The organism is uncultured Microbacterium sp., from assembly GCF_937927635.1.
Lineage (GTDB): Bacteria > Actinomycetota > Actinomycetes > Actinomycetales > Microbacteriaceae > Microbacterium.
In genome coordinates, this window is sequence record NZ_CALBRW010000037.1 from 1 (window position 1) to 100900 (window position 100900).

Annotated in this window: 91 protein-coding genes, 1 tRNA gene, 1 pseudogene and 1 riboswitch; of the genes and pseudogenes, 51 read left to right on the forward strand and 42 right to left on the reverse strand. The window is 70.2% G+C overall.

Features of this window, described 5'->3' with window-relative positions:
- Positions 1–51 precede the first annotated feature (51 nt).
- Positions 52–1077: an NAD(P)/FAD-dependent oxidoreductase gene (locus Q0568_RS14555; RefSeq protein WP_298867768.1), complete on the reverse strand. Its 1026-nt coding sequence runs from the start codon at positions 1075–1077 to the stop codon at positions 52–54.
- Between the two features lie 83 nt (positions 1078–1160).
- On the opposite strand from Q0568_RS14555, the gene Q0568_RS14560 reads away from it, so the two are divergent.
- Positions 1161–1718, forward strand: coding sequence for a helix-turn-helix domain-containing protein (locus Q0568_RS14560; RefSeq protein WP_298867772.1), 558 nt, complete (start codon positions 1161–1163; stop codon positions 1716–1718).
- A gap of 82 nt (positions 1719–1800) precedes the next feature.
- Here Q0568_RS14560 and Q0568_RS14565 read toward each other — a convergent pair whose 3' ends face one another.
- The 5 genes from Q0568_RS14565 to Q0568_RS14585 all read right to left on the reverse strand — a co-directional run bounded on the left by Q0568_RS14565 (position 1801) and on the right by Q0568_RS14585 (position 7441).
- Positions 1801–2031 (reverse strand): DUF2249 domain-containing protein, encoded by a 231-nt coding sequence (locus Q0568_RS14565; RefSeq protein WP_298867775.1) that lies wholly within the window; start codon positions 2029–2031, stop codon positions 1801–1803.
- The gene (locus Q0568_RS14570) at positions 2028–2282 is read right to left on the reverse strand and encodes a hypothetical protein (RefSeq protein WP_298867777.1); all 255 of its coding nucleotides are present in this window, start codon (positions 2280–2282) and stop codon (positions 2028–2030) included. The genes Q0568_RS14565 and Q0568_RS14570 overlap by 4 nt, the downstream gene beginning before the upstream one ends.
- Positions 2283–2353: 71 nt before the next feature.
- Positions 2354–4939: a DUF2309 domain-containing protein gene (locus Q0568_RS14575; protein WP_298867779.1), complete on the reverse strand. Its 2586-nt coding sequence runs from the start codon at positions 4937–4939 to the stop codon at positions 2354–2356.
- Complete coding sequence (locus Q0568_RS14580) at positions 4936–6576, reverse strand: proton-conducting transporter membrane subunit (RefSeq protein WP_298867781.1); 1641 nt, start codon at positions 6574–6576, stop codon at positions 4936–4938. Before Q0568_RS14580 ends, Q0568_RS14575 begins: the two co-directional genes overlap by 4 nt.
- A gap of 205 nt (positions 6577–6781) precedes the next feature.
- On the reverse strand, positions 6782–7441 hold the full coding sequence (locus Q0568_RS14585; protein ID WP_298867942.1) for a fasciclin domain-containing protein: 660 nt from the start codon (positions 7439–7441) through the stop codon (positions 6782–6784).
- A 131-nt stretch (positions 7442–7572) separates the two neighbouring features.
- Between Q0568_RS14585 and Q0568_RS14590 the strand changes: the two genes are divergently transcribed.
- From Q0568_RS14590 to Q0568_RS14605, 4 genes are read left to right on the forward strand one after another with little or no spacing between them, the layout of a single operon-like run.
- Positions 7573–9285 carry a cytochrome c biogenesis protein CcdA gene (locus Q0568_RS14590; protein ID WP_298867783.1) on the forward strand — a complete coding sequence of 571 codons (1713 nt, stop codon included), beginning with the start codon at positions 7573–7575 and terminating at the stop codon, positions 9283–9285.
- A gap of 54 nt (positions 9286–9339) precedes the next feature.
- Positions 9340–9939 (forward strand): ECF RNA polymerase sigma factor SigK, encoded by a 600-nt coding sequence (gene sigK, locus Q0568_RS14595; protein WP_298867785.1) that lies wholly within the window; start codon positions 9340–9342, stop codon positions 9937–9939.
- On the forward strand, positions 9936–10676 hold the full coding sequence (locus Q0568_RS14600) for an anti-sigma factor (protein WP_298867787.1): 741 nt from the start codon (positions 9936–9938) through the stop codon (positions 10674–10676). The genes sigK and Q0568_RS14600 overlap by 4 nt, the downstream gene beginning before the upstream one ends.
- A 31-nt stretch (positions 10677–10707) precedes the next feature.
- The gene (locus tag Q0568_RS14605; RefSeq protein ID WP_298867789.1) at positions 10708–11064 is read left to right on the forward strand and encodes a helix-turn-helix domain-containing protein; all 357 of its coding nucleotides are present in this window, start codon (positions 10708–10710) and stop codon (positions 11062–11064) included.
- A 15-nt stretch (positions 11065–11079) separates the two neighbouring features.
- Here Q0568_RS14605 and Q0568_RS14610 read toward each other — a convergent pair whose 3' ends face one another.
- Both Q0568_RS14610 and Q0568_RS14615 read right to left on the reverse strand, forming a co-directional pair.
- Positions 11080–11421: a hypothetical protein gene (locus Q0568_RS14610; RefSeq protein WP_298867790.1), complete on the reverse strand. Its 342-nt coding sequence runs from the start codon at positions 11419–11421 to the stop codon at positions 11080–11082.
- On the reverse strand, positions 11418–11741 hold the full coding sequence (locus Q0568_RS14615; RefSeq protein WP_298867792.1) for a hypothetical protein: 324 nt from the start codon (positions 11739–11741) through the stop codon (positions 11418–11420). The genes Q0568_RS14610 and Q0568_RS14615 overlap by 4 nt, the downstream gene beginning before the upstream one ends.
- A gap of 134 nt (positions 11742–11875) precedes the next feature.
- On the opposite strand from Q0568_RS14615, the gene Q0568_RS14620 reads away from it, so the two are divergent.
- From Q0568_RS14620 to Q0568_RS14630, 3 genes are read left to right on the forward strand one after another with little or no spacing between them, the layout of a single operon-like run.
- Complete coding sequence (locus Q0568_RS14620; protein ID WP_298867794.1) at positions 11876–12415, forward strand: alpha/beta hydrolase; 540 nt, start codon at positions 11876–11878, stop codon at positions 12413–12415.
- A 4-nt stretch (positions 12416–12419) separates the two neighbouring features.
- Positions 12420–12779 (forward strand): YchJ family metal-binding protein, encoded by a 360-nt coding sequence (locus Q0568_RS14625; protein ID WP_298867796.1) that lies wholly within the window; start codon positions 12420–12422, stop codon positions 12777–12779.
- A gap of 44 nt (positions 12780–12823) precedes the next feature.
- Entirely contained in the window at positions 12824–13912 is a 1089-nt protein-coding gene (locus Q0568_RS14630; protein WP_298867798.1) for a tellurite resistance/C4-dicarboxylate transporter family protein, read from the forward strand.
- A 4-nt stretch (positions 13913–13916) separates the two neighbouring features.
- Here the strand turns inward: Q0568_RS14630 and Q0568_RS14635 are convergent, their stop codons facing one another.
- Positions 13917–14492, reverse strand: a complete 576-nt coding sequence (locus tag Q0568_RS14635) for a 1-acyl-sn-glycerol-3-phosphate acyltransferase (RefSeq protein WP_298867800.1) — start codon at positions 14490–14492, stop codon at positions 13917–13919.
- An 85-nt stretch (positions 14493–14577) separates the two neighbouring features.
- Complete coding sequence (locus tag Q0568_RS14640; protein WP_298867802.1) at positions 14578–14868, reverse strand: Fe-S cluster assembly protein HesB; 291 nt, start codon at positions 14866–14868, stop codon at positions 14578–14580.
- 145 nt (positions 14869–15013) lie between these two features.
- Between Q0568_RS14640 and Q0568_RS14645 the strand changes: the two genes are divergently transcribed.
- Entirely contained in the window at positions 15014–15658 is a 645-nt protein-coding gene (locus Q0568_RS14645) for a DUF1345 domain-containing protein (RefSeq protein WP_298867804.1), read from the forward strand.
- A gap of 6 nt (positions 15659–15664) precedes the next feature.
- Here the strand turns inward: Q0568_RS14645 and Q0568_RS14650 are convergent, their stop codons facing one another.
- Positions 15665–16138, reverse strand: coding sequence for a DUF6328 family protein (locus Q0568_RS14650; protein ID WP_298867806.1), 474 nt, complete (start codon positions 16136–16138; stop codon positions 15665–15667).
- A gap of 129 nt (positions 16139–16267) precedes the next feature.
- Here Q0568_RS14650 and Q0568_RS14655 point away from each other — a divergent pair, with 129 nt between their 5' ends.
- Positions 16268–16414, forward strand: coding sequence for a hypothetical protein (locus Q0568_RS14655; RefSeq protein WP_298867807.1), 147 nt, complete (start codon positions 16268–16270; stop codon positions 16412–16414).
- 3 nt (positions 16415–16417) lie between these two features.
- Here the strand turns inward: Q0568_RS14655 and Q0568_RS14660 are convergent, their stop codons facing one another.
- A complete protein-coding gene (locus Q0568_RS14660; protein ID WP_298867810.1) occupies positions 16418–17506 on the reverse strand; it encodes a 3-deoxy-7-phosphoheptulonate synthase in 1089 nt (362 codons plus the stop codon).
- A 205-nt stretch (positions 17507–17711) separates the two neighbouring features.
- Positions 17712–19190 carry an MDR family MFS transporter gene (locus tag Q0568_RS14665; protein WP_298867812.1) on the reverse strand — a complete coding sequence of 493 codons (1479 nt, stop codon included), beginning with the start codon at positions 19188–19190 and terminating at the stop codon, positions 17712–17714.
- Positions 19191–19347: 157 nt separating this feature from the next.
- Here Q0568_RS14665 and Q0568_RS14670 point away from each other — a divergent pair, with 157 nt between their 5' ends.
- A complete protein-coding gene (locus tag Q0568_RS14670; protein WP_298867944.1) occupies positions 19348–21225 on the forward strand; it encodes an ABC transporter ATP-binding protein in 1878 nt (625 codons plus the stop codon).
- A gap of 9 nt (positions 21226–21234) precedes the next feature.
- Here the strand turns inward: Q0568_RS14670 and Q0568_RS14675 are convergent, their stop codons facing one another.
- Positions 21235–22173 (reverse strand): glycosyltransferase family 2 protein, encoded by a 939-nt coding sequence (locus Q0568_RS14675; RefSeq protein WP_298867814.1) that lies wholly within the window; start codon positions 22171–22173, stop codon positions 21235–21237.
- An 80-nt stretch (positions 22174–22253) separates the two neighbouring features.
- On the opposite strand from Q0568_RS14675, the gene Q0568_RS14680 reads away from it, so the two are divergent.
- Positions 22254–23246, forward strand: coding sequence for a squalene cyclase (locus tag Q0568_RS14680; protein WP_298867816.1), 993 nt, complete (start codon positions 22254–22256; stop codon positions 23244–23246).
- Positions 23247–23358: 112 nt separating this feature from the next.
- On the opposite strand, the gene Q0568_RS14685 is transcribed toward Q0568_RS14680, so the two are convergent.
- The 5 genes from Q0568_RS14685 to Q0568_RS14705 all read right to left on the reverse strand — a co-directional run bounded on the left by Q0568_RS14685 (position 23359) and on the right by Q0568_RS14705 (position 29145).
- The gene (locus Q0568_RS14685) at positions 23359–24507 is read right to left on the reverse strand and encodes a cysteine desulfurase family protein (RefSeq protein ID WP_298867817.1); all 1149 of its coding nucleotides are present in this window, start codon (positions 24505–24507) and stop codon (positions 23359–23361) included.
- A gap of 1 nt (position 24508) precedes the next feature.
- Positions 24509–25360: a carboxylating nicotinate-nucleotide diphosphorylase gene (nadC, locus tag Q0568_RS14690; protein ID WP_298867819.1), complete on the reverse strand. Its 852-nt coding sequence runs from the start codon at positions 25358–25360 to the stop codon at positions 24509–24511.
- Complete coding sequence (gene nadB, locus Q0568_RS14695; protein WP_298867821.1) at positions 25357–26943, reverse strand: L-aspartate oxidase; 1587 nt, start codon at positions 26941–26943, stop codon at positions 25357–25359. Before nadB ends, nadC begins: the two co-directional genes overlap by 4 nt.
- On the reverse strand, positions 26940–28238 hold the full coding sequence (nadA, locus tag Q0568_RS14700; protein WP_298867823.1) for a quinolinate synthase NadA: 1299 nt from the start codon (positions 28236–28238) through the stop codon (positions 26940–26942). Before nadA ends, nadB begins: the two co-directional genes overlap by 4 nt.
- Positions 28239–28521: 283 nt before the next feature.
- Positions 28522–29145, reverse strand: a complete 624-nt coding sequence (locus Q0568_RS14705; protein WP_366941419.1) for an NUDIX domain-containing protein — start codon at positions 29143–29145, stop codon at positions 28522–28524.
- Between the two features lie 69 nt (positions 29146–29214).
- Here Q0568_RS14705 and Q0568_RS14710 point away from each other — a divergent pair, with 69 nt between their 5' ends.
- From Q0568_RS14710 to Q0568_RS14750, 9 genes are all read left to right on the forward strand, one after another.
- Positions 29215–30111 carry an amidohydrolase family protein gene (locus tag Q0568_RS14710; protein WP_298867827.1) on the forward strand — a complete coding sequence of 299 codons (897 nt, stop codon included), beginning with the start codon at positions 29215–29217 and terminating at the stop codon, positions 30109–30111.
- 62 nt (positions 30112–30173) lie between these two features.
- A riboswitch (glycine riboswitch) is annotated at positions 30174–30267 on the forward strand.
- 160 nt (positions 30268–30427) lie between these two features.
- On the forward strand, positions 30428–31561 hold the full coding sequence (gene gcvT, locus Q0568_RS14715) for a glycine cleavage system aminomethyltransferase GcvT (RefSeq protein ID WP_298867829.1): 1134 nt from the start codon (positions 30428–30430) through the stop codon (positions 31559–31561).
- The gene (gene gcvH, locus Q0568_RS14720) at positions 31558–31935 is read left to right on the forward strand and encodes a glycine cleavage system protein GcvH (protein WP_298867831.1); all 378 of its coding nucleotides are present in this window, start codon (positions 31558–31560) and stop codon (positions 31933–31935) included. The genes gcvT and gcvH overlap by 4 nt, the downstream gene beginning before the upstream one ends.
- Positions 31932–34814, forward strand: coding sequence for an aminomethyl-transferring glycine dehydrogenase (gcvP, locus tag Q0568_RS14725; protein WP_298867946.1), 2883 nt, complete (start codon positions 31932–31934; stop codon positions 34812–34814). Before gcvH ends, gcvP begins: the two co-directional genes overlap by 4 nt.
- Before the next feature lie 180 nt (positions 34815–34994).
- On the forward strand, positions 34995–36647 hold the full coding sequence (locus Q0568_RS14730) for an ABC transporter substrate-binding protein (protein ID WP_298867833.1): 1653 nt from the start codon (positions 34995–34997) through the stop codon (positions 36645–36647).
- An 80-nt stretch (positions 36648–36727) separates the two neighbouring features.
- Positions 36728–37660 carry an ABC transporter permease gene (locus Q0568_RS14735; RefSeq protein WP_298867835.1) on the forward strand — a complete coding sequence of 311 codons (933 nt, stop codon included), beginning with the start codon at positions 36728–36730 and terminating at the stop codon, positions 37658–37660.
- Positions 37647–38588 carry an ABC transporter permease gene (locus Q0568_RS14740; RefSeq protein WP_298867837.1) on the forward strand — a complete coding sequence of 314 codons (942 nt, stop codon included), beginning with the start codon at positions 37647–37649 and terminating at the stop codon, positions 38586–38588. The genes Q0568_RS14735 and Q0568_RS14740 overlap by 14 nt, the downstream gene beginning before the upstream one ends.
- Positions 38585–40231, forward strand: a complete 1647-nt coding sequence (locus Q0568_RS14745; protein ID WP_298867839.1) for an ABC transporter ATP-binding protein — start codon at positions 38585–38587, stop codon at positions 40229–40231. Before Q0568_RS14740 ends, Q0568_RS14745 begins: the two co-directional genes overlap by 4 nt.
- A complete protein-coding gene (locus Q0568_RS14750) occupies positions 40231–40782 on the forward strand; it encodes a PH domain-containing protein (protein WP_298867841.1) in 552 nt (183 codons plus the stop codon). Before Q0568_RS14745 ends, Q0568_RS14750 begins: the two co-directional genes overlap by 1 nt.
- A 62-nt stretch (positions 40783–40844) precedes the next feature.
- On the opposite strand, the gene Q0568_RS14755 is transcribed toward Q0568_RS14750, so the two are convergent.
- A complete protein-coding gene (locus Q0568_RS14755) occupies positions 40845–41603 on the reverse strand; it encodes a CPBP family intramembrane glutamic endopeptidase (RefSeq protein WP_298867844.1) in 759 nt (252 codons plus the stop codon).
- 121 nt (positions 41604–41724) lie between these two features.
- Here Q0568_RS14755 and typA point away from each other — a divergent pair, with 121 nt between their 5' ends.
- Both typA and Q0568_RS14765 read left to right on the forward strand, forming a co-directional pair.
- Positions 41725–43635 carry a translational GTPase TypA gene (gene typA, locus Q0568_RS14760; protein WP_298867845.1) on the forward strand — a complete coding sequence of 637 codons (1911 nt, stop codon included), beginning with the start codon at positions 41725–41727 and terminating at the stop codon, positions 43633–43635.
- 303 nt (positions 43636–43938) lie between these two features.
- Positions 43939–44799 (forward strand): phospholipase, encoded by an 861-nt coding sequence (locus tag Q0568_RS14765; protein WP_298867847.1) that lies wholly within the window; start codon positions 43939–43941, stop codon positions 44797–44799.
- 3 nt (positions 44800–44802) lie between these two features.
- On the opposite strand, the gene Q0568_RS14770 is transcribed toward Q0568_RS14765, so the two are convergent.
- Positions 44803–45348: an XRE family transcriptional regulator gene (locus Q0568_RS14770; RefSeq protein WP_298867850.1), complete on the reverse strand. Its 546-nt coding sequence runs from the start codon at positions 45346–45348 to the stop codon at positions 44803–44805.
- Positions 45349–45413: 65 nt separating this feature from the next.
- Between Q0568_RS14770 and Q0568_RS14775 the strand changes: the two genes are divergently transcribed.
- The 6 genes from Q0568_RS14775 to Q0568_RS14800 all read left to right on the forward strand — a co-directional run bounded on the left by Q0568_RS14775 (position 45414) and on the right by Q0568_RS14800 (position 49802).
- Positions 45414–46154, forward strand: a complete 741-nt coding sequence (locus Q0568_RS14775) for an AzlC family ABC transporter permease (RefSeq protein WP_298867852.1) — start codon at positions 45414–45416, stop codon at positions 46152–46154.
- Positions 46151–46465: an AzlD domain-containing protein gene (locus Q0568_RS14780; protein WP_298867854.1), complete on the forward strand. Its 315-nt coding sequence runs from the start codon at positions 46151–46153 to the stop codon at positions 46463–46465. The genes Q0568_RS14775 and Q0568_RS14780 overlap by 4 nt, the downstream gene beginning before the upstream one ends.
- A gap of 38 nt (positions 46466–46503) precedes the next feature.
- Positions 46504–46914 (forward strand): histidinol dehydrogenase, encoded by a 411-nt coding sequence (locus tag Q0568_RS14785; protein WP_298867856.1) that lies wholly within the window; start codon positions 46504–46506, stop codon positions 46912–46914.
- A 9-nt stretch (positions 46915–46923) separates the two neighbouring features.
- On the forward strand, positions 46924–47244 hold the full coding sequence (fdxA, locus tag Q0568_RS14790; protein ID WP_298867858.1) for a ferredoxin: 321 nt from the start codon (positions 46924–46926) through the stop codon (positions 47242–47244).
- Positions 47245–48357, forward strand: a complete 1113-nt coding sequence (gene dapC / locus Q0568_RS14795; RefSeq protein ID WP_298867860.1) for a succinyldiaminopimelate transaminase — start codon at positions 47245–47247, stop codon at positions 48355–48357.
- Between the two features lie 155 nt (positions 48358–48512).
- Entirely contained in the window at positions 48513–49802 is a 1290-nt protein-coding gene (locus Q0568_RS14800) for a citrate synthase (protein ID WP_298867862.1), read from the forward strand.
- 269 nt (positions 49803–50071) lie between these two features.
- Here the strand turns inward: Q0568_RS14800 and Q0568_RS14805 are convergent, their stop codons facing one another.
- Both Q0568_RS14805 and dapD read right to left on the reverse strand, forming a co-directional pair.
- Complete coding sequence (locus tag Q0568_RS14805) at positions 50072–51646, reverse strand: DEAD/DEAH box helicase (RefSeq protein ID WP_298867864.1); 1575 nt, start codon at positions 51644–51646, stop codon at positions 50072–50074.
- Positions 51647–51941: 295 nt separating this feature from the next.
- Positions 51942–52877 carry a 2,3,4,5-tetrahydropyridine-2,6-dicarboxylate N-succinyltransferase gene (gene dapD, locus Q0568_RS14810; protein WP_298867866.1) on the reverse strand — a complete coding sequence of 312 codons (936 nt, stop codon included), beginning with the start codon at positions 52875–52877 and terminating at the stop codon, positions 51942–51944.
- Between the two features lie 67 nt (positions 52878–52944).
- Here dapD and dapE point away from each other — a divergent pair, with 67 nt between their 5' ends.
- The 3 genes from dapE (at position 52945) to Q0568_RS14825 (ending at position 55501) form a co-directional block, all read left to right on the forward strand.
- Complete coding sequence (gene dapE / locus Q0568_RS14815; protein WP_298867868.1) at positions 52945–54018, forward strand: succinyl-diaminopimelate desuccinylase; 1074 nt, start codon at positions 52945–52947, stop codon at positions 54016–54018.
- The gene (locus tag Q0568_RS14820) at positions 54000–55214 is read left to right on the forward strand and encodes a hypothetical protein (RefSeq protein ID WP_298867869.1); all 1215 of its coding nucleotides are present in this window, start codon (positions 54000–54002) and stop codon (positions 55212–55214) included. Before dapE ends, Q0568_RS14820 begins: the two co-directional genes overlap by 19 nt.
- Before the next feature lie 113 nt (positions 55215–55327).
- Complete coding sequence (locus Q0568_RS14825) at positions 55328–55501, forward strand: DUF3117 domain-containing protein (protein WP_298867871.1); 174 nt, start codon at positions 55328–55330, stop codon at positions 55499–55501.
- 100 nt (positions 55502–55601) lie between these two features.
- On the opposite strand, the gene Q0568_RS14830 is transcribed toward Q0568_RS14825, so the two are convergent.
- Positions 55602–56234 (reverse strand): class I SAM-dependent methyltransferase, encoded by a 633-nt coding sequence (locus Q0568_RS14830; protein WP_298867873.1) that lies wholly within the window; start codon positions 56232–56234, stop codon positions 55602–55604.
- 85 nt (positions 56235–56319) lie between these two features.
- Between Q0568_RS14830 and Q0568_RS14835 the strand changes: the two genes are divergently transcribed.
- Positions 56320–56727: a twin-arginine translocase TatA/TatE family subunit gene (locus Q0568_RS14835; RefSeq protein WP_298867877.1), complete on the forward strand. Its 408-nt coding sequence runs from the start codon at positions 56320–56322 to the stop codon at positions 56725–56727.
- Positions 56728–56778: 51 nt separating this feature from the next.
- On the opposite strand, the gene Q0568_RS14840 is transcribed toward Q0568_RS14835, so the two are convergent.
- From Q0568_RS14840 to Q0568_RS14850, 3 genes are read right to left on the reverse strand one after another with little or no spacing between them, the layout of a single operon-like run.
- Positions 56779–57918: an Mrp/NBP35 family ATP-binding protein gene (locus Q0568_RS14840; protein WP_298867879.1), complete on the reverse strand. Its 1140-nt coding sequence runs from the start codon at positions 57916–57918 to the stop codon at positions 56779–56781.
- Positions 57915–58424 (reverse strand): DUF1003 domain-containing protein, encoded by a 510-nt coding sequence (locus tag Q0568_RS14845; protein ID WP_298867948.1) that lies wholly within the window; start codon positions 58422–58424, stop codon positions 57915–57917. Before Q0568_RS14845 ends, Q0568_RS14840 begins: the two co-directional genes overlap by 4 nt.
- Complete coding sequence (locus Q0568_RS14850) at positions 58424–59686, reverse strand: CBS domain-containing protein (RefSeq protein ID WP_298867881.1); 1263 nt, start codon at positions 59684–59686, stop codon at positions 58424–58426. The genes Q0568_RS14845 and Q0568_RS14850 overlap by 1 nt, the downstream gene beginning before the upstream one ends.
- A gap of 77 nt (positions 59687–59763) precedes the next feature.
- Here Q0568_RS14850 and Q0568_RS17225 point away from each other — a divergent pair, with 77 nt between their 5' ends.
- The 3 genes from Q0568_RS17225 to Q0568_RS14865 are packed head-to-tail and all read left to right on the forward strand — an operon-like array spanning position 59764 to position 61741.
- Positions 59764–60669: a general stress protein gene (locus tag Q0568_RS17225; RefSeq protein WP_366941417.1), complete on the forward strand. Its 906-nt coding sequence runs from the start codon at positions 59764–59766 to the stop codon at positions 60667–60669.
- On the forward strand, positions 60666–61076 hold the full coding sequence (locus Q0568_RS14860; RefSeq protein ID WP_298867883.1) for a hypothetical protein: 411 nt from the start codon (positions 60666–60668) through the stop codon (positions 61074–61076). Before Q0568_RS17225 ends, Q0568_RS14860 begins: the two co-directional genes overlap by 4 nt.
- On the forward strand, positions 61073–61741 hold the full coding sequence (locus Q0568_RS14865) for an alpha/beta family hydrolase (protein WP_298867885.1): 669 nt from the start codon (positions 61073–61075) through the stop codon (positions 61739–61741). Before Q0568_RS14860 ends, Q0568_RS14865 begins: the two co-directional genes overlap by 4 nt.
- A gap of 13 nt (positions 61742–61754) precedes the next feature.
- Here the strand turns inward: Q0568_RS14865 and Q0568_RS14870 are convergent, their stop codons facing one another.
- On the reverse strand, positions 61755–62444 hold the full coding sequence (locus Q0568_RS14870) for a YdcF family protein (protein WP_298867887.1): 690 nt from the start codon (positions 62442–62444) through the stop codon (positions 61755–61757).
- 346 nt (positions 62445–62790) lie between these two features.
- Complete coding sequence (locus tag Q0568_RS14875) at positions 62791–64275, reverse strand: HNH endonuclease signature motif containing protein (RefSeq protein WP_298867889.1); 1485 nt, start codon at positions 64273–64275, stop codon at positions 62791–62793.
- A 155-nt stretch (positions 64276–64430) separates the two neighbouring features.
- On the opposite strand from Q0568_RS14875, the gene Q0568_RS14880 reads away from it, so the two are divergent.
- On the forward strand, positions 64431–65027 hold the full coding sequence (locus tag Q0568_RS14880; protein WP_298867891.1) for an HAD family phosphatase: 597 nt from the start codon (positions 64431–64433) through the stop codon (positions 65025–65027).
- 133 nt (positions 65028–65160) lie between these two features.
- On the opposite strand, the gene Q0568_RS14885 is transcribed toward Q0568_RS14880, so the two are convergent.
- From Q0568_RS14885 to Q0568_RS14905, 5 genes are all read right to left on the reverse strand, one after another.
- Positions 65161–66057 carry a phosphotransferase gene (locus tag Q0568_RS14885; protein WP_298867893.1) on the reverse strand — a complete coding sequence of 299 codons (897 nt, stop codon included), beginning with the start codon at positions 66055–66057 and terminating at the stop codon, positions 65161–65163.
- 2 nt (positions 66058–66059) lie between these two features.
- Positions 66060–66218, reverse strand: a complete 159-nt coding sequence (locus tag Q0568_RS14890) for a hypothetical protein (protein WP_298867895.1) — start codon at positions 66216–66218, stop codon at positions 66060–66062.
- Positions 66219–66220: 2 nt separating this feature from the next.
- Positions 66221–67654: an aminopeptidase P family protein gene (locus Q0568_RS14895; RefSeq protein ID WP_298867897.1), complete on the reverse strand. Its 1434-nt coding sequence runs from the start codon at positions 67652–67654 to the stop codon at positions 66221–66223.
- Positions 67655–67735: 81 nt separating this feature from the next.
- The gene (locus tag Q0568_RS14900) at positions 67736–69235 is read right to left on the reverse strand and encodes a S8 family serine peptidase (RefSeq protein WP_298867900.1); all 1500 of its coding nucleotides are present in this window, start codon (positions 69233–69235) and stop codon (positions 67736–67738) included.
- Positions 69236–69395: 160 nt separating this feature from the next.
- Complete coding sequence (locus Q0568_RS14905; RefSeq protein ID WP_298867902.1) at positions 69396–70418, reverse strand: endonuclease/exonuclease/phosphatase family protein; 1023 nt, start codon at positions 70416–70418, stop codon at positions 69396–69398.
- Positions 70419–70473: 55 nt separating this feature from the next.
- Between Q0568_RS14905 and Q0568_RS14910 the strand changes: the two genes are divergently transcribed.
- Entirely contained in the window at positions 70474–71349 is an 876-nt protein-coding gene (locus Q0568_RS14910) for a PHP domain-containing protein (protein ID WP_298867904.1), read from the forward strand.
- A 285-nt stretch (positions 71350–71634) separates the two neighbouring features.
- Here Q0568_RS14910 and Q0568_RS14915 read toward each other — a convergent pair whose 3' ends face one another.
- Positions 71635–73149, reverse strand: coding sequence for a DEAD/DEAH box helicase (locus Q0568_RS14915; protein ID WP_298867906.1), 1515 nt, complete (start codon positions 73147–73149; stop codon positions 71635–71637).
- A gap of 172 nt (positions 73150–73321) precedes the next feature.
- Here Q0568_RS14915 and Q0568_RS14920 point away from each other — a divergent pair, with 172 nt between their 5' ends.
- A complete protein-coding gene (locus Q0568_RS14920; RefSeq protein ID WP_298867908.1) occupies positions 73322–74032 on the forward strand; it encodes a ferritin-like fold-containing protein in 711 nt (236 codons plus the stop codon).
- Between the two features lie 157 nt (positions 74033–74189).
- Here the strand turns inward: Q0568_RS14920 and Q0568_RS14925 are convergent, their stop codons facing one another.
- Together Q0568_RS14925 and Q0568_RS14930 are read right to left on the reverse strand one after the other, a co-directional pair.
- Positions 74190–74477, reverse strand: a complete 288-nt coding sequence (locus Q0568_RS14925) for a hypothetical protein (protein ID WP_298867910.1) — start codon at positions 74475–74477, stop codon at positions 74190–74192.
- Position 74478: 1 nt separating this feature from the next.
- Entirely contained in the window at positions 74479–74703 is a 225-nt protein-coding gene (locus Q0568_RS14930) for a DUF3107 domain-containing protein (RefSeq protein ID WP_298867912.1), read from the reverse strand.
- A gap of 140 nt (positions 74704–74843) precedes the next feature.
- On the opposite strand from Q0568_RS14930, the gene Q0568_RS14935 reads away from it, so the two are divergent.
- Entirely contained in the window at positions 74844–78083 is a 3240-nt protein-coding gene (locus Q0568_RS14935; RefSeq protein ID WP_298867914.1) for an ATP-dependent DNA helicase, read from the forward strand.
- 5 nt (positions 78084–78088) lie between these two features.
- Positions 78089–81535: an ATP-dependent DNA helicase gene (locus Q0568_RS14940; protein ID WP_298867916.1), complete on the forward strand. Its 3447-nt coding sequence runs from the start codon at positions 78089–78091 to the stop codon at positions 81533–81535.
- Here the strand turns inward: Q0568_RS14940 and Q0568_RS14945 are convergent.
- Positions 81481–82893, reverse strand: a complete 1413-nt coding sequence (locus Q0568_RS14945; RefSeq protein ID WP_298867918.1) for a phosphotransferase — start codon at positions 82891–82893, stop codon at positions 81481–81483. The two genes, Q0568_RS14940 and Q0568_RS14945, sit on opposite strands and share 55 nt — an antisense overlap.
- A gap of 76 nt (positions 82894–82969) precedes the next feature.
- Here Q0568_RS14945 and nudC point away from each other — a divergent pair, with 76 nt between their 5' ends.
- Positions 82970–83890: an NAD(+) diphosphatase gene (gene nudC / locus Q0568_RS14950; protein ID WP_298867920.1), complete on the forward strand. Its 921-nt coding sequence runs from the start codon at positions 82970–82972 to the stop codon at positions 83888–83890.
- Positions 83887–85605 (forward strand): ATP-dependent helicase, encoded by a 1719-nt coding sequence (locus tag Q0568_RS14955; protein ID WP_298867922.1) that lies wholly within the window; start codon positions 83887–83889, stop codon positions 85603–85605. Before nudC ends, Q0568_RS14955 begins: the two co-directional genes overlap by 4 nt.
- 911 nt (positions 85606–86516) lie before the next feature.
- Here Q0568_RS14955 and Q0568_RS14960 read toward each other — a convergent pair.
- Entirely contained in the window at positions 86517–87968 is a 1452-nt protein-coding gene (locus tag Q0568_RS14960; protein WP_298867925.1) for a zinc-dependent metalloprotease, read from the reverse strand.
- A gap of 116 nt (positions 87969–88084) precedes the next feature.
- On the opposite strand from Q0568_RS14960, the gene Q0568_RS14965 reads away from it, so the two are divergent.
- The 3 genes from Q0568_RS14965 (at position 88085) to Q0568_RS14975 (ending at position 92321) form a co-directional block, all read left to right on the forward strand.
- On the forward strand, positions 88085–89179 hold the full coding sequence (locus tag Q0568_RS14965) for a PDZ domain-containing protein (protein ID WP_298867927.1): 1095 nt from the start codon (positions 88085–88087) through the stop codon (positions 89177–89179).
- A gap of 60 nt (positions 89180–89239) precedes the next feature.
- Positions 89240–92155 (forward strand): UPF0182 family protein, encoded by a 2916-nt coding sequence (locus tag Q0568_RS14970; protein ID WP_298867929.1) that lies wholly within the window; start codon positions 89240–89242, stop codon positions 92153–92155.
- A gap of 92 nt (positions 92156–92247) precedes the next feature.
- A tRNA-Met gene (locus tag Q0568_RS14975) sits at positions 92248–92321 on the forward strand.
- A gap of 57 nt (positions 92322–92378) precedes the next feature.
- Here Q0568_RS14975 and Q0568_RS14980 read toward each other — a convergent pair.
- Positions 92379–92723, reverse strand: coding sequence for a carboxymuconolactone decarboxylase family protein (locus Q0568_RS14980; protein WP_298867931.1), 345 nt, complete (start codon positions 92721–92723; stop codon positions 92379–92381).
- Between the two features lie 65 nt (positions 92724–92788).
- Here Q0568_RS14980 and Q0568_RS14985 point away from each other — a divergent pair, with 65 nt between their 5' ends.
- On the forward strand, positions 92789–93589 hold the full coding sequence (locus tag Q0568_RS14985; protein ID WP_298867933.1) for a carbon-nitrogen hydrolase family protein: 801 nt from the start codon (positions 92789–92791) through the stop codon (positions 93587–93589).
- A 96-nt stretch (positions 93590–93685) separates the two neighbouring features.
- Here the strand turns inward: Q0568_RS14985 and Q0568_RS14990 are convergent, their stop codons facing one another.
- Positions 93686–94885: an aminotransferase class I/II-fold pyridoxal phosphate-dependent enzyme gene (locus tag Q0568_RS14990; protein ID WP_298867935.1), complete on the reverse strand. Its 1200-nt coding sequence runs from the start codon at positions 94883–94885 to the stop codon at positions 93686–93688.
- A gap of 97 nt (positions 94886–94982) precedes the next feature.
- On the opposite strand from Q0568_RS14990, the gene Q0568_RS14995 reads away from it, so the two are divergent.
- Genes Q0568_RS14995 through Q0568_RS15005 form a run of 3 tightly spaced genes read left to right on the forward strand, consistent with a single transcriptional unit; the run spans position 94983 to position 99303 of the window.
- Positions 94983–96527, forward strand: a complete 1545-nt coding sequence (locus tag Q0568_RS14995; protein WP_298867937.1) for a trypsin-like peptidase domain-containing protein — start codon at positions 94983–94985, stop codon at positions 96525–96527.
- A gap of 50 nt (positions 96528–96577) precedes the next feature.
- Positions 96578–97831 (forward strand): CDP-glycerol glycerophosphotransferase family protein, encoded by a 1254-nt coding sequence (locus Q0568_RS15000; RefSeq protein ID WP_298867939.1) that lies wholly within the window; start codon positions 96578–96580, stop codon positions 97829–97831.
- 35 nt (positions 97832–97866) lie between these two features.
- On the forward strand, positions 97867–99303 hold the full coding sequence (locus tag Q0568_RS15005) for a CDP-glycerol glycerophosphotransferase family protein (protein WP_298867940.1): 1437 nt from the start codon (positions 97867–97869) through the stop codon (positions 99301–99303).
- Between the two features lie 28 nt (positions 99304–99331).
- Here the strand turns inward: Q0568_RS15005 and Q0568_RS15010 are convergent, their stop codons facing one another.
- Positions 99332–100369: a glycosyltransferase gene (locus Q0568_RS15010; protein WP_298867950.1), complete on the reverse strand. Its 1038-nt coding sequence runs from the start codon at positions 100367–100369 to the stop codon at positions 99332–99334.
- Between the two features lie 147 nt (positions 100370–100516).
- Between Q0568_RS15010 and Q0568_RS15015 the strand changes: the two are divergent.
- Positions 100517–100900, forward strand: a pseudogene (locus Q0568_RS15015) (hypothetical protein); the annotation flags it as partial.

A 100900-nucleotide genomic window follows, 5' to 3' on the forward strand; every position in this document is an offset into this window, starting at 1 on the left:
ATCCGGTGGTGCTCAACCGCAATAATCAGTGGTGCTCACAGGGTCGAATACTCAGCTGCGGTAGCGAGCATCCCAGTCGGCGGCATGGGCAACCGGGCGGGAGGCGGTCCGAAGGTCTTCTTCGGCGAGATCGAAGCTGACCATCGCACCGACCCGTGCGCCGGCCGCCGCCGTCGGCAGCACCTGCAGCATGGGCTCGGCGAGGGTGCCTGCGGCATAAAGCCCGGGCACGGACGTCTGCCCCGTGATGCTGTCCGCATCGACGTGGCTCGCTGTGCCACTGGGGTGCTCGCCCGCCGTCAGCCCGAGGGCCGCGAAAGGCTCCACCCGTGCGTGCAGACGAGTGCCGACGAGGATGGTGTCAGCGGGCACCTCGGTGCCATCGGTCATCCGCAGGGCGCGCAGCCGGCCCTCCTCGTCGTCGAGGATCTCGTCGACGGGTGCGGCGATGACCTGCACTCCAGCATCCGAGAGTGCTGCCAGCCGCTGGTCGGCTGCGGAGACGCCGTCGTGGACCACGACCGTCAGTCGCGAGGTGAGCTGGCGCAGGAGAGGCAGTGCATGAAGACCGGCGGGCGATGTCACGAGAGCGACGATCCGCCCATCCCGCGCCTCGTAGCCGTGGCAGAAGGGACAGTGGATCACTGATCCGCCCCAGTGCTTCGCCAGGCCGGGGATGCCGGGAAGCTCATCGGTCTGCCCTGTCGCCGCCACCACGCGCCGAGCGAAGAGCACGTGGCCACCGGTCAGCTCGACACGGAAGGCATCGGCATCGCGAGTGACAGCGATGGCTTGCCCCGCGAGGATCTCCGTGCCGTAGGAACGCACCTCGGCTCGAGCGATCTTCAGGAATTCGCTGGGGGAGCGCCCCTCGTGTCCGAGGTAGCTGTGCATCTGAGCCGCTGACGCGTTCCTCGGAAGCCCGGAATCCACGACGATCACCGAGCGCCTCTGGCGAGAGAGCTGCAGGGCGGCAGCCAGACCGGCCGCCGAGCCTCCGATGATCGCGACGTCGGTGTGCCGGACGGCCGGGGTGCGATCATCGCCGTGCTGGTGGGATGCGTGGGCGGTGGACATGGCTCGACGATAGCAGGATATTGCGTATACTGGACAGGCATTTGCAGAATTCGCAAACTACGCGCAGAGAGAGGAGCGTCCTCATGTCCGATCTCGAACAGATCGTCCGAACCCGACTGCGCAGTCTGCGCCGTGCGCAATCGCTGTCACTCGACGACCTGGCCGAACGATCCCATCTGAGCACCTCGACCATCAGCCGGATCGAGACCGGCAAGCGCTCGATCGGCCTGGACGTGCTCCTCCCCCTGGCGAGGGCGCTGCGGACCGACGTGGAGACCCTGCTCGAGGACGACGTGGACACCGACGTGGTGATCCGTCCCGTGCCCAGCCAGGAAGGCGCGCGCACCACCTGGGCGCTCTCCAAGGCGACAGGCCAGATGAAGGCTCTGAAAGTCCGCCTCGAGCCCAGCGGAATGATGCCCGAGCAGCGCGTGCACCCCGGCCACGATTGGTTCTTCGTGCTCGAGGGGCGGATCCGGCTCCTGCTCGGCGACCGCATGATCCTCGTCGAGGCGGGCGAGGCCGCCGAGTTCGCCACCATGACGCCGCATGCGTTCATCGCCGAGGGCGGCCCCGCCGAGGTGATCATGATCTTCGATCAGCAGGGGCTCGTCGTGCACCGAGACGGAGGCGCGGTCTGAAGACGAGTGCGGCTCCTGCAGACAGGGATCGAGCCGGATGCCACGTGCACGGGCATCCGGCTCGATCAGCATGCGACCGAAGTCAGGGCTTGCCGATGCGGACGCGCCACACCGTCGGGCCCTGCTCGAGGTAATCCCAGGTGAACTGGCCGTTGAACTCGGCGTCGAACTGGTACCACAGCGGCTTCGGGTCGTGGTCGTTGATCAGCTCGAAGCCCTTGCCGGCCTCCAGGTCGTGGTAGTTCTGCAGAATCAGCTCATGCCGACGCTGCGGCACGTCGTTGCGCACATCGAGCTGCGGGTCGTTGCTCATTGGTCCTCCTGATTGTTGGGTGAAGATGCGGAATCCAGGTCGGTCGTCTGCGGCAGGCGTGCCAGGTAGTGCATGGCGCCGTTGAGCAGCTCGGCCTGCCTCGGGTGCTCGTCGCGGAGTGCGAGCCAGGCCCGCGCGGCGAGCCGGTTGGCAGCATCCGGATCGCCGGACTTGCCGACCAGGCGCAGCGCCTTGAGGAGAACTCCGACGGTCGCGGCGAGCGCTTCGTCGTCGTGACCGTCGTCTGCCATCTGTCGCACTCCTCATTTATCACGGGAAAAGCCGTGATAAATGACACACTACTCCCCGTGGGGAGCACCGATCAATGCGCGACCGCGCCGCGGATCAGCGGACTCCACCCGGCCGACGAATAGCGGAGCCATGGCTCGCCGTCGCCCTCCCGCGCGCACAGGGTGATCCAGGCGTTCGCGGCCAGATCGCGCAGCATCGGGTTCCGCTCGATGATCTCGTCGAGTCGCGAGGTGGGAGCCTCGACGAGCGTCAGCATCCTCATCGGCTCGTGCCGCAGGCGGATGCCGTCCGACAGCGACTGCCACGGCAGCCCCACCTGCAGGTCGGTGGTCGGCCCGGCCATGACACCCTGGCCGCCCCCGACGACGTTGTGCAGCGTCTTCGACCCGGCGCCCAGCTTCTGGTGGTCGACAGCGGAGAAGTAGTACTGACAGCTGATCCACTGCGCCACGATCGTCGGGCCCATGAGCAGCGTCTCCAGCACCGAGCCGTCGGCGTCGCCGCGGTGGTCGTAGTCGTGCAGGAACACGCGGCAGTCCAGGTTCACGCCGCGGGTCAGCGCGCGCGGGGCGATGATGGTCGCCGTGTTGCCCGCGAGGCCCCATTCCGGAAACGCCTGCGCCCAGTCGACCGAGCGCGTGCGCACGTGGCGCACGGCAGCCCGGCCGTTGCCGTGCCCTGCGGCGGCGGGCAACGTCTCGACCCGCTCCAGCGCGAGCTGCTCGCCCGCGGTCTCGAAGTCGGCGCGCAGTCGTGCCACGTCATCTGCATGGTCGGCGGGGATGAGGTGCGCGTCGAGGACGGCGACCTCGTCGGTGGTCGTGTTGTGCTCCGCCGCGACGAAGAGCGTGGATGCCGGGATGCGGATGCCGTGCTCGACCAGCGCGTCGCGCACATCGGTCCGATTCAGCAGCTCGGCGGCCGCCCTGGCGTTCGGAGCGCCGGGGTGCCCGCCGCAGGCGCCGCAGTCCAGTACGGCCTGGTACGGGTTGTTGGTCGTGCTGGCGCTGTGACCGGTGAACACCACGAGTCGCGCGAAGCCGTCGGTCAGCCCGAGCAGTGTGAGGATCGTCACGGCGGTCTGTGCGCGCTGATCAGGGGTGAGCGCGTCGAGCGTGATGTCGGTCGTGGCCTCGGGGGCGAGTCTGCCGGTGGCCTTCCGGAGCAGGGCGCTGGATGCGTGCGGAGCCAGCGTCCGCGCTGCGGCGATGGGCCCGGCCGCCCAGCCGGTCGCCTCGGCGAGGATGAACGCCGCTCCGGGCACCTCCTCGGCCGTGTGCCAGGAGGACTGCACCGCGGCGGCCATCTGCCGGCCCGCGAGGTGCCGCGCGTTCTCACCGTCGTGACCGGGGGCCGGCGACTCGGTGAGATCGAACTGCGACGTTCCGGGGCCCGGGTGCTGGTGGCGGTGCGTCGCGCTGAGCAGCGGGGCGAAGCGCATGGCGACGGAGAAGAAGCCGGCGAATCCCATGGTCTGGTACGGACCGGTCTCCTCCAGATGCCGCCGCAGTCCCTCGGCGCGGTTGTCGATGCAGCAGGCCACCTGCGCGAACGGCGCCGCCGGAGCGGGCGGCAGAGCACGGGGAGCATCCATCGCGGTCAGCAGTCCGTCGCGATAGTGGGCTTCGTACGCCTCCAGCCAGATCAGCTCGCGACGGCGCAGCGGCACGTGGATGAGCAGATCGGCGACGGTGTCGCGATCCTCCGGCGTTGCGTCGGCGGAGAGCAGCGAGAGAACGTGCGCCGCGCGCTCGCGCGGGCCGGGCAGAACCGGCGCCTGAACGGGGATCCAGCGGGCAGCCTCGTACGCCGTGGTGCCCGCGTGCTCGGGCACCAGGAAGGCGGCCTCGACGCTCACCCGCAGGGCCAGGTACTCCCGGAGATCCGCGATCTCGTGCGCAGGATCCGCCTGGCGTCCGCGGATGCGAGCCGTCCACCCCGGCAGGCTCGACAGATGGCAGCGGAGGTACTCGACGCGTTCGGAGTCGGGAACGCCCAGCTCGGCGAGGGCGTGCAGCAGGGCATCCGCGGGTTCGGCGTCGACGGCTCTCAGACTCGCTCTGGTGCGCCGCGGCAGCCTCGGAGTGTGCGGCGCCAGGCCGCGCCAGGCCGCGAACAGCCCGCTCTGCCGCGCGGGCATCGACCAGGTCGCCTGCCCCTCGCCGAAGTATCCGCCGAGGTAGGTGATCACATGCGTCTCGATGCGTGCCGCGATGTCGGAGTCGAGGCGCTGCGCGAGCGTGAGCTGCGTGCGCTTCGGCGTCGGGACGGTGAGTCCGTGCAGCAGGTCCACCAGGATGATCTCGTCCGGCTCGAACACCGTGCTGCCGACGATGATCGACGGCTGCTCGAACACGCGGGGCGCGAGGGTCTGCAGCGCTCGCCGCAGATCGGCATCCGTGATCCTGCCGTCCTTGTACAGCTCGCGCATCCACGTCTCCGGCGGCATGACGCGAGAACCCAGCAGCTGACCGGCGATCCGTGCGGCCTCGGTGAAGGGCTCGTCGATCAGCCCCTCGAGCGGGTTGCCCGAGATGAAGTCCTGCAGGGGCCAGGTCCCGGTGAAGATCCGGCTCGCCTCGATCACGTCCCGGTTCAGGCGGCGGCGTGCTTCCTCGGCGTCGGAGATCTCCAGGGCTGTCTCGCCGCGGCTCACAGCCGCACTCCCTCAGACGCGGGCTCGGGCATGACGGCGACCAGCGGGCGGCCCACGCGGGGGATGGGCACGACGCCGTGCGGATGCGGATACGGCATCGTGCGGGGCGCCGTCATCGCGCGCGACTGGAACCGGATGGGCTGCCCTGCGGCCAGGACGTGCGCATACAGCCATGCGGCCGCCCGCGGGAAGCGCCGTGCCTGCGAGGGAGCGAACCAGGCGGCGACCAGCGCCACCAGCAGCGCGGCGAACGCCCATGCGGGTGCTGCCGCGGCGCCCATCGGTGCGAGGTCCTGATCCAGGAAGCGAGTGATCGCGGTGAGGATCGTCAGATAAGCCGCAGCCATGAGTGGAACCGCGATGAGGAGGATCGCGATGCCGGAGCCTGTCGGCCTGCGGTGGATCCAGCCCCACCCGGCGGATGCCGCGGTCAGCGCAGCGAACGCCATGAGCACCGCGCCGCTGGCATGCGACTCGGGGCGCAGCACGCCGGCGAGCGCGGCGACCGATGCGGCGGCGACGGTGATGCTCAGCACGCCCAGCGCCACCAGTCGGATGCGACTCAGGGGCGCGAGCGCCGGTTCGTCCTCGTGGCGGACGTGGGATCCGACAGTGGAGGTGGATCCGAGGAACAGCGTGGACTTGAACATGCCGTGGGCGATCAGGTGCGAGATCGCGGCGGCCAGCAGCCCCAGCGAGCAGGCCAGCAGCAGGAACGCCATCTGCGCGATCGTCGAGTAGACCAGGGCGCCCTTGATGTCAGGGCGGGCCAGCATGATCAGCGTCGCGTACACGGTGCCGACGGCGGCGACCGCGAACGTGAGGCCGGTCGCCCACAGGCTGGCTCCCACCAGCGGGTACAGGCGCACCAGCAGGATTCCGCCCGCGTTGACGACGCCGGCATGCAGGATCGCCGAGACGGGGGTGGGTGCAACCAGCGAGGCCGACAGCCAGCGGTGGAAGGGCAGCTGCGCACAGCGCGCGGCAGCGGCGACCACGAGCAGAACGGCGATGATCGTGCCGGTCACGGGACCGGCATCCGGAGCGGGCACGAGTGCGCTGATGTCCTGGGTCCCGCCGTGCGTGAGGTGGAGCACCACCGCGACCCACAGGGCGGCGTCGCCGATGAGGATCATGCGGGCGGTGTGCCGGGCCGCGTCGCGGGCAGCAGGCTGCGGCCAGTGCATCGACACGAGAGCGATCAGAGCCAGACCGGATGCCGTCCATCCCGCCGCGAGCGTGATCACGGATGCCGAGGTGACCATGACGGCCGTCGCTGAGATGAGCAGGCCGGAGCGGATGACGAACCGAGCCGCGCTGTCGTCGCCGAGCAGCTGCCGTCGTGCGAACACCTGGACGACGGTGTTCACGAAGCTGACGAGCAGCAGCAGGAGGACGGTGAGCCTGTCCGCCGTCGTGCCGAACCACAGGCCATCATCTGCGCCGAGGCGGATCGTGGTCGCCTGCCCCGAGACGCCGACGAGGATCGCCAGCGCGAGAGCGGCCGTCAGGCCGAACGCTGCGCCGATCACGCCCAGGCGTCGGATGGCGCGGCGCACGCCGGGGAGCAGCGCGAGCAGAGACGCGAATCCGGGGGCGGCGATGCCGATGGTCAGCAGTACGGCGGTGAGGCTCATGCGAGGCTCGCCGGGGCTGTGTTGGTGATAGCGATCACGAACGCCTCCAGGCTCATGCGACAGTGATTACAGGACTCAGAATAGCAGACTAAGTTGTCCGGTATTGACGGTCAGGTCTTATGTGACGGAGCGGTCGGCCGTGCGCGGACGAGGGCGCCCGGGCCTCTGGACAGGTCCGGGCGCCCTCGTCGATCGAGGGGCAGTGTCAGTTGCTCGGCGGCATCAGCACCGAGTCGATCAGATAGACGGTCGCGTTGGCGGTGTGCACGCCACCGCAGAGCACCTTCGCGCCGCCGACCATGAGGTCATCGCCGCTGCCGGTCACGGTGACGTCCGCGCCTTCGACCGTCTTGTGCGTTCCGACGATCTGAGTCGGGTCGAGCTGTCCGGGGATCACGTGATAGGTGAGGATCGTCGTGAGCGTCTTCGCGTCGGTCTTCAGCCCGTCGATGGTCGCCGCCGGGATCTTCGCGAAGGCGTCGTCGACGGGGGCGAAGACCGTGAACTCGCTGCCGTTCAGCGTGTCGACCAGGTTCACATCCGGGTTGAGCTTGCCGCTCACCGCCGAGACGAGGGTCGTCAGCATCGGGTTGTTGGACGCCGCCACAGCGACCGGATCCTGCGACATCCCCTGGATGGAGCCGGCGCCGTCGGGCACGGCCTTCGCATACGCCGCGCATCCGGGTCCGACCAGATCCGCCGCCGGATCCATGGTCGCGGGCGCGCTGGATGCCGGGGACGACTCCGACGAGGACGCCGGGGTCTTGGCCGTCGATTCCGAGCTCATCGAGCAGCCGGACAGCACGAGCAGGCCGGCGAAGCCCAGGGAAACCGCTGCAGCGAACTTCTTCTTGGAGCTGAACATCATCTACCTCCGTAGATCCGAGCCGCGGCCTTCCCGCGGCGTCGACGTTTCTTCGGAGCGGACGGTGGATCGGATGGAATCCAATCCGATCGTCCTCGCCGACCGAACAACCCACGACGGAAGGCAGGACCATGGACCTGATCATCATCGGACTGCTCGGCGGACTCATCACCGGCATCTCGCCGTGCATCCTGCCGGTGCTGCCGGTCATCTTCCTCACCGGCGGAACCCCGTCGGGCGGGGGAGACGGGGGCGACGTCCTCCCGGCGCGGAGAAGCCGGCCGTTCCTGGTGATCGCCGGACTGGTGCTGAGCTTCTCCCTCGTCACCCTGCTCGGCTCGCTGCTCCTGGGGCTGCTGCGACTGCCTCAGGACGTCATCCGGTGGGCCGGGATCGTCGTGCTCGTCGTGCTGGGTGTCGGGCTCATCGTGCCGAGGATCGAGCAGCTGCTGGAGAAGCCGTTCCAGTGGCTGCCGCGCAGGAACGTGGAGAACAGGGGAAGCGGCTTCGGCGTGGGTCTCGCCCTCGGCGCCGTCTTCGTGCCGTGCGCGGGTCCCGTGCTCGCGGCGATCATCGTGGCCGGCGCCACCGGGAGGATCGGGCTGGACACGGTTGTCCTGACGGTCTCCTTCGCCGTCGGAGTCGCTGTTCCGCTGCTGGCCTTCGCGCTGGCCGGCCGCAGCGTGGTCCAGCGGATCAGGGCCTTCCGCAACCGGGAGCGAGGGCTGCGGATCACGGCGGGAGTCGCGATGATCGCACTCGCCATCGGGCTGGTCTTCAACGTGCCGCAGGCGCTGCAGCGTCTGCTGCCGGACTACACCGCAGGCGTCCAGCAGGATCTGGTGGACTCGCCGCAGGGCGGATCACTCGGCCTCGGCGGCCTCGTGACCGACGAGAACCGCGATCTCGAGCGCTGCACGAACAACGCGACGCAACTGCAGAACTGCGGGACGGCGCCGAAGATCCGCGGGATCCAGCAATGGCTGAACACGCCCGGTGGACAGCCGGTGGAGCTGGGCAGCCTCCACGGCAAGGTCGTCCTGATCGACTTCTGGGCGTACTCCTGCATCAACTGCCAGCGCTCCATTCCCCATGTCGTGGCGTGGGACAAGGCCTACTCCGCCGCCGGATTGCAGGTGATCGGCGTGCATTCACCCGAGTACGCGTTCGAGAAGGACCCGGCGAATGTCCAGGCGGGCGCCCGTGACTTCGGGATCGAGTACCCGGTCGCGCTGGACAACTCCCTCGCGACGTGGACGGCCTACCGCAATCGGTACTGGCCCGCGCACTATCTCATCGATTCCGACGGCGTGGTGCGGCACATCTCCTTCGGCGAGGGCGATTATGCGACCACGGAGCGCCTCATCCGGGAGCTGCTGAAGGATGCTGACCCGGGGGTGGACCTGCCGAAACCCACGGAGGTCGCCGATCGGACTCCGAAGCTGGGATCGACCACGCAGGAGACGTTCCTCGGGGCCACCAAGGCGGAGAACTTCGGTGGTGCTGCACCGTATCGGGCCGGCATCCGGAGCTACTCGCTGCCGCTCAGCCAGCCCGAGGACAGCTTCGCGCTGGCAGGCTCCTGGAACGTGCAGACCCAGTACGCCACGCCCGGCGACGCACCTGCGCAGGTGCGCCTGCGGTACCACGCGTCCCAGGTGCGGATGGTTCTGGGCGGCGCCGGAACGGTGACCGTCAGAGACGGGACCGGAGCGACGAAGACCATCGAGGTCGGTGGCGCTCCTCGCTCGTACGCGCTGCGCACGGGATCCTCGGCGCACCGCGGCTCGATCACGGTGACCGTGCCCGTCGGGGTCGAGGCGTACTCGTTCACCTTCGGATGACCGATCGGACGAGGGCCGAAGCGTTGCCTGCACGCAGAAGAACGGAGGTGAGGCATGCTGGTAGCAATGGTGATCGACGACAGAGAGCATACGGAGCGGGACGAGGGAGATGATCCCGCATCCGGCCTCCTCGAACGCGTCGCCGATGGCGACCAGGCGGCGTTCGCAGAACTCTACGACATGCTCTCCTCGAGGGTGTTCGGACTCATCCTGCGCGTGCTGGTCGACCGCTCCCAGAGCGAAGAGGTGCTGCAGGAGGTGTTCCTGGAGATCTGGCAGTCCGCATCGCGGTTCACCGCGAGCCGGGGACGCGGGCGCACCTGGATCCTCACGATCGCTCACCGGCGCGCCGTCGATCGGGTGCGGTCGGCGCAGGCGGGCGCGGACCGCGATGTGCGGGTGGGGAGGCGTGACATGGATGTCATGCACGACAGCGTCTCCGAGCAGGTCGAGCTCTCCATAGACGGGGAACGGGTGGTGCGCGCTCTGTCGGCCCTTCCTGACCCGCAGCGCGAGACGCTCGTGCTGTCGTACTACGGCGGATACTCGCAGAGCGAGATCGCGACGATCACGGGCGCGCCGCTGGGGACGGTGAAGACCCGGATGAGAGACGGACTGACGCGCCTGCGGGCGCTCTGGGGGGTGAACGCATGAACGAGGCGGAGTTCGCGGAGCTCGCGGCCGGGCACAGTCTGGGCGCGCTCTCTCGCAGCGATGAGCAGAGATATGACGCTGCGCTCGCCGCCCACCCGGAGTGGGCCGACAGCGCACGGGATGACGAGGCCACGGCTGCACTGCTGTCCGAGGGGGTGGCGGAGGTGGCGCCGCCGGCAGGCATCCGCGGAGAGCTTCTCGCGCAGATCGCTCACATGCCGCAGGGGCAGCCGTTCGCATCGCCCGTGCTACCGGCATCTGCGCGCGGTGCCGCAGACCGGCATCCGCGACGCCTGCTGTTCACGCTGGCCGCATGCCTGATTCTCGTGGCGGGCTTGGGGATCGCCGCGTCGATGGTGATCCCGCAGCTGCTGCGCCCGGCCGCGGTGGTCGCACTGGAGAACATCGAGAGCGCTCCGGATGCGGCTCAGCGCACGGTGGACGTGCCGTCTGGCGGCACAGCCACCGCGCACTGGTCGGCCGCGTCGGGCGAGGCGGTGCTGGTGGTCAAGGGACTTCAGCGCCTGGACGAGGCGAAGACGTACGAACTCTGGTTCGTGCGCGGTGAGACCCCCGTCTCAGCCGGTGTGTTCTCCGCGGCGGACGGGACGACCACCGCGGAGCTGAAGGGCCGCATGCATGCGGGCGACGCGATCGCGGTCACCGTGGAGCAGGCGGGTGGATCCGTGACGGGTGCTCCGACGAGTGAACCCATCCTGGTCATCCCGACGGCATGAGATCCAGCCCACCACCTGTTAACATGACGTCATGCCGGCGTGGACATTCCTGACCAATCACGCGCACGTGTTCCTGTGCGTCGTGAAGGACCCGGAAGCCCGGCTGCGCGACATCGCCGACATCGTCGGCATCACCGAGCGCGCGACGCAGCGCATCATGACCGATCTGGTCGAGACCGGCTACATCGAGCGCGACAAGGCCGGGCGCCGCAACGTGTACCGCGTGCCGCCGGGGCTGCCGATGCGGCATCCGATGGATCGTCATGCCGACCTGGATCAGCTGGTCTCGGTGCTCACCGGATTCGCGCCGGGGGAGCATCCGGCTGCAGCGGAGGAGGGCCGGGGATCTCCAGAGATTCCGCCTCCTGAAACCCCTGCCGCAGGCTGATCCGGGCCGCCCGGGTCACACGACCTGGCGGACCTCCTGCGGCCAGCCGCACGCCTCGGCGATCGCCCGGGCCCAGAACTTCGCCTTCTCGTCGTCCTCGACGTCGACGATCGTGAAGCCGCCGATGTACTGCTCGCCGGGTGCGTGCTGCCCCGACTCGATCTCGGATCCGTCGTCGGTCACGCTCACGCGGAAGGCGCGAGACATGTCCTCGTCCACCCCGCCGGCGAACACGTACTCGCCGGCGGACCTGATCTCGTCGACCACGGACCTGGCCAGCGGTCCACGGGCGGCGAACCACTCCTCGGGGTGCTCGCCGACCCACTGCTGATTGAAATAGATGATGTACTGCGTCATGGTCTCTCCTCCTCGGCGCGGGCCGTGCGCTGTCGCTCCCACGCCATCGTGATCGCCTCTCGGATGGCATCAGCATCGCCGTCCAGGGTCGCCTGCACCTTCTCGTGCGCCTCCCACTTCGGCGGGACGCCGAAGGTCTCCGGATGCCGGGCCAGCAGCTGCTCGCGCTGCGCGGAGTCCACGCGCACGAGGATCGTGCCCGGCGCATCGGGCCGCACGACCAGCAGTCCGTCCACGTACCAGCCGGTGCGTCCGTCGGCGCGACGTCTGCGGCATCCGTCCAGCCCCGCGACGAACGCGTCCACCTCTTCGACGTCCATCGGCACAGGCTAACCCCGCTCCTGCTCGCGCGGAACCCCGTGCTCTCCCGACTTGTCTGCCGGCGACCGGGTGAATACCGTTGTCTGGGCGGTGCCGAACTTCTGCGGCGGCCGCGAACGACCAGGAGGCGACCGTGGCGCAGACCAGCATCTTCGAGGCGGACGGCCGCACCGTCGAGTACGTCGACGAGGGGGAGGGGCCCGTTCCCCTCGTGCTCATCCACGGCATCGGCCGCACCGGTGAGGCGCTGGGCGTGATCGCGCACTACCTGGCCTCGGAGGCGGGCTTCCACGTCGTCCAGATCGGCGCCGACGTCGTCGACGACGTGATCGCCGTGATGGACCACCTCGGCATCGAGGATGCCTGGATCGGCGGCCACGGCTCCGGCGGCACGCTCGCACGCCGTGTCGTCGCAGAGCACCACGAGCGCTCCAACGGACTGCTGCTGCTCGGCGTCGAAGATGAGGACATCGCCCTCGCCCCGGCACTGCCGGTGCTGATCGTGCAGGCCACCGACGATGTCGTGACCCCGCCCGTCAATGGCGAGAGGCTGCAGGCCACCGCTCCCGAGCGCGCCAGCATCAAGACGGTGGACGGCGCCGACCACCACTTCCCGGTGACGCATCCGATCGAGACCGCCGTCATCATCGAGGAGTACCTGGACTGGGACTGAGCCGGTGACCCCGCAGGACGAGCCCACCACGGCCGAGGCGCTGATGCGGTCGCGGTTCGCGGCCTTCAAGCGCGCGGATGCCGCGTGGCTGCTGCGCACCTGGCATCCGTCCACCCGGCCCGCCGAACTGGACCTGACCGACAATCCGCACTGGCGCGGCCTCCAGATCATCGACGCGGTCGACGCAGGAGCGGACGCCGCCACCGGCGTCGTCGAGTTCCGCGCCACCTATCTGCAGGGCGACGGCTCGCTCGGCATCCTGCACGAGCGCTCGCGATTCGTGCGCGAGGGCGGCCGCTGGTTCTACGTCGACGGCGACCTGTTCGACGCGCAGCCCGGGAGCGCGATCCGTCGCAGGCGATAATGGATCGGGCGGCAGACGTCGCCGAAACCGACGAGAAGCGGATCATGAGCGAGACAGCGGCGACGGAGACGGAGTCTCCTGCTTCTCCGATCCGGTTCGAGGTCGGGCGACTCGCACCCGGCTACTTCGCCGCCGTGATGGGTACGGGCATCGTCTCGATCGGCCTGCACGACGCCGGGCTCCTCGTGCCGTCCGCGGTGCTGATGTGGATCACGGCCGCGCTGTTCGTCGGGCTGTGGGTGCTGTACATCTGGCGTGCCATCGCATTCTGGGATCGCGTGGTCGCCGACCTGCGCGACCCCGAGAAGGCGTTCGCCTACTTCACCGTGGTGGCCGCGGCCGATGTGGTGGGCGTGCGCCTCTGCCAGGAGGGCTGGATGCCGGTCGCCGCATCGCTGTTCCTGTTCGCCGCGCTGATCTGGTTCGTGTTCGGCTACGTGCTGCCGTGGCAGGTGATGATGACGCGCGACGGCAAGGTGATCCTCGCCAGCGCCAACGGCACGTGGTTCGTGTGGGCCGTCGCCAGCCAGTCGCTGGCGGTCGGCATGGGGCAGCTCCGGCCGCAGGCCGACTCCGAGCTCGCGCAGTGGATCGGCCTGCTGGCGGTGCTGGCCTGGTCGGTCGGCGTGATCCTGTATGCGGCGATGGCCGTCATGGTGCTGCTGCGCGTGGTGCAGTACGGGGTGACCCCGCAGCAGTTCGAGCCGCCCTACTGGGTGGCCATGGGCGCACTGGCGATCGCCGTGGTCGCCGGCGCCGGCATCGTGCAGATGGATCGCACGCCGCTGGTCGACGCGGTGCGACCGCTGATCGCCGCGACCGTCGTCATCTTCTGGGTGTTCTGCCTGTGGTTGATCCCACTGCTGGTCGGCGCGGGCATCTGGCGCCATGTGCTGCACCGGGTGCCGCTGCGCTACGTTCCTGCGCTGTGGTCGATGGTGTTCCCGGTCGGCATGATCGCTGTGGCATCCATCTCGCTCGGCAAGGCGGATGCCCTGCCCGCGGCCGGTGCGGTCGGGGACGTGGCTCTCATCGTCGCCGTGATCGTCTGGGCGGCTGTGTTCGCCGGCCTGGTGCACCATCTGGTGAACGTGCTGTGGGCGTCGACGCGCGCACGGCGCGTCGGCGCGTAGCGCGTCAGGCGGCCGAGAGCTCCTCGCGCAGACGGGGTTCGACGCGGTGGTCGGGCCGTAGACCCGCCTTGTCGGCGTAGAACGCGCGGATGCGGTCCATGTCGGCGGCGACATCTCCGGTCAGCTCGATGGTCGGGCCGAGTCCCGTCGTCATCGTCGTGCGGTCGACGTAGCCCAGCGTCACCGGCATCCCGGTCTCGCGGGCGATGCGGTAGAAGCCGGACTTCCAGTGCGAGTGGCCCTTGCGCGTGCCGTCGGGGGTGATCACCAGCCCGAACACGTCGCCGGCGCGAACCTGCTCGACCACGTCGCCGACCACCCGGCCGGGATCGTTCCGGTCCACGGCGATGCCGCCCAGCGCTCGCATGATGGGTCCTCGCCAGCCGGTGAACAGGGTGTTCTTGCCCATCCACCGCACGTCGATGCCGAGCCTCCAGGCGATGGCCAGCATCAGCACGAAGTCCCAGTTCGAGGTGTGCGGGGCGCCGATGAGCACGGTCGGGCGGGTGGGTGCGGGTTCGGTCGTGAGCGTCCACCGGCTGAACGCCCAGAACACCCGAGCGATCAGGCGACGGATCATGTCTCCACGGTAGGGGAGGGCGCATGCGCACCCGGGCATACGAAGAGCCGCCGTCGAGGACGGCGGCTCTTCGTGTGCGCGTGCGTCAGGCGGGCTGGGGGAGCAGCGTGAACGACACCGCCCCCTCCTCGTCGACCGTGGCATCGAGCACCTTGTCGTCCAGGGCCTCCGCGACGGCCTGCTCGAGGAACACGTGCAATTCCTCGTCGCCGATCACCTCGTCTCCGGGCTCCGGCACGGGCGCGACGGTGACAGAGAACCGCGGCTCGTCCGTCGTGCCCGACGAGTGGATGCGCAGGCCCGCATCCGGCGTGGTGCTCTGCTGGGCGACGATGGTCGCCGCGATCGTGTTGGCATTGTCGGTCAGGGTGAGCATTCGGCTCTCCTTCCGGTTGCGGACACCGCACCGTCCGGGGCGGTGTCCGAGCCACGTTTCCCCACTCGGGCAGAGCCTTCAACCCGCATCCTCGGACTCTGAGCGCATTCACACCTGGCTCGTTCGCAGCGCGTAGCATTCGCTCATGGATGATCGCGCTGCCCGACTGTCCGCGCGCCTGCGCCTGGTCGTCTCTGCGGCGATCGGCATCCTCGCCGGCGTGGCGATGGGGGCGGTTCTCGGTCCTGCCGCCGGCGTCGTCGGCGGCTGGGGCACCCTCGGTGTCATCAACACCGTCTGGGTGCTCGTGACCGTCTGGCCCATGGATGCCGCGGCGACCAGAGCGCACGCGACAGCCGAGGATCCGGGCCGCCGGACGGCCCGCACCATCGCCATCATCGGCAGTCTGATCAGCCTCGTCGCGGTCGGCCTGGTCGTGCTGCAGGCCCGGCATGCCGGGAGCGTCGAGGGATACCTGCTGGCGGGCATCGCGGTGCTCGGCGTCGCGGCGTCCTGGGGCCTGATCCAGGTCGACTACATGCTGCGCTACGCCCGGATCTACTACGCCGACGAGGTCGGCGGGATCATCTTCAATCAGCAGGACGACCCGGAGTACACCGACTTCGCGTACTTCTCGCTGGGACTCGGGATGACCTACCAGGTCGCCGACACCAACGTCACGGCCAACGCGGTGCGCCGCGTGGTGATCGCGCAGACCACGCTGGCGTACCTGTTCGGCGCGGTCATCGTCGCCACCGTGATCAACCTCGTGACCAGCCTCGGGAGCTGACGGTCGTCAGCCCCGCCGACGGCGCAGCAGCTCGGGCAGGACGGCCCAGAGCGCGACGGTCACCAGCAGCCCGACGGCCGCTGCGGTGACGGCGACGGGCCTGCTCATCGTCAGATCGAGGATGAGCGCGACGACGCCCACGGTCAGCGCGCCCACCACGATCAGGTCGGCCTTCACGAGCCGGTTGGCCACCCGCACCAGCATCACCTTCCGATGCTGATGGAACAGCATCCGGTGCATGCCGACCGGAGCGAGGGCGAGGATGGTCGCGAGCGCCGCGAGCACCACCAGCACGGTGTACAGGCCGTGCTGCACGGCATCCAGTTCGTTGAAGCGCGGTTGGAACACGACCGCCAGCAGGAAGCCCGCGAGCACCTGGGTGCCGGTCTGCATGACCCGAAGCTCCTGCATGAGCTCGTTCCAGTTGCGATCCGCGCGCTGCGAAGCGGTCTCGTCGGGGCGGGAGGTCTCGTCGTCCATGGCCGCACGCTACTCGCGCTGCGGCGGTTGCGCACGACGTACCGCCTCGTACGTGAGCGATCCCCATGCGCTGCGGCGTCAGGGCGGAATCCCGGCCCTTCACCGTTCTGCACGGCGTAGCATCGAGGGATGGCCGATCAGCAGGTTCCCCAGACGCAGACGCCCGCGCAGGTGCTCACCGCGCCGCCGTCGTTGCAGCTGCTGCAGGACGACGCCCAGGCGGGCCTGTGCACCGACGGCTACTGCGTGCTGCCGCAGACCGCGGCATCCGAGTGATCCTCACACGGCGCTGACGCGACGGCCGCGCACCGCCTGCGCCAGCTCACCGAGGGCGCGAACAGTGGCATCCCAGCCCATGCACGCGTCGGTGATGCTCTGCCCTCGCACGAGACCCGCAGCCCCCGCCGCCACATCGTGCTTCTGTGCGCCCGCGACCAGGTTGCTCTCCAGCATGACGCCCGCGATGCTGCGCCCGCCCGAGGCGATCTGCTCGGCCAGCTCCGTTGCCACCTCCGCCTGGCGCAGGTGGTCCTTGCCGCTGTTGCCGTGACTGGCGTCCACGATCAGCCGGTCGATGAGTCCGGTGGCGGCAAGCCGCTGCGCGGCCGCGCGCACGTGCTCGGCTCCGTAATTCGGCCCGTCAGCGCCGCCGCGCAGGATCACCGACGTGTCGGGGTTGCCGGTCGTCGTCACCAGGCTGGCTCTGCCGTCACCTCCGATCCCGAGGAACACCTGGGGAGCGGATGCGGCGGATGCAGCATCCAGTGCCACCTGAAGACCGCCGTCGGTGCCGTTCTTGAACCCGATCGGCATCGACAGGCCGGATGCCAGCTGCCGGTGGATCTGGCTCTCGGTGGTGCGCGCGCCGATGGCGCCCCACGCGATGAGATCGGCGGTGTACTGCGGGCTGATCGGCTCGAGGAACTCCGTGGCGCACGGCAGGCCCAGCGCCGTCACGTCTCGCAGGAAGCCTCGCGCCAGGCGCAGCCCTGCGGCGATGTCATGGCTGCCGTCGAGGCGCGGGTCGTTGATCAGGCCCTTCCAGCCGACCGTGGTGCGGGGCTTCTCGAAGTAGGTGCGCATGACGATCAGCAGGTCGTCGCGGTGCGCCTCGGCCTCGGATGCCAGCATCCGGGCGTACTCGATCCCGGCGTCCACGTCGTGGATCGAGCACGGGCCGACGATCACGAGCAGCCGGTCATCCGCGCCTCTCATGACGGCCCGCACGTCGTCGCGGCCGCGAGCGACGGTGGAGGCGAGCAGGTCTCCGGCGGGGAGCTCCTCGATCACCTCCGCGGGTGAAGGGAGTGCGGCGAAGCCGCGCACGTGCAGATCGCTGGTGCTCCGGAGTGCGTCGATGGTGGGCATGGGTCCTGTCCTCTCGAAGGCGGACCCCGTGCAGAGCCCGCCGAAACGGCGAAGGGCAGAGCGGATGCTCTGCCCTTACGGCTCTGAAGGTGTCGGTGCGCGCTAGCTCTGCGCCGGCTCCTCCAGAGCCGGCCGAAAATACGCGAACCAACGGGTCATGTCCAGAACACTACCGCACGCGCGCAGCGCCGGATGCCGTGTGACGTCAGTGCCCGACGGGCGCCTGCTGGTCGGCATCCTCGAGGTCGTCGGCAGGCTTGCGGATCAGGAACGCGCCGATGATCGTGACGGTGGCGATGACGGCCCCGATCAGCAGCGATGCGCGGGCTCCCGCCGCCACGGCGACCGGTGCGTCCGTGCCACCGCCGGAGGCGGAGACCGTCGTGAACACGGCCATCATCACGGCGATGCCGGCGGCGCCCGCCACCTGCTGCACGGTGCCGACGACGGCACTCCCGTAGGAGTAGAACCGGCGCTTGAGCGAGGCCAGCGAGGCCGTGAACAACGGCGTGAACGACAGTGCGAGCCCCACCGACAGCAGGGTCTGAGCCACGAGCACCAGCCACACCGGAGTGCCGGTGGTGACCGTGGTGAACACCCACAGCATGGCGGCGGCGAGCACCGAGCCGGGGATGAGCAGGATGCGCGTTCCGCGCCTATCGTAGATGCGCCCGATAACCGGACCCAGCAGGCCCATCGCCAGAGCGCCGGGAAGTGCCACGAGACCGGCTTCCAGGGCGGTCAGTCGCAGCGCGTTCTGCAGATACAGCGGGATGACGGTGATGCTGCCGAAGAACGCCAGCGACAGCAGGAACATCTGCACGATCGACAGCGTGAAGTCGCGCGAGGCGAACACGCGCAGGTCCAGCAGCGCGTCGTCCCTCCGCTGCAGCACCACCTGGCGCCAGAGGAACAGGCCCAGGCCGACGACGCCGAACGCCAGTGCGATGACCAGCTGCAGCGTGCCGCCGCCACTGCCCAGACCGCCGATCTGGCTGAGCCCGAACACGAGCCCGCCGAAGCCGAATGCCGACAGCACGATGGAGAGCCCATCGATGGGCGCCCGCACGCTCTCGCCGACGTCGGTCAGCCAGCGCCAGCCGATGAACATCGCCACCAGTGCGATGGGCAGCACCACGAAGAAGATCGCGCGCCAGCCGAAATGGTCCAGCAGGAAGCCGGACAGCGTGGGGCCGATGGCGGGAGCCAGCGAGATCACCACGCTCACCCGGCCCATCATGCGTCCGCGTGATGCCGCGGGCACCAGCTCCATGATGGTGGTCATCAGCAGCGGCATCATCACCGCGGTGCCGGAGGCCTGCACGACGCGGGCGCCGAGCAGCATCGGGAAGCCAGTGGCCAGCGCGGCCAGCAGAGTGCCGACGGAGAAGAGCGTGATGGCGGCCAGGAACATCTGCCGTGTGGTGAAGCGTCGCAGCAGGAATCCCGTGATGGGGATCACCACGGCCATGGTCAGCATGAATGCGCTGGTGACCCACTGCGCGGCGATCGGGGAGATGCTCAGATCGTGGATGAGATGGGGGATGGCGATGGCCATCGTGGTCTCGTTCAGGATGGCCACGAACGCCGCGGACAGCAGCACCCAGATGACGGCCATGTCCTTGGCGGGGATGATGCCGGTCCGGGGCGGGACGGGCACGGTGCCGGTGTCGGCAGAGGGCATGGGACTCCTGAGAAGTGTGAGGTGCGCGACGTGCGAAAGGTGTGAGGGATGCGGCGTGCGAGCAGCGGATCAGCGTTACAGCGTAACGCGAGGCACCGACATTCCATTCCCTCCCGGGGGTCCCCGTCCCCGTGCGCATTAGCCTGAGGAGGTGAGCATGGTCAGAGGCGGGCGCGGCGGGGCATTCCGCGGGGTGGACGAGGCCGCGCAGCGGAAGCTGAACGCGCAGGCGCCGCAGATCGACGGACTCGGCAGGCGCGTGATGGCGCTGTTCACTCCGTACCGCGGCAGGCTGATGATCACCGCGCTGCTGGTGGTCATCGGCGCGGGCCTGGCCGTCATCCCGCCGCTGCTGGTGCAGCGCATCTTCGACGACGCCCTGTTCCCGCTGCAGGGAGGCGGCCCGCACATCCCGCTGCTGGTGGCGCTGGTGAGCGTGATGATCGGGCTGTACCTGCTCTCCGCGGGGCTCGGCGTCGCGCAGACCTGGCTCACCTCCACGGTCGGCAACCGGGTCACCGGCGATCTGCGCGTGCGGCTGTTCGACCACCTGCAGGCCATGCAGCTGGGCTTCTTCACGCACACCAAGACCGGAGTCATCCAATCCCGGCTGCAGAACGACGTCGGCGGGGTCTCCGGCGTGCTCACCAACACCGTCACCAGCATCCTGGGCAACACCGTCACCGTCATCGCCTCGCTGGTGGCCATGCTGCTCATCGACGTGCGCCTCACGCTGATCGCCGTGGTGATGATGCCGGTCCTCGTCGTCGTGCAGCGCCGCGTCGGGCAGGTGCGCGCACGCATCGCCGGGCAGACGCAGGAGTCGCTCTCGGAGCTGACCAGCATCACGCAGGAGACGCTGAGCGTTTCGGGCATCCTGCTGTCGAAGTCCTTCAACCGGCAGCGCACCGAGTCCGCCCGCTACCAGGACGAGAACCGCAACCAGGTGCGCCTGCAGGTGCGGCAGGCCATGAGCGGCCAGGGATTCTTCGCCGTGGTGCAGGTGCTCATGTCCAGCATCCCCGCCATCATCTACCTCGTCGCGGGCTTCTTCCTCTCCGGCGGCGCGCCGGAGATCACCGCCGGCGCCATCGTCGCGTTCACCACCGTGCAGGCGCGCCTGCTCATGCCGCTGATGGGACTCATGCGCGTGGCCCTGGACCTGCAGACCTCCAAGGCGCTGTTCGCGCGCATCTTCGAGTACCTCGACATGGTCCCGCAGATCAGCGATGCGCCGGATGCCGTCGACGCGGCGTCTGCGCCCGGCCCGCGCGGGCACGTCGAGTTCCGCGACGTCGTGTTCCACTACCCGGATGCCGCGCGCGACAGCCGCCCGACCCTGGACCACGTCTCCTTCGTCGCCGAACCCGGCAGCCATGTCGCATTCGTGGGGCCGTCCGGCGCGGGCAAGACCACCATCCTGTATCTCGCTCCGCGGTTGTACGAGGCATCCGGCGGGTCAGTGCGGTTCGCCGGCGCGGACGTGCGCATGCTCACGCAGGGCTCGATCATCGACGACGTGGGAATCGTGTCGCAGGAGACCTACCTGTTCCACTCCACGATCCGCGAGAACCTGCGGTACGCCAAGCCGGATGCCACGGATGCCGAGCTCGAGGCCGCCTGCCGGGCGGCCAACATCCACCACATCATCACGGGCTTCGAGGACGGCTACGACACGATCGTGGGAGAGCGCGGCTACCGGCTCTCCGGCGGCGAGAAGCAGCGCATCGCCATCGCCCGCGTGCTGCTGAAGGACCCGCCGGTGCTGCTGCTGGACGAGGCGACCTCGGCGCTGGACACGGTCTCCGAGCGCGTGGTGCAGGAGGCGCTGGACGAAGCGGCCAAGGGACGCACCGTGATCTCCATCGCGCACCGGCTGTCGACCGTGATGGGCGCCGACGTCATCCACGTCATCGAGGGCGGGCGCATCGTGGAGTCCGGCACGCACGCCGAGCTGCTGGCCGCCGGAGGGCTGTACGCCGAGCTCGCCGCCCAGCAGGTGGCGGCATCCCGCATCGAGGGCGCCGCGGGCTGACGCCGCTCGTCACCAGGCCAATGCGGCCGCCAGGGCGGGGTCGGGATGGGCATCCGCGAACTCCGGCAGGGCCCGGAGATCCGCCTCGAAGGCGTCCAGCTCCGCGGTGTACGCCGGATCGGGGTGCGCCTCGGCGATGCGCCGCAGCGGAGGGAGGTCCATGGCGAGGATCAGATCCAGGCGCGCGACCACGGCCGCAGAGTGCCCGGCGTCGTGCAGCACGCGGATCCCGCCCCGCAGCGCCGCGATGTAGTCGCGCAGCACGGGCATCCGATCCCTGCCCTGCGTGATCGAGGTGCCGTCGGCGCGCAGCCGCCAGTGCACGACGACATCCGGGATCACGTCGAACGCCCGCACCCGGGTGTACATCTGCTGCGCGACGATCTGGTCCTCGTAGGCGACGTTCTCGGGGAACCGCAGCCCGTCCCACACCTCCGTGCGGCTGAGCTTGGACCACGCGACGATGTTGGCGGAGGCATGCGGATGCTCGGCGAGGGTCGTACCCAGGCGGCGGGGCGTCGTGGCTCGTGCCACCCACGGCTGCACGCGGCCGGGCGCGTACACGCCGGAGGCCGCGCGGCTGCGCACGTACGCGCCCGCGACGAAGTCGCTGCCGGATTCCTCGAGCGCGCCGAGCCACAGGGCGAGCGCGTCGGGGGTCAGCTCGTCGTCGGCGTCCAGGAACCCGGTGAACGGCGTGTCCACCCGGTCCAGCCCGATGTTGCGAGCCGCGCCCAGGCCGCGGGCCTCGACGTGGTGCAGCAGCTGGAACCGGGGGTCGGAGGCCGCAGCATCCGCGAACACGGCACGCGTGTCGTCGACGGATCCGTCGTCGATCAGCAGCGCCCGCCAGCGCGTCTCGCTCTGCGCACGCAGCGACGCGATGGCGGCCGGCGCGTACGTGCCGACGTCCCGGCCGGGGACGATCAGGGTCACGAGCGGATGCACGCACCGATCCTACTTTTCCTGTCGCGGCGCTCGGGCGGAAGGGGTTCCGGATGTCGGAGGCATCGCGTAACCTCGCCCGCATGCCTTCGCTGACGGAAGAGACGACGGACTGGCTGCTGGACTCCGACGCCGCCCTGCGGTGGCAGGTCGAGCGCGATCTCCTGGGTGCGCCGGAGGACGTGTTCGAGGCGACCAGGGCGCGCATCGCGACGGAGGGGTTCGGTGCGCGCATCCTGTCGCACCAGGATCCCGATGGGCAGTGGGCGGGCGGTGCGTACTTCCCCGCGCGAGACCGCGACCTCTCGGGGCTCGGGATCGTGGAGCACGATGAGGACGGCCAGCCCTGGATCGCCACGACGTGGGCGCTGAAGGACCTGCGTGAGCTGGGGCTGCCCGGGGAGGTGCTGTCGGGCACGGCCGACAGACTCGCCGAGCACAGCACGTGGGAGTACCAGGACCTGCCGTACTGGGGCGGGGAGGTCGACGTCTGCATCAACTCCTTCACCCTCGCCAACGGGGCCTGGCTGGGTGCCGACGTCTCCGGACTCGTCGCGTGGTTCCCCGCGCATCGCCTGGCCGACGGCGGTTGGAACTGCGAGGCCGAAGAGGGGGATTCCGAGAGATCGTCGTTCCACTCCACTCTCAACGCGCTCGTCGGGATGCGCGAGTACGAGGAGCTGACCGGCGACTCCTCGCTGCGCGAGACGCGTCATGCCGGCGAGGAGTACCTGCTGGAGCGGCGGCTGATGCGCCGACTGTCCACCGGAGAGGTCGTCGGCCCATGGGTCGAGGACTTCATCGCACCCAGCCGCTGGCAGTACAGCGCGCTGGCGGCCCTGGACCACTTCCGTGCGGCCGCCGTGCTGGAGGGGACGGCGCCGGACGCGCGCCTGACCGACGCCGTGGAACTCGTGCGGGCCGCGCGCCGGCCAGACGGCACGTGGCTGCAGGGCGATGTGCCCGGCGGTGCGGTGTGGGTGCAGATCGACGAGCTGCGGGGGCAGCCGTCGAAGTGGCTCACGCTGATCGGGACACGGGTGCTGGACTGGTGGGATGCCGCTCGCCACCCCTGAACCCCGAGGCCGGCTGATCATCGGACTGCCGTGGACGACGTCCGGACACACTCTCGCGCTCGGGTTCTCCGGCGCCGTCACCGGGCGGACCCGACTCGCTCTCGCGCGCCGATCAGGCGGACACGGCCGCGACGGATGCCGCGACCAGCGCCGCCAGCTGCGCTGCCGCGCCCGCGGGGAGCGGAGTGCGCCCGAACGTGAAGCGCACGGCGGTCTGCGCGACCTCGGGCGCGACGCCGCACGCCACCAGCACATGCGAGGGCGCGTCGCTGCCGGCCGCGCAGGCCGAACCGCTGGACGTGATGACGCCACGGCGCTCCAGCTCCAGCAGCACGGCCTCGCCGCTGGTGCCCGCGAACGTGAACCCGGCGGTGCCGGGCAGGCGGCGGGTGGGATGCCCCGACAGACGCGCCCGCGGCACGGCATCCAGCACCCCGGTGATGAACTCCGCGGTCGTCGCCGTGACGGCGGCGGCGGATCGTTCGCGCTCCACCTCGGCCAGATCCAGAGCGGTGGCCAGGGCCACTGCTCCCGCGACGTTCTCGGTGCCGCTGCGTCGGCCGCGCTCCTGGCCGCCGCCGTGCAGCAGGGGCTCCAGCGGCACGCGCGTGCGCACGGCCAGCGCGCCGGTGCCCTTCGGCGCGCCCAGCTTGTGGCCCGCGATGGAGATCGCGTCCACCGCATGGCCGATGGGCCGGAGATCCAGCCACCCGGCCGACTGCACGGCATCCACATGCACGGGCACGCGGTGCTCGCGGGCGACGGCGGCGAGAGCGGCGACGTCCTGCACGGTGCCGATCTCGTTGTTGCCGTGCGCGAAGCTCAGCAGCGCGGTGCCGTCGCGGAGGGCTGCTGCCACGGCATCCGGATGCAGGGAGCCCTGCTCGTCGACCGGGACCAGCTCGACGTCGACGCCGTGCAGCCGCCGCAGATGGTCGGCCGATTCGAGCACGGACTCGTGCTCGATGGGCGTCGTGATCAGATGCCGGCGCTGCGGATCGCGTTGCAGCGCTCCCAGCACGATGCCCTTGACGGCGAGGTTGTTCGCCTCGGTGCCGCCCGAGGTGAAGATCACGTCGCCGGCTCGCATGCTCAGCGCACCGGCGACCCGCTCCCGGGCGTCCGCCAGTGCTCGCGCGGCGGCCTCACCGGCGGTGTGGTGGCTGGACGGATTGCCGAACACATCGGTGAGGTACGGCCGCATGGCCTCGAGCACTTCCGGGCGCACCGGCGCGGTGGCGGCGTGGTCCAGGTACAGCACCTCAGCCGATCCGCACGTCGAGCCCGAGATCCAGCGCGCGGGCGGAGTGCGTGAGCGCGCCGACCGAGATCACCTGCACCCCGGTCTCGGCGATGCCGCGCACGGTCTCCAGGCTCACCCCGCCCGAGGCCTCGGCGATCGCCCGCCCCTTCAGCAGTCCCACCGCCGTGCGCAGGTCGGCGAGTGAGAAGTTGTCCAGCAGCACGGTGTGCGCGCCGCCGTCCAGCACCGCGGGGATCTGGTCGAGCCGATCGACCTCCACCACCACGTGCGTGGTGTGCGGCAACCGGCCCAGCGCCTCGCGCAGCGCCTCGGCCAGGTCGCGGCCGCCCTGCCGCAGCACCTCCAGGTGATTGTCCTTGGCCATCAGGGCATCCGACAGCGACCGCCGGTGGTTGCTGCCGCCGCCCGAGAGCACCGCATGCCGCTCGAACTCGCGCAGGCCGGGAGTGGTCTTGCGGGTGTCGGCGACGCGCGCGTCCGTGCCCTGGACGGCATCGACGTAGGCGGCGGTGACGGTGGCGATGCCGCTCATCCGCTGGGTGAAGTTCAGCGCGACGCGCTCGGCGGTGAGGATTCCGCGGGCGGGTCCCGACACGGATGCCAGCGCGTCGCCGGCCTCGAAGCGGTCGCCGTCGGCGGCATGCAGGTCGACCCGGATGCCGGGGTCGGTGAGGGTGAACGCGGCCGCGAGCACCTCGCCGCCGCTGAAGACTCCGGGTTCGCGGGCGATGAGGTCGGCGGTGGCCTGCGCGTCCTCCGGCAGCAGAGCGGTGCTGGTGATGTCGCCCCAGGGCGCGTCCTCCTCGAGCGCGGCGCTGACGGTGCGGTGCAGGGTGGCGGAGGTGATCATCGGGCTCCGATCAGGGCGGGCCGGCTCTCGGCGAGTTCGTGGGGTGCGGGCCTGTTCAGTGCGGGCCGGGTCGGTGCGGGGGAGAGGCGGAAGTGCGCGCCGAGCGATTCGGTGCGGTCCAGGGCAGCGGATGCCACGGCCCTGGCGACCACGAGCAGGTTGGCGTCCTCCTGCTCCTCAGGCGTGCGGGGCGCAGGAGCGGCCCACGAGGCGAGCCGGCTCACGGCATCCGCCAGCCCCTCGTCATCCCGCAGCAGCCCCACCTTCTCCCACATCAGCTGCTGCAGCTCCGCGCGGGAGAACGTCGCCGCACGCTCGCCCAGGTCGCGATTCGTCGCGGACGGCGGGCGCTCATCCGCGTCCAGGTCGCGAATGGTCTCGGAAAGAAGGTCGGAAGGCGGGGCGAACTGCGACCTGGACTGGAGCGAGTCGGGCGGCGAGGTGCTGAGGGATTCCGCGGCCCGGGCGCCGAAGACCGCGCCCTCCAGCAGCGAGTTGGAGGCCAGGCGGTTGGCGCCGTGCACGCCGCCGGTGCGCGCGGTCTCCCCGACCGCCCAGAGGCCGGGCAGCGAGGTGCGGCCCTCGATGTCGGTGGCCACGCCGCCCATCAGATAGTGCGCGGCGGGGGAGACCGGCACTGGTCCGCGCGTCCAGTCCAGACCCCGACGATGCAGCTCGGCGTCGATGGTGGGAAAGCGCTCGGCGAGGCCGGCGATGCCGGTCGCGTCCAGCAGCACCGGCGAGCCCTGCGCGAGCGCCTGCCTGGCCACCGCCCGCGCCACCACATCGCGCGGGGCCAGTTCGGCATCCGGATGCTCTTCGAGCAGGAACCGGCCACCCTCGGCATCTCGCAGCACCGCACCCGCACCGCGCACGGCCTCCGAGACGAGGAACGGCGCCGCGCCCGCCAGGACGGTCGGGTGGAACTGCACGAACTCCAGGTCCGCGACGGCGGCGCCCGCGCGCAGTGCCATGGCGATCCCGTCGCCGGTCGTGCCCGCCGGGTTGGTCGTGGCCGGGTACAGCTGCCCCGCGCCGCCGGTGGCGAGGATCACGGCATCCGCGGTGATCTCCTCGCCGCCCAGCAGACGGATGCCATGCACTCGGCCGTTCATGACCAGCAGGTCGGCGGCGAAGGCGCCCTCCCGAACGTGCACAGACGAGGTGCGCACCCGAGCGATGAGTGCGTCCGAGATCGCGCGCCCCGTCGCGTCCCCGCCCGAGTGCGCGATGCGCGGCAGGCTGTGCGCGGCCTCCAACCCGCGGGCGATCGACCCGCCGGCGGTGCGGTCGAACATCACGCCGTCGGCCACCAGCGCGCTGATGGCGTCGCCGGCGCCATCAGCCAGCGTCGCGATCGCGACGGGATCGCCGTGACCGTTGCCTGCCTGCAGGGTGTCCAGCGCGTGCAGCGCGGCGGAGTCTCCCGGCCCGTGGACGCCGGCGATACCGCCCTGTGCGTGCGCGGTGCAGCCGTCGCCCAGCTCGCTCTTCACGATCAGCTGCACGTCGTGGCCGAGAGCGTCCGCCCGCAGTGCGGCGGTGAGGCCGGCGATGCCGCCGCCCGCGACGAGCACCCTCATCGCGGTTTCGCCGCCAGCATCCGCTCCAGCGCGAGCCTCGCCGGATCCGCCACATCGGCCGACACCTGCACGCGATTCTGCACTGTGCCCGCCACCAACTCCTCCAGCACCCATGCCAGGTAGCCGGGATGGATGCGGTACATCGTCGAGCACGGGCAGACCACCGGATCCAGGCAGAAGATCGTGTGCTGCGGATGCTGGGCCGCGAGCCTGCGCACCAGGTTCACCTCGGTGCCGATCGCGAAGACCGTGGGCTCCGTCGCCTCCTCGATGGCACGGCGGATGTACGCCGTGGAGCCCGCCTCGTCGGCGGCATCCGCCACCGGCATCGGGCACTCCGGATGCACGATCACGCGCACATCCGGGTGCTTCTCGCGAGCCTCGGCGATCTGATCCACCGTGAAGCGGCGGTGCACCGAGCAGAACCCGTGCCAGAGGATCACACGAGCGTCCGCCAGCTCCACTTCGGACGACCCGCCCAGGGGCTGCCGCGGGTTCCACATCGGCATCCGCTCCAGCGGCACGCCCATGGCCTTGGCGGTGTTGCGACCCAGGTGCTGGTCGGGGAAGAACAGCACCCGACGCCCGCGCGCGAACGCCCACTCCAGCACGGTGCGCGCGTTGGACGAGGTGCAGACGATGCCACCGTGCCGCCCGACGAAGCCCTTGATCGCGGCGGACGAGTTCATGTAGGTCACCGGGATCACGGGCACCAGGCCGTCGGCATCCGCCTGGTCCATCGGCCCGTACACGTCGGCCAGCTGCTCCCAGCAGTCCTCCACCTCGTCGATCGAGGCCATGTCGGCCATCGAGCATCCGGCCGCGAGGTTCGGCAGGATCACCGCCTGATCGGGGCCGGAGAGCAGGTCGGCGGTCTCGGCCATGAAGTGCACGCCGCAGAACACGATGGCCTCGGCCTCGGGGTGCTCCAGCGCGGCGTTCGCGAGCTGGAACGAGTCGCCCACGTAGTCGGCGTGCCGGACGACCTCCTCGCGCTGATAGAAGTGCCCGAGCACGACCACACGGTCGCCGAGCGTGCGCTTGGCCGCATCGATGCGGGCGTGCAGCTCGTCCTCACCGGCCTCGCGGTACTCGAGCGGCAGCTCGCCCTGACGGGGTGCACCGGTGGGGATGACATCGCCCATCGAGGACCCGGGCCCGTAGCCCGGGCGGATGTCGAAGTCCCAGGGGCCTGCCGCCAGATCGCCGGTGCAGACGGACTCGGAGGATTCGCCCGCGACCGCCGCCTGCACGGCGTGATCGATCGAGGGGTCGAGCAGGGGGAGTGCAGACATCAGGGCGCCGCCTTCTGGTCGCTGTGACACTTAGTGTGCGCGAACAGATTATGTCGAAATGACCAGAAGTGCAATCCGTGTGACGCCGCCGTACGGATGTCGGTGCGGATCACGGATGTCGGCGCAGAGGCGCTGAATCCGCCGACATCCGTGATCTGAGCCGACATCTGTGCCGGGAAGGGGTGGGGAGCGGATGCCGGGAGCGGATGCTGGCGGCGGATGCCGGGGGATGCCGGGCGGATGCCGGGGGATGCCGGGGGCGGATGCCGGGGGCGAGGGTGCGTCAGGCGTCGGCGAGGTAGCGGTACAGCCGTGCGGGGCGGTGCTTGCCGGTGCGGAACGACTCGGTCGGGACGAGCTCGTCGGAGCCCTCCAGCAGCCGCCGGAAGTTCGAGGGGTCCAGGCGCCTGCCCAGCACCGCCTCGTACACCTCGCGCAGCTCGGTGAGCGTGAACTCGTCCGGCAGCAGGCCGGCGGCGATGCGGCTGTAGCCGACCTTGTTGCGCAGCCGGTCCAGCGCATACTCCGCGATGCGGTTGTGGTCGAAGGCCAGCGGCGGGATCTCGTCCACGTCGAACCACTCGACGTTCTCCGGGGCGCCGGCCTCCGCGCGCTGCGCGTCGACGAGGTCCGAGCGCAGCAGCGCCCAGTACACGATCGAGACGGTGCGGTTCGGCGCGCGATCCACGTCGCCGAAGGTGTACAGCTGCTCGAGGTAGCTGGGCTTCAGTGCGGTGGTCTCGGCCAGGGTGCGGGATGCCGCGGCATCCAGATCCTCGGCCGGATCCAGCCATCCGCCCGGCAGCGCCCACGCGCCCAGGTGCGGCTGGCGGGTGCGCCGCACCAGCGGCAGCATCAGACGGTCGCCCTCGGGGGCGCTGCGCAGCGAGAAGATCACGGCAGACACCGCGACGCGGATCGCGTCCTGCTCGCCGGTGCCACTCACATCCTCGAGCCTAGGGGGCAGGATGGGCACATGCCGGCATCCGACACCACACCAGGCCCCGCGACCGACGATGACGTGCCCGCCTACCTCGATGCGCTGGGAGTCCCCGGTCTCGCCGACATCCATGTGCACTTCCTGCCGGAGCGGATGCTGCAGAAGGTGTGGGAGTACTTCGATCACGCCACCCAGCACTACGGCGCGGCCTGGCCCATCCACTACCGCACGGACACCGAGGACAGGCTGCGGGTGCTGCGGCGGATGGGCCTGAAGGCCATCCCGGCACTGACGTACCCGCACAAGGCGGGCATGGCCGCCTGGCTGAACGACTGGAATCGTGAGTTCGCAGCACAGCATCCGGATGTCATCCACTGCGGCACGCTGTACGCCGAACCCGAGGCGGGGGAGTACGTGCCGGCAGCTCTCGCCGCCGGTGCGCGGCTGTTCAAAGTGCACGTGCAGGTGGGTGGCTTCGACCCGGACGACCCCGTGCTGGATTCGGCATGGGCGGCGCTGGAGGCCGCGGGTGTGCCGGTCGTGATCCATGCCGGCTCCCGTCCGCTGGCGGGCGCGCACACCGGGCCCGAGCCCATCGCCGCGGTGCTGTCGCGGTTTCCGAGACTGGCATTCGTGATCGCGCACATGGGGATGCCGGAGTACAGCGCCTTCGCCGATCTCGTCGAGCAGTACGAGAACGTGCACCTGGACACCACCATGTTCGCCACGGGATACCTCGACGGCCCCGACCGCTGGCCGTCCGGGTATGTGCGGCGACTGTCCGCACTGCGGGAGCGCATCGTGCTGGGGTCGGACTTCCCGAACATCCCGTACGCCTACGCCAGACAGCTGGTGGGCCTGGCGGGCCTCGGTCTCGGCGATGACTGGATGCGCGCCGTGATCTGGCGCAATGGCACCCGGCTGATGGGCTGACTGTTTCCGGCGCTGAACCGGTATGCTCTTGAACTGCAGCACCACAACTGAACACAGGCCGTACGACGTGTGCGGGAGAGCCCGGTGCGCGCAGCCGGGCACCGAAGGAGCAAGCCTCCCCGCCAATCTCTCAGGTACCCCCACCGCCCGCGTCGGGCCGCTCTGAAAAGCGACTCCTCAGGGAGCCCGCCGACGGTGAAAGCCTCCCTCCAGCTCCGCGAGCCGGAGGCGACGGCGAAGCTCTCAGGCCCGATGACAGAGGGGGAGTTCCGAGGATGCCGATGATGTCGTCCTGCAACCCGACTGGGAGAACTCCGTGACCGACACGCCCCTATCAGAATCCGCGGCAGAGCCGCGCTACACCCCGCTCCGCGCGCGCCACGAAGCGCTCGGCGCGTCCTTCACCGATTTCGGCGGTTGGCAGATGCCGGTGCGCTACACCTCGGATCTCGCCGAGCACCACGCCGTGCGCGAGGCCGCGGGCATCTTCGACATCTCGCACATGGCCGAGTTCACCGTGCGCGGCTCCGAGGCCGCGGCCTTCCTCGACTACGCGCTCGCCGGCCGGCTCTCGGCCATGAGCATCGGCAAGGCGAAGTACTCGCTGCTGCTGACCGAGGACGGCGGCATCATCGACGACGTGATCGTCTACCGCCTGGCCGATGACGACTTCCTCATCATCTCCAACGCAGGCAACCGCGACGCCGTGCGCGAGGCGCTCAGCGCCCGCACCGCCGGCAGCGACGTGACCGTCGTGGACGTCTCCGACGACTACGCGCTCATCGCCGTGCAGGGCCCTGTGGCGGAGAGCATCCTCACCGGCGTCGCCGGCATCGAGGACGTCAGCATCCCGTGGGCCGAGCAGAAGTACTACGCCTGGGCGAACGCGACCTTCAACGGCCGGCCGCTGCTGCTGGCCCGCACAGGCTACACCGGCGAGGACGGCTTCGAGCTGCTGGTCGCCGCCGCCGACGCCGAGGCGCTGTGGGATGCCGTGCTCGCCGCCGGTGCGCAGCAGGGCCTGGTGCCCTGCGGCCTCGCCGCGCGCGACACGCTGCGCCTGGAGGCCGGGATGCCGCTGTACGGCCACGAGCTGTCGCTGGACACCAAGCCCGCGCAGGCGGGGCTGGGCCGTGTGGTCGTGACCGACAAGGAGCGCTTCGTCGGCAAGGGTGCCACGGCGCCCGCCGACGGCGCCCGCGTGCTGGTCGGCCTGACCGCCGAGGGCCGCCGCGCCGGACGCGCCGGCTACGCCGTCGTGCTCGAGGACGGCACGGCCGTCGGCGAGATCACCAGCGGTGCGCTGAGCCCGACGCTCGGCCACCCCATCGCGATGGCCTACGTCGACCCCTCGTACTCCACGGGGGAGACCCCGCTGTTCCTCGACGTGCGCGGGACCAGGATCCCCGCGACCGTGACCGCCCTGCCTTTCTACCGGAGGAAGAAATGACCGATCTGACCGCACTGAAGTACAGCGAAGAGCACGAGTGGGTCGCCCTGGAGGGAACCACTGCGACCGTCGGCATCACCGACTACGCCGCTGACGCCCTCGGCGACATCGTCTTCGTCGAGCTGCCCGCCGTCGGCACGGAGCTCAGCCGTGGTGACGTGTTCGGCGAGGCCGAGTCCACCAAGTCGGTCTCCGAGCTGTACGCCCCGGTCGCCGGCACCGTGACCGAGATCAACCAGGCCGTGGTCGACGACCCGGCGCTGCTGAACTCGTCGCCGTTCGAGGGCGCCTGGCTGGTGAAGATCGAGGTCGCCGACGGCGCCCTCGACGGCCTGCTGGACCGCGACGGCTACACCGCGATCACGGAGGGCTGAGAGTGGCCTCCTTCGCCGATCGCCATATCGGGACCACCACCGACGCGCAGCGGCAGATGCTCGACGCGCTCGGGGTGTCGTCCGAGCTCGAGGACTGGAGTCCGGTCGAGGGGCTGATGCGCCAGGCGGTGCCGGCATCCATCTTCACCGCGGCATCCGAGTCCGCCGTCATCCCGGCCGCAGCGACCGAGGCCGAGGCGCTCGCCGAGCTGCGCGCGCTGGCCGACCGCAACACCGTGAACCGGCCGATGATCGGCCTGGGCTACTACGGCACCTTCACCCCGAGCGTGATCCAGCGCAACGTGCTGGAGAACCCGTCCTGGTACACCGCGTACACGCCGTACCAGCCGGAGATCTCGCAGGGACGCCTGGAGGCGCTGATCAACTTCCAGACCATGGTCACCGACCTCACCGGGCTGGTGACCGCCAACGCGTCGATGCTCGACGAGTCGACCGCGGTCGCCGAGGGGATGCTGCTGGCGCGCCGTGCCTCGAAGGCGAAGACGGCGGTCTTCGTCGTCGACGCCGATGCGCTGCCGCAGACCAAGGCTCTGCTGCGCACGAGGGCGGATGCCGTGGGCATCGAGCTCGTCGAGCGCGACCTCGCCGCCGGCGAGGAGCTGCCGGCCGAACTGTTCGGCGTGTTCGTCCAGTACCCCGGCGCCTCCGGGCGCGTGTGGGACCCGACCGCCGTGATCGACGCCGCGCACCTGGCCGGCGGCATCGCGGTGGTCGCCGCCGACCTGCTGGCTCTCACCCTGCTGCGCTCGCCGGGCTCGATGGGAGCCGACGTCGCCGTGGGCACCACGCAGCGCTTCGGCGTGCCGATGGGCTTCGGTGGACCGCACGCCGGCTACATGGCCGTTCGCGCGGGGCTGGAGCGTCAGCTGCCGGGTCGCCTGGTCGGCGTCTCGCAGGATGCCGTGGGCTACCCGGCCTACCGGCTCGCCCTGCAGACCCGCGAGCAGCACATCCGCCGCGAGAAGGCCACCTCGAACATCTGCACCGCGCAGGTGCTGCTGGCCGTGATGGCCTCGATGTACGCGGTCTACCACGGGCCCGACGGCCTGCGCGCGATCGCCTCCGAGGTCGCGGCCAAGGCCGCGCTGCTGCGCGACTGGCTGGTCGAGGCGGGCGCCGAGGTCGTGCACGACGCGTTCTTCGACACGCTCAACGTGCGGGTCGACGATGCGGCCGCACTGGTCGATGCCGCGCACGAGGCCGGCATCCTGCTGCGCCTGGCCGATGACAGCACCGTCGGCATCGCCGTGGACGAGACCACCACGATCACCGATCTGCACCGCGTGGCGGTGCTGTTCGGCGGCAAGCAGGAGCGCGTCTTCGGCCTGCTCGGCGGGTCCACCGGTGCGCTGCCCGAGGCGCTGCTGCGCGAGGACGAGTACCTCACGCACCCGGTGTTCCACACGCATCACTCCGAGACCGCCATGATGCGCTACCTCAAGCAGCTGGCCGATCGCGACTACGCGCTGGACCGCGGCATGATCCCGCTGGGCTCCTGCACCATGAAGCTCAACGCCGCCACCGAGATGGCCGCCATCACCTGGCCCGAGTTCGCCCAGCTGCACCCGTTCGCGCCCGCGGACGACGTGGCGGGCTCACTCGCCATGATCGACCAGCTCGAGGCCTGGCTGGCCGAGGTCACCGGCTACGACGCGGTGTCGCTGCAGCCCAATGCCGGTTCGCAGGGCGAGCTGGCAGGGCTCCTGGCCATCCGCGGCTACCACCACGCGAACGGCGACGAGCACCGCACCGTGTGCCTGATCCCGTCCTCCGCGCACGGCACGAACGCGGCATCCGCCGTGCTCGCCGGCATGAAGGTCGTCGTAGTCGCCACCGATGAGCTCGGCAACGTCGACCTGGGCGACCTGCGTGCCAAGATCGAGCTGCACGCCGAGAACCTCGCCGCGCTGATGATCACCTATCCGTCCACGCACGGCGTGTACGAGGAGCAGGTGGTCGAGATCACCTCGGCCGTGCACGCCGCAGGTGGCCAGGTGTACGTCGACGGCGCCAACCTCAACGCGCTGCTCGGCTACGCCCGCTTCGGCGACCTCGGGGGCGACGTGTCGCACCTCAACCTGCACAAGACCTTCGCCATCCCGCACGGCGGCGGCGGTCCGGGCATCGGCCCGGTGGCGGCGAAGGCGCACCTCGCGCCGCACCTGCCCGGTCACCCGCAGGCGCAGAAGGACGTGCACGCGGGCGGCTACGTGTTCTCCGGTGGTCCGGTCTCGGGCGCTCCCTACGGCTCGGCGGGCGTACTGCCCATCTCGTGGGCGTACGTGCGGATGATGGGCGCCGACGGCCTGCGCAGGGCCACAGCGGCGGCCGTGCTGGCCGCGAACTACGTCGCCGCGCGTCTGGCCGACCATTTCCCGGTGCTGTACACCGGCGAGCAGGGGCGCGTCGCGCACGAGTGCATCCTGGATCTGCGTCCGCTGAAGGAGGCCACCGGCATCACCGTCGACGACGTCGCCAAGCGACTGATCGACTTCGGCTTCCACGCGCCCACCATGTCGTTCCCGGTTCCTGGGACGCTCATGGTCGAGCCGACCGAGTCGGAGGACCTGGGCGAGCTGGACCGGTTCGTCGAGGCCATGATCATGATCAAGGCAGAGGCGGATGCCGTGGCAGCCGGCCGCTGGCCGGCGGACGACAACCCGCTGGTGAACGCGCCGCACACCGCCGCGTCGCTGATCGCGGCGGAGTGGACGCACGCGTACACCCGTGAGGAGGCCGCGTACCCCGTTCGCACCCTGGTGGCGACCAAGTACTGGCCGCCGGTGCGCCGCATCGACCAGGCCTACGGCGACCGTCACCTGGTGTGCGCCTGCCCGCCGATCGAGGCGTTCGCCTGAGAACGCTCCCAACCGAATCGCTCCGCCTCTGTTTCCGGCGACGGGGCGGTTCGGTTAAGACGTCATAACAGTTCGACCCCTGATTCTGCGCTGGAGGCATCCGGCGCTTAGGATCGAAGCCATGCGCCGTCCTCGCAGACGAGGTTGGTAGGTCGCTCTGAAGTCCATAGGAGGACACAAGTGAAGCGCAACAAGATCGCACTCGCCGGTGCGGCACTTCTGGTGGCGGGCATCACAGCCCTCGCCGGATGCTCGTCGGGCTCCAACCCGAAGTCGTCGAGCGACACCGGTTCCAACGCGAACATCGACCCCACGGCGATCATCTCGGTCAACGGCTCCGAGCCGCAGAACCCGCTGATCCCCACCAACACCAACGAGACCGGCGGCGGCAAGATCCTCGACGCCATGTTCGCGGGCCTCATCGGCTACGCGGCCGACGGCTCGGTCTACAACGACGTCGCCGAGAGCATCAAGGTCGACGACCCGCAGCACCTCACGGTCAAGATCCGCAAGGGTGTGAAGTTCACCGACGGCACCGAGGTCAAGGCCGACAACTTCATCAAGGCGTGGAACTACGGCGCCCTGGCCTCCAACAAGCAGCTCTCCAGCTACTTCTTCGAGGACATCGAGGGCTTCGTCAGCTCCGACACGGTGTATGGCTCGGAAGGTGATCTGTCGGGTCTGAAGAAGGTCGACGACTACACCTTCACGATCGCGCTGAACAAGCCGGCCTCCGACTTCGCGCAGCGCCTGGGCTACTCGGCCTACTTCCCGCTGCCCGACTCCGCGTTCAAGGACATGGCAGCGTTCGGTGAGCACCCGATCGGCAACGGCCCGTACAAGCTGGCCGGCGCCGACGCGTGGCAGCACAACGTGGGCATCAACCTGGTCAAGAACCCCGACTACGACGGCCCGGCCAAGGCGAAGAACGGCGGCCTGGACATCAAGTTCTACGCCTCGCAGGATGCGGCCTACGCCGACCTGACCGGTGACCAGCTCGACGTCCTGGACGCGATCCCGGACTCCGCGTTCGCGACCTTCGAGTCGGACCTCGGCAAGCGCGCCGTGAACCAGCCCGCCGCCATCTTCCAGTCCTTCACCATCCCGGAGCGCCTGAAGCACTTCAGCGGTGAAGAGGGTCAGCTGCGTCGTCAGGCGCTGTCGATGGCCATCAACCGCGACGAGATCACCAAGGTGATCTTCCAGGGCACCCGCACCCCGGCCAGCGACTTCACCTCGCCGGTCATCGACGGATGGTCCGACTCGCTGAAGGGCGCCGACGTCCTGAAGTTCAACGAGAAGAAGGCCAAGGAGCTGTGGGCCGAGGCTGACAAGATCAGCCCGTGGGACGGCAAGTTCCAGATCGCCTACAACGCTGACGGCGGACACCAGGCCTGGGTCGACGCGACCGTGAACTCGATCAAGAACGTCCTCGGCATCGACGCCTCCGGCGCCCCGTACCCGACGTTCAAGGAGCTGCGCTCCAAGGTCACCGACCGCACCATCCAGACCGCCTTCCGCACCGGATGGCAGGCCGACTACCCGGGTCTGTACAACTTCCTCGGACCGCTGTACGCGACCAACGCCGGTTCCAACGACGGTGACTACTCGAGCCCCGAGTTCGACAAGCTGCTTTCCGCGGGCATCTCGGCGACCGACCCGAAGGAAGCCAACGCCGACTACCAGAAGGCTCAGGAGGTTCTGCTGAAGGACCTGCCCGCCACGCCGCTGTGGTACTCGAACGTCGTCGGTGGCTTCGGCAAGAAGGTCAGCAACGTGAAGTTCGGCTGGAACTCCGTGCCGATCTACTCCGAGATCACGAAGTCCAAGTGATCCGCTGAGTCGAACGGGGCGGTGGTGATTCCACCACCGCCCCGTTTACTCTGCTTCCGAACAGAAAAAGGAGGTCGAGGGTGGCTTTCTACATCCTCCGACGGATCCTGCAGGCCGTCCCCGTGTTCTTCGGCGCGACCCTGCTGATCTATTTCATGGTCTTCGCGATGCCCGGCGACTCCATCGCCGCGCTCTTCGGTGACCACCAGCCGAGCCCGGCCCTGATCGACCAGCTGCGTGCGCAGTACCACCTCGACCAGCCGTTCATCGTGCAGTACTTCTTCTACATCACGGGCATCTTCCGGCTCGACTTCGGCACGAGCTTCTCCGGTCAGCCCGTCATCGAGGTGCTGTCCAGGACGTTCCCCGTCACCCTGCGACTGGCGGTCATGTCGGTCGCCATCGCCTTCATCCTGGCGATCATCATCGGTCTGTTCTCCGCACTGGGCAAGGACGGCGTCTTCGACAACTCGATGCTCGTGCTCGCGCTGATCTTCGTCGCCCTGCCGATCTTCGTCCTGGCATTCCTGGCGCAGTACTTCCTCGCCATCCAATTGGGGTGGTTCAGACCGACAGTCGGCGCCGACAACGACTGGGGCGATCTTTGGCTCCCGGCCATCGTGCTGGGGTTCAGCGTGTACGCCACCAGCATGCGGCTGACGCGCTCGTCGACCATCGACACCCTCAACCAGGACTGGGTGCGCACCGCGTACAGCAAGGGCCTGCCCCGTCGCCGGGTGATCCCGGTGCACGTGCTGCGCAACTCGCTGATCCCGATGATCACCGACCTCGGCACCGTGTTCGGCGTGCTCATGGTCGGAGCGACCGTCACCGAGGGCATCTTCAATGTGCCGGGCGTCGGCAACACCCTGTACCAGGCGATCATCCGCGGCGAGAACCCCACGGTGGTGTCCTTCGTCACCGTGTTCGTCGTCGTCTACGTGTTCATCAACATCGTCGTGGACCTGCTCTACGGCCTGCTCGATCCGAGGATCCGCTATGTCTCCAATTGACTCGAACAGCGAGCACTACGTCGCTCCGGTGGAGACGACCTCGGTGCGCGTCGACGTCGTCCGCATCGACGACAAGCCCAGCAACCTGTGGCTGGACGCCTGGCGCGACCTGCGCCGGCGGCCCGTCTTCTGGGTCTCCACGGGTTTCGTCCTCCTCGTGATCGTCGCCGCCTTCGCCCCGACCCTGTTCACCAGCGTCTCGCCCACCGACGGCTGCACTCTTACGCACAGCAACGGCGGTCCTGAGGCGGGGCACATCATGGGCTTCACCCGCCAGGGCTGCGACGTGTACGCCCGGGTGGTCTGGGGCACCCGCACCTCGCTCATCGTCGGCGTGCTGGCCACGGTCATCGGCACGGTCATCGGTGTCGTGATGGGCGCGTTCGCCGGCTTCTACGGCGGCTGGCTGGACTCGCTGCTGTCCCGTGTCGGCGACATCTTCTTCACGATCCCCTACATCATCGCCGCCGTGGTGGTGATGTCGGTGCTGCCCGACCGCAACGTGTTCGTGCTGGCTTTCGCCATCGGTGGCTTCGCCTGGGCCGGCACGGCGCGCATCATGCGCGCCGAGATCCTGCGCGTCAAGCAGGAGGACTATGTGATGGGCGCCGAGGCCGTGGGTCTCTCGCGGTTCCAAATCCTGATCGTGCACGTGCTGCCCAACTCGATGGCCCCGGTCATCGTGGTGGCGACGCTGAGCCTGGCAGGAGCCATCGTGGCAGAGTCGGTGCTCGCCTTCCTCGGTGTCGGCCTCTCGGGCGTCATGTCGTGGGGTCTGGACATCAGCCAGGCGCAGACCAGCATCCGCACCGCTCCGATGGCGCTGTTCTGGCCGTCACTGGCGCTGACGCTGACCGTGCTGGCATTCATCACTCTCGGCGAGCTGCTGCGCGACGCCGTCGACCCGAAGGCGAGGGCCCAGCGATGAGCGCACCGCTTCTGACCGTCCGCGACCTGAAGGTCGCCTTCCGCAGCGGCAAGACCTCGCGCGAGGTGCTGCACGGCGTCAGCTTCGACGTCTTCCCCGGCGAGACCCTGGCCATCGTCGGCGAATCCGGTTCGGGCAAGTCGACGACCGCCGCGGCCATCATCGACCTGCTCCCCGGCACCGGCACGGTGACCGAGGGCAGCATCCACCTCGATGGCACCGACCTCACCAAGGCCGGCCGCGCGAAGATGGAGCACATCCGCGGTCGGGAGATCGGCTACGTGCCGCAGGACCCGATGTCGAACCTCAACCCGGTGTGGTCGATCGGCTTCCAGGTGAAGGAGGCCGTCCGCGCCAACGGGCTGGCTCAAGGCCGCAAGCAGGTGCACGACCGCGCCGTCGAGGTTCTCGTCCAGGCAGGTCTCAGCGACGCCGCGCGCCGCATGCACCAGTTCCCCCACCAGTTCTCCGGGGGAATGAAGCAGCGCGCGCTGATCGGAATCGGTCTGGCGGCCGACCCGAAGCTGCTGATCGCCGACGAGCCCACCAGCGCCCTGGACGTGACCGTGCAGCGGGTGATCCTGGATCACCTGGCTTCGCTGACCGCTGAGCGGGGCACCTCGGTGCTGCTGATCACGCACGACCTCGGCCTGGCCGCGGAGCGCGCGGACCGCATCCTGGTGATGAACCAGGGCGAGATCGTCGAGGCGGGACCCAGCGTCACGATCCTGACCAACCCGAAGCACCCGTACACGCAGCGACTGGTCGCCGCGGCTCCCAGCCTGGCATCCAAGCGCATCGGCGCGGGCGTGCACGAGTCGGCGCCCGTCGATCCCAGCATCCCGGCGGTGGTCGAGGTGAAGAACCTCGTCAAGGACTACTCGATCCGCACCGGCGGCCTGCGCTCGGAGCAGTTCCGCGCGGTCGACGACGTGTCCTTCACCATCCAGCGCGGCAAGACGCTGGCGCTGGTGGGCGAGTCCGGCTCGGGCAAGTCCACGGTGGCGAAGATGCTGCTGCAGTTGGAGAAGGCCACCTCTGGCGACGTGTTCATCGACGGGCAGTCGGCCGTGGGGATGTCGCGCGCCGACATCTTCAAGTTGCGTCGGCGCATGCAGCCGGTGTTCCAGAACCCGTACGGCTCGCTGGACCCGCTGCGCAGCATCGGCAGCCTCATCACCGAGCCCCTTGAGGTGCACCACGTGGGCACCAAGCAGGAGCAGCACCAGCGCGCGCTCGAGCTGCTGGAGAAGGTCGCGCTGCCGCGCGAGCTGGCCTGGCGCTACCCGAACGAGCTCTCCGGCGGTCAGCGGCAGCGCGTCGCGATCGCCAGGGCCCTGGCGCTCCGTCCCGACATCATCGTGCTGGACGAGGCCGTCTCCGCTCTCGACGTGCTCGTGCAGGACCAGATCCTGCACCTGCTCGCGGACCTGCAGCACGAGCTCGGACTGACGTACCTGTTCATCACGCACGACCTCGCGGTCGTGCGCGTCGCGGCCGACTTCGTGTGCGTCATGGAGAAGGGCCGCATCGTCGAGCAGGGCACGGTCGATGACATCTTCAGCAACCCCGCCGAGGAGTACACCCGGCGACTGCTGGATGCCATCCCCGGCGCCGACCTGCCGCTGGGCGGCGCCGTCTGATGGTCACCGCACGACCGCCCCGGGTGTTCCGCGCGACCGGGGCGGTCGTGCTGCTCGGGCTGTCCGCGGTGCTGGCCGTGTTCCTCCTGGGCGATGCGGTGGTGCGGTCGGGGCCGGTGAACGCTGCTCTGCTCGCGCCGTGGCCGCTGCTGGTGGTGTGGGGCGTGTACGTGGCGGGCGTCGCCTCGGACGTGCGCGCCGACGCCACGGGTGTGCGCGTGCAGAACCTGCTCCGGCGCACGTGGGTGCCGTGGGGTCGAGTGGACAGGATCTCGATGCGCTGGCAGCTCGAGTTCGCCCTCTACGGCGGGCAGGTGCTCAGCAGCTTCGGCGGCCCGGCCCGCTCACGTCCGCGACGCCTGGGCGTCGGAGGCGAGAAGGAGCACGGCAACGCCGAGGAGGAGGACGGAATCGCCGCCCTGCACCGGCTGCGCGCCGAGTCCGTCCCGGATGTCGGCGACGCGGTCGTGCACGGCTGGGACTGGCCCATGATCTGGACCGGACTGGCGCTCGGGGTCTGGGCCGTGAACGCGGTCATCATCGCGCACTGACACGGAGCGTCAGGCCCCGGCAGAGTGGGGCGTCGAGCCTGTCGAGGCGCGGCCCAGCCGCCTCAGCCGGGCAGCCCGAACAGCGCCGGCCACAGGGCAGCCGCCCACGGGTACCCCACGAACGCCGTGGCGTCGATGAGGAAGTGCGCGACGAGGAACGGCATCAGCCGGCCGCCGCGCGCGAACAGCCAGCCGAACAGCATCCCCATGGCGAAGTTCCCCACGAACGCGCCCGGCCCCTGGTACAGGTGATAGCTGCCGCGCAGCAGGCTGGTGGCCAGGATGATCGGCCAGGTGCCCCATCCCAGCTGACGCAGCCGGCGGAACAGGTAGCCCAGCACGACGAACTCCTCCTGCACGGCCGCGCGTGCAGCCGACAGGATCAGCACGGGCACCGTCCACCAGTAGGCGTTCAGCCCGCCGGGGTCCACCGCCACGAACACGCCCATCGCCCGTCCCAGCAGGTACAGGCCTATGCCGGGGATGCCGATGGCCAGCACCAGCAGCGCACCCCGGCCGATGTCCCGGCCGAACCGCGTGCCGTCCAGGCCCAGCAGCGCCAGGTGCGGGCGGTGGGATTGCCACAGCAGGAAGCACACCAGCAGTACGGGCACGATCGCGAATCCGATCGACAGCAGCTGGTAGATGAGGTCGAAGACCTCCCGGCTGCTCTGCGAGGGGTTCAGCGTGGCGGTCTGGTCGGCCAGGGGAGTGCTCGAGGTGAGACGGTAGGCCAGCTGCACGATCGAGTAGATCGCGGACTGGCCGAGACCCAGCGCCAGCACGATCGCGATCTCCCACCAGATCCTTGAACGCGTCACGTCTCCGATGCTAGAGCCCGTTGTCAGCAAGTCCGCGTGTCGAGTGCGTTATCCTGGAACGTCAGCCCTGTGTCCGTCGCGGGCGACGAATCCACTTCTCCCACTCCTTAGGACTTCTTGAATGGCGCACGCCCTCCGCTCTGACCTTCGAAACGTCGCGATCGTCGCACATGTCGACCACGGCAAGACCACGCTCGTCGACGCCATGCTCCGTCAGACCGGCTCCTTCGGCGAGCACGCCCACGTCGAGGAGCGCGCCATGGACTCCAACGACCTGGAGCGCGAGAAGGGCATCACGATCCTCGCCAAGAACACGGCGATCACGTACAAGGGCATCCACACCGACACGCCCATCACCATCAACGTGGTGGACACCCCCGGTCACGCCGACTTCGGCGGCGAGGTCGAGCGCGGCCTGTCCATGGTCGACGGCGTGGTGCTGCTGGTGGACGCCTCCGAGGGCCCGCTGCCGCAGACCCGCTTCGTGCTGCGCAAGGCGCTCGAGGCCAAGCTGCCCGTCATCCTGCTGGTCAACAAGACCGACCGTGCCGATGCGCGCATCGCCGAGGTCGAGGCCGAGGCACAGGACCTGCTGCTGGGCCTGGCATCCGACCTGGTCGACGACGTTCCCGACCTCGACGTCGACGCGCTGCTGGACGTGCCCGTGGTCTACGCCTCGGGCCGCGCCGGTGCGGCATCCCGCAACCGTCCCGCCAACGGCGAACTGCCCGACAACGACGACCTCGAGCCGCTGTTCGAGGCGATCCTCGAGCACGTGCCGGCACCGTCCTACGACGACGACGCCCCGCTGCAGGCGTGGGTCACCAACCTGGACTCCTCCTCGTTCCTGGGCCGTCTGGCTCTGCTGCGCGTCTTCAACGGCACGCTCAAGAAGGGCCAGACCGTGGCCTGGGTCCGTCAGGACGGCACCACCCAGAACGCCCGCATCACCGAGCTGCTGATGACGAAGGCGCTGGACCGCTACCCGGCCGAGTCCGCCGGTCCCGGCGACATCGCCGTGATCGCGGGCTTCCCCGACATCATGATCGGCGAGACCATCGCCGACCCCGAGGATGTGCGTCCGCTGCCGCAGATCCACGTCGACGAGCCGTCGATCTCGATGACCATCGGCACCAACACCTCGCCGCTGGTCGGCAAGGTCAAGGGCCACAAGCTCACCGCCCGCATGGTGAAGGACCGTCTGGATCGCGAGCTGGTCGGCAACGTGTCGCTGCGCGTGAACGAGATCGGCCGTCCCGACGCGTGGGAGGTGCAGGGCCGCGGCGAGCTGCAGCTGGCCATCCTCGTCGAGAACATGCGCCGCGAGGGCTTCGAGCTCACCGTCGGCAAGCCGCAGGTCGTCACACGCAAGATCGACGGCAAGGTGCACGAGCCCTACGAGCACCTCACCGTCGACGTCCCCGAGGAGCACCTCGGTGCCGTCACCCAGCTCATGGCCAACCGCCGCGGCCGCATGGACAACCTGGTCAACCACGGCACCGGCTGGATCCGCATGGAGTTCGTCGTGCCGGCCCGCGGTCTGATCGGCTTCCGCACGGAGTTCCTCTCCATCACCCGCGGCACCGGCATCGCCAACGCCATCGCCTCCGGCTACGACGAGTGGGCCGGCTCCATCGTCGCGCGTCAGAACGGCTCCATCGTGGCCGACCGTGCGGGTGTCGCCACCCCGTTCGCCATGATCGCCCTGCAGGAGCGCATGTCGTTCTTCGTGCGCCCGACCGAGGAGGTCTACGAGGGCATGGTCGTGGGCGAGAACTCCCGTGCCGACGACATGGACGTGAACATCACCAAGGAGAAGAAGCTCACCAACATGCGCTCCTCCACGGCCGACACGTTCGAGTCGATGACCCCGCCGCGCATCCTGTCGCTGGAGGAGTCGCTGGAGTTCGCTCGCGAGGACGAGTGCGTCGAGGTCACCCCGGATGCCGTCCGCATCCGCAAGGTGGTCCTGGACCAGACCATCCGCGGTCGCGAGGCGTCGCGCCTGAAGCGCCAGGACGCGAACGCCTGACCCACACTGCCGAGACCCCTCCTGACCGCCGAGACCCCTCGTGGGCGACGCGGCTGCGGAGGGGTCTCGACGTTCACGAGGGGTCTCGGCGTCAGAGAGCGGGGCTGAAAGTAACGAAGCCATAACACACCTTCTTGGGAGCATGGCACCCGGATTCCCACGAACCAGGCACGGAATGTCCAGGTCCGTGGCATGTTCCGCCCAGACGGGGCTGGAAGGCTCGGGACTCGTGCCCGGGAGACCGCCCCCGATGAGCGAGCCCCTGATGGGACCGGGCCGACGACGACCCGAAAGTCGAACTCCATGCTGGATACCCTCAACACCCGTGCGTCTCGGCGGGTGACCGCCGCCTCGTCCGCCCACTCGGCCATGCGCCGCCCCCTCATCGGCCTCGCCGTCGGTGCGGTGCTGGCAGGCATCGCCGCGACCGGAGTCATGGCCGCACCTGCCCTGGCTGCACCCAGTGCGGCGGATGTGCACAAGGCCGCCGCCGTGGAGCAGGACGGCCGCATCGCGCTGACCAACGCCGTCGCGCTGAACCACGTCGTCGAGCAGTCCGGCCTGCAGACCCCCTCCGCTCTTGCGGAAGTGAACGTCGCCGACCTCACGCGCGACGTGAAGGCCATCGCCGCGGCCGATGAGGCCAGCGCGGAGCAGCTGGCGGAACTCACCGACGACGTCATCCGCAGCACGGTGCGCGTGCAGCAGGGCACCACGCACCTCCAGAACGAGCTCAGCGCGGCGAAGGACGCCAAGGCCGCCGAGGAGGCCGCCAAGCAGGCGGAGGCCGCGCGCATCGCGGCGGAGCACGCGGCCGAGCGGCAGCGCCAGGCTGCAGCTGCGCTGGCGGCCGCCAACACGCCGAGCGGTGCGAAGGCCACGACGCGGCGGCTGGCGGCTGACCGCTATGGCTGGGGCAGTGGACAGTTCGCCTGCCTCTCGAGCCTCTGGAACAAGGAGTCCGGCTGGAACTACCAGGCCTACAACCGCAGCGGTGCCACCGGCATCCCGCAGGCGCTCCCCGGCAGCAAGATGGCCACCGCCGGTGCCGACTGGCGCACCAACGCGGCCACCCAGATCTCCTGGGGCCTGGACTACATCAAGCGCGCGTACGGCTCGCCCTGCGCGGCCTGGTCGCACTCCCGCGCGGTGAACTGGTACTGATCGTCAGCGCAGCTCGCTGATCAGCACCGCGCTGGTACCGGCCGCGCGCGCCTCGAACACGTGCGGGGCGTCGCCCGGATACGACAGGTAGTCGCCCGGATGCAGCAATTCGGGCTGGTCGGCGGGTCCGATCAGCGCCTCGCCGCTGATGAGCACCACGTGCTCGGTGGTGCCGTTGCGGTGGGGGAGCGAGCGGCGGGGCTCGCCGAGCTCGGCCTGGATCAGGTAGATGTCGCGGCGCGTTCCCGGCGCCGCGGCCGAGAGCAGCGTCGCCAGATACGGCGAGGCCGCCGAGGGCACGCCTGCGTGGTCTCCGAGGCGGATCAGCCGCGGAGCCGCCGCGCGCTCGTCCACGAGGGTCGAGAACGGGATGCCGAGCGCATCGCCGAGTGCCCACAGCGTCTCCACGCTGGGGTTGGCGGCCCCGGTCTCCAGCTGCGACACGGTGGCCTTCGAGACCCCCGCCCGACGGGCCAGCTCCGACACCGAGATGCCGACGGCCTCGCGTTCGCGGCGCAGGGAATGGGCGATGCGTTCACGCAGATCCATATGTTCAGTATGTCAAACGATCGTTCGACTTGACTGACGTGCCCGCGATGTTCAGAATGATGATCATGCGTTCAGCGGAGCGAACAGAGACGGATGCCGTGCGGCACCCCTCGCGCGAGGTGTGGCGCGAGGGTCTGGGCGTGGCCATCGCCACCAGCGCCTACGGCATCTCCTTCGGCGCTCTGGCCGTGGCATCCGGACTGGATGTCTGGCAGACGTGCGTGCTGAGCCTGGTGATGTTCACCGGCGGCTCGCAGTTCGCGTTCATCGGCGTGCTCGGCGCAGGCGGGCTGGCGGCGCTGCCCTCCGCAGTGGCATCGGCGGCGCTGCTGGGGGTGCGCAACGTGGCCTACGGCATGCGGATGTCGGGCATCATCGGCCGCGGGTTCCTCAAGCGCGCCGCGGCAGCGCAGGTCACCATCGACGAGTCGACCGCCGTCGCGATCTCGCAGGACGACCCGAAGCTCGGCCGACTGGGATTCTGGATCACGGGTCTGGGCGTGTTCGTCGGCTGGAATCTCACCACCCTGGCGGGGGCGCTGCTGGGTGACGTGCTGGGCGACCCGAAGGCGTGGGGCCTGGATGCCGCGGCTGCCGCGGCCTTCCTGGCACTGCTGTGGCCTCGGCTCAGGGAGCGTCAGGCTGTGGCGGTCGGTGTGGCGGCGGCCGTGGTCGCGGCGGTCCTCACGCCGGTGCTCATGCCCGGCCTGCCGGTGCTGGTGGCCGCTGTGGTCGCGATCGTGGTCGGCTGGTTCAACTGGCTCGGGCGCGATGCGGCACCCGCCTGCGAGGAGGCTGCGAAGTGACGATCTGGAGCGCCGTGCTGCTGGCCGCCTGCATCTGCGTGGGGCAGAAGCTCATCGGCTACCTCGTGCCCGCCAAGCTGCTCGAGGCGCCGCGCACAGCACGCATCTCCGACCTGCTGACCGTGGCGCTGCTGGGGGCGCTGGTGGCCGTGCAGTCGCTGGGCGCGGGGCAGGCGATCCTCGTGGACGCCAGGGTGCCTGCCGTGCTGGTGGCCGCTGGCCTGCTGTGGATGCGGCAGTCGTTCCTGGTGGTCGTCGCCGCGGCGGCCGCCGTGGCCGCTCTCCTGCGGCTGGTGGGCTGGGCCGCCTGAGGGGGTGCGCTCACAGCATCCGCCGCTACGCTGACCCCGTGCGCTCCGTCCTCTCCCGTGGTCTGTCCTGGCTCGCCGCCGCCCTCATCGGCGCGGTCTACGGCGTCGCGGCGACCATCGCGCACAGCTACATCCTGGGACCGGTGCCGGTGGGGCTGATCCTCGGCACTGTGGCCTGCGCCGCCCTGCTGATCGCGCTTCGCGCTCTCACCGGAGACCGCTGGGCGGCTCTCGCCGCCGGGATCGGGCTGCTGGGGATGCTGCTGGTCATCTCGCAGCGAGGGCCGGGCGGATCGGTGGTCGTGCCGAACACCGCGCTGGGCAACATCTGGATGTACCTCGCAGCGGGCATCGTGGTGCTCGTGGTGATGTGGCCGGACATGGCCCGGCTGCGCGCGCTGTCGGCATCCGCCGCCCGCACGGGCCGGGATGGCGCCCGCTCGTCGTAGACTGAGTGGGTGACGTATGTGATCGCCCTTCCCTGCGTCGACGTCAAGGACCGCGCCTGCGTCGACGAATGTCCCGTGGACTGCATCTACGAGGGGGAGCGGATGCTCTACATCCACCCCGATGAATGCGTGGACTGCGGCGCCTGCGAACCGGTCTGCCCCGTCGAGGCGATCTTCTACGAGGACGACCTACCCGAGGAATGGGCCGACTACTACAAGGCCAACGTCGAGTTCTTCGACGAGCTCGGATCCCCGGGCGGCGCCGCCAAGGTCGGCGTGCTGCCCTACGACCACGCGCTGGTCTCCGCGCTCCCGCCTCAGGTGCAGTGAGTGGGAGTCCGCGACCTCGCGAACTATCCCTGGGACGCCGTCGAGCCGTACCGGGCGCGCGCAGCCGCGCATCCTGACGGCATCGTCGACCTCTCGATCGGCTCGCCCGTCGATCCCACTCCCGAGGTCATCCGCCGGGCGCTGGCCGAGGCGACCGACGCGCACGCCTACCCGCAGACCGTCGGGACGCCCGCGCTGCGCGAGGCCATCGTCGACTGGTATGCGAGACGCCGGGGCGTGCCGGATCTCGCGGTCGGCAACGTGCTGCCCACCATCGGCTCCAAGGAGCTCGTGGCGCTGCTGCCGCTGCTGCTCGGGCTGGGAGTGGGCGATGTCGTCGTGCATCCGCGGGTCGCGTACCCCACTTACGCGGTCGGCGCGACGACCGTCGGGGCCACACCGTTGGCGATCGACGACCCGGCCGACTGGCCCGTGGGCGCGAAGCTGATCTGGATCAACACCCCCGGAAACCCCGACGGGCGCACCTGGAGCATCGACGAGCTGAAGGTCGCCGTCGCGCGAGCGCGCGAGCTGGGCGCCGTGCTGGCCAGCGACGAGTGCTACGCGGAGCTCGGCTGGGACGGCCCCTGGGCGTCCGAGCCCATCCCGTCGGTGCTGGACCCCCGCGTCACCGGCGGCACGAGGGCGGGACTGCTGAGTGTGTACTCGCTGAGCAAGCAGTCCAACCTGGCGGGGTATCGCGCCGCCCTGCTGGCCGGCTGCGCGCGCATCGTGGGGGAGCTGCTCACAGCGCGCAAGCACCTCGGCCTCATGCCTCCCGCTCCCGTGCAGCATGCGATGGCCGTCGCCCTGCGCGACGACGAGCACGTGGTCGCGCAGAAGGAGCTGTACCGCGTCCGGCGCGAGCTGCTGGTGCCGGCCGTTCAGGCTGCGGGCTTCCGCATCGACGGCTCCGAGGCCGGCCTGTACCTCTGGCTCACCGAGGGCCGTGACGCGTGGGACTCGATGGGTCGGCTGGCCGATCTCGGCATCCTGGCCGGTCCCGGCCACTTCTACGGCGACCACTCCGCCGATCATGTGCGCGTCTCTCTGACCGCTCCGCGGGAGCGTGTGGCGGCCGCGGCGGCTCGACTTGCAGCATCCGCTCGCTGAACTTGTCGGAATCCGCTGTCAGATCCCTGATCTCTTGGTGGATGTCACAGTTGGCCCGGCACCCGGCTAGGCTGTAAAAGCGATGCGGTCGGATCCCGACAGGCGCCCTGCGCCACACATCGTCCACGACGACACAGACGCAGCAGGAGGTAGGCGTGAGCGCAGCTCAGCCTGACAAGGCGACTCTCTCGATCGGCGACACCACCGCGGAGTTCCCGGTGCTGCGCTCGACCAGCGGGAATGCCAGCATCGACTTCTCGACTCTCACCCGCCAGACCGGGCACACGGCTCTGGACTACGGGTTCGTGAACACGGCCTCGACCAAGTCGGCCATCACGTTCATCGACGGCGACAAGGGCATCCTGCGCTATCGCGGTTACCCGATCGAGCAGATCGCGAAGAACTGCAGCTACCTCGAGACCGCGTGGCTGCTCATCTACGGCGAACTGCCCACGGCATCCGAGCTGGCCGAGTTCGACGACAAGATCCGCCGGCACACGCTGCTGCACGAGGACCTCAAGCACTTCTTCACCGCGCTGCCGCACACCGCGCACCCCATGTCCGTGCTGTCCTCGGCCGTCGCCGCGCTGTCGACGTACTACGAGGGCCAGACGGATCCCGCCAACCCCGAGCACGTCGAGCTGAACATGGTGCGGATGCTGGCCAAGCTGCCGGTCATCGCCGCATACGCGCACAAGAAGAGCGTCGGCCAGGCGTTCCTCTACCCCGACAACTCGCTGAGCTTCGTCGACAACTTCCTCAAGCTCAACTTCGGCGTGCAGTCCGAGGAGTACGAGGTCAACCCCGTCATGTCGAAGGCGCTCGAGCTGCTGCTGATCCTGCACGAGGACCACGAGCAGAACGCCTCGACCTCCACGGTCCGCCTGGTCGGCTCGACCGGCGCGAACCAGTTCGCCTCGATCTCCGCCGGCATCCAGGCGCTCTCCGGCCCGCTGCACGGCGGCGCCAACGAGGCCGTGCTGACCATGCTCGGGCAGATCCGCGAGTCGGGCCAGAGCGTGCAGCGCTTCGTGGAGCGGGTGAAGAACAAGGAGGACGGCGTCAAGCTGATGGGCTTCGGGCACCGCGTCTACAAGAACTACGACCCGCGCGCCAAGCTCGTCAAGGAGGCAGCCGACGAGGTGCTCGCCGAGCTCGGCGTGAGCGACCCGCTGCTGGATCTGGCCAAGGAGCTCGAGGAGATCGCCCTTGCGGACGACTACTTCAAGGAGCGTCGCCTGTACCCGAACGTCGACTTCTACACCGGCGTGATCTACAAGGCCATGGGCTTCCCGACCCGCATGTTCACCGTGCTGTTCGCCATCGGCCGCCTGCCCGGCTGGCTGGCGCAGTGGCGCGAGCTGAACCTCGACCCGCAGACCAAGATCGGCCGCCCGCAGCAGCTGTACATCGGCGCACCCGAGCGGCAGTTCCCCGCGCGCTGAGCGCGGCGCTCAGAGTCTGAACGCCGGTTCGGGATTCTCCCGGGCCGGCTTCGTCGTGTGCTTCCATTGATGCGGAACGGGGGCCGACACGCCAGATGACGGACGATTCCAGCGAGAACGTCCGACATCTGGCGTGTCGGCCCCCGAAGTGCATGCGGATCCGGGGTGCGTACACCGATGGGGTGCGGGTGCCGAACGGGTTGCGGGTGCCGGTGGGTGGGTGCGGATGCCGGAGGTGCGGATGCCGGCGGCATCCGCACCTCCGCGACTCAGCGGCCCTGCGGGCGGCTGGCGCGGCGCGAGCCGGTGCGGCGGCCGGGCTGCTGCTGACCAGCCGGGCGCGCGGCACCGTCGCGGTGCTGGCCGGCGGGACGCGAGCCCTGACGCTGCTGGCCGGTGGGAGCGCCGGTCTGGGTGCTGTAGCGGGTCTGGCTGCCCTGCGAACGGGCGCGCGAGTGGTCGGCGGCATCCTGACGCCGACCATCCTGACGCCGACCGCCCTGGCGCTGACCGGAATCCGACCGCGCGCTCTCCGAACGCCCGCCCTCGGCGCGCTGCCCACCGCGGCGGCCGCGTGAGCGACCGGCGGACCGGCCTTCGCCCGACTGGCCCTGGGCGGGCTTGGCCTTCGGCTTGCCCTGCGGCTGCTTGGGGACGGGCACGTACGCGACCTTCGCGGCGCGCTCGCCGACGAGCTCGTCGATGATGGCGGGGGTGACGTCCTCCAGCGGCGCCGTGATCTGCGCCTTGCGCAGGATGTCCTTCACGTCACGGCGCTGCTCGGGCAGTGTCACCGTGACGACGGTTCCGGCCTCGCCGGCGCGCGCGGTGCGGCCGGAGCGGTGCAGGTACGCCTTGTGCTCCACGGGCGGATCCACGTGCACGACCAGCTCGACATGGTCGACGTGCACGCCGCGGGCGGCCACGTCGGTGGCCACCAGCACGCGCACGCCGCCGTCGGCGGGGTCGGCGTTGAACGCGGCGAGGTTGCGCTCGCGGGCGTTCTGACCCAGGTTGCCCTGCAGGTCGACGGCGGGGATGCCGGAGGAGGTCAGCTGCTTGGCGAGCTTCTTGGCGTGGTGCTTGGTGCGGGTGAACAGGATGCGACGGCCGGTGCCGGATGCCAGCGCGGTCACCAGGTGCTTCTTGGCGTCGGCATCCGCCGCGACCAGCACGCGGTGGGTCATCTCGCCGACCGGCACGCTGGCCTCGTCGACCTCGTGGCTGACCGCGTCGTGCAGGAACTTCCGCGCGAGCGTGTCGATGCCGTGGTCGAGGGTGGCGCTGAACAGCAGGCGCTGCCCGTTCTTCGGGGTGGCGCTCAGGATGCGGGTGACGCCGGGCAGGAAGCCCAGGTCGGCCATGTGGTCGGCCTCGTCCAGCACAGCCACCTCCACGGCATCCAGCGAGACGACGCCCTGCTTCATGAGGTCCTCGAGACGCCCGGGGCACGCCACGACGATGTCGACGCCGGCGCGCATGGCCTGCTCCTGCGGGCGCTGGCTCACGCCGCCGAAGATGGTGGTCACGCGCAGGCCGACCGCCTTCGCCAGCGGGGCCACGGTCGCGGCGATCTGCGAGGCCAGCTCACGGGTGGGCGCCAGCACCAGGCCGCGCGGGTGGCCCGCACGGTGCGCGGAGCGGGATGCCGCCAGCCGGGCGACCAGGGGGAGGGCGAACGCGATGGTCTTGCCGCTGCCGGTGCGGCCGCGGCCCAGCAGGTCGCGACCGGCGAGCGAGTCGGGGAGCGTGTCGCGCTGGATGGCGAACGCCTCGGTCTTGCCGTCGGCGGCCAGGACGTCTGCGAGGACGGCGGGCACACCGAGATCGATGAAGGAAGTCATAGGGATACTCCGGGAAGGGCGCAGGATCGCTGCGCAAGGGGGCGACGGCGCGGGTTCGCGCATCGGTTCGCCGCTCGAGATGTGACCGCGGACCGGATGCCGGGGCGGAAGTGTGTCGACGACGCAGACGTCTCGCTTCGCGAGGAGCGTCGCATCAACCCTAACAGCCCGCCAACCTCGTCCCTGGACGTACGCCGACACCCCGTCGTGTCGCCCACACCCCGGCCCGCAGACGCCCAGAGGCCGGGGTGTCGGCGGTAGGGCGGGGTCTCGGCGAAGAGGATGAGGGCGGATGCTAGGCGTGCAGGGCCTTGTTGAGGGTGACGCCCTGGCCTGCGCGCTGCCTGGCCTCGATGGCGCCGGTGACGGAGTTGCGCCAGAACAGCAGTCCGTCGCGGCCGGACAGGGTCACGGCCTTCACCGCAGGACGGCGGCCGTCGGCGTCCTTCGGCCGGTCGACCAGCACGACCTTGGTGCCGGCGGTCAGGTACAGGCCGGCCTCGACGATGCAGTCGTCGCCGAGCGAGATCCCCACGCCGGAGTTCGCACCCAGCAGCGTGCGCGCGCCGATCGAGACGCGCTGCGTACCGCCGCCGGAGAGCGTGCCCATGATGGATGCTCCGCCGCCGACGTCGCTGCCGTCGCCGACCACGACGCCCTGCGACACGCGGCCCTCGACCATCGAGGCGCCCAGCGTGCCGGCGTTGTAATTCACGAAGCCCTCGTGCATCACCGTGGTGCCGGGCGAGAGGTGCGCGCCCAGGCGCACGCGCGAGGCATCCGCGATGCGCACGCCGGCGGGCTGCACGTAGTCGGTGAGGCGGGGGAACTTGTCCAGTCCCTGCACCTGGATGCCGTGCCGCTGCAGCTGCGGGCGCAGCCGCGCCGCGTCGGCGGGCAGCATCGGGCCGGCGTTTGTCCACGCCACGATCGAGAGATGGGCGAAGATGCCGTCCAGGTTGACCTCGTTGGGGCGCACCAGCAGGTGCGAGAGCGCATGCAGGCGCAGATAGGCGTCCTCGGTCGAGGCGACCGCCGCATCCAGGTCGATGCTCAGTGCGACCTGCTCCACGACCACGGCGCGGCGCTCATCGGGGCCTTCACCATCGGGAGCGACAGCACTCTCGGGCAGCTCGCCGGGCCCCAGCGCGGGGAACCAGGCATCCAGGACGGTGCCATCGGATGCGATCGTGCGGAGGCCGGTGCCCCAGGCGGTGCGCGCAGTGCTCATGCAGCAACGGTAGCGCGGCAGGTCTCATGCGCACTGTGCGTGTGACGCACGGTTTAGTGTGGAGGATATGGTGCTCGATCTGACTGCGTCCGCCGCTGACATCACTCGCGCTATCTGCGACATCCCCAGCGTCTCGGGCACGGAGGGACCGCTGGCCGATGAGATCGAGCAGAGCATGCGCGCCTACCCGCATCTGGAGGTGTCGCGGCACGGCAACACCGTCGTCGCGCGGACGAGCCTGGGCCTGCCGCAGCGGGTCGTGATCGCCGGGCACATCGACACCGTGCCGATCAACGACAACGTACCCACCCGCACTGTGCAGATCGACGGCGCCTGGCACCTCTGGGGCCGCGGCACCGTCGACATGAAGGCCGGCGTGGCCGTGCAGCTGAAGCTGGCCGCCGAGCTCACCGCACCCGAGGCCGACATCACGTGGATGTGGTACGACAACGAGGAGGTCGACGAGGCGCGCAACGGCCTGTTCCTGCTGGCGAAGGATCGCCCCGACCTGTTCGCCGCCGACTTCGCCATCCTCGGCGAACCCTCCGACGGCAGGGTGGAGGGCGGCTGCAACGGCACCATGCGCGCCGTCGTTCGCACACGCGGCGTCCGCGCGCACAGCGCCCGCTCCTGGGTCGGCGAGAACGCCATCCACGGTGCGGCCCCCATCCTGACCCGCCTGGCCGAGTACCGTGCCCGTGAGATCACCGTGGAGGGCCTCGGCTACCGCGAGGGCCTCAACGCGGTCAGCATCCGAGGCGGTGTGGCGGGAAACGTCATCCCCGACCTCTGCGAGGTCGAGGTGAACTACCGCTTCGCGCCCAGCAAGAGCGTGGCGGATGCCGAGGCGCACGTGCGCGCCGCGTTCGAGGGTTTCGAGGTGGAGATCACGGATGCCGCCGCCGGTGCGCGCCCGGGGCTCGACGCACCCATCGCGCAGCGCTTCCTCGCCGCGGTCGGCGGGCAGGCGCACGCCAAGTACGGCTGGACCGACGTGGCGCGGTTCTCGGCGATGGGCGTCCCCGCCGTCAACTACGGCCCCGGCGATCCGCACCTCGCGCACCACGATGAGGAGCGGGTCCCGCTGGCGCAGATCGAGGCTGTCGAACGCGGGCTGCGCGCGTGGCTGACCGGCGCCTGAGTCGGGCGCTGCGCGGTTGGGCGCGGCTGCCCGTGATCGGCCGCATCGCGGTGATCTACGTGGCGGCCCGGCTGGTGACGACCGGCTTCCTGCTGCTGGCATCCGGCTTCTCGACCTCGGTCTCGCGGTTCGGGATCGCACCGGGCCTGCGCGACTACGTGCTGGGCTGGGATGCGCAGTGGTACTGGTGGGTGGCCGTGAACGGCTATCCGCACACGCTGCCGCTGACGGATGCCGGCGACATCGCCGAGAACGCCTGGGCGTTCATGCCGGTGTACCCGTGGGCGGCGGACATCGCGGGTCTCGGCGACTGGGCGGCGGGCGCCGTGCTGGTGTCGCTGGTCGCGGGCTTCCTGGCGAGCCTGGTGCTGCACCGGCTGCTGCGCCCGCGGATCGGCGCCTCGGCGGCGATGTGGGCGGTGGCGTTCTTCGCATCGGGTCCCACGTCGGCGATGTTCCAGGTGGGCTACGCCGAGGCGCTGTTCGTTCTCCTGCTGGTGCTGGCCCTGGATCTGGTGGCGCGGCGCCGCTACGCCTGGCTGTACGCGGTGCTGCCGGTGATGGGCTTCACACGCCCCGGCATCCTCGCCTTCGCGCTGTTCCTGGGGCTGCACGGAATCCTGCGGTGGGTTCGTCGCGATCACGAGCCGCTGCCGGCGCGGCACGTCGTGCACATCATCGCGCTGGGCGCTCTGTCGGTGGTCGTCGGCTTCGCCTGGCAGGTGATCGCGGGCGTCGTCACGGGCGATCCGTCGGCGTACCTGAAGACCGAGCTCGCGTGGCGTCGCAACTGGCTGCTCGATCCGAGCTCCGAGTTCCTCCCGTTCGAGGGGTTCGTGCGCGGGGCGGAGTTCTGGGCAGGGCAGTGGGGGATGCCCGGCTGGACCGGCTGGGTGGTGCTGATGCTGCTGGTGGCGGGAGCCGCGGCGCTGCTGCTGCGATCGGCGTCGGTGCGCAGGCTCGGCTCCGACATCCGGCTGTGGAGCGCGAGCTACCTGCTGTACCTGCTGGCGGTGTTCTTCCCGCAGTCCTCGACGCTGCGGCTGCTCATGCCGCTGACGCCGCTGTGGGGTGCGCTGGCGGTGCGGCGATCGCGCCGGTTCCGGTGGGGGATGCTGGCGCTCTGCCTGCTCGCGCAATGGCTGTGGATCCTGTCGATGTACGGCCTGGCGACCACGTTCTACCAGGTTCCATAGCCGGATCAGAGAGTGCGCACAGGCCGTCTGACCGGCGATTGTTGCGGGTGGCATGTCCCCGGCGCATGCTGACGATAAACTTGGTGCATACCACCGAGCGAAAGGATGCCGCGATGGCAGCGATGAAGCCGAGGACTGGCGACGGACCGATGGAGGCCGTGAAGGAGGGGCGTCTCATCATCGTGCGAGTTCCGCTCGAAGGCGGCGGCCGTCTGGTCGTCTCCGTGAACGATGCAGAGGCCAAGGAGCTCCACGACGTGCTTGGCGCCGTCGTGGCAGCGGTCTGACCGGAGAGCACAGCAGAAGGGGCGGTGGGTTGACCACCGCCCCTTCTCGTGTCTTCGGGCGCTGCCCGTGGGCAGCGCCGCTTGGGACTCTGCGCCGGGCTCAGGCCGAGATGCGCGAGAGCTGCAGCAGGCCCTCTCCGGTCGTGGAGAGCGCCGCGAGCACCGCCGGCGACTCCTGGGTCTCCTGCACCAGCGAGCGGTACGCGCTGGTGACGGCATCGCGCTGCACGGGGTCGGCCACGCGGCCGCCGGCCAGCACCCGCGGCACGAGCACCAGCCCGCCCGGTCGCGCCAGGCGCAGACCGTGCTCGACGTACTCGATGACGTTCTCGGGGTCGGCGTCGACGAGCACGATGTCGTAGGACGCCTCGTTCATGCGCGGCAGCACGTCCGACGCTCGCCCGGTGATGAACCGGGCCCTCGCGGCGGGGATCTTCGCGTCGGCGAAGGCCTGCCTGGCCGCCGCCAGGTGCTCGGGCTCGTTGTCGATGGTGGTCAGCACCGCCTGCGGGGCGCCGCGCAGCAGCCACAGGCCGGAGACTCCGGCGCCGGTGCCGATCTCGACGATGGATCGGGCTGCGACGCTCGCCGCCAGCACCGCGTACTCGGCGCCGACGACCGGGCTGATCGGCGCAGCGCCGAGTTCGAGTGCGTGTGTGCGGGCGCGGGAGATGGCTGCGGGTTCGACGGTCGTCTCGCGGGCGAATCGGGCGTTCGCGTCGTGTTCGCTCATGGGGTTCTCCAGACGAATCGGGTCATAGACAGCGTAAGCGCCCGCGGTGCATGCCGCTGGCAGGCGCGGCGGGTAGCCTGAGGGGATGGAGTTCGGCCTCACATTCGACAAGCTGCTGCTGATCGGCCTTGTCGCGGTGCTCATCATCGGCCCCGAGCGTCTGCCGAAGGCCGCTGAGGCGTTCTCCAAGTTCGTCCGCCGCGCGGGGGAGTACCTGCGCGACACCAAGGACAAGATGAAGGACGAGCTGGGCCCGGAGATCGACGAGGTCGACTGGCGCAAGCTGGATCCCCGCCAGTACGACCCGCGCCGCATCATCCGCGATGCGCTGTTCGAGGAGCCGTCGTTCGACAGTGCACCGAGCGCTCCCGCGACCTCGAACCCGTTCGCGGCCGACCCGGTCGTCGAGTCGGCCGCGCCGAGCCGTGCACCCCGGACGCGCGAGTTCTTCACCCGCGCCACGCCGCCGCCGTTCGACGCCGAGGCCACCTGATCCGCCCCGACCTGATCCGCCGGCGCAGACCTGATCCGTCGACTTCGGCGGTCAGAGCAGCCGCATCGGCAGTGAACGGCCGGCCAGGTCGCGTCCGCGCTGCGCGATGGTGCGGGCGAGCTCGATGATGGCCTGGGCCGCGGCGTCCTCCGGGTGGTCCAGCACCACCGGCACCCCGGCATCCCCGCCCACGCGCAGCGCAGGGCTGAGCGGGATGGATGCCAGCAGCGGAACCTCCTCGGCGGGCGCGCCCTGGTCGCCGGGCGCGCTGAGCGCCGCGGACACCTCGCCGCCGCCGCCGGTGCCGAACAGGTCGATGACGGTGCCGTCCGGCAAGGTGTAGGGCGCCATGTTCTCGACGACGCCCATCACGTGCTGCCCGGTGCGGCGGGCGACCAGTCCGCTGCGGATGGCCACCTCCGACGCAGCGCGCTGCGGCGTGGTGACCACGAGCACCTCGGCGTGCGGCAGCAGCTGCCCGATCGTGATGGCGATGTCGCCCGTGCCCGGCGGCATGTCGATGAGCAGCACGTCCAGGTCGCCGAAGAACACGTCGGTGAGGAACTGCTTCACGGTGCGGTGCAGCATGGGGCCGCGCCACGCCACCATCGCCTCGCCGTCGCGCAGGAACATCCCGATCGAGATGGCCTTCACATCGTGGGCGACCGGCGGCAGCATCATGTCGTCGATGCGCGTGGGCTGCGTTCCTGGCGCGATGCCGAGGAGCCCCGGGATCGAGAAGCCGTGCACGTCGGCATCCACCAGCCCCACCCGCAGGCCCTCGTGGGCGAGGGCGGCGGCGAGATTCGCGGTGACGGTGGACTTGCCCACGCCGCCCTTGCCGCTGGTGACGAGGATGACGCGGGTGAGCGAGTCCTTGGTGAACGGGATCTCCCTGGCGGGGTGTCCGTCGCGCAGCTTCTCGGTGAGGGCCCGGCGCTCGAACGGCGTCATCACGCCCACCTGCACGTCGACGTCGGTGATGCCGGGGACGGCGGCCGCGGCATCCCGCACGTCCTGCTCGATGCGGCGCGCCATCGGGCATCCCACGATCGTGAGCACGATGGCGACGTCGGCGTGCGTGCCGTCGACGGAGATGGTGCGCACCATGTCCATGTCGCCGATGGGACGGCGGAGCTCGGGGTCCGTGACCGCGGAGACCGCTGCCCGGACCTGATCTGCGGTGGTCATGACGGGTTCTCCTCGGCCGGCTCCGGTTCGAGCTCGGCGAGCATCGACTTCAGCTCCTGGCGCAGCACCTCGCGGGTGACGAGCTTCTCGTTGCGCTCCTCGAGGGCCAGACGCAGCGCGACGATCTCACGCGCCAGGTACTCGGTGTCGGCCAGGTTGCGCTCGGCGCGCTGCCGGTCCTGCTCGATCTGCACGCGGTCGCGGTCGTCCTGACGGTTCTGCGCGAGCAGGATCAGCGGAGCCGCGTACGACGCCTGCAGCGAGAGCATCAGCGTCAGGGCGGTGAAGCCGAGGGCGGCGTCATCGAAGCGCAGGGCATGCGGCATGACGGTGTTCCAGCTGATCCAGAGCACGCAGAACAGGGTGAGGATGACCAGGAAGGCGGGAGTGCCCATCGCCCGGGCCACCCACTCCGTGAACCTGCCGAACCGGTCGCGCGAAGGCGCCTGCGGGCGGGCGGCGCTGGTGCCGGCGCGGGGGGTGTCCAGGCGCGCGCTGCGAGCCATCATCGTGCTCCGCTCGTCTCGTTCTCGTCGGAGTCGTGCGTGCGCCAGTCGTCAGGCAGCAGGTAGTCCAGCACGTCGTCGACGCTGATCGCGCCGACGAGGCGGTGCGTGGAGTCCACCACCGGCAGCGAGACGAGGTCGTAGCTGGCCAGCAGGCGGGCCACCTCGGTGGCGGATGCCGTGACCGAGACCGGCTCGATGTTGTCGTCCAGGATGGCCCCCAGTCGCTCGTGCGGCGGGTAGCGCAGCATCCGCTGGAAGTGCACGACGCCCAGCAGGCGTCCGGTGGGCGTCTCGAAGGGTGGCAGCGTGACGAACACCGCGGCGGCGAGGGCCGGATGCAGCTCGTGCCGGCGGATGAGGGCGAGCGCTTCGGCGACCGTGGCATCGGCGGAGAGGATGATGGGCTCGGTGGTCATCAGGCCGCCGGCGGTGTCGGGGCCGTAGCGCAGCAGGGTGCGGACGTCCTCCGCCTCCTCCGGCTCCATGAGCGCCAGCAGCTGCTCGAGGCGCTCCGGCGGGAGCTGTGCGAGCAGGTCGGCCGCGTCGTCCGGTTCCATCTCGTCGAGCACGTCGGCGGCGCGCTCGTCGCCCAGGCGGTCCAGGATGCCGACCTGGTCGTCCTCGGGCATCTCCTCCAGCGCGTCGGCCAGCCGCTCGTCGGGAAGCTCCTCCGCGACCTCGATCAGGCGCTGCTCGGGAAGGTCCAACAGCGTTGTGGCCAGGTCGGCCGCGTGCAGCTCGGAGTAGGTGGCGACCAGCTGTTCGGCGGACTGCGCCTCGCCGGGGCGCTGCTGCTCGGCGACCTCGTTCCATGCGGCGAATGTCGTGGGGCCCTTCGCGAAGGGGGAGGCGCTGGTCTTCGCCTTGCGCAGGAAGAGCTGCGTGACGGCCCATTCGCCGTGCCGGTCCTGCTCGATGGCGGCGTCCTCGACGACGGCGGTGCCGCTGCCGTCGGTCAGACTCACCTTCCTGCCGAGGTACTCGGCCAGCACGCGCACCTCGCCGGGACGCGGCTGGAAGCGGCGCACGTTGATCAGGCCCGTGCTGATGACCTGTCCGGCGCGGATCGAGTTGACGCGCCCGATGGACAGGAACACGTGTCGGCGACCGGGGATCTCCACGACCAGGCCGATCACGCGAGGAGCGGCGGTTTTTCGGTACACGATGACGACGTCCCGGACCTTGCCGAGCCGGTCGCCCACGGGGTCGAACACGGCGCAGCCGGCCAGGCGCGCGACGAAAACCCGTTGTGTGCTCACAGCATCCAGCGTAGTCGGCGCACCGGCGTGACGACCCTCGGAGACTCCTGCTGGGAGGCGGATGGGACAATGGGGCGATGAGCATGATGAATCGCCCGGCCCGCGCCAACGATCTCGGTGAGATGGTCGCGTCCTCGCACGACTACGAAGTCGCTCAGAAGACCGTGTCGAAGCTGATCGAGGGTGATGTCCCCGCGCGGGACATCGCGATCGTCGGTCAGGGGGTGCGCACCGTCGAGCGGGTGACCGGCCGGCTCGGCTATGCCGCCGCCGCGCGCTCGGGCGCCGTGAACGGCGTGCTGATCGGGCTGGTGCTCTCGGCCATCATGCTGTTCGGCAACCCGAAGGCCGAGATCTCGCTGTTCCTCGGATTCATCCTGGTCGGCGTCGCGCTGGGGATGATCATGAGCCTGGTGACGTACTCGATCGTGCGCAGGCGGCGCGATTTCGCATCCATGACGCAGATGCTGGCGGATCACTACGAGGTGCGCGTGCAGACGGGGTCGCTGGCGAAGGCCCGGCAGGTGCTGGGCTCGGAGCGCGTCGCCGCGCCGCGGCCGACCGTGGACCTGAGCAAGCCGCCGCAGTTCGGTGAGCGGATCCCCGCGCCGGGCACGGCCCCGGAGCCTGCTCCTGCGCCGCCGGCGCCCGCTCCTGCGCCTCCCGCTCCTGCTCCTCCTGCTGCACCCGGGCCGGCAGTGACGGATGCCGATGACTCGACCGCGACGGATGCCGGTGAATCGACGTCGGGGCAGCCCGCGTCTGCGGCGCCGACTGCTCCCGGGACCGCGGCGGCGTCCAAGGCGTCTCCGGACTCAGCGGATGCCGGTGAGCCGGTGTCCGAGCCTGCGCCCGAGCAGGCCGCGCCCTCCCAGCAGGCCGCGCCGTCGGCCTCCGAGGGTCCGTCGCCGGAGCAGACGACGGATGACGGCGACGCATCGGATTCGCACGATGGCGACTCCGGGGCATCCGAGTCGCGATGACGTCGCCCGGGCGTGAGGCGACGGGCGTCTCGGCGTGGGCGCTGGGCCTGCTGATCCTCATCCCCGTTCCGATGCTGGGCGCGCTGGCGTCCGGCGGCGCGATGATCGCGGCCTACGGCACGCTGTCGAAGCAGGGTGAGCTGGCGAAGGTCAACGCCGCCGCGGCTCGCCGGTGGGGACTGACCTTCCTGGTGGTGTCCACGGGGCTGCTGGTGGCGCAGCTGGTGATCGGCATCGTCCGGCTGATCACGCACGCGACGGGCGCGCCGGGTTTCCTGCCGCTGGGCATCCCGATCGGGCTGTACTTCCTCGTGTGCGTGGTGCACGTGATGGTCGTCGTGGTGGGGACGATGCGCGCTCGCCGTGGTGAGGTTGTGCGGCTGCCGTTCATGCGGGATGCGGCATGAAGATCGAGGTGCCGCTGCCCGCCGGTGCTGTATCGGTGACGACCGCCTGGTCGCGGCCCTCAGGCGGTTCGGCGGGCGTGGTCGCGATCGCGCATGGCGCGGGCGCCGCGATGGATCATCCCTTCCTGGTGGGCTTCGCGAATGCGATGGCGAATGCCGGGTTCGCGGCGGTGCGCTTCAACTTCCCGTACTCCGAGGCGGGCAGGCGGATGCCGGGGCCCGCCGCGCACGCGATGCTGACCTGGCGCGCGGTGATCGCTGCGCTGCGCGCTGCGGAGCCGGGGATGCCTGTGTTCGCGTGCGGCAAGTCGTACGGCGGTCGGATGGCGTCGATGGCAGTGGCCGAGGGACTGGAGGTGGATGGCCTGGCGTACCTCGGGTATCCGCTGCATCCGCCGGGGAAGCCGGAGAAGTCGCGTGTGGATCATCTGCCGGCTGTGCGTCCGCCGCAGCTGTTCGTGGAGGGGACGGTGGATCCCTTCGTGCAGCCGCTCTCGCAGCTGGAGGAGGCGGTCGCGTCGTGTCAGGATGCCCGGATCGCGTGGGTCGAGGGCGGCGGGCACTCCTTCGAGGTGAAGGGGCGCAAGCGCCCTGCCGATGAGGTGGGCGGGTCGGTGGCGCCGGTGGTGGCGGAGTTCTTCGCGGGGCTCGCCGAACGGTTGTAGAAGAGAACCAGGGTCAGGTCTCTGTCGCCGAGCGGGCGCGACGATCACGGGTGCTTCTCGCCCAGTCGCCGGTGCGTTTGGCGTGTGCGGCGCGCAGCGATCCGAGGATCTTGAGCACAGGGGATTCGCCGAGGCGGTGCTCGGCGCCGCGGACCAGTCGCTGGGCGAGGTCTGGCCGCTGGTGCCAGAGGATCTGGCGGCCGATCTCGGCATGCGGCGCGTTGGAGACGATGCTGATGGTGTCGGCGTGCTCGATGAGCGGGATCGCGTGCGCGATGTTCTCCCAGGTGGAGCGGCTGGTCGTGTCGAGGGCGATCTCGCCCGGGAATCCGAGCTCGTCTCGCGCAAAGCGCTGCATGATGATCGCTTCGGACGTGCTGCTGTGGACGGGGCCGCCGCAGAGGATCAGGAGGTTGTCGGCGTGCGGGGCGAGGGAGCGGATGCCGGCGCGCACGCGGAAGCGGTTGACGAGGTTGGCGCGCTCGCCGGTGTTCCCGTAGCCGAGCACGATCACGGCGTGGATGTGGCGGGACTCTGCTCCGTTGCATCCGGCCTGCGACCTGCGCGTGCTGGTTCGCTGTGCGGCGGCGCCGAGCCAACGGGTGCTGGCCCGTCGGTCGACCTCCTCGGCCCAGGCCCACAGGGCGACGAGGCTCGCGGACGATGCCAGGGCAGCGATGGCGAGACACCGGCGGATGGACACGTTGCCACGATAGCCCGGCGCAGCAGGACGTGTTCCCGTGGGCTGTGCTCAGGTCAGCCGTGTTCGGGCCGGCAATGCTCAGCCAGCCGTGCTCAGCCAGCCGGTTCAGGTCGGTCGGTTCAGGTCGTCCGGTTCGGGCCACCAATGCTCAGCCGGCCGGTCCAGGCCAGCTGGTTCAGATCAGCCGGTTCGGACCATCCGGTTCGGACCGGCAGTGCTCAGCCAGCCGGTTCAGGTCGGCGGGTTCAGGTCGGCGGGTTCAGGTCGGCGGGTTCAGGTCAGCAGTGCTCAGCCAGCCGTGTCGAGGCCAGCCATGCCCAGTCCAGCCGCGCCGGACCCGCCGTGGTCAGGCGACCTGCGGTCGGAATCGCTTCGGCGGTGGGTCGACACCCGCCCACGCCGCGATGAGGGCGGCGCGGGGCTTCAGCACCGTGGGAGGTCTGCCGTCGGGCGGGTGCAGCACGAAGTCCTCCTTCCCCGCACGGGTGATGCGCCACCCGGAATGGTGCAGCTGCATGTGATGGTGTCGGCACAGCAGGATGCCACGGTCTATGTCGGTTCGGCCGTGATCCGCGTGCCACTCGTCGACATGATGCGCCTCGCAGTAGGACGCAGGCCGTTCGCAGCCTTTCCAGCGGCATCCGCCGTCACGAATGGACAGCGCCACGCGCTGCCGTGGGGTGAATACCCGGCTCTCGCGACCCAGGTTCAGCGGATTGCCGAACGGATCGACGGTGACGGTCACCGAACCGGTCTCGCAGACGCGCTGCTGAGCCGCGGCGAGAGGCAGGGACAAGCCGTAGTCCTCGGTGCGGGTGCTCACGGCGGAGCCCGACGCATCCATGACCTGCACGATGCGGACGCCCGCCTGTCGGGTGCCGAACACGGACTCCGCGTCGGCGAGCGCACCGGCGCGGAGCACGTCGATGAGCAGGTCGTAGCTGAGCTGGTCGTTCGTACGAGGATCGTCGGCGAGGTCCTTCGCCTGCACCGCCTCGGCGGAGTCGACGAACCGTGGGCCGCCGCGCCGAGGGCGCAATGCCGCGTCTCGGATGGCGTGGATCCACGCGGCTCCGTCGTCTTCGAAGTCGATGCGGCCGCGCTCGATTCCGTCAGCGTCCGTCCAGATCCGGAACGAGCGTCGCTCGTACCGCTCGGCGTATCTGCGCTCCGCGCCGGCGGGATCCAGCTGGTCGCGGATCGCGCGGGCCTGGATGCGCAGTTCCTCGACCGTGCGCTGCGCGGACTCCTCGATCAGGTGCTCGGCGGCCGCCTGCCACGCGGCGTGCGTGCCGGCGTCATCCTCGGTCGGATGGCCCAGGGCGCGGAGGATGGTGTCCTGCTGGGTGGCCGAGATCCGCCCCTGGATCATCGCCTCCGACAGCTTTCCGTGCCACGGCGGACGCACCTCGGGAGGCACGGGCGCGACACTGTCGCGAGCATCACCGGCATCCGGCGTGCCGTCCGCATCCACGGCATCCGTCGCATCCGCTTCCAGCAGCGCCAAGCCCAGCCGCACCTGCCTCTGCGCTTCGGCATGGCTGATGCCCGCAAGATCCTGCACGAGAGCGGCAGGCGTGCGGTGCCCCCGTGACTGCGCGAGCCCGTCCTGCCCCGTGCTGCGTGCGGAGCGGGAGGCTGTGATACCCGCACCGACGATGCTGACCCGCTCGGCGGCGCGCGCGAGCTCGGCCGCCGCGGTCACCGCATCCACCAGCTCGTTCCCACCCAGGCCCGCCATTCGCGAGGACAGATCGCACGCCTCGACATCGCCACCGAACAGGCCGCGCAGAACAGCGACCTGACGCTCGATGTCGGTGAAGAATGCCATGACTCCAGTCTGGAGAGGGCCACCGACATTGGAACAAAGATACGGATCCGGGGGGTATCGGGAAGATCACGAACGCATAACGAAACTGGAGCCGCGGGCTGGTGCACCACGGTGATGCACGCGCCGATGCTCGACCGGGATGTCACGATGAACCCATGATCCGTGCCGTCGTCTTCGACCTCGATGGCGTGCTGCGCCATTTCGACTCGACTCGCGCTGAGGAGATCGAGGTGCGGCATGGACTGGCGAGCCGCAGTATCCAGGTGATGGCCTTCCTGCCGGCGCTGCTGGAACCCGTCATCACCGGCCGCACCAGCCGTGCCGACTGGGTCCGCGCCGTAGGGGAGCGGCTGGGCGATCCGCACGCGGCGCAGGAGTGGGGCAGGATTCCGTCGACGCCGGATGCCGGGATGCTGACTCTCAGCGATGAGCTGCGCGCCGCGGGCATCCGCACCGCCATCCTCACCAACGGAACCGACACGATCCCTGCCGAACTGCACGAATCCGGGATCGACGCGCACGTCGACGCCGTCTTCAACTCGGCGGAGATCGGTATCGCCAAGCCTGATCCGAGGCTGTTCCGGCATGTGCTGGACGCCCTGGCGTTCGCCGCGGAAGAGGTCTTCTTCACCGATGATTCGGTCCCCAAGCTCGGCGGCGCCGAGGTCCTCGGCATCCGCACGCACCACTTCACCGGCATCGGTGGCCTTCGCGCGGCACTGCGCGCTGCGGGCGTCCGCCTCGGCAGCTGAGCCGGTGGCGCGATCCGCGCCGACACGTGCGCCACGGTGATGCACGAATGCGGGGGAGCCGGATGCAGGATATCCGGCTCCCCGACCGTCGTTCCGCCCCTCGCCATGACGTGCGCCGCGTGGAGGCGTCGCCTCAGATCACGTCGGGGTCGCCCAGCACGCGCTCGACGGTGCTGCGGCCCAGCTCGGCCATCACCGGGTTCGAGGTCTCGTAGTACCAGACCAGTCCCATGGCCTGCTGCAGCGCCCAGGCGGCACCTCGCCGCCACTCGTCATCGGACGCGCCGACGATCTCGCGCAGCATGCGGCGCGGCCCGGCAGAGAGCAGGTGCCACGCGCACACCAGGTCCAGCGATCGATCTGCCGGACCGAAGTCGCCGCCGTCCAGCACCCCGGTCAGACGACCGCCGTCCACGAGCAGGTTCAACGGTGTCAGATCCCGGTGACTCATCACATGCGGGCCGGCCGTAGGAATCACGCGCAGTGAAGCCCACGCCTGCGACACCCCTGCCACGTCGACGATCCCCGCACCCTGCGCGATGCAGTGCGACATCCACTCGTCGTGATCGGCGAGCACTCCGCCGCGTCCACGGCCGTCGAAGGCACGCGGTCCCACGGGCACCGCGCGCAGCGCGATGATCAGCGCGCCGAGGTCCTCCGCGAACGCCGCTGCTGAGGCCAGCGAGAACGGATCCGCCACCTCGCCCGGCACCCAGCTCTGCAGCGCCCATGCGGAGGGGTGCCGCTCATCGCCTGTTCCGATCCCGAGCGGTTCCGGCGCTGAGAACGGAGACGCCGCCGCGAACTCCGCAAGCCGGAGCGCCTCAGAAGCCAGATCGGCATCAGACGTCTCCTCAAGCGGAAACCTCGCGGCGACCGCATCCCCGATTCGGAAGATCGCGTTCACGGTTCCGGCGCCCGAGACCGACACGACAGGCAGCCCCGCCAACGCAGGGAACTCGCGGGCGATCAGCTCACCCGCGAGTTCCTCGTCGACGACCAGCTGCCCGTCGTGCATCCGCTCTGTCACGTCTAGCGCTTGCCCTGGTCCACCCAGCGCGTATGGGCCTTCATCGCATGCAGCACGGCCAGCCTCACGACGAAGTACAGCGCGGCTCCGACGGCCGCGATCGTCACGAGCCAGATGAACAGGATGATGAGCAGGTGCGCGCCTGCGAAGCCGATGGCCATGGTCAGCGCTTCAGCCGTGCGATCCACGCCTCGACGTCCGCGACCGTGCGCGAGATGTCGGCGGACAGGTTCACGGCACCGTCTGCGGTCATCAGGATGTCGTCCTCGATGCGCACGCCGATGCCTCGGAGCTCCTCCGGAACGGTCAGGTCGTCGATCTGGAAGTACAGGCCCGGTTCGATGGTGAAGACCATGCCCGGCTCCAGCACGCCGTCGTAGTACATCTCGCGACGCGCCTGCGCGCAGTCGTGCACATCGATGCCCAGGTGATGCGACGTGCCGTGCACCATGTAGCGGCGCTGCTGGCCGCCCTTGTCAGCATCCAGCGCCTCCTCGGCGGTGACCGGCAGCAGCCCCCACTCGGCGGTGCGCTTGGCGATCACGGCCATGGCCGTCTCGTGCACGGTGCGGAACTTCACGCCGGGCTTCGCGGCGGCGAATGCGGCATCCGCGGCCTCCAGCACGGCCTCGTACACGCGACGCTGCACGTCGGAGAACGTGCCGTTCACGGGCAGGGTGCGCGTGATGTCGGCCGTGTACTGGCTGTCGACCTCCACACCGGCGTCGATCAGGATCAGATCGCCCGGCACCACGGCGCCGTCGTTGCGGGTCCAGTGCAGGTAGCAGGCGTGCGGGCCGGACGCCGCGATGGTGTCGTAGCCCTCCCAGTTGCCGTCGCTGCGGGCACGCTGGTGGAAGACGCCCTCCACGATGCGCTCGCCACGGGAGTGCTCGATCGCGCGGTCGAAGTCGCGGATGACATCGTCGAATCCGGATGCCGTGACCGCCACCGCACGGCGCATCTCGGCGATCTCGAATTCGTCCTTCACCAGGCGCAGCTCTGAGACGAAGCGGGTGAGCTCCGCATCCTCGTCGACGGTCAGGTCGTCGGCGCCGGCGACGAACGAGTCGATGTGCGCGGTCTGCACCGCGAGGTCAGCGGCGACGCCCGCCAGCGAGGGCCGCGGGCCGATCCAGAATTCGCCGATCGTGGCATCCGAGTAGAACTCGCTGGTGGTGCGGTCCGCGCGCTCGCGGAAGTACAGGGTCACGTCGTGACCGGCGTCCCCCGCATCCGAAGAGCGGGGCTCGAACACGAGCACGGAGTCGGGTTCGGCGTCGTTCTCCCAGCCGGTGAGGTGCAGGAAGGCGGAGTGCGCGCGGAAGGGGTAGTCGGTGTCGTTGCTGCGCTGCTTGAACGACCCGGCGGGCACGACGAGCCGCTTGCCGGGGAATGCCTTCGACACGGCCTCCCGGCGTGCTGCGGCGAAGGATGCCTGGGCGCGCGGTGCCGGCAGCGACTCGGGCCGCTCGGCCCAGCCGGTGGAGATGGTGTCGAGGAAGCCCTGCGGGAAGGGCTGCTTGCGGGCGCTCTTGGCGTCTTCGGTCACGTTCGTCGGGGTCTCGACGACGGTGTCGTTCTCTGCGCTGGTCATGTGACCATTCTTCCATCCCTCGCGCGAAAGGACCCGGGCCGCTCGAGGCGACCCGGGTCCGACTCTCGTGCTGGAATCAGATCACTGCACGGCCTTCAGCGCGTTCACGATGCCGTAGCCGTAGTAGCTGTTCAGCTCGGTCGTGCCCACGCAGGTGGGACCCTCGTCGTACTGCGCCGGCGAGCACGCCGTCTCCGTGGCGTCGGCCTGCAGCTTCTGCACCATCTGCGCCGGGGTCAGGTCGGGGTGCGCGGACTTCATCAGCGCCAGCACGCCCGCGACGTGCGGCGACGCCATCGACGTTCCGCTCTTGTACGCCCAGCCGCCGGGGACCGTCGAGGCGATGCGGGAGCCGGGAGCCGCCACGTCGATCTGACCGAGGCCGCGGTTGGAGAAGTACGACAGCGACCCCTCCTGCGTCAGCGACGACACGGTCACCACGCCGTCGATCTGGGCGGGAAGATCCTTGCAGGTCTCGTTGATCGTGCGCGCCGTGGGTTCGTCGGCATCGTTCGGGCTGCCCTCGTCGACCGTGTTGGTCGTGAGGTCCAGTCCGGAGTTGCCGGCCGCGGCGGCACTGACGACGCCCTTCTTCACCGACCATTTCACGGCCCGCGTGACGGCCTCCTTGACGGCGGCCTGGTCGGGCTGGTCGCCGCACCAGAACTCGAAGGGGTCGATGTAATAGCTGTTGTTCGTGACGTCCATCCCGCGCTGCGCGGCCCACATGAAGCCGCAGATCGCGTACTCGGGGTAGATGAACCCGTCGTCGTTGACCACCTTCACCGACGCCAGTCGCACGTTGGGCGCGACGCCGACGACTCCGACGCCGTTGCGGGCCGCGGCGATCGTGCCGGCGACGTGCGTGCCGTGGTCGGAGGTGGTGGGGTACCAGCCGCCCTCGGACTGGTCGGGACGACCGGCCGCGGTGCAGTTGACGGAGTCGGCGACGTCGATGTTGGCGGCGAGATCGACGTGCGTCGGGTCGATGCCCGAGTCCAGCACACCCACCAGCACGTTGCGGCTGCCGTCGGTGACCAGGTTGGCCTCAGGGGAGTGGATCATGGTCATGTCCCACTGCAGCGAGCTGTACTGCTCGGTGCCCGACCCCGGAATCGGCGTGGAGGGCTCATCGCCGTTGACCGGCTTGTTCTTGCCCTTGTTCCAATCCGAGGAGCCGGGACCCCAGGGCACGCCAGGACCGGTCGCCCTGTCCTTCACCTCGGCGGTGCGCGTGGCACCGACGGAGGCGACCACGTTCTTGCCCGCGATCTTCACGTTCGTGCGGAACGCGGCGCGGTCGGACTGCGCGACGACGACGCCGATCTCCGGCCAGCTCTGCACCACCACACCGCCTGCGGCGACGACCGCGGCCTCGGCCTTGCGTGTCTGGCCGGGATTCGCCTGGCCGGTGTTGACCACGTAGCTCATGACCGTGCCGTCGGGCGGGTTGACGGGCACGGGAGTGGAGGTGTCCGATGTCGCAGCGGATGCGCCGAGTCCTGTGGTGAGGACGAGCCCCAGTGCGGCGGCGGTGCCGATCAGACAGCGCAGGGAGCGCGATCGGGTGAGGGATTTCATGAGACGGCCTTTCATCTTCGGAAGACCGGCGCTCTGCCGGGAGGGCGTGTGGCCCACCCTTGCATGTCTACCGTGCGCTCACGGCGGATTCAATGGTTTTCATATCCTGGTGTTCAGGAATATCAGCAGGTGCGCTGAACCCCGGCGGGCGGACCGGATCTCAGTGCGCCGGCTCCAGCTGAGCCACCAACGCGCGGTGATCGGATCCCGCCGCGTCGTCGATGACGAGCGATCCGGTCGCCTTCCAGTTCGCGCTGGCCATGATGTGGTCGATCGGGGCGCCGGCGAGAGCCGGGATGCTGGCGGGCCAGGTGCCGACCATGCCGTTGCCGGTGGTGCTGGCGACATCATGGCAGCGGCCCATCGTGCCGCCGTCGCTGCCGAAGGACGCCATGTGGTCGAGGGTCGCGTTGAAATCGCCGGCGAGGATGAAGTCCCCCGCCGGGCACTGGTTCGCGATCCACGCCAGATCCGACCTCCAGCGGCTCATGGCGTTCTCGCGCGGCGCGATCGCGTGCACGGCCACCAGTGTGGGACCGGAGCCGTCCACGGGCATCGCCACGACGCTGGGCACGGAGCCGGTGTTGCTGGAGCCGTCGCGGGAGGAGGCGATGACGGAGTAGTCGCCCAGCTTCGCCGAGATGAGGATCGTCGTCTGCCACGCCTGCGGCCCGTTGGAGACGTCGGGGCGGATGTTGACGTTGTGCACCCACATCGGGTTGCCGGCCGTGCGCATCATCAGCGCGATCTGCTCGCCGACCTTCTCGGAGGTCTCCGGCAGCGAGACGATGTCCACCTGCTGCTCCTCGATGACCTGCGCGATCTTCTCGGCGGACACCGAGGCGCCGTTGGTGTTCCACGTGAGCACCCGCAGCGCGGCATCCGTCTTCGCCGGCAGCGAGCCGCCGCCCGTGCCGCGCATGCTGCCGATCACGCCGGTGGCACCCGCGCCGACCAGCGCGACGATCAGCAGAGAGGCGGCGAAGCCGCGCAGCGGCCGCGCCAGCATCAGCAGCAGCGCCAGCACCGCGACCACCAGCAGGACGCCGATGACCAGTGCCCTCGAGGCGATGATCTGCGCGAGGGGGAACGTGTTCTCGAGCTGGAAGAACTGCGGCCACACCAGGATCGCCGTCGCGATCGCGAACAGCACCGTGAAGAGGACTCCGAGCAGACGTAGCATCGCCTGAGAGCCTAGGGGAGGGATGCTGTGATGCCCCTGGCGGTACGCTCGGAGGATGACCCAGGGCGAGCACTCCACCTTCTCGGGGCCGAGTGATCTGCACCTGCACTCCAACCATTCCGACGGCACGGAATCGCCGGCCGAGGTGGTGCGCGCGGCCTTCGCCCACGGCATCCGCACGATGGCACTGACCGACCACGACCGCACCACCGGCTGGACGGAGGCGGGCGACGAGGCGGTGGCCCTCGGAATGACGTTCCTGCCCGGGATCGAGTTCTCGTCACGGCACGACTGGCGCAGCGTGCACGTGCTGGGCTACCTGTTCGACCCGTCCGACTCCGCCCTCGTCGCCGAGACCGAGCGAATCCGGACGGATCGGGTCGGACGCGCCGAGCGGATCGTGCGCAGCATCGGCCGCGACTACGACCTCACCTGGGACGACGTTCTGGCGCAGACCACGCCGGATGCCACCGTCGGGCGTCCTCACATCGCCGATGCGTTGATCGCGCGGGGCATCGTGCACGACCGCACGGAGGCCTTCGACGGCATCCTGCACCCGCGCGCCGGCTACTACGAGCCGCACTACGCACCCGACCCGCTGACGGTCGTGCGGCTGATCACGGATGCCGGCGGCGTCGCCGTCATCGCCCATCCGGCCACGTCGGGGCGGGACCGCATGATGCCCGTGGCGTTCTTCGACCAGCTGGTCGACGCCGGGCTCGCGGGTCTCGAGATCGATCACCGCGAGAACACCGCCGACGGCAGGCGGATGCTGCGCGAGATCGCCGCCCGGCACGACCTGATCGTCACCGGCTCCAGCGACTACCACGGGGCGGGGAAGCCCAACCGGCCGGGTGAGAACACGACCTCGGATGAGATGGTCGCCCGCATCATCGCCCGCGCCACCGGATCCTCGCCGCGGTTCCCGTAGGCGCCGCGCCTGCGGCATCCCTCGCGCTGCAGTTCATGCCGCGCGCTGCAGTTCTCGCGCACCCTTCCGCTTCGCGCTGCTGTTCTCAGGCCGCGCGGCGCAGATCTGCGCAGCGTGGGTCGAGGACTGCCGCGTGGGTTGAGAACTGCCGCGTGGGTTGAGAACTGCCGCGTGGGTCGAGGACTGTCGCGTGGGGTCGAGGGCCGCCGCGCGGTCGGCGACACCCGGCCGAGCACGCAGAAGCCGCGCGACACCGAAAGGTCGCGCGGCTTCTTCGTAGGAGCGTCAGGCGCCGGTCGGGGCGGCGCCGCCGGAGCGGCGGCGACGGCGACGGCGCTGCGGGGCGGACTTGCCGTCGCGGTGCTCGCGGGTGGCGTCGCCGTCGTGCGTGCCGGCGCCCTCGGCGTCGCGCTCGGCAGGCGCCCCGGCCGAGGCGGGAGCGGATGCCGGCTGCTCGGCGCCCTCGACGAACGTCGCGCCGACCTTCTCCCCGCCCGAGCTGCGATGGCGACGGCGGCGACGACGGGTCGTGCCCTCGTCGACGCCCTCGGCTGCGGCATCCGCGGCCTTCTGCGGCTCACGGCGGCGACGCTCGGGCTTCTCGGCCTTGGGCGCCGTGCGCAGGCGGCCCTTCGTGCCCTCCGGGATGTCCAGGTCGGTGTACAGGTGCGGGCTCGAGGAGTAGGTCTCGACGGGCTCGGGCTGGCCGAAGTCCAGGGCGCGGTTGATCAGGGCCCACTTGTGCAGGTCCTCCCAGTCGACGAACGTCACGGCGATGCCGGTCTTGCCGGCGCGACCGGTGCGGCCCACGCGGTGCAGGTACGTCTTGTCGTCATCGGGGATGGTGTGGTTGATCACGTGCGTGACGTCGTCCACGTCGATACCGCGCGCGGCGACGTCGGTGGCCACCAGTACGTCGCGCTTGCCGGACTTGAACGCGGCCATCGAGCGCTCGCGCTGCTCCTGACCCATGTCGCCGTGCACACCGCCGACGTTGAAGCCGCGGTCGCCGAGCTCGTCCACGAGCTTCTGCGCGGCGCGCTTGGTGCGGGTGAAGATGACCGTCTTGCCGCGGCCCTCGGCCTGCAGGATGCGGGCGATGACCTCGTCCTTGTCCAGCGAGTGCGCGCGGTACACGACGTGCTTGATGTTGGTCTGCAGACGGCCCTCATCGGGCTCGCTGGCCCGGATGTGGATCGGGTTGTTCATGAACCGACGGGCCAGCGCCACGATCGGCCCGGGCATGGTGGCCGAGAACAGCTGCGTGTGGCGCACGGCCGGCACCTTCGAGAAGATCTTCTCGATGTCGGCCAGGAAGCCCAGGTCCAGCATCTTGTCGGCCTCGTCCAGCACGACCTCGGTCGCGTGCGACAGGTCCAGCAGACGCTGGTTCGCCAGGTCGATCAGGCGGCCCGGCGTGCCGACGACGATCTGCGCGCCGGCCTTCAGCTGCTCGATCTGGCCCTCGTACGCCTTGCCGCCGTAGATGGCGACGACGCTCGTGGGCCGGTTGGAGGCCAGCATGTCGATGTCCTCGAACACCTGCACGGCCAGCTCGCGGGTCGGCACGACCACGAGAGCCTTGACGCCGGGCTCCGGGTTCTGACCCAGGCGCTGCACCAGCGGAATGCCGAAGCCGAAGGTCTTGCCGGTGCCGGTCTTGGCCTGGCCGATGATGTCCTGACCGGGCAGTCCCAGCGGAATGGTCTGCTCCTGGATGGGGAACGCGTCGACGATGCCCTTCGCGGCCAGCGCGTCGAGGATGTCCTGATCGGTTCCGAGATCAGCGAATGAAGTCACAGTTGTCGTCTGCCTGTCCGGCGCGCGCCCGGCTGCGTGCCAGCGGCGCCTCGTAACGGATCCACGCCGTCACATGTGCCACAGGCGCGGGGTCCTGCTCCAACGGCAGGACACTGCAACACTACCCGACGCCCGGCGTGTCGCCAGAGAGCACGGCCGGTAGTCTGGGCGGGTGGTCAATTGGTTCTGGAAGCGCAAGCCGCAGCGGCGCACGCTGAAGCTGCGCAGCCGCGGGGAGGCGAGCGACGCGCAGCGGATAGATTTCGCCGAGCTCGCTCCCGAGCTGAACCGGTTCCTCGGGCAGGCCGCCTACCTGCAGCTGGGCTACTTCGAGACGCTCAGCCGTGGCATCCGCGGGACGCAGTCGCTGGCACGCAAGGAGGCGCTCTCGCGCGCTGCCGGCGCCGCGCTGGACAAGCACCGCGAGATCGTGCAGGTCATCGCCGATCAGGGCGAGGACCCCACCGAGGTCATGCTGCCGTTCCGCGAGAACCTCGACGCGTTCCGCCGTAAGACCATCGGCGAGCGGCAGGAGGAGACACTGCTGGCGGTGCACCTGACCGCCGGGATGCTGGACGACTTCTACCTGGCCCTGGCCTCGAGCTACGGCCGCACGGGGGAGCGGGTCGCGGAGATCCTGCGGCAGCCGGATGCCGGCGACGAGATCGTCACGATCATCCTGGAGACCATCGAGAGCGATCACGAGTGGCGCTCGCTGCTTTCGATGTGGGGGCGTCGCCTGGTGGGCGACACCCTGCTGGTGTGCCGCGACGCGTTGCGCCCGGACCGCCTGGAGGAGGATGACAAGCGCATCGAGCCGGTCTACACCGAGCTCATGGGCGCGCACGCGCGCCGGATGGACGCCATGGGGCTGGCCTCGTAGCATCCGCTCTGTCGGCACCGCCTTGCCGGGTACGGATGTCGGCGCGAAGTACGGATGTCGGCGGATTCTGGCCATCCGGACCGACATCCGTGAAACGGACCGACATCTGTACCAAGTCGGCGGGCGGGACCGAGCGGATGCCGGGACCAGCGGGGCGTCAGATCCCGAGCGCCTGCCTGGCCGCGGCGTCGTGCCGCGCGCGCAGGATGCTGATCGCGAAGGTCGCGCCGGCGGCGATGACGAGCCCGCCGCCGATGCTCGCCGGCCACAGTGCGGGACTGCTCTCGGCGACGCCCGACCACTGCATGATCGTATAGATCGCCGCAGCGGCCGCCGTGGTGATGGCAGGCGTGACCGCGACTCCCCGCAGGTCGCGGCGCGGCATCAGGTAGTGCAGGCCGATGCCCAGGGAGCAGGCGGCGATCAGCGCCAGCAGGATGTACATGTCAGGCGACGAAGCCGACCCGGCGGGACTCCTCGGTGCCCAGCTCGATGTAGGCGAGGTTCGCGGTGGGGACGATGTAGGAGCTGCCCTTGGAATCGGTGAAGCTCAGGTGACTGGCGTTCTGCTCGAGGGCGCCGGCGACCTGCGAGCGAATCTCGTCGGCGCTGGTGCTGGTCTCGAAGCTCAACTCACGACCGGTGTTGACGATGCCGATGCGGATTTCCACGCGATCTCCTCAGATGTCTGCGAACATGCTCGACTCTACCTGCTGGCCCGGACGCCGAGCCGGGCCGCGGTGCGGATTTCGCCGTGGGCGCACACGGCGGTGGCAGGTCGGCGTCGGTGGTGGCCGATACCGTGGTGAGCATGACTTCCGATGCCGCTCAGCTCACGGTCGTGCGCGCCGCTCCTGCCGCATCCGCAGTGGTGATCGGCGCGCCCGGCACGGGCAAGACGACGGCGCTCGCCGACCGCGTCGTGCACCTGCTGCACAGCGGCATGAAGCCCGAGGAGCTGCTGGTGCTCACCCCCAGCAGACAGGCCGCCACCGCGCTGCGTGATCGCCTGGGCGTGCGCGTCACGCAGGCGACGCCGGGACCGCTGGTGCGGTCGCTGGCCTCGTTCGCCTTCCAGCTCGTGCGCGGCGTGACCGTGCAGCAGGGGCTGGAGCCGCCCGCGCTGCTGACCGGCGCCGACCAGGACCGCATCTTCGCCGATCTGCTGGCGGGCGACGCCGAGGACGGCGTGCGGCAGTGGCCGGAGACGCTCAGCCCATCGGTGCGGGCATCGAAGGGGTTCCGCTCCGAGCTGCGCGCGTTCCTGGCCGAGACCACAGAGCTGGGAGTGGCTCCGGGCGAGCTGGAGCACTCCGGGCGCGAGGTCTGGCAGGCTGCGGCGGACTTCCTCGACGAGTACCGGGAGGTGATGGGCGGCATGCGCGTGGCGCACCGCGACATCCCCGAGCTGCTGAGCGAGGCCACCGGCATCCTCGCCACGGCCGATGCGGCCTCGCTCGGCCCGCTGGCGTCGTTGCGCACGGTGCTGATCGACGATGCGCAGGAGCTCACCAGGGGAGGGGTGCGCCTGGTGCGGGCGCTGCGCGAGCGCGGCGTGGCCGTGCTGGCCTTCGGCGACCCCGACATCTCCTCCGGCGCGTTCCGCGGCGCCAGCCCGCAGCTGTTCGCCGACCTCGCGCAGGTGCTCGGCGAGGTGCTGGTGCTGGATGCCGCGCACCGGCAGACTCCCGTGCTGACCTCCCTCACCCGCACGGTCACGCAGGCCATCGGCGCCGCCGGTCGCGTGGACCATCGCCGTGCCCCGGACGATGTCGAGGGGAACGGCGTGCGCACGCTGATCGCGCCGTCGCCGCACGAGGAGATCGACCGCATCGCCGCGACGCTGCGGGAATGGCACCTGGCCGACGGCGTCGCCTGGAGCGACATGGCGGTGATCGCGCACGACACCCGACAGATCGTCACGCTGGAGGCCGAGCTGGCCGCCCGCGAGGTGCCCACGCGCGCCGCCGGAGTGCCGCGCCCGCTGGGCAGCGAGAGCACCGTGCGCGCGATCGTCGAGATCGTGCGTCTCGGGCTGACGGATGCCGAAGACCGATCTGCGGAGATGCTGGCCGAGGCGCTGGTCTCGCCGTTCGGGGGACTGGATGCCGTGGGCCTGCGCCGCCTGCGAGCGCGGCTGCGGCATGTGGAGCTGTCCGACGGCGGCTCGACGCCGGCCCGGGAGCTGCTGCGCGAGGCCCTGGCGCATCCGCACATGTTCGATCGCGTCGACGCCCCCGAGGCGCGGGTGGCGGCGAGGTTCGCCGAGACCCTTTCGCAGCTTAACGTGGCGGGCGAGGCCGGCGAGACCATCCACGAGCTGCTGTGGCGCGTCTGGGATCGGGCCCGCTCGATGGGCGGCGTGGCACTGCAGACCGCGTGGCGGGCCGCCGCAGATCTGCCCGGCGGCGCCGAGGTGTCCCGGTCGCTGGACGCGCTGGTGGCGCTGTTCGCAGCGGCCAAGCGCTTCGTGGAGCGCTCGCCGCAGGAGAAGCCCGCGCTGTTCATCCGTGACATCCTCGACAGCGAGGTGCCCGAGGACTCACTGTCCACGCCCGAGCGTCCGGGGCTGGTCACGCTCATGACGCCCGCCACCGCACTGGGGGCGGAGTTCGAGGCCGTCGTGGTGGCCGGCGTGCAGGACGGGGTCTGGCCCAACGTGCGCCTGCGCGGCGGGATGCTGGAGACGTGGCGGCTCGGCGAGTGGCTGACCTCCGTGCGCACCGGATCCCCCGAGATCGTGCCGGGCGTGCTGGATCGCCGGCGCAGCGCCCTGCACGATGAGCTGCGGCTGTTCGTGCGTGCGATCTCGCGGGCCCGCTCGCGCCTGGTGGTCTCGGCCGTCGATGACGACGACATGTCGCCGAGCCCGTTCTTCTCGTTCCTGCCTGCGCCGCCGCCCGTGGAGGCCGACGACCAGCGCTTCGCGCATCCCATCACGCTGCGCGGGCTGGTCTCGCGGCACCGGCGCACGCTGACCACGGCGTCCGATCCCGCTGAGCTGGCGGCCGCGGCCGGACAGCTGCGTCTGCTGGCCGAGGCGGGCGTCCCGGGTGCATCGCCCGACGACTGGTACGGCGTGGCTCCGGCATCCAGCACCGCCCCGCTGCGCGATCTCGCGGCGGGTCCGGTGAAGGTCTCTCCGTCGCGGCTGGAGGCTTTCGAGAAGTGCGGGCTGAACTGGGTCGTCTCCGCGCTGGGCGGCGACACCGTCTCGCCGCCGTCGGCCGGGATCGGCACGATCATCCACGAGGCCATGGAGAAGGTGCCGGACGGCGACCTCGACGCCATGAACGCCATCGTCGGCGAGCACTGGCCGGAGCTGGACTTCGAGACCGAGTGGGTCGGGCGCAAGGAGCGCCGCCGGGCCGACCTGTACGTGCAGCGCCTGCACGCGTATCTGCAGGAGACGATCCACGAGGGCGGGCGGGTGCTGGGCGCGGAGACGAAGTTCCGTTTCGCCGTCGACCTGGACACAGACGAGGTGGTTCCGATGCCGGATGCCGGAGAGGTGCCGGATGTCGGGAAGGAGACCGCGGATGGGTTCGCCGGCGCCCCGCGCGCCGTGGTGAGCGGCATCATCGACCGGATCGAGGCGTACCCGACGGGCGGCGGCGAGCACGCCGGCGCGCGCGGGCAGAAGTGGGAGCGGATGGGTGAGGGGGCTGCCGGTGAGCGCATCGTGGTCGTCGACCTGAAGACAGGCAAGAGCGAGGACAAGCTCACCGAGGAGCACGTGCGCGAGCACGCCCAGCTGGCGGCGTATCAGATCGCCGTGCAGCAGGGGCTGATCGAGGGCGCACCGTCCGAGGCGCTCACCGGCGCGCGCCTGGTAGTGGTGTCCAAGACCATCGGCAAGGCCGACTACCGGGTGGCGCACCAGCATCCGCTCGACGATGATGCCCGTGCGGCCTTCCTGCATCGTGTCGCAGCGGCGGGCCGCGGCATGGCCGCCAGCAGCTTCACGGCCCAGGTGGAGGCGCACTGCGCCGACACGCAGTTCCGTGTCACTCCCTGTCACATCCACACCGTCCCGGCGGTGAGCGCGTGAACCCCGTGTCCGTTGACTGGCCCGAACCCTCCACGGTCCCCGCCGAGACCATCGCGCTGGCGCTGGGACTGCCGGTGCCCACCGAGGCTCAGCAGCGCGTCATCCAGGCGCCGCCCGGACCCGCACTGGTCGTCGCCGGCGCCGGCAGCGGCAAGACCGAGACCATGGCCGGCCGCGTGGTGTGGCTGGTCGCCAACCGGCACGTGCGCCCCGACGAGGTGCTCGGCCTGACGTTCACGCGCAAGGCCGCCGGCGAGCTGGCCGAGCGCATCGGCACGCGGCTGGACGCCATCGACCAGTTCGCCCGCCGCGGCCTGCTGCCGTATCTGCCCGAGCTGGTCGCCACCGACGCGCTGGGCCGCGTGCATGCCGCCGCCCCCGGTGCGCAGCGCGACACCGTGCGCACGCAGGTGCTGAACGAGCTGGCCGAGACATACGGCACCGGCTGGGATCCGCGCACGCCCCGCTCCGCCGAGGACCTGCTCATCCGTCCCCGGGTGTCCACCTACAACGCGTTCGCCGACGGCATCGTCCGCGAGCACGCCGCCCGCATCGGCCGCGACCCCGAGGCCGCCATGCTCAGCCAGTCCGCGTCGTGGCTGATCGCCCGCGCGGTCGTGCTGCGTGCCGACCTGCCGGGCCTGGAGGAGATCGACCGGTCGCTCGGCGGCATCATCGATGCCGTGCAGCGGCTGGCCGCCGAAGCGCTGGACCACCGCGTCGACCTCGACGAGATGGAGCGCATCGCCACCGGGCAAGCGGCTGCCTTCGAGCCGTACCGCGCCAGGACCGACGTCGACACCGCCGCGCTGAACCTGCTGAGCATGCCGGTGCTGGTGAGCCTGGTGCGCGACTACATCGCCGAGAAGGAGCGTCGCGGCGTGCTGGACTTCGCCGATCAGGTCGGCGGCGCGTTCGACATCGTCGAGACCGCGCCGGACGTGCGCGCCGAGCTGCGCGAACAGCACCGCGTCGTGCTGCTGGACGAGTACCAGGACACCTCGGTCATCCAGACCCGGTTCCTGGCCGCGCTGTTCCGCGACAGCGCCGTGATGGCCGTCGGCGACCCGCACCAGTCCATCTACGGCTGGCGAGGCGCCAGCGCCGACAACCTGTACGCGTTCAGCCGCGCCTTCGCCGAGACCACGCCGTCGACCACCTACAGCCTGATGACCAGCTGGCGCAACGATCGCCGCATCCTCGACGTCGCCAACCGCATCCTCGCCCCGCTGCAGCGCGAGGGTCTCGACGTTCCCGCACTCGAACCGCGCCCCGGCGCGGGGGAAGGTCGCGTGGAAGTGCGCTTCCCCTTCACAGTCGACGATGAGGCCGAGCAGGTCGCGGAATGGTTCCTGCAGCGCCGCGCCGAGCATACGGATGCCGATCGCGCGCACACCGGCGCCATCCTGTTCCGCTCCAAGCGGCACATGCAGACCTTCGCCGGCGCGCTTGCGCGCCGCGGCATCCCGCACCGCATCCTGGGCCTGGGAGGACTGCTGTCCACTCCCGAGGTCGTGGATGTGGTGTCCATGCTGCGCGTCATCCACGATCCGACGGCGGGTTCGGCGCTGATCCGGATGCTGGTGGGCCCGCGCTTCGGGATCGGCATCGCCGACATGGCGGCCCTCTACGACCTGGCCACGACCCTCGCCGGGCGCGACGCCGACCTCAGCCCGCTCTCCGACGAGGTGCGCGAGCGGCTGCGCTCGTCGCGCGGCGCCGACGAGGCGACGTCGATCGTCGACGCCGTGGACTTCCTGCGCAGCGCGCCCGACGACTACCGGCTCATCGCCGCGATCACCCCGGAAGGGCGCCGCCGGCTGCGGGAGGCCGGTGACATCCTGGAGCGCCTGCGCCGCTCCGCCACCCTGCCGATCCCCGAGCTCATCCGCATGATCGAACTGGAGCTGCGGCTCGACATCGAGCTGGCCGTCAACGAGACCCGCGGCCCCGCCCGCGTGGCGGCCACCCAGCTGCGCGCGTTCGCCGACGAGGTGCGCGCGTTCCTGTCCGCGGACGACCGCGGCTCCATCGCCGGCCTGCTGGCCTGGCTCGACAAGGCCGAGAGCACCGACGAGCTCATGCCGCGCCCCGAGCCGCCCGAGCCCGGCGTCGTGCAGCTGCTGACCATCCACGGTTCCAAGGGCCTGGAATGGGATGCCATCTCCGTGGTCCGACTGGTCGAGGAGGAGTTGCCGAGCCGCGTCAGCGACACCGCCGGCTGGTTCGGCTTCGGCGTCGTGCCATTCGCGCTGCGCGGCGACCGCGACGCGCTGCCGACGTTCCGCTGGGATCCGCAGGCCGAGATGGATGCCGCGGGCGACGACCCCGCCAAGCGGCACAAGGCCGCGTTGGACGCGCTGGCGGCCGGTGTCACCAAGGCGTTCCCGCACGGCGGCGCCCTCAAGCGCTTCAAGAACGAGTACCGGGACTACCAGCAGCAGGAGGAGCGCCGGCTGGCCTACGTGGCCGTCACGCGCGCTCGCCGGGACCTGCTGCTGAGCGGTGCGCACTGGGCGGGGCAGACCAAGCCCCGCAGCGCCAGCCCCTACCTGGACGACGCCATCGACGTGCTGGGCCTCGACCCGATCGGCGCCGTCGACCCCGACGAGAACCCATACGACGGGCCGGGCCTGGTGGCATCCTGGCCGTTGGATCCGCTGGGCGGGCGTCGCGAGAAGGTGACCGCGGCAGCCCAGCAGGTGCGCCGGGCGATGGATGCCGAGGATCCGCCCGCGCCGACGCTGCGCCTGCAGCGGCTGCTGGTCGAGCGCGCCGAGCGTCTGCAGGGCAGCGGGGGAGAGGCTCCCACACGCGTGCCGGCCTCGCGGTTCAAGGACTGGGTCACCGACTACCGCGGCACGCTGCGCGATCTGGGCCGCCCCATGCCCGAGCGCCCGTACACGCAGACACGCATCGGCACGCTGTTCCACGCCTGGGTCGAGCATCGCTCCGGGCTCGTGGGAGCGGGTCCCGCCGCCGAGGGCGCGTTGTGGGAGCTCGACGAGGATGCTCCGGACGACGCACCCATGCAGGGAGCGAGCGCCGCCGACGAGCAGGCGCTGGCGAAGCTCCGCGAGGTGTTCGAGCGCAGCGAGTGGGCGGACCTGCAACCCATCGCCGTGGAGACCGAGATCGACTTCGCGTTCGCAGACGGCCACATCGTCATCTGCAAGCTCGACGCCGTGTACCGCCGCGAGGATCATGGCGGGCGCATCGAGATCGTGGACTGGAAGACCGGTCGCGCGCCGCGCACCCCGCAGGAGCGCGAGGAGCGGATGCTGCAGCTTGCGTTGTACCGGGTGGCTTATCACCGTCGGTTCGGCGTGCCGCTGGATCAGATCGACGTGGCGCTGTTCTACGTCGCCGACGACCTGATCATCCGCGGCGAGAGGGTCTACTCCGAGTCGGAGCTGGTCCAGCGCTGGAGCGCCGCGCGCGCTGCCCGCTGAGCCTCTTCGGCGGAGTCGATGTCGCTGGGCTGCTCGGCGACCGGAGCAGACTCCGTGTCAGAGCCGTGTGTCGAGCCGCGTACGAGGCCGACCTCGGCGAGGTCCTGCGTGGGGGCGTCCCAGGCGGCGGGCTCACCGGCATCCGAGCGCGCACCGGCATCCGAGAGCGCGGCTGTGTCCGCCTGCGCGGCGGTGGTTCCGGATGCTGTGCGCGCATCGCCCTCGGCGGCGTCGGCTGCATCTGCGGCGTCAGACTGATCCGAGGCATCCGCATCGGCGGCCGCGGCCTCCTCCTCCAGCCACAGGTCCTCGGGACGGTAGGCGTCCGTCTGCATGGACGTGTCCACGGCGACGCTGGTGGTGTCCGGGGTGCGATCCAGCACATCCAGTGCGGAGTCCACGCCGCCGGTGTACGAGGCGATCACCCGCAGGTCGTCGCTGCGCAGGCCGTCGGACAGCGACTCCAGCAGCGCGGCGGCGTCGTCGACGACATCCGGAAGGCGCATGTCGGTGCCGTGCACCAGCCAGCGGGCGTACTCGAGCTCGGCGTGCAGCCGCGCCCGCACCTGCAGGGCGTCGTCGGCTGCGCGCGACGACGCGGCGGCGTAGGCCCTGTGCACGTCGGCGGCGGCATCCGGCGCCCCCGACAGCCAGCCGAGATCCTCGGCGGGGTCGCCGACGGTCAGCCCGTTCCAGCCGATCATCCCGGTCACCTGCGGGCCGTCCTTCGGGTCGTCCTCGAACAGGAACGAGAGCGCCTGCACGCCGGCCAGCGTCACCGTCGTCTCGAAGCGCCACAGGTCGTCGTCCTCGACGGCGTTGCGCCAGCGCGTGGTGAGCCGCACGGGCACGCGGCCCGTGGCCGCCGCCCGGTCGATGAGCTGCCGCACCTCGTCGCGCACACCTGCGGCGTCGCGGACGGTGAGCCCGGCGGCCCGCACGACGGAGGTCGGCAGTCCGTGCACGGCAGCGATGGCCCCGCCCATGGACACGGCGGCGCCGCGTCCGGAGGGCACATCGGCCGCCTCGATCTGGAACCCGGGCATCAGGTCGGTGACCAGGCCGCGGTCGTCGCCGACCCGCACCTCGCCCAGGTAGGCGGGCACCTGGAACGGCAGCATCTCACGGGCTCCGGCGGTCAGCGCGCGCAGCGCCAGCGACTCCTCGGCGAGCTCATGCGCGGCATCCTCCTCACCCGCCGAGACGCGGATGACGATCTCGCGCCCGTCGGCCAGCGTCGCGACGGCCGAGTCGAACCTGCCGTCGCCGCCCGAGGTGAGGGGACGGGCGCCGACGACCTCCGCCCCGGGCAGTGCGGCCGTGACCGCCGCCACTAGAGTGAAAGGTGAGCGTGCCATGCTCTCCAGGGTAGGTGCGCACCCCAGCCGGTGCGCCCACGCCACGCCCTTGCCCCGGTTTACGGCAGGCGGGTGAATGGCACGAGAGCAGGAGGAGCACATGACCGCGCAGCGGCAGATCCTCGATCGGGCAGCCGAGCTGCGCACGCAGGACGGTGTGCTCGCCCGACTTCACGCCGATGCCCGCACGCGCGTGGTGGTCGTGCGCGAGGGGCGTCTGCGCCTGTCGGGCGAGACCGTGCTGCGCGTGCCCGCCGCCGAGGTCGGGGATGCCGAGTGGGCACTGCTGGGCCGTGACGCCGACGGCACGATCCTGCTGCTGGCCGCGGTCCCCGCCGAACACGACAGCATCGACAGCGCCCCGGAGGAGACCTGGCTGGGGCTGCGGGATGCCGGGCTGCTGAGCCCCCGCGAGGCCGACCTGTTCGTGACCGCCATCGCCCTGGCATCGTGGCTCGCCGACGCGGGCTTCTGTCCGCGATGCGGCACCGCGCTCCAGCTGCGCAGCGCCGGCTGGTCGCGGCACTGCGCGACCTGCGATGAGGAGCACTTCCCCCGCACCGATCCCGCCATCATCGTCGCCGTGGAGAGCCCCGACGGGCAGCGGCTGCTGCTGGGCGCCAACGCCAACTGGCGCGGCCGCATGCACTCCTGCTTCGCCGGCTTCGTGGAGGCGGGTGAGTCGCTGGAGGCCACCGTGCACCGCGAGCTGTTCGAGGAGGCCGGCGTGCGCGTGCGCGACATCCGGTACATCGCCTCGCAGGCCTGGCCGTACCCGCGCTCGCTCATGCTGGGCTTCCGCGCCGTCGCCGTCGACGAGCAGGCCACGCCCGACGGCGAGGAGATCGTCGACGCGCGCTGGCTGACCCGCGACGAGATCCGCAGCTCCCTGGCCGGCGACGGGCCGGTGGGCCTGCCGGGGCGGGCATCCATCGCACGCCGGCTGATCGTCGACTGGTGCGAGGATGAGCCCGGTGCGCGGGGCGAGCCGGCGTGAGCGCCCTCGACGCCCTCGACGAGCGGCAGCGCGAGGCCGCGTCCGTGCTGCGCGGCCCCGTCGCCGTGCTGGCCGGTGCCGGTACGGGCAAGACCCGCGTCATCACGCACCGCATCGCGCACGGCGTGGACACCGGCGCCTACTCGCCGTCACGGGTGATGGCGGTCACCTTCACTGCGAAGGCCGCCGGCGAGCTCCGCGGACGGCTGCGCGCCCTCGGCGTCGGCGGTGTCGCGGCGCGCACCTTCCACGCCGCGGCGCTCGCGCAGCTGAACTTCTTCTGGCCCACGCTCACCGGCGATACCGCCCCTGCCATCGTCGACAACAAGGTGCGACTGCTGGGGCAGGCGGCGGATGCCATGCGCCTGCGCCCCAGCACCGCCACGCTGCGCGACATCGCCTCCGAGATCGAATGGCGCAAGGTGTCGATGCTGTCCATCGAGCAGTACGCCGAGCAGAACCGACCCATCAGCGGCATCCGCCCCGAGCAGCTGCTGGAGCTGCAGGCCGCCTACGAGGCGCTGAAGGACGAGCGGCGGCAGCTGGACTTCGAGGACGTGCTGCTGGCATGCGCCGGGATGCTGGAGACCGAGAGCCGCGTGGCCGCCGCCGTGCACGAGCAGTACCGGCACTTCACCGTCGACGAGTTCCAGGACGTGTCGCCGCTGCAGAACCGGCTGCTGGAGCTGTGGCTCGGAGACCGCCGCGACATCTGCGTGGTGGGCGACGCCAGCCAGACCATCTACTCCTTCGCCGGCGCGCAGCAGCGGTATCTGCTGGAGTTCGGCCAGCGGCATCCGGATGCCACCATCGTGCGGCTGGAGACCAACTACCGCTCGCACGCGCCCATCCTCACCGCCGCCAACGCGCTGATGAAGGGGCGTCCGGGCGCGCTGGCTCTCGTGCCCGCGCACGACGGGCCGGCCGAGGCGCCGATGCTCACCGGCTACGACACCGAGCGCGAGGAGGCCGACGGCATCGCCGCCGCCATCGCGGCGCGCATCGCCGGCGGGGTCTCGCCGGCGGAGATCGCCGTGCTGTACCGCGCCCACGCGCAGTCGGCCGTGCTGCAGCAGGCGCTCGCCGCGCGCGGCATCGCGACCACGGTGCTCGGCGGCACGCGCTTCTTCGACATGCCCGAGGTGCGCCAGGCCGTGCTGGGCCTGCGGGCGGCGGCGGTCGCCCCCACGTCGCTCGGGTTCCTGCCCACCGTGCGCGACGTGCTGCGGGGGCTGGGACTCACCGAGGAGCCGCCCGAGGCCGGCGGCGCGCAGCGCAACGGCTGGGAGGCGCGTCGCGCCATCCTGCGACTGGCCGAGGAGGCGCCCGAGGGCACCACGCTGCGCGTCTTCGCCGATGGGCTCATGGCCCGCGCGAAGGATCAGCACGAGCCGGCGCTGCGGACGGTGACCCTCTCCACCCTGCACGCGGCGAAGGGCCTGGAGTGGCCGCACGTGCTGCTGGCGGGCTGGGCCGAGGGGGCTCTGCCGATCTCGTACGCCTCGACGTTCGAGCAGGTCGACGAGGAGCGCCGGCTGGCGTATGTGGGCATCACGCGCGCAGCGCGCACTCTGGCGATCTCGTGGTCGTCGGGCGCGGGCCGAGGGGATCGGGCGCCGTCGCGCTTCCTGGCTGAGATCGGCACGACATCCCGAGGCACGGGCATCCTTCGTGATGGCGCAGCGAGCGCCACACGTGCCGCCCGTCGGGACTGACCCGCACCAGCACCCCGGTGCCGTCGACCGGCGCGCGCAGCACCCGGGTGACCAGGCTCGCCGCGTTTGCGACGCGCGCGGTGCTGACCTGCACCGCGCGCCCGACCAGCTGCGCGTGCAGCATCGGCCAGGCCTCGTCGCGCCGGCGCTCGTGCTCGTCGCGGCACGACAGGCACGGCGTGCGGCCGGGGACCACCAGCGGGCCGACTGTCACGGCGTCGTGCTCGAACGCCACGGGCAGGTGCGCCCGGTCCTCGCGCAGGTACGGGGCGAACTGCAGCGCGGCGGCCGCGCCCTCCACGACGACGACAGCGACGGCATCGGCATCCGCCCGACCGGTGATGCGGATCCCCTCATCGGCCAGCGACTGCCGCATCCGCTCGGCCATGCGCCCGTCGGCGACGTTGACATCTTCGACGAACACCGCGGGTGCGCCTTTGACGTCGGTGACCAGCACGGGGCGCAGGCTGCTGAGCAGACGCTTGGCGGCAGCTCGCGGCGCGCCGACGCCGTGCGCCACCACGTCGAAGGTCGACAGGCGGATGCCCGAGCGCAGCCGCGTGAGCAGCGGCTCGATCCACGGCTCGTCGACGTCGAGGGTCACGACGCCCTCCAGCCCGAACTGCACCGTGCTCGCATCGCGCCACAGGATCGGGTAGCGCGCATCCAGGCGCGTCAGCGCGGGCTTCGGTCGGCGACTCATGCCCTCGATTGTGTCGATCGCGCGGCAGCCGCGGGGCGCGTCCGAGCGATCTGTGGACAGATCCGCTCATTCCGCCACCTGTGCAGGAGGAACGAGTGCCGTGCGCATCCTCTCGCCGAAACCCCTCGAGGTCGCCGAAACCCCTCAGGAATCGTGTCGCTCACGAGGGGTTTCGGCGCTCAGGAGGGGTCTCGGCGCAGGAAGCGGGTCAGACGGGGCGGTCGCCTTCGGGGCGGTCGCCCTCGGGGCGGTCGCCGTCGGGGCGGTCGCCCTCGGGGCGGTCGCCGTCGCTGCTGCCGTCCTGGTCGCCGGCGTCGCTGCCGTCGTCGCCCGGGGCGCCGCCGAAGTCGTCGCCGTCCAGCAGGCGCGCCAGCGCCTCGTCGAATTCGTCCGCCGCCGGCGCCTCGCCGCGGGCGGATGCCTGCAGGCGCTCGATGAGCGCGGACGGGTCGTCGATGTCCGGCGCCAGCGGCATCAGATCGGGGTAGTCCCACAGCGAATCACGGGCGGCCACACCCACGGCATCCGTCACGGCCTTCCACATCGCCGACGCCTCGCGCAGTCGGCGCGGGCGCAGCTTGAGCCCGACCAGCGCACCCAGCGCATCCTCCGCGGGGCCGCCGACCGCGCGGCGGCGACGGGCAGCCTCGGCCAGCCGCGCGCCGTCGGGCAGACGCGCGATGGCCTGGCTGGTCACCACGTCCACCCAGCCGTCGATGGTCGCGATGAGGTTCTCCAGGCGCGTGAGCGCCTCGCGCTGGGCATCCGTCTGCGTGGGCAGCAGCGCGCCGCCCTCGATGGCCGCGCGCAGCTCCTCCGGGTCGGACGGGTCCAGCCGCGAGGCCAGGTCTTCGAGCGCGTCGATGTCGACGGTCACCCCGCGGGCGAAGTCGGTGATCTGCGAGAGCACGTGCAGGTGCAGCCACTTGGCGTGCCGGTACAGCCGGGCGTAGGCCAGCTCGCGCACCGCGAGGTACAGCCCGACCTGATCGTCGGGCACCTCCAGGCCGGCGCCGAAGGCGGCGATGTTCTGCGGGATCACCGCGGCGGTGCCGGCCGGCAGCACCGGGATGCCGACATCCCCGCCCGTGACGACCTCGAGCGAGAGCCTGCCCAGCACCTGGCCGAACTGCGCGGCGAACAGCGAACCGCCCAGACCCCGCATCAACTGCCCGGCGCCCTGCACCATGCCCGCCATCTCCTCGGGCACCTGCGTCTGCAGGGCATCCATCAGCGCGTCGGCGATCGAGGTGGAAACCGGCGAGGCGATCTCCTTCCACACCGGCAGGGTCTTCTCGACCCACTCGCCGCGGGTCATCGCCTGCGGAGCCGTGGAGAGCTCAGAGATCGTGGTGGCTTCGCTGAGCCACAGGTTCGCCAGTCCGAAGGCATCCGCCAGCGACGTCTGGGCGCCTGAGGTGATGCCCTGTCCGTCCTGGTTGGCGATGTGCAGCGCCGATCGTTCTGCGCTCTGCCACGGGTCGCCGGCGAACATGCCTTGCATCTGCGACATCATGCCCTGCAGCTGGGCGGGATCGAAGGGCTGACCCTGCATGTTCGAGAACGCGTCGCGCAGCGCCTCGGGGTCGATCTGACCACCCGAGAGCATGCGTCGCAGCATCTCCTCGAAGTCGGAAGGATCGCGGTCGTCGTCTGCCATGATCGCCCTCTCAGCATGCCCGTAGCGTGTGCGATCTACGCTAGTCACACGATCCTGTGCCCCGACCTGGGAGCGGGAGGATATCTGTACGCCGCTCGCGAACGCCCGGAGGTCTCGTGTCATCACGCCGCAGCACTGGCACGGTCGTCGGCGTGACGGCGCTGAGCATCTCGCTCGTGGCGCTGGTGGGCCTCACCTTCATCCCCACGCAGTACGTGATCCAGCAGCCAGGCCCGGTGTTCGACACCCTCGGCACGGCCAAGAACGCCGACGGCGCCGAGGTGCCGCTCATCGAGGTGTCCGGCGCGAAGACCTATCCCACCGGCGGTGCGCTGGATCTGCTCACCGTGCAGGTCATCGGCAACCGCGAGCGCACGCCCAACTGGTTCGAGCTGGCGCTGGCGTGGTTCGACTCGTCGCGCGCGGTCGTGCCCCTCGACAGCGTCTTCCCGCAGGGCGTCACCACCAAGGAGCGCGACGAGCAGAACAGCGCCCTCATGGTGGACTCCCAGCACGAGGCCACCGCCGCCGCGCTCACCGAGCTCGGCTACGACGTGGACGCGCAGGTCGAGGTCGCCGGTGTCATCGATGGATCGCCCGCGAAGGGCCAGTTGGAGAAGGGCGACCGGATCCTCGCCATCGACGGCGTCGACGTCAGCTCGGCGACCGCGCTGCGCGACGAGATCCAGAAGGCGAAGGGCGCCGAGGTCGAGCTGACCGTCCAGCGCGGCGACGAGACGAAGACCGTCGCGGTCACGCCGCAGAAGACGAAGGACACCACAGGCGAGACGGTGTGGCTGGTCGGCATCTCGCTCACCACCGACTACACGTTCCCGATCGACGTGAAGCTGCAGCTGGACAACGTCGGCGGCCCCAGCGCCGGGATGATGTTCGCGCTGGGGATCATCGACACGCTCACACCGGGCGAATTGAATGGAGGAGCCAAGGTCGCGGGAACGGGAACCATCGACGCCGCAGGCGACGTGGGGCCGATCGGCGGCATCCGTCAGAAGCTCTACGGCGCGAAGGATGCCGGAGCGACGGTCTTCCTCGCTCCGGCGAGCAACTGCGACGAGGTCGTCGGCCACATCCCCGACGGACTGAGCGTGTTCAAGACCGCCACGCTGCAGGACTCGCTGGACATCCTGAAGGTCGTCGCCGACCACGGCGACACGTCGAAGCTGCCGGTGTGCACGACATCAGCGAAGTGACCGGTCAGCCCTGAGCGGAACCTGCCCGCCCGTCATAGGCCTCCTGCTTAGGATGGGACGGTGACCTCCTCCTCTTACCGCCCTCCGGCCACGCGCAGCGCGTCGCGCAGGATCCTCGGCGTCTCGGTGGCGATCATCGTCGCCCTGATCGTCGCGTTCTTCATCTTCGCGTCGCTGTACACCGAGTTCCTCTGGTTCGACCAGCTGAAGCTGTCGAACGTGCTGACCACGCAGTGGATCGCCACCGTGACGATGTTCGTCGCCGGGTTCCTGGCGATGGCCCTGCCGATCTTCCTGTGCATCCAACTGGCCTATCGCCTGCGCCCGGTGTACGTGAAGCTCAGCTCGCAGCTGGACCGCTATCAGGAGGTCATCGAGCCGTTGCGGCGCCTGGCGATGTGGGGGATGCCGGTGTTCTTCGGCATCTTCGCGGGCTTCGCCGCCGCCGGCAACTGGAAGACCGTGTGGCTGTGGGCCAACGGCGTGAGCACCAAGACGCTCGATCCGCAGTTCCACCTGGACACCGGGTTCTACCTGTTCGCGATGCCGTTCTACTCCATGCTGCTGGCGTTCATCTCGGCCGTGCTGCTGCTGTGCCTGCTGATCACCGCGCTGGTGTCGTATCTGTACGGCTCGGTGCGCATCGGCCAGCGCGAACTGCGCATCTCCAAGCCCGCCCGCATCCAGCTGGCGATCCTGGCCGGCATCTACCTGGCCGTGCAGGCCGTGAGCCTGTGGCTGGACCGCTACCTCACGCTCGTGCAGCCCGAGGGCCGCATCATCGGCGCCGGGTACACCGGCGTGAACGCCACCATCCCCGGGCAGGGGATCCTGGCGATCATCGCCGCCGTGGTGGCCGTGCTGTTCCTGATCACCGCCGTGATCGGCCGCTGGCGCTTCCCGCTGGCTGCGACCGCGCTGTTCGTCGTCGCCTCGCTGGTGGTCGGGATGGGCTACCCGTGGGTGGTCACCACCTTCCAGGTGAAGCCGAACGAGAACAATTACCAGGCGCAGTACTACGAGCGGAACATCGCCGCGACGAAGGCCGCGTTCGGCGTCGACAAGATGAAGGTCACGCCGTTCAAGGCGACCACCGACACCGCCGCCGGCCAGCTGCGGGCGGATGCCGACACGACGGCGTCCGTGCGCATCATGGACCCGGCCGTCATCCCGCCGACCGTGCGCCAGCTCGAGCAGTACCGCTCGTACTACCAGTTCTCGCCCGAGATGGACGTGGACCGCTACACGATCGACGGCAAGTCGCAGGACACCGTGGTCTCGGTCCGTGACCTGGACATGTCCAAGCTGGGCGCCGGTGACACCTGGAACAACCGCGTCGCTGTGTACACGCACGGCTACGGCCTGGTCGCGATGGCCGGCAACGAGCGCACGTCCGACGGCAACCCGGTGTTCCTGGAGCAGGGCATCCCCACATCGGGCGTGCTCACCGACACCGAGCACTTCGAGCCGCGGGTGTACTTCGGCGAGACATCGCCCGAATACTCGATCGTGGGCGCGCCGAAGGGCACCAAGCCCGTCGAGATCGACTACCCGCGCGGGCAGGACGACAAGGACAAGGACACCACCACGACCTTCACCGGCAACGGCGGTCCGCGGATCGGCAACACGTTCACCAAGCTGCTGTACGCGCTGAAGTTCCAGTCCGAGCAGATCCTGTTCTCGAACCTGGTCAACGCCGACTCGCAGATCCTGTACGACCGCGAGCCGATCACCCGTGTGCAGAAGGTCGCCCCGTATCTGACGCTGGACCACGACCCGTACCCGAGCGTGGTGGACGGCCGGATCGTCTGGATCGTCGACGGCTACACGACCAGCTCGACCTATCCGTACTCGCAGACGGTGAACATGCAGAACGCCATCGCGGACTCGGCCACTCCGGCATCCGCCGTCACGTTCGACAACGTGAACTACATCCGCAACTCGGTCAAGGCCACCGTCGATGCGTACGACGGCTCGGTCAAGCTGTACGCGTGGGACGACCAGGATCCGATCCTGCAGGCGTGGGAGAAGATCTACCCGTCGACCATCCGGCCGATCAGCGAGATGTCCGGCGACCTGATGAGCCACGTGCGCTACCCGACCGACCTGTTCAAGGTGCAGCGCAACATCCTCGGGACGTACCACATCGACGACGCGGGCTCGTTCGCGCAGGAGGACAACCGCTGGCAGACGCCGCCGGACCCGCAGAACAAGGATGCGCTGCAGCCGCCGTACTACCTGTCGATGAAGATGCCGGGCCAGGATTCGCCGCGCTTTTCGATGTTCTCCACGTACATCCCCGCCGACGGGCAGGGCGAGAGCCGTCAGGTGCTGATGGGCTATCTGGCCGTCGATTCGGATGCCGGATCGAAGAAGGGCGTCAAGTCCAAGGACTACGGCACGTTGCGGATGCTGGAGCTGAACACCTCCACGCCGGTGCCGGGCCCCGGTCAGGTGCAGAACATCTTCGACTCGAACGCCAGCGTGGCCGAGAAGCTGAACGTGCTGACGATCGGTAAATCCCAGGTGCTGTACGGCAACCTGCTGACGCTGCCGGTCGGCGGCGGCCTGCTGTACGTGCAGCCGGTGTTCGTGCAGTCGTCCGAGGGCGCCAAGCTGCCCACGCTGCGCAAGGTGCTGGTCGCCTTCGGCGACCAGGTCGCGTTCGAGGACACCCTCACAGAGGCGCTGGATGCGCTGTTCGGCGGCGACTCGGGCGCTGCCGGCGGCGACCAGGGCGTGACGCCCACGCCGGGGGACGGCACCACTCCGCCAGACCAAGGGGGCACGACGACTCCGCCCGTCGCCTCGGATGCCGTCGCGCAGGCGCTCTCGGACGCCAAGGATGCCCTGAACGCGCGTGAGACCGCGCTGAAGGCGGGCGACCTCGAGGAGTTCGCGGTGCAGGACAAGAAGCTCACCGCCGCGATCGAGAAGCTGCTGACGCTGGAGGACCAGACCTCGTCGTCGAAGTAGCGCTCAGGGGGTCCCGCGACACGCCCGCGCGTCTCGCGGGACCCTTTCGATTCGCCCTGCCTCTCCAGCCCGTGTTAGGCTTTTCAACGTGCCGCGGGGTGGAGCAGTTCGGTAGCTCGCCGGGCTCATAACCCGGAGGTCGTAGGTTCAAATCCTGCCCCCGCAACAAGACGAAGAAGGCCCGATTCGCAAGGATCGGGCCTTCTTCGTCTCCGAGGATCCGTCAGTGCGCGTGGGAGGGCAAGCCCTCCAGCGCGTTGAGCGCGATGACGGAGTGGGCGTAGGCGCCGCCGGCCCGCATCTCGGCAGCCACCCAGATAGCCTCCATGATCTCCTGGTCGCTCGCGCCCTTGCGGGACGCCAGCTTGGTGTGCCCCTCGATGCAGTACGGGCACTGCGTGGTGTGCGCGACGGCGACGGCGATGAGCTGCTTGGTCTTCTCGTCCAGCGCGCCTTCGGCGAACACCTGCTTGCTGAACGCCTCGAACGCGGCGGTGGTGTCGGGTACCAGCTCGCGACGCTTCTTGTTGAGCTCGGCGCTGCGGGCGGGATAGGGGGAATCTGCCATGATGTGTCCTTCCTTGACTCTCTCAGGCTATGCCCGCCGTGCCGGGTGGGTGCGAGGATGGGGACATGACAGCATCCGCTCCGCTCGTCGCCGTCTGCCAGTTCGCGCCGACCGATTCGCGTGAGGCCAACCGCACGCGCGTGGCCGAGCTGGTCGCCGAGGCCGCCTCTCCCGGCGCGGGGCTGATCGTGCTGCCGGAGTACAGCAGCTTCTTCGTCAACCCGATGGATGCGACCCTGGCCGAGAACGCCGAGACCCTCGACGGCGACTTCGTGCAGTCGCTGCAGCGCCTCGCGTCCGAGCACGGCGTCACGATCGTGGCGGGGCTGGTGGAGCAGGCGGATGCCGGTCGCGTGCGCAACACGCTGGTCGCGGTGTCCGATGCCGGCATCCAGTCCGTCTACCGCAAGCAGCACCTGTACGACGCGTTCGGGCAGACCGAGTCGGACTGGATCGAGCCGGGCCCGCTGGAGACGGCGACCTTCGACGCCCTCGGCATCCGCTTCGGGATGATGACCTGCTACGACCTGCGCTTCCCCGAGGTGGCGCGCACGCTGATGGATGCCGGGGCGGATGCCCTGCTCGTGCCGGCCGAATGGGTGCGCGGCCCGCTGAAGGAGCACCACTGGTCGACGCTGCTGACCGCGCGCGCCATCGAGAGCACCGCCTACGTGATCGCCGCCGACCATCCCGCACCCACAGGCGTGGGCCTGTCGCAGATCATCGACCCGCAGGGCGTCGTGCTCGCCGGCGTCAGCGCGGGGGAGGGCATTGCCATGGCATCCCTCGATCCCGACCTCATCACGCGCACCCGCGACACGAACCCCGTGCTGCGGCTGCGCCGCTACCGCGTCACCCCCGCCTGAGAGCATCGTCGAAACCCCTCGTCAGCGCCGAAACCCCTCGTGAACGACATCGCTCACGAGGGGTTTCGACAGCCCTGAGGGGTTTCGGCAATGGAGTCAGGCCAGTCGAGCCAGGCGCCGGGCGGCCTCCTCCAGCACCTCCACGCGCTTGCAGGCGGCGAAGCGCACCAGCCCCGCGTAGTCGGCGTGGTGCTCGGGCGCCACGAACGCGGTGATCGGGATGGCGGCCACGCCCACGCGCTCGGGCAGCGCGCGGCAGAAGGCCGCGGCATCCGCCCCGCCCAGCGCCGTCGCGTCGGCGACGGTGAAGTACCCGCCCTGCGGGGAGTGCACGCCGAAGCCGGCCGCGCGCAGCGCCTCGGCCAGCAGCTCGTGCTTGTGCAGCAGCGCGGCGCGCGCCTCGTCGAAGTACGCGTCGGGCAGCCGCAGGCCCACGGCGATGGCAGGCTGGAACGCCGAGCCGTTCACGTAGGTCAGGAACTGCTTCACGGTCAGCACGGCCGTGATCAGCTCCGCGGGACCATGCACCCAGCCGATCTTCCAGCCGGTGGCCGAGAAGGTCTTGCCGCCCGACGAGATGGTCAGCGTCCGCTCGGCCGCTCCCGGCAGGGTGGCGATGGGCACGTGCGGGCCGGCGTACGCCAGGTGCTCGTACACCTCGTCGGTGACGATGATCGCGTCGTGCAGGTTCGCCAGCCGCACGATCTCCGCCTGCACCTCGGGCGAGAACACCGCCCCTGTCGGGTTGTGCGGGTCGTTGACGAGGATGATCCGGGTGCGGTCATTGACCACGGATGCCAGCTGCTCGGCATCCGGATGGAAATCGGGCCTGCGCAGCGGGACCGTCCGCAGCCGCGCCCCGGCGAGGGCGACGACGGCCGCGTACGAGTCGTAGTACGGCTCGAAGACGACCACCTCGTCGTCGGGCGAGTCGATGAGCGCCAGCAGGGTGGCCGTCAGCGCCTCGGTGGCACCGGCGGTCACCAGCACCTCGGTGTCGGGGTCGGGGGTCAGACCGTAGAACCGCTGCTGGTGCTCGCTGATCGCCAGCCGCAGATCCGGGATGCCGCGCCCCGGCGGGTACTGGTTCGCACCGTGCGCGATGGCCTCGCGCGCGGCCTCCAGCACCTCGGCCGGGCCGTCCTCGTCGGGGAAGCCCTGCCCGAGGTTGACCGCGTCGAACCGGACCGCTGCAGCAGACATCTCTGCGAAGATGGTGGGCGCGACCTCGCCCTGCGGGGAGAGAAGACCTGCTCCAGCTGCGGTGCGCCGCCAGGCGCCGGGAATGACATCCATGCAGAACAGGCTAAGACCATAGGAGAAATCCAACTCCGCCATATGAAAACCACAGGCTGACTTGTCACTCTGATGGTGCGCCTGGAAGGAGCAGATCATGAACGAGAACAACACCCCTGGTGACGTCCCCACCCCCGAGGCTGAGAACGCCGGTTCGACGCCTGCGACTCCCGCCGGCCCCGTTCAGGGCGGCCATGTGACACCCGGTGCGTTCGGATCGCACCAGGCGGCCTCCTGGCAGGCGCCGCAGGCGGCCCCGGCCGCATCGCAGCCCGGTTTCGGCGGACCCGCGGCCCGGCAGCAGCCCACCGGTGCGGCGTTCGGCGTTCCCGCCCAGCCCACCGCCGCCACGCTTCCGCTGGACCCCAGCCTGCTGGCCCCCGCGGGAGCCTCGACTTCGGCATCCGCGTCGCACACGAAGAGCAGCGCCCCGCTGAAGATCGCAGGCCTTCTGCTGGCGGCGGCACTCGTCGGCGGCGTCGCCGGCTTCGGCGGCAGCGCCCTCGGCACGTCGATGACGAGCACGCCGACCTCGCAGTCCGCCACCGGGCCGCAGACGGTCACGGTCAACAACCCCGGTTCCGTCAACGAGACCACCGCCATCGCCGCCGACGTGCTGCCCTCGGTCGTCACCATCAACGTCGCGGGAACCCAGGAGTCCGGTTCCGGGTCCGGCGTCGTGCTCAGCAAGGACGGCTACGTGATGACCAACACGCACGTGGTCACCCTGGGCGGCGCGGTCGCGAACCCGACCATCACGGTCACCACCTCCGACGGGCACATCTACCAGGCGACCGTCGTCGGCACCGACCCGATCTACGACCTGGCCGTCATCAAGCTCAAGGGCGCCACCGACCTGAAGCCCATCGAGTTCGGCAACTCGTCCAAGCTCAACGTCGGCGACACCGCCGTGGCCATCGGCGCCCCGCTGGGCCTGTCCAACTCGGTCACCACCGGCATCGTCAGCGCGCTCAACCGCAGCATCCAGGTCGCCTCCTCGGCCGCGCCCAAGACCGGATCCGACGGCCAGTCGGACGGCAACGGCCAGAACGGCAACGGCGACAGCAACGGCAACCCGTTCCAGTTCGACATTCCGGGGCTGGGACGGCAGCAGCAACAGCCCCAGACGTCGATCTCGATCGCCGTGATCCAGACGGATGCCGCCATCAACCCCGGCAACTCCGGCGGTGCGCTGGTCGACAGCAAGGGGCGCCTGATCGGCGTGAACGTCGCCATCGCGACCGCGGGGCAGTCGTCCTCGGGTTCCGGTGAGTCCGGCTCCATCGGAGTGGGCTTCGCGATCCCCGCGAACATCGCCAAGCGCGTCACCACCGAGATCATCGACAACGGCTCGGCTTCGCACGGCCTGCTGGGCGCCACGGTGCGGGACGCGTCGAGCGTGCAGAACGCGACCGTCGCCGGCGCGGTCATCGAGCAGCCCACCGCGAACGGCGCGGCGGCGGATGCCGGGCTGAAGCAGGGCGACGTCATCACCGAGTTCAACGGCGCGCCGATCTCCAGCGCCACCGACCTCACCGCGCAGGTGCGCGCGGAGGCCTCGGGCTCCACGGTGAAGATCACCTACGTCCGCGACGGCAAGACCTACACGACCGAGGCCACGCTGGGCGCGCTCAAGTCCTGAGTCCCCGTCCGCAGTCAGGTCAGGACGCCACCCCGCGATAGGCTCGCGGGGTGGCGTCCTTCTCGTTCGGAACAGGCAACGCGGGCAAGCTGCTCCGGCTGCCGCTGTATGCTGCGGGACGCATAGCCACGCTGATCATCCCGCGCGGAGACGTGTGGGTGTTCGGATGCGGAGCCGGCATCGGCGACGGGGCCCTGGCGCTGCAGCGCGTCGCGCACCTGGCCGGCCACCGCACGCTCTGGCTGGTGCGCTCGCCGCGCGAGGAAGCGGATGCCAGAGCCCTCGGCATCCGCACGCGCAGGCGCGACGGGCTGCGCGGCTGGTGGGCCACCGCCCGCGCCGGGGTGATCGTCGTCACGCACGGGCTGGGCGACGTGAACCGCTACGGCAGCACGGACGGCTTCGTCGTGCAGCTGTGGCACGGCATCCCGCTCAAGCGCATCGGCCTGGACTCCCCGGTCACCGTGCAGGTGCCGGCGCGCCTGCCCGGTGCCCGTCTGCTGCGACGCCTGCTCACCGTCGCCTACCGCGGCGCCGCGCAGCGCATCCGCGTGCTTCCGGCGGCCTCGCACCGCTCGCGCGGTCGCCTGGAGTCCGCGTTCGGGCTCGGGGACGACCGCGTCGTGGTCACCGGAGAACCCCGGGTGGACGTGCTCTCCTCAGGCACCGCCGATCTGCGCCGGCTGGCGGCATCCGCTCTGCTGACCCGCACCGGACCGCTGCTGCAGCGCCAGCGCACGCTGCTGTACGCGCCCACCTGGCGCGACGGCGCCGCCGACCCCGCCGTCCCGACGGCCGAGCAGTGGGTGCGCATCGTGCGGATGCTGGAGCAGCACGATGCGATCCTGTTCATCCGCTCGCACCCGCTGGGCGAGGGATCGTACGCGCCGCCGTGGTCGAGCGGGCGGGTGCGGATGCTGAGCTCGGAACTGCTGCCGGATGTCACCCCCGCGCTCCCGCGCGTGGACGCGCTGATCACCGACTACTCGTCGATGGCGTACGACGTGGGACTGCTGGCGATGCCCGTCGTGTACCTCGCGCCCGACGTGGCCGAGTACGGGCGGGAGCGCGGCTTCTACGGCCGCTATGAGGATGTCGCGGGCGATGACTACGCCCGGGACTGGGATGCCGCGATCGATCAGCTCGACGCGCTGCTCGGCGACGAGTCCGTGCGCGCCGAGCGCTCGGCGCGCTCTGCGGCGCTCAGCGCCGACATGCATGCCTATCGCGACGGGCGCAACGCCCAGCGCGTGTACCAGGCCATCCGGGCACGGGGGATCCCCGCGCCGAAGGGAGCACGATGACCACCGCGCAGATGCCCGCGCCGAAGGGGAGCACGATGACCACCGCACGGATCGACTCGGAGGCGCAGACGCTGGTCGTCGCCGGCTCGGGGGCTCGCCCGGCATCCGCTGTGCTGATCGGCGCGCGCGCTCGAGTGGGCGCGAAGCTCACCGGCGGCGGGAAGACCTGGAAGGCGACGTTCCCGCTGCGCGTGGCGCGCTGGGGCGGCGCCGAGCTGCCGCTGCCGGCGGGGGAGTACTCCATCGAGATCGCCGGGGTGGATCTCGAGGGGCTTCGGGTCGAGCCCGTGCTGATGCCGACCCTGCGTCTTGAGGTGACGGATGCCGTGGCGACCGTGGCGCCCCCGCTGGACCCCGTGTACGAGACCGCGGAGGGGCAGCGCACGCTCGAGCAGCGCTACGCGTCGCAGATCGGCGCCGGCGAGAACGCCGTGTTCTTCGAGAGCTTCTACGGGCAGACCTCCGGCTGCAACCCGCGCGCCATCGACCGGGTGCTGGCCGAGCGGGCCCCGTCCGTCACCCGCTACTGGGCGGTCGCCGATCTGTCGGTGGAGATCCCCGACGGCGCGATCGCCGTGGTGGAGGGCAGCCCGGACTGGTGGCGCGCCCGCGCCGAGTCGAGGATGCTGATCGTCAACGACTGGCTGCGCCGGCGCTTCGTGCGCAAGCCCGGGCAGCACGTCCTGCAGACCTGGCACGGCACGCCGCTCAAGCGCCTTGCGCTGCACCGGCCCGGCTTCGACCCCCGGCGGATGGCAGCGGTGGTCAAGGAGTCGCGGCGCTGGGATGCCCTGCTCGCGCAGAACACCTACGCCGCACGGGTGCTGAAGAAGGCGTACGCGTTCTTCGGACGGCCGATCTGGACCGACGGCTACCCGCGCAACGACCTGCTGGTGGCCGGGGATCCGGCGCCGATCCGCGAGGAGCTGGGCATCGGACCCGACGAGCGGGTGCTGCTGTACGCGCCGACCTGGCGCGACGACCGCTCCGAGATGGTGGACTTCGTCGACCCCGAGGAGCTGGCGGCCCGCACCGACTCGGTGGTGCTGGTGCGCGGGCATTCGCGCACCCTGCGGCCCGGCCGCGACCGCGCCGGCTCCCGCGTGATCGACGTGACCGGATACCCGGAGACCGCACGGCTGCTGCTGATCTCCGACGCGCTGATCACGGACTACTCCTCGGTGATGTTCGACTTCAGCGTCACCGGGCGGCCGATGTACTTCCTGGTGCCCGATCTGGAGCACTATCGCGGCGAGCTGCGCGGCTTCTACTTCGATCTCGCGCAGCGCGCGCCCGGACCGCTGGTGCGCACGCAGGACGAGCTGATCGACGCGGTGAACGACGACGAGGGTCCGGCGGCGTACGCCGAGCACTACGCCGCCTGGACCGCGCAGTTCAACCGTCTCGACGACGGCGCGGCGGCCGACAGGGTCGTCTCCCGCATCCTCGATCTGGGCTGGCTCACCGCCTGAGCGGCGCGCCGCACAGACGGGTCTTCCGTCAGGGGAGCGGGGTGTTGCGCGAGCCCAGGCGGGAGGCGTCGACCGTGTCGCCGGCGCCGCGCAGCACGCCCGCGAGGAACCCGAGCCCCCACGAGATGTGCATGGTCGGCAGCACGGCCAGCGTCCACAGCCGCTCGTGCAGGCTCCGGGGTCCTGCGGCGATGCCCACGCCGGCGAACCCGACCGCCAGGTCCAGCAGCACGTAGGCGACCAGCGGCAGGTAGATCACCGAGCAGATCATCCCGGCCAGCCCGTGCAGCACTCCGGTCAGTTGCAGGATGCCGGTGATCAAGGCCAGCACGACGAGGGCCACCAGCGCAGGCGGGGCGAAGAAGCGCAGGCTGTTGCTGCGTCCGTACCGGCGCACCAGCTCGCCGCGCCAGGCGCCCGTGGCGCGGAACTGCCTGGCCAGCCGCCACCAGCTCTCCCGCGGCCAGTACGTCACCGAGAGCGCCGGATCGAACCACACCCTGTGCCCGGCCTGGCGGATGCGCAGGTTCAGCTCCCAGTCCTCGCCGCGGCGGATGCTCTCGTCGAACAGCCCGACCTCGTCGAGCACCTCGCGGCGCATCACGCCGAGATAGGCGGACTCCGCCTCGCCCTCGGGTGCGCCGCCGTGGTAGGCGCCGCCGCCGAGCCCCACCGGGGCGTTGTACAGCTTGGCCACGGCGCGCTGGAAGGGCGTGCGGCCGTCTGCGCGCATGACGCCGCCGACGTTGGCCGCGCCGGTGCGCTTCAGAGTCTCCAGCGCACGGCGCGCGTATCCGTCCGACAGCTCGGAGTGCGCGTCCACGCGGATGATGGTCGGATATCTGCTGGCGTGGATGGCGGCGTTCAGCCCCACGGGGATGTGCGCCTGCGGGTTCTGCACCAGGCGCACCCGTTCATCGGCATCCGCCAGCCGCTGTGCGAGGGTGGTGGTGCCGTCCGACGAGGGGCCGAGCGCGAGGATCAGCTCGGTCGGGCCGTCGACGTCCTGCGACAGCACCGAGTGCACGGCGTGCTCGAGGTAGTCGATCTCGTTGAGCACGGGCATGACGAAGGAGACGCCCTCGGCTGCGGCTCTCTCGTCATCCTGCACCCGTCGATCATGTCATGCGGCGCGGTCCGCAACCCGAAGGACGGGTGCAGGGCGGGGCGGCGCGACCCCGGACCGAGCCGGCGCACCCCGTATTCTGGAGGGATGGGTGTCGTATCGGACGGGAAGAAGGCATATCGGCTGCTGCGCAAGGCCCTGACCTCGCGCTCGGCGGTGCAGCGGGTCAGACGCACTCTGCAGGCGCAGGATCCGCATCCTCAGGATCACTTCCGCATCGCGGTGTACTTCGCCGACGGCGCCGTGAACATGTATCAGATGCGGCAGTGGTACGCGCCGCTCGCGCAGCTGGCCCAGCGGTGGCCCGTCGTGGTCCTCGCGCGCAGCGCGACCGGTGCGGAGAAGCTCATCGAGGAGAGCGGCCTGCCCGTGGCATTCACCCCCACGGTGCGGAATCTGGAGAAGTTCCTGGCCAGGCAGGACATCCGCGTGGTGCTGTACGTCAATCAGAACACCCGCAACTTCCAGATG

Bases quoted from the DNA above. Each gene is read 5' to 3' on its own strand.
- Q0568_RS14555 (WP_298867768.1), bottom strand. From the start codon at position 1,077: ATGTCCACCGCCCACGCATCCCACCAGCACGGCGATGATCGCACCCCG.
- Q0568_RS14560 (WP_298867772.1), top strand. From the start codon at position 1,161: ATGTCCGATCTCGAACAGATCGTCCGAACCCGACTGCGCAGTCTGCGC.
- Q0568_RS14565 (WP_298867775.1), bottom strand. From the start codon at position 2,031: ATGAGCAACGACCCGCAGCTCGATGTGCGCAACGACGTGCCGCAGCGT.
- Q0568_RS14570 (WP_298867777.1), bottom strand. From the start codon at position 2,282: ATGGCAGACGACGGTCACGACGACGAAGCGCTCGCCGCGACCGTCGGA.
- Q0568_RS14580 (WP_298867781.1), bottom strand. From the start codon at position 6,576: ATGAGCCTCACCGCCGTACTGCTGACCATCGGCATCGCCGCCCCCGGA.
- Q0568_RS14585 (WP_298867942.1), bottom strand. From the start codon at position 7,441: ATGTTCAGCTCCAAGAAGAAGTTCGCTGCAGCGGTTTCCCTGGGCTTC.
- Q0568_RS14590 (WP_298867783.1), top strand. From the start codon at position 7,573: ATGGACCTGATCATCATCGGACTGCTCGGCGGACTCATCACCGGCATC.
- sigK (WP_298867785.1), top strand. From the start codon at position 9,340: ATGCTGGTAGCAATGGTGATCGACGACAGAGAGCATACGGAGCGGGAC.
- Q0568_RS14600 (WP_298867787.1), top strand. From the start codon at position 9,936: ATGAACGAGGCGGAGTTCGCGGAGCTCGCGGCCGGGCACAGTCTGGGC.
- Q0568_RS14605 (WP_298867789.1), top strand. From the start codon at position 10,708: ATGCCGGCGTGGACATTCCTGACCAATCACGCGCACGTGTTCCTGTGC.
- Q0568_RS14610 (WP_298867790.1), bottom strand. From the start codon at position 11,421: ATGACGCAGTACATCATCTATTTCAATCAGCAGTGGGTCGGCGAGCAC.
- Q0568_RS14615 (WP_298867792.1), bottom strand. From the start codon at position 11,741: ATGGACGTCGAAGAGGTGGACGCGTTCGTCGCGGGGCTGGACGGATGC.
- Q0568_RS14630 (WP_298867798.1), top strand. From the start codon at position 12,824: ATGAGCGAGACAGCGGCGACGGAGACGGAGTCTCCTGCTTCTCCGATC.
- Q0568_RS14635 (WP_298867800.1), bottom strand. From the start codon at position 14,492: ATGATCCGTCGCCTGATCGCTCGGGTGTTCTGGGCGTTCAGCCGGTGG.
- Q0568_RS14640 (WP_298867802.1), bottom strand. From the start codon at position 14,868: ATGCTCACCCTGACCGACAATGCCAACACGATCGCGGCGACCATCGTC.
- Q0568_RS14645 (WP_298867804.1), top strand. From the start codon at position 15,014: ATGGATGATCGCGCTGCCCGACTGTCCGCGCGCCTGCGCCTGGTCGTC.
- Q0568_RS14650 (WP_298867806.1), bottom strand. From the start codon at position 16,138: ATGGACGACGAGACCTCCCGCCCCGACGAGACCGCTTCGCAGCGCGCG.
- Q0568_RS14655 (WP_298867807.1), top strand. From the start codon at position 16,268: ATGGCCGATCAGCAGGTTCCCCAGACGCAGACGCCCGCGCAGGTGCTC.
- Q0568_RS14660 (WP_298867810.1), bottom strand. From the start codon at position 17,506: ATGCCCACCATCGACGCACTCCGGAGCACCAGCGATCTGCACGTGCGC.
- Q0568_RS14665 (WP_298867812.1), bottom strand. From the start codon at position 19,190: ATGCCCTCTGCCGACACCGGCACCGTGCCCGTCCCGCCCCGGACCGGC.
- Q0568_RS14670 (WP_298867944.1), top strand. From the start codon at position 19,348: ATGGTCAGAGGCGGGCGCGGCGGGGCATTCCGCGGGGTGGACGAGGCC.
- Q0568_RS14680 (WP_298867816.1), top strand. From the start codon at position 22,254: ATGCCTTCGCTGACGGAAGAGACGACGGACTGGCTGCTGGACTCCGAC.
- nadC (WP_298867819.1), bottom strand. From the start codon at position 25,360: ATGATCACCTCCGCCACCCTGCACCGCACCGTCAGCGCCGCGCTCGAG.
- nadB (WP_298867821.1), bottom strand. From the start codon at position 26,943: ATGAGGGTGCTCGTCGCGGGCGGCGGCATCGCCGGCCTCACCGCCGCA.
- nadA (WP_298867823.1), bottom strand. From the start codon at position 28,238: ATGTCTGCACTCCCCCTGCTCGACCCCTCGATCGATCACGCCGTGCAG.
- Q0568_RS14710 (WP_298867827.1), top strand. From the start codon at position 29,215: ATGCCGGCATCCGACACCACACCAGGCCCCGCGACCGACGATGACGTG.
- gcvH (WP_298867831.1), top strand. From the start codon at position 31,558: ATGACCGATCTGACCGCACTGAAGTACAGCGAAGAGCACGAGTGGGTC.
- Q0568_RS14740 (WP_298867837.1), top strand. From the start codon at position 37,647: ATGTCTCCAATTGACTCGAACAGCGAGCACTACGTCGCTCCGGTGGAG.
- Q0568_RS14745 (WP_298867839.1), top strand. From the start codon at position 38,585: ATGAGCGCACCGCTTCTGACCGTCCGCGACCTGAAGGTCGCCTTCCGC.
- Q0568_RS14750 (WP_298867841.1), top strand. From the start codon at position 40,231: ATGGTCACCGCACGACCGCCCCGGGTGTTCCGCGCGACCGGGGCGGTC.
- typA (WP_298867845.1), top strand. From the start codon at position 41,725: ATGGCGCACGCCCTCCGCTCTGACCTTCGAAACGTCGCGATCGTCGCA.
- Q0568_RS14765 (WP_298867847.1), top strand. From the start codon at position 43,939: ATGCTGGATACCCTCAACACCCGTGCGTCTCGGCGGGTGACCGCCGCC.
- Q0568_RS14770 (WP_298867850.1), bottom strand. From the start codon at position 45,348: ATGGATCTGCGTGAACGCATCGCCCATTCCCTGCGCCGCGAACGCGAG.
- Q0568_RS14775 (WP_298867852.1), top strand. From the start codon at position 45,414: ATGCGTTCAGCGGAGCGAACAGAGACGGATGCCGTGCGGCACCCCTCG.
- Q0568_RS14805 (WP_298867864.1), bottom strand. From the start codon at position 51,646: ATGACTTCCTTCATCGATCTCGGTGTGCCCGCCGTCCTCGCAGACGTC.
- dapD (WP_298867866.1), bottom strand. From the start codon at position 52,877: ATGAGCACTGCGCGCACCGCCTGGGGCACCGGCCTCCGCACGATCGCA.
- dapE (WP_298867868.1), top strand. From the start codon at position 52,945: ATGGTGCTCGATCTGACTGCGTCCGCCGCTGACATCACTCGCGCTATC.
- Q0568_RS14825 (WP_298867871.1), top strand. From the start codon at position 55,328: ATGGCAGCGATGAAGCCGAGGACTGGCGACGGACCGATGGAGGCCGTG.
- Q0568_RS14830 (WP_298867873.1), bottom strand. From the start codon at position 56,234: ATGAGCGAACACGACGCGAACGCCCGATTCGCCCGCGAGACGACCGTC.
- Q0568_RS14835 (WP_298867877.1), top strand. From the start codon at position 56,320: ATGGAGTTCGGCCTCACATTCGACAAGCTGCTGCTGATCGGCCTTGTC.
- Q0568_RS14840 (WP_298867879.1), bottom strand. From the start codon at position 57,918: ATGACCACCGCAGATCAGGTCCGGGCAGCGGTCTCCGCGGTCACGGAC.
- Q0568_RS14845 (WP_298867948.1), bottom strand. From the start codon at position 58,424: ATGGCTCGCAGCGCGCGCCTGGACACCCCCCGCGCCGGCACCAGCGCC.
- Q0568_RS17225 (WP_366941417.1), top strand. From the start codon at position 59,764: ATGAGCATGATGAATCGCCCGGCCCGCGCCAACGATCTCGGTGAGATG.
- Q0568_RS14860 (WP_298867883.1), top strand. From the start codon at position 60,666: ATGACGTCGCCCGGGCGTGAGGCGACGGGCGTCTCGGCGTGGGCGCTG.
- Q0568_RS14865 (WP_298867885.1), top strand. From the start codon at position 61,073: ATGAAGATCGAGGTGCCGCTGCCCGCCGGTGCTGTATCGGTGACGACC.
- Q0568_RS14875 (WP_298867889.1), bottom strand. From the start codon at position 64,275: ATGGCATTCTTCACCGACATCGAGCGTCAGGTCGCTGTTCTGCGCGGC.
- Q0568_RS14880 (WP_298867891.1), top strand. From the start codon at position 64,431: ATGATCCGTGCCGTCGTCTTCGACCTCGATGGCGTGCTGCGCCATTTC.
- Q0568_RS14890 (WP_298867895.1), bottom strand. From the start codon at position 66,218: ATGGCCATCGGCTTCGCAGGCGCGCACCTGCTCATCATCCTGTTCATC.
- Q0568_RS14895 (WP_298867897.1), bottom strand. From the start codon at position 67,654: ATGACCAGCGCAGAGAACGACACCGTCGTCGAGACCCCGACGAACGTG.
- Q0568_RS14900 (WP_298867900.1), bottom strand. From the start codon at position 69,235: ATGAAATCCCTCACCCGATCGCGCTCCCTGCGCTGTCTGATCGGCACC.
- Q0568_RS14905 (WP_298867902.1), bottom strand. From the start codon at position 70,418: ATGCTACGTCTGCTCGGAGTCCTCTTCACGGTGCTGTTCGCGATCGCG.
- Q0568_RS14910 (WP_298867904.1), top strand. From the start codon at position 70,474: ATGACCCAGGGCGAGCACTCCACCTTCTCGGGGCCGAGTGATCTGCAC.
- Q0568_RS14925 (WP_298867910.1), bottom strand. From the start codon at position 74,477: ATGTACATCCTGCTGGCGCTGATCGCCGCCTGCTCCCTGGGCATCGGC.
- Q0568_RS14935 (WP_298867914.1), top strand. From the start codon at position 74,844: ATGACTTCCGATGCCGCTCAGCTCACGGTCGTGCGCGCCGCTCCTGCC.
- Q0568_RS14945 (WP_298867918.1), bottom strand. From the start codon at position 82,893: ATGGCACGCTCACCTTTCACTCTAGTGGCGGCGGTCACGGCCGCACTG.
- nudC (WP_298867920.1), top strand. From the start codon at position 82,970: ATGGCACGAGAGCAGGAGGAGCACATGACCGCGCAGCGGCAGATCCTC.
- Q0568_RS14960 (WP_298867925.1), bottom strand. From the start codon at position 87,968: ATGGCAGACGACGACCGCGATCCTTCCGACTTCGAGGAGATGCTGCGA.
- Q0568_RS14980 (WP_298867931.1), bottom strand. From the start codon at position 92,723: ATGGCAGATTCCCCCTATCCCGCCCGCAGCGCCGAGCTCAACAAGAAG.
- Q0568_RS14985 (WP_298867933.1), top strand. From the start codon at position 92,789: ATGACAGCATCCGCTCCGCTCGTCGCCGTCTGCCAGTTCGCGCCGACC.
- Q0568_RS14990 (WP_298867935.1), bottom strand. From the start codon at position 94,885: ATGGATGTCATTCCCGGCGCCTGGCGGCGCACCGCAGCTGGAGCAGGT.
- Q0568_RS14995 (WP_298867937.1), top strand. From the start codon at position 94,983: ATGAACGAGAACAACACCCCTGGTGACGTCCCCACCCCCGAGGCTGAG.
- Q0568_RS15005 (WP_298867940.1), top strand. From the start codon at position 97,867: ATGACCACCGCACGGATCGACTCGGAGGCGCAGACGCTGGTCGTCGCC.
- Q0568_RS15010 (WP_298867950.1), bottom strand. From the start codon at position 100,369: ATGCCCGTGCTCAACGAGATCGACTACCTCGAGCACGCCGTGCACTCG.